111 protein-coding genes and 1 pseudogene (1 of these 112 running past the window's edge) are annotated in these 115,343 nt (G+C 39.1%); 54 read left to right on the plus strand and 58 right to left on the minus strand.

Annotated features, from left to right (window positions below):
• Positions 1 to 152: 152 nt before the first annotated feature.
• From alr to ppsA, 14 genes are all read right to left on the minus strand, one after another.
• Positions 153 to 1,217: an alanine racemase gene (gene alr, locus FB6_RS13595; RefSeq protein ID WP_174560496.1), complete on the minus strand. Its 1,065-nt coding sequence runs from the start codon at positions 1,215 to 1,217 to the stop codon at positions 153 to 155.
• A gap of 329 nt (positions 1,218 to 1,546) precedes the next feature.
• The gene (gene dnaB / locus FB6_RS13600) at positions 1,547 to 2,995 is read right to left on the minus strand and encodes a replicative DNA helicase (protein WP_174560497.1); all 1,449 of its coding nucleotides are present in this window, start codon (positions 2,993 to 2,995) and stop codon (positions 1,547 to 1,549) included.
• Positions 2,996 to 3,181: 186 nt separating this feature from the next.
• Complete coding sequence (gene rplI, locus FB6_RS13605; protein WP_086200293.1) at positions 3,182 to 3,628, minus strand: 50S ribosomal protein L9; 447 nt, start codon at positions 3,626 to 3,628, stop codon at positions 3,182 to 3,184.
• 9 nt (positions 3,629 to 3,637) lie between these two features.
• Complete coding sequence (gene rpsR / locus FB6_RS13610) at positions 3,638 to 3,865, minus strand: 30S ribosomal protein S18 (RefSeq protein WP_004719336.1); 228 nt, start codon at positions 3,863 to 3,865, stop codon at positions 3,638 to 3,640.
• Between the two features lie 11 nt (positions 3,866 to 3,876).
• Positions 3,877 to 4,263: a 30S ribosomal protein S6 gene (gene rpsF, locus FB6_RS13615; protein ID WP_086197267.1), complete on the minus strand. Its 387-nt coding sequence runs from the start codon at positions 4,261 to 4,263 to the stop codon at positions 3,877 to 3,879.
• A gap of 141 nt (positions 4,264 to 4,404) precedes the next feature.
• Complete coding sequence (locus tag FB6_RS13620) at positions 4,405 to 5,157, minus strand: DUF3142 domain-containing protein (RefSeq protein WP_174560750.1); 753 nt, start codon at positions 5,155 to 5,157, stop codon at positions 4,405 to 4,407.
• A gap of 57 nt (positions 5,158 to 5,214) precedes the next feature.
• The gene (locus FB6_RS13625; RefSeq protein ID WP_174560498.1) at positions 5,215 to 7,329 is read right to left on the minus strand and encodes a hypothetical protein; all 2,115 of its coding nucleotides are present in this window, start codon (positions 7,327 to 7,329) and stop codon (positions 5,215 to 5,217) included.
• A gap of 111 nt (positions 7,330 to 7,440) precedes the next feature.
• Complete coding sequence (gene cyoE / locus FB6_RS13630) at positions 7,441 to 8,319, minus strand: heme o synthase (protein ID WP_174560499.1); 879 nt, start codon at positions 8,317 to 8,319, stop codon at positions 7,441 to 7,443.
• A 10-nt stretch (positions 8,320 to 8,329) separates the two neighbouring features.
• Complete coding sequence (locus FB6_RS13635) at positions 8,330 to 8,656, minus strand: cytochrome o ubiquinol oxidase subunit IV (RefSeq protein ID WP_174560500.1); 327 nt, start codon at positions 8,654 to 8,656, stop codon at positions 8,330 to 8,332.
• Entirely contained in the window at positions 8,656 to 9,276 is a 621-nt protein-coding gene (cyoC, locus tag FB6_RS13640; RefSeq protein ID WP_174560501.1) for a cytochrome o ubiquinol oxidase subunit III, read from the minus strand. The genes FB6_RS13635 and cyoC overlap by 1 nt, the downstream gene beginning before the upstream one ends.
• 4 nt (positions 9,277 to 9,280) lie before the next feature.
• Positions 9,281 to 11,269 (minus strand): cytochrome o ubiquinol oxidase subunit I, encoded by a 1,989-nt coding sequence (gene cyoB / locus FB6_RS13645; protein ID WP_174560502.1) that lies wholly within the window; start codon positions 11,267 to 11,269, stop codon positions 9,281 to 9,283.
• A gap of 3 nt (positions 11,270 to 11,272) precedes the next feature.
• Positions 11,273 to 12,343: a ubiquinol oxidase subunit II gene (cyoA, locus tag FB6_RS13650; RefSeq protein WP_174560503.1), complete on the minus strand. Its 1,071-nt coding sequence runs from the start codon at positions 12,341 to 12,343 to the stop codon at positions 11,273 to 11,275.
• 316 nt (positions 12,344 to 12,659) lie between these two features.
• Complete coding sequence (locus FB6_RS13655; protein ID WP_174560504.1) at positions 12,660 to 13,430, minus strand: RDD family protein; 771 nt, start codon at positions 13,428 to 13,430, stop codon at positions 12,660 to 12,662.
• 103 nt (positions 13,431 to 13,533) lie between these two features.
• Entirely contained in the window at positions 13,534 to 15,912 is a 2,379-nt protein-coding gene (gene ppsA, locus FB6_RS13660) for a phosphoenolpyruvate synthase (protein WP_174560505.1), read from the minus strand.
• A 153-nt stretch (positions 15,913 to 16,065) separates the two neighbouring features.
• Between ppsA and ppsR the strand changes: the two genes are divergently transcribed.
• Positions 16,066 to 16,902 carry a posphoenolpyruvate synthetase regulatory kinase/phosphorylase PpsR gene (ppsR, locus tag FB6_RS13665; RefSeq protein ID WP_174560506.1) on the plus strand — a complete coding sequence of 279 codons (837 nt, stop codon included), beginning with the start codon at positions 16,066 to 16,068 and terminating at the stop codon, positions 16,900 to 16,902.
• Between the two features lie 69 nt (positions 16,903 to 16,971).
• Entirely contained in the window at positions 16,972 to 17,742 is a 771-nt protein-coding gene (locus tag FB6_RS13670) for a hypothetical protein (RefSeq protein WP_174560507.1), read from the plus strand.
• A 218-nt stretch (positions 17,743 to 17,960) separates the two neighbouring features.
• Here FB6_RS13670 and FB6_RS13675 read toward each other — a convergent pair whose 3' ends face one another.
• The 8 genes from FB6_RS13675 to FB6_RS13710 form a co-directional block, all read right to left on the minus strand.
• Complete coding sequence (locus FB6_RS13675; RefSeq protein ID WP_174560508.1) at positions 17,961 to 18,098, minus strand: hypothetical protein; 138 nt, start codon at positions 18,096 to 18,098, stop codon at positions 17,961 to 17,963.
• A 22-nt stretch (positions 18,099 to 18,120) separates the two neighbouring features.
• Entirely contained in the window at positions 18,121 to 18,675 is a 555-nt protein-coding gene (locus FB6_RS13680; protein WP_174560509.1) for a flavoprotein, read from the minus strand.
• Positions 18,676 to 18,693: 18 nt separating this feature from the next.
• On the minus strand, positions 18,694 to 19,623 hold the full coding sequence (locus tag FB6_RS13685; protein ID WP_174560510.1) for a ferritin-like domain-containing protein: 930 nt from the start codon (positions 19,621 to 19,623) through the stop codon (positions 18,694 to 18,696).
• A 254-nt stretch (positions 19,624 to 19,877) separates the two neighbouring features.
• Positions 19,878 to 20,354, minus strand: coding sequence for an inner membrane protein YiaA (yiaA, locus tag FB6_RS13690; RefSeq protein ID WP_174560511.1), 477 nt, complete (start codon positions 20,352 to 20,354; stop codon positions 19,878 to 19,880).
• 181 nt (positions 20,355 to 20,535) lie between these two features.
• Entirely contained in the window at positions 20,536 to 21,537 is a 1,002-nt protein-coding gene (locus FB6_RS13695) for an LLM class flavin-dependent oxidoreductase (RefSeq protein WP_174560512.1), read from the minus strand.
• A gap of 150 nt (positions 21,538 to 21,687) precedes the next feature.
• Positions 21,688 to 22,200 carry a hypothetical protein gene (locus FB6_RS13700; RefSeq protein ID WP_174560513.1) on the minus strand — a complete coding sequence of 171 codons (513 nt, stop codon included), beginning with the start codon at positions 22,198 to 22,200 and terminating at the stop codon, positions 21,688 to 21,690.
• A 459-nt stretch (positions 22,201 to 22,659) separates the two neighbouring features.
• Complete coding sequence (locus tag FB6_RS13705) at positions 22,660 to 23,097, minus strand: hypothetical protein (RefSeq protein ID WP_174560514.1); 438 nt, start codon at positions 23,095 to 23,097, stop codon at positions 22,660 to 22,662.
• Between the two features lie 196 nt (positions 23,098 to 23,293).
• Positions 23,294 to 23,725 carry a hypothetical protein gene (locus tag FB6_RS13710; RefSeq protein WP_174560515.1) on the minus strand — a complete coding sequence of 144 codons (432 nt, stop codon included), beginning with the start codon at positions 23,723 to 23,725 and terminating at the stop codon, positions 23,294 to 23,296.
• 367 nt (positions 23,726 to 24,092) lie between these two features.
• Here FB6_RS13710 and prfA point away from each other — a divergent pair, with 367 nt between their 5' ends.
• Together prfA and prmC are read left to right on the plus strand one after the other, a co-directional pair.
• Positions 24,093 to 25,181: a peptide chain release factor 1 gene (gene prfA / locus FB6_RS13715; protein WP_174560516.1), complete on the plus strand. Its 1,089-nt coding sequence runs from the start codon at positions 24,093 to 24,095 to the stop codon at positions 25,179 to 25,181.
• Positions 25,181 to 25,999, plus strand: a complete 819-nt coding sequence (gene prmC / locus FB6_RS13720) for a peptide chain release factor N(5)-glutamine methyltransferase (RefSeq protein WP_174560517.1) — start codon at positions 25,181 to 25,183, stop codon at positions 25,997 to 25,999. Before prfA ends, prmC begins: the two co-directional genes overlap by 1 nt.
• Before the next feature lie 32 nt (positions 26,000 to 26,031).
• Here prmC and FB6_RS13725 read toward each other — a convergent pair whose 3' ends face one another.
• From FB6_RS13725 to FB6_RS13740, 4 genes are all read right to left on the minus strand, one after another.
• Positions 26,032 to 26,862: an ABC transporter permease gene (locus FB6_RS13725; RefSeq protein WP_174560518.1), complete on the minus strand. Its 831-nt coding sequence runs from the start codon at positions 26,860 to 26,862 to the stop codon at positions 26,032 to 26,034.
• A gap of 2 nt (positions 26,863 to 26,864) precedes the next feature.
• Positions 26,865 to 27,833: an aliphatic sulfonate ABC transporter substrate-binding protein gene (locus tag FB6_RS13730; protein WP_174560519.1), complete on the minus strand. Its 969-nt coding sequence runs from the start codon at positions 27,831 to 27,833 to the stop codon at positions 26,865 to 26,867.
• Positions 27,834 to 28,411: 578 nt separating this feature from the next.
• Complete coding sequence (locus FB6_RS13735) at positions 28,412 to 28,765, minus strand: hypothetical protein (protein WP_174560520.1); 354 nt, start codon at positions 28,763 to 28,765, stop codon at positions 28,412 to 28,414.
• A gap of 182 nt (positions 28,766 to 28,947) precedes the next feature.
• Positions 28,948 to 29,988, minus strand: a complete 1,041-nt coding sequence (locus FB6_RS13740) for an AraC family transcriptional regulator (protein ID WP_174560521.1) — start codon at positions 29,986 to 29,988, stop codon at positions 28,948 to 28,950.
• 156 nt (positions 29,989 to 30,144) lie between these two features.
• Between FB6_RS13740 and FB6_RS13745 the strand changes: the two genes are divergently transcribed.
• The 10 genes and pseudogenes from FB6_RS13745 to FB6_RS13790 all read left to right on the plus strand — a co-directional run bounded on the left by FB6_RS13745 (position 30,145) and on the right by FB6_RS13790 (position 39,417).
• Positions 30,145 to 30,915 (plus strand): 3-hydroxyacyl-CoA dehydrogenase, encoded by a 771-nt coding sequence (locus FB6_RS13745; RefSeq protein WP_174560522.1) that lies wholly within the window; start codon positions 30,145 to 30,147, stop codon positions 30,913 to 30,915.
• Between the two features lie 526 nt (positions 30,916 to 31,441).
• Complete coding sequence (locus tag FB6_RS13750; RefSeq protein WP_174560523.1) at positions 31,442 to 32,578, plus strand: acyl-CoA dehydrogenase family protein; 1,137 nt, start codon at positions 31,442 to 31,444, stop codon at positions 32,576 to 32,578.
• Positions 32,579 to 32,799: 221 nt separating this feature from the next.
• A complete protein-coding gene (locus tag FB6_RS13755; protein ID WP_174560524.1) occupies positions 32,800 to 34,446 on the plus strand; it encodes an AMP-binding protein in 1,647 nt (548 codons plus the stop codon).
• A 157-nt stretch (positions 34,447 to 34,603) separates the two neighbouring features.
• On the plus strand, positions 34,604 to 34,777 hold the full coding sequence (locus tag FB6_RS13760; RefSeq protein WP_174560525.1) for a hypothetical protein: 174 nt from the start codon (positions 34,604 to 34,606) through the stop codon (positions 34,775 to 34,777).
• A 9-nt stretch (positions 34,778 to 34,786) separates the two neighbouring features.
• Positions 34,787 to 35,008, plus strand: a pseudogene (locus FB6_RS16740) (DUF4236 domain-containing protein); the annotation flags it as partial.
• A 292-nt stretch (positions 35,009 to 35,300) separates the two neighbouring features.
• Positions 35,301 to 36,056: a HesA/MoeB/ThiF family protein gene (locus tag FB6_RS13770; RefSeq protein ID WP_438819975.1), complete on the plus strand. Its 756-nt coding sequence runs from the start codon at positions 35,301 to 35,303 to the stop codon at positions 36,054 to 36,056.
• A gap of 58 nt (positions 36,057 to 36,114) precedes the next feature.
• Positions 36,115 to 37,413 carry an ABC1 kinase family protein gene (locus tag FB6_RS13775; protein WP_174560528.1) on the plus strand — a complete coding sequence of 433 codons (1,299 nt, stop codon included), beginning with the start codon at positions 36,115 to 36,117 and terminating at the stop codon, positions 37,411 to 37,413.
• Positions 37,414 to 37,535: 122 nt separating this feature from the next.
• Positions 37,536 to 37,916, plus strand: a complete 381-nt coding sequence (folB, locus tag FB6_RS13780; protein ID WP_092818280.1) for a dihydroneopterin aldolase — start codon at positions 37,536 to 37,538, stop codon at positions 37,914 to 37,916.
• A complete protein-coding gene (locus FB6_RS13785) occupies positions 37,873 to 38,310 on the plus strand; it encodes a 2-amino-4-hydroxy-6-hydroxymethyldihydropteridine diphosphokinase (protein WP_174560529.1) in 438 nt (145 codons plus the stop codon). The genes folB and FB6_RS13785 overlap by 44 nt, the downstream gene beginning before the upstream one ends.
• Before the next feature lie 345 nt (positions 38,311 to 38,655).
• On the plus strand, positions 38,656 to 39,417 hold the full coding sequence (locus tag FB6_RS13790) for a class I SAM-dependent methyltransferase (protein ID WP_174560530.1): 762 nt from the start codon (positions 38,656 to 38,658) through the stop codon (positions 39,415 to 39,417).
• Between the two features lie 556 nt (positions 39,418 to 39,973).
• Here FB6_RS13790 and FB6_RS13795 read toward each other — a convergent pair.
• Both FB6_RS13795 and FB6_RS13800 read right to left on the minus strand, forming a co-directional pair.
• Complete coding sequence (locus tag FB6_RS13795) at positions 39,974 to 41,311, minus strand: PQQ-dependent sugar dehydrogenase (RefSeq protein WP_174560531.1); 1,338 nt, start codon at positions 41,309 to 41,311, stop codon at positions 39,974 to 39,976.
• 489 nt (positions 41,312 to 41,800) lie between these two features.
• A complete protein-coding gene (locus FB6_RS13800) occupies positions 41,801 to 42,127 on the minus strand; it encodes a pyrimidine/purine nucleoside phosphorylase (protein ID WP_174560532.1) in 327 nt (108 codons plus the stop codon).
• An 869-nt stretch (positions 42,128 to 42,996) separates the two neighbouring features.
• On the opposite strand from FB6_RS13800, the gene FB6_RS13805 reads away from it, so the two are divergent.
• Positions 42,997 to 43,572 carry a DedA family protein gene (locus tag FB6_RS13805; RefSeq protein ID WP_254592250.1) on the plus strand — a complete coding sequence of 192 codons (576 nt, stop codon included), beginning with the start codon at positions 42,997 to 42,999 and terminating at the stop codon, positions 43,570 to 43,572.
• A 94-nt stretch (positions 43,573 to 43,666) separates the two neighbouring features.
• On the opposite strand, the gene coq7 is transcribed toward FB6_RS13805, so the two are convergent.
• Complete coding sequence (gene coq7, locus FB6_RS13810) at positions 43,667 to 44,302, minus strand: 2-polyprenyl-3-methyl-6-methoxy-1,4-benzoquinone monooxygenase (protein ID WP_174560534.1); 636 nt, start codon at positions 44,300 to 44,302, stop codon at positions 43,667 to 43,669.
• Positions 44,303 to 44,306: 4 nt separating this feature from the next.
• Positions 44,307 to 45,629: an MFS transporter gene (locus FB6_RS13815; RefSeq protein ID WP_174560535.1), complete on the minus strand. Its 1,323-nt coding sequence runs from the start codon at positions 45,627 to 45,629 to the stop codon at positions 44,307 to 44,309.
• A gap of 178 nt (positions 45,630 to 45,807) precedes the next feature.
• Here FB6_RS13815 and FB6_RS13820 point away from each other — a divergent pair, with 178 nt between their 5' ends.
• The 3 genes from FB6_RS13820 (at position 45,808) to FB6_RS13830 (ending at position 53,521) form a co-directional block, all read left to right on the plus strand.
• A complete protein-coding gene (locus FB6_RS13820; RefSeq protein WP_174560536.1) occupies positions 45,808 to 48,537 on the plus strand; it encodes an autotransporter assembly complex protein TamA in 2,730 nt (909 codons plus the stop codon).
• A 22-nt stretch (positions 48,538 to 48,559) separates the two neighbouring features.
• Positions 48,560 to 53,074, plus strand: coding sequence for a translocation/assembly module TamB domain-containing protein (locus tag FB6_RS13825; protein WP_174560537.1), 4,515 nt, complete (start codon positions 48,560 to 48,562; stop codon positions 53,072 to 53,074).
• A gap of 246 nt (positions 53,075 to 53,320) precedes the next feature.
• Complete coding sequence (locus tag FB6_RS13830) at positions 53,321 to 53,521, plus strand: hypothetical protein (protein WP_174560538.1); 201 nt, start codon at positions 53,321 to 53,323, stop codon at positions 53,519 to 53,521.
• 68 nt (positions 53,522 to 53,589) lie between these two features.
• On the opposite strand, the gene FB6_RS13835 is transcribed toward FB6_RS13830, so the two are convergent.
• A complete protein-coding gene (locus FB6_RS13835; RefSeq protein WP_174560539.1) occupies positions 53,590 to 53,799 on the minus strand; it encodes a cold-shock protein in 210 nt (69 codons plus the stop codon).
• A gap of 663 nt (positions 53,800 to 54,462) precedes the next feature.
• On the opposite strand from FB6_RS13835, the gene FB6_RS13840 reads away from it, so the two are divergent.
• The 6 genes from FB6_RS13840 to FB6_RS13865 all read left to right on the plus strand — a co-directional run bounded on the left by FB6_RS13840 (position 54,463) and on the right by FB6_RS13865 (position 59,607).
• A complete protein-coding gene (locus tag FB6_RS13840) occupies positions 54,463 to 54,822 on the plus strand; it encodes a hypothetical protein (RefSeq protein ID WP_174560540.1) in 360 nt (119 codons plus the stop codon).
• Positions 54,823 to 54,965: 143 nt separating this feature from the next.
• Positions 54,966 to 55,238, plus strand: coding sequence for a hypothetical protein (locus FB6_RS13845; RefSeq protein ID WP_174560541.1), 273 nt, complete (start codon positions 54,966 to 54,968; stop codon positions 55,236 to 55,238).
• A 295-nt stretch (positions 55,239 to 55,533) separates the two neighbouring features.
• Positions 55,534 to 58,173, plus strand: a complete 2,640-nt coding sequence (locus FB6_RS13850; RefSeq protein ID WP_174560542.1) for a bifunctional aconitate hydratase 2/2-methylisocitrate dehydratase — start codon at positions 55,534 to 55,536, stop codon at positions 58,171 to 58,173.
• Between the two features lie 65 nt (positions 58,174 to 58,238).
• Positions 58,239 to 58,964, plus strand: a complete 726-nt coding sequence (locus FB6_RS13855; RefSeq protein ID WP_174560543.1) for a hypothetical protein — start codon at positions 58,239 to 58,241, stop codon at positions 58,962 to 58,964.
• The gene (locus tag FB6_RS13860; RefSeq protein ID WP_174560544.1) at positions 58,964 to 59,299 is read left to right on the plus strand and encodes a hypothetical protein; all 336 of its coding nucleotides are present in this window, start codon (positions 58,964 to 58,966) and stop codon (positions 59,297 to 59,299) included. The genes FB6_RS13855 and FB6_RS13860 overlap by 1 nt, the downstream gene beginning before the upstream one ends.
• An 89-nt stretch (positions 59,300 to 59,388) precedes the next feature.
• The gene (locus tag FB6_RS13865; protein WP_174560545.1) at positions 59,389 to 59,607 is read left to right on the plus strand and encodes a hypothetical protein; all 219 of its coding nucleotides are present in this window, start codon (positions 59,389 to 59,391) and stop codon (positions 59,605 to 59,607) included.
• 171 nt (positions 59,608 to 59,778) lie between these two features.
• On the opposite strand, the gene FB6_RS13870 is transcribed toward FB6_RS13865, so the two are convergent.
• Complete coding sequence (locus FB6_RS13870; protein WP_174560546.1) at positions 59,779 to 60,264, minus strand: Lrp/AsnC family transcriptional regulator; 486 nt, start codon at positions 60,262 to 60,264, stop codon at positions 59,779 to 59,781.
• A 288-nt stretch (positions 60,265 to 60,552) separates the two neighbouring features.
• Positions 60,553 to 61,410 (minus strand): alpha/beta hydrolase family protein, encoded by an 858-nt coding sequence (locus FB6_RS13875; protein WP_174560547.1) that lies wholly within the window; start codon positions 61,408 to 61,410, stop codon positions 60,553 to 60,555.
• 114 nt (positions 61,411 to 61,524) lie between these two features.
• Between FB6_RS13875 and FB6_RS13880 the strand changes: the two genes are divergently transcribed.
• Complete coding sequence (locus tag FB6_RS13880) at positions 61,525 to 61,995, plus strand: hypothetical protein (RefSeq protein WP_174560548.1); 471 nt, start codon at positions 61,525 to 61,527, stop codon at positions 61,993 to 61,995.
• A 79-nt stretch (positions 61,996 to 62,074) separates the two neighbouring features.
• Here FB6_RS13880 and FB6_RS13885 read toward each other — a convergent pair whose 3' ends face one another.
• Together FB6_RS13885 and brnQ are read right to left on the minus strand one after the other, a co-directional pair.
• A complete protein-coding gene (locus FB6_RS13885) occupies positions 62,075 to 62,317 on the minus strand; it encodes a hypothetical protein (RefSeq protein WP_174560549.1) in 243 nt (80 codons plus the stop codon).
• A gap of 484 nt (positions 62,318 to 62,801) precedes the next feature.
• Complete coding sequence (gene brnQ / locus FB6_RS13890) at positions 62,802 to 64,094, minus strand: branched-chain amino acid transport system II carrier protein (protein WP_174560550.1); 1,293 nt, start codon at positions 64,092 to 64,094, stop codon at positions 62,802 to 62,804.
• 359 nt (positions 64,095 to 64,453) lie between these two features.
• Between brnQ and map the strand changes: the two genes are divergently transcribed.
• Positions 64,454 to 65,248, plus strand: a complete 795-nt coding sequence (map, locus tag FB6_RS13895; protein ID WP_174560551.1) for a type I methionyl aminopeptidase — start codon at positions 64,454 to 64,456, stop codon at positions 65,246 to 65,248.
• Positions 65,249 to 65,658: 410 nt separating this feature from the next.
• Here map and FB6_RS13900 read toward each other — a convergent pair whose 3' ends face one another.
• The 4 genes from FB6_RS13900 to FB6_RS13915 form a co-directional block, all read right to left on the minus strand.
• Entirely contained in the window at positions 65,659 to 66,558 is a 900-nt protein-coding gene (locus FB6_RS13900; protein WP_174560552.1) for a LysR family transcriptional regulator, read from the minus strand.
• 96 nt (positions 66,559 to 66,654) lie between these two features.
• Positions 66,655 to 67,359, minus strand: a complete 705-nt coding sequence (locus FB6_RS13905; RefSeq protein ID WP_174560553.1) for an SIR2 family NAD-dependent protein deacylase — start codon at positions 67,357 to 67,359, stop codon at positions 66,655 to 66,657.
• A 26-nt stretch (positions 67,360 to 67,385) separates the two neighbouring features.
• Positions 67,386 to 68,306, minus strand: a complete 921-nt coding sequence (locus FB6_RS13910; protein WP_174560554.1) for an alpha/beta fold hydrolase — start codon at positions 68,304 to 68,306, stop codon at positions 67,386 to 67,388.
• A gap of 43 nt (positions 68,307 to 68,349) precedes the next feature.
• Positions 68,350 to 68,892 carry a PadR family transcriptional regulator gene (locus FB6_RS13915; protein ID WP_174560555.1) on the minus strand — a complete coding sequence of 181 codons (543 nt, stop codon included), beginning with the start codon at positions 68,890 to 68,892 and terminating at the stop codon, positions 68,350 to 68,352.
• Between the two features lie 134 nt (positions 68,893 to 69,026).
• Between FB6_RS13915 and FB6_RS13920 the strand changes: the two genes are divergently transcribed.
• The 4 genes from FB6_RS13920 (at position 69,027) to FB6_RS13935 (ending at position 73,292) form a co-directional block, all read left to right on the plus strand.
• Positions 69,027 to 71,051, plus strand: coding sequence for an FAD-dependent oxidoreductase (locus FB6_RS13920; protein WP_174560556.1), 2,025 nt, complete (start codon positions 69,027 to 69,029; stop codon positions 71,049 to 71,051).
• Positions 71,052 to 71,171: 120 nt separating this feature from the next.
• On the plus strand, positions 71,172 to 71,582 hold the full coding sequence (locus tag FB6_RS13925; RefSeq protein ID WP_174560557.1) for a nuclear transport factor 2 family protein: 411 nt from the start codon (positions 71,172 to 71,174) through the stop codon (positions 71,580 to 71,582).
• Between the two features lie 88 nt (positions 71,583 to 71,670).
• Positions 71,671 to 72,762: a YheT family hydrolase gene (locus tag FB6_RS13930; RefSeq protein ID WP_174560558.1), complete on the plus strand. Its 1,092-nt coding sequence runs from the start codon at positions 71,671 to 71,673 to the stop codon at positions 72,760 to 72,762.
• Positions 72,763 to 73,061: 299 nt separating this feature from the next.
• Entirely contained in the window at positions 73,062 to 73,292 is a 231-nt protein-coding gene (locus FB6_RS13935) for a hypothetical protein (RefSeq protein ID WP_438819974.1), read from the plus strand.
• Positions 73,293 to 74,065: 773 nt separating this feature from the next.
• Here the strand turns inward: FB6_RS13935 and FB6_RS13940 are convergent.
• Complete coding sequence (locus FB6_RS13940; protein WP_174560559.1) at positions 74,066 to 74,353, minus strand: hypothetical protein; 288 nt, start codon at positions 74,351 to 74,353, stop codon at positions 74,066 to 74,068.
• Positions 74,354 to 75,237: 884 nt separating this feature from the next.
• Here FB6_RS13940 and FB6_RS13945 point away from each other — a divergent pair.
• From FB6_RS13945 to FB6_RS13965, 5 genes are all read left to right on the plus strand, one after another.
• Positions 75,238 to 76,644: an iron-containing redox enzyme family protein gene (locus tag FB6_RS13945; RefSeq protein ID WP_174560560.1), complete on the plus strand. Its 1,407-nt coding sequence runs from the start codon at positions 75,238 to 75,240 to the stop codon at positions 76,642 to 76,644.
• A 712-nt stretch (positions 76,645 to 77,356) separates the two neighbouring features.
• The gene (locus FB6_RS13950; RefSeq protein ID WP_174560561.1) at positions 77,357 to 77,497 is read left to right on the plus strand and encodes a hypothetical protein; all 141 of its coding nucleotides are present in this window, start codon (positions 77,357 to 77,359) and stop codon (positions 77,495 to 77,497) included.
• A gap of 72 nt (positions 77,498 to 77,569) precedes the next feature.
• A complete protein-coding gene (locus FB6_RS13955; protein ID WP_174560562.1) occupies positions 77,570 to 77,791 on the plus strand; it encodes a hypothetical protein in 222 nt (73 codons plus the stop codon).
• Between the two features lie 14 nt (positions 77,792 to 77,805).
• Complete coding sequence (locus tag FB6_RS13960; protein ID WP_174560563.1) at positions 77,806 to 78,015, plus strand: hypothetical protein; 210 nt, start codon at positions 77,806 to 77,808, stop codon at positions 78,013 to 78,015.
• A 237-nt stretch (positions 78,016 to 78,252) separates the two neighbouring features.
• A complete protein-coding gene (locus tag FB6_RS13965) occupies positions 78,253 to 78,510 on the plus strand; it encodes a hypothetical protein (RefSeq protein ID WP_174560564.1) in 258 nt (85 codons plus the stop codon).
• Positions 78,511 to 78,625: 115 nt separating this feature from the next.
• Here the strand turns inward: FB6_RS13965 and FB6_RS13970 are convergent, their stop codons facing one another.
• The 5 genes from FB6_RS13970 to FB6_RS13990 form a co-directional block, all read right to left on the minus strand.
• Entirely contained in the window at positions 78,626 to 78,859 is a 234-nt protein-coding gene (locus FB6_RS13970) for a DUF2171 domain-containing protein (RefSeq protein ID WP_174560565.1), read from the minus strand.
• 368 nt (positions 78,860 to 79,227) lie between these two features.
• On the minus strand, positions 79,228 to 79,860 hold the full coding sequence (locus tag FB6_RS13975; RefSeq protein ID WP_174560566.1) for an SOS response-associated peptidase: 633 nt from the start codon (positions 79,858 to 79,860) through the stop codon (positions 79,228 to 79,230).
• Between the two features lie 195 nt (positions 79,861 to 80,055).
• A complete protein-coding gene (locus tag FB6_RS13980) occupies positions 80,056 to 80,295 on the minus strand; it encodes a hypothetical protein (RefSeq protein ID WP_174560567.1) in 240 nt (79 codons plus the stop codon).
• A gap of 248 nt (positions 80,296 to 80,543) precedes the next feature.
• The gene (locus tag FB6_RS13985) at positions 80,544 to 80,714 is read right to left on the minus strand and encodes a hypothetical protein (RefSeq protein ID WP_174560568.1); all 171 of its coding nucleotides are present in this window, start codon (positions 80,712 to 80,714) and stop codon (positions 80,544 to 80,546) included.
• A gap of 921 nt (positions 80,715 to 81,635) precedes the next feature.
• Positions 81,636 to 82,079, minus strand: coding sequence for an META domain-containing protein (locus tag FB6_RS13990; protein ID WP_174560569.1), 444 nt, complete (start codon positions 82,077 to 82,079; stop codon positions 81,636 to 81,638).
• 406 nt (positions 82,080 to 82,485) lie between these two features.
• Here FB6_RS13990 and FB6_RS13995 point away from each other — a divergent pair, with 406 nt between their 5' ends.
• Together FB6_RS13995 and FB6_RS14000 are read left to right on the plus strand one after the other, a co-directional pair.
• Entirely contained in the window at positions 82,486 to 83,628 is a 1,143-nt protein-coding gene (locus tag FB6_RS13995; RefSeq protein ID WP_254592251.1) for a GGDEF domain-containing protein, read from the plus strand.
• 827 nt (positions 83,629 to 84,455) lie between these two features.
• Positions 84,456 to 85,613, plus strand: a complete 1,158-nt coding sequence (locus FB6_RS14000) for an MFS transporter (RefSeq protein ID WP_174560570.1) — start codon at positions 84,456 to 84,458, stop codon at positions 85,611 to 85,613.
• Between the two features lie 34 nt (positions 85,614 to 85,647).
• Here the strand turns inward: FB6_RS14000 and FB6_RS14005 are convergent, their stop codons facing one another.
• Positions 85,648 to 87,138: an amidase gene (locus tag FB6_RS14005; RefSeq protein ID WP_174560571.1), complete on the minus strand. Its 1,491-nt coding sequence runs from the start codon at positions 87,136 to 87,138 to the stop codon at positions 85,648 to 85,650.
• A 54-nt stretch (positions 87,139 to 87,192) separates the two neighbouring features.
• A complete protein-coding gene (locus tag FB6_RS14010) occupies positions 87,193 to 88,623 on the minus strand; it encodes a GGDEF domain-containing protein (protein WP_174560753.1) in 1,431 nt (476 codons plus the stop codon).
• Between the two features lie 294 nt (positions 88,624 to 88,917).
• Here FB6_RS14010 and FB6_RS14015 point away from each other — a divergent pair, with 294 nt between their 5' ends.
• Positions 88,918 to 89,397 (plus strand): hypothetical protein, encoded by a 480-nt coding sequence (locus tag FB6_RS14015; protein ID WP_174560572.1) that lies wholly within the window; start codon positions 88,918 to 88,920, stop codon positions 89,395 to 89,397.
• A gap of 60 nt (positions 89,398 to 89,457) precedes the next feature.
• On the opposite strand, the gene accC is transcribed toward FB6_RS14015, so the two are convergent.
• The 4 genes from accC to FB6_RS14035 all read right to left on the minus strand — a co-directional run bounded on the left by accC (position 89,458) and on the right by FB6_RS14035 (position 93,291).
• Positions 89,458 to 90,822 (minus strand): acetyl-CoA carboxylase biotin carboxylase subunit, encoded by a 1,365-nt coding sequence (gene accC, locus FB6_RS14020; protein WP_174560573.1) that lies wholly within the window; start codon positions 90,820 to 90,822, stop codon positions 89,458 to 89,460.
• Positions 90,823 to 90,839: 17 nt separating this feature from the next.
• Positions 90,840 to 91,256 (minus strand): acetyl-CoA carboxylase biotin carboxyl carrier protein, encoded by a 417-nt coding sequence (gene accB / locus FB6_RS14025; protein ID WP_174560574.1) that lies wholly within the window; start codon positions 91,254 to 91,256, stop codon positions 90,840 to 90,842.
• A 16-nt stretch (positions 91,257 to 91,272) separates the two neighbouring features.
• Positions 91,273 to 91,728: a type II 3-dehydroquinate dehydratase gene (aroQ, locus tag FB6_RS14030; protein ID WP_174560575.1), complete on the minus strand. Its 456-nt coding sequence runs from the start codon at positions 91,726 to 91,728 to the stop codon at positions 91,273 to 91,275.
• Positions 91,729 to 91,974: 246 nt separating this feature from the next.
• Positions 91,975 to 93,291 (minus strand): Y-family DNA polymerase, encoded by a 1,317-nt coding sequence (locus FB6_RS14035; protein WP_174560576.1) that lies wholly within the window; start codon positions 93,289 to 93,291, stop codon positions 91,975 to 91,977.
• Between the two features lie 314 nt (positions 93,292 to 93,605).
• Here FB6_RS14035 and FB6_RS14040 point away from each other — a divergent pair, with 314 nt between their 5' ends.
• Positions 93,606 to 93,746 carry a hypothetical protein gene (locus tag FB6_RS14040; protein ID WP_174560577.1) on the plus strand — a complete coding sequence of 47 codons (141 nt, stop codon included), beginning with the start codon at positions 93,606 to 93,608 and terminating at the stop codon, positions 93,744 to 93,746.
• 116 nt (positions 93,747 to 93,862) lie between these two features.
• Here the strand turns inward: FB6_RS14040 and FB6_RS14045 are convergent, their stop codons facing one another.
• On the minus strand, positions 93,863 to 94,486 hold the full coding sequence (locus tag FB6_RS14045; protein WP_174560578.1) for a LexA family protein: 624 nt from the start codon (positions 94,484 to 94,486) through the stop codon (positions 93,863 to 93,865).
• Between the two features lie 124 nt (positions 94,487 to 94,610).
• Here FB6_RS14045 and FB6_RS14050 point away from each other — a divergent pair, with 124 nt between their 5' ends.
• The 7 genes from FB6_RS14050 to FB6_RS14080 all read left to right on the plus strand — a co-directional run bounded on the left by FB6_RS14050 (position 94,611) and on the right by FB6_RS14080 (position 99,278).
• Positions 94,611 to 94,973: an immunity protein Imm33 domain-containing protein gene (locus FB6_RS14050; protein ID WP_174560579.1), complete on the plus strand. Its 363-nt coding sequence runs from the start codon at positions 94,611 to 94,613 to the stop codon at positions 94,971 to 94,973.
• Positions 94,974 to 95,130: 157 nt separating this feature from the next.
• Positions 95,131 to 95,388, plus strand: a complete 258-nt coding sequence (locus FB6_RS14055; RefSeq protein ID WP_174560580.1) for a hypothetical protein — start codon at positions 95,131 to 95,133, stop codon at positions 95,386 to 95,388.
• A gap of 4 nt (positions 95,389 to 95,392) precedes the next feature.
• Positions 95,393 to 96,142 carry a zeta toxin gene (locus FB6_RS14060; protein ID WP_174560581.1) on the plus strand — a complete coding sequence of 250 codons (750 nt, stop codon included), beginning with the start codon at positions 95,393 to 95,395 and terminating at the stop codon, positions 96,140 to 96,142.
• Between the two features lie 346 nt (positions 96,143 to 96,488).
• On the plus strand, positions 96,489 to 96,905 hold the full coding sequence (locus tag FB6_RS14065; protein WP_174560582.1) for a YeeE/YedE family protein: 417 nt from the start codon (positions 96,489 to 96,491) through the stop codon (positions 96,903 to 96,905).
• Position 96,906: 1 nt separating this feature from the next.
• Positions 96,907 to 97,329 (plus strand): DUF6691 family protein, encoded by a 423-nt coding sequence (locus tag FB6_RS14070; protein ID WP_174560583.1) that lies wholly within the window; start codon positions 96,907 to 96,909, stop codon positions 97,327 to 97,329.
• Complete coding sequence (locus FB6_RS14075; protein ID WP_174560754.1) at positions 97,329 to 98,198, plus strand: MBL fold metallo-hydrolase; 870 nt, start codon at positions 97,329 to 97,331, stop codon at positions 98,196 to 98,198. Before FB6_RS14070 ends, FB6_RS14075 begins: the two co-directional genes overlap by 1 nt.
• A 315-nt stretch (positions 98,199 to 98,513) precedes the next feature.
• A complete protein-coding gene (locus FB6_RS14080) occupies positions 98,514 to 99,278 on the plus strand; it encodes an alpha/beta fold hydrolase (RefSeq protein WP_174560584.1) in 765 nt (254 codons plus the stop codon).
• A 53-nt stretch (positions 99,279 to 99,331) separates the two neighbouring features.
• Here the strand turns inward: FB6_RS14080 and FB6_RS14085 are convergent, their stop codons facing one another.
• The 6 genes from FB6_RS14085 to tssH are packed head-to-tail and all read right to left on the minus strand — an operon-like array spanning position 99,332 to position 106,953.
• The gene (locus FB6_RS14085; RefSeq protein WP_174560585.1) at positions 99,332 to 100,285 is read right to left on the minus strand and encodes a M15 family metallopeptidase; all 954 of its coding nucleotides are present in this window, start codon (positions 100,283 to 100,285) and stop codon (positions 99,332 to 99,334) included.
• Positions 100,282 to 100,914, minus strand: a complete 633-nt coding sequence (locus FB6_RS14090; RefSeq protein WP_174560586.1) for a hypothetical protein — start codon at positions 100,912 to 100,914, stop codon at positions 100,282 to 100,284. The genes FB6_RS14085 and FB6_RS14090 overlap by 4 nt, the downstream gene beginning before the upstream one ends.
• Before the next feature lie 13 nt (positions 100,915 to 100,927).
• Positions 100,928 to 101,734 carry a type IVB secretion system protein IcmH/DotU gene (icmH, locus tag FB6_RS14095; RefSeq protein ID WP_174560587.1) on the minus strand — a complete coding sequence of 269 codons (807 nt, stop codon included), beginning with the start codon at positions 101,732 to 101,734 and terminating at the stop codon, positions 100,928 to 100,930.
• A gap of 11 nt (positions 101,735 to 101,745) precedes the next feature.
• The gene (gene tssK / locus FB6_RS14100; protein WP_174560588.1) at positions 101,746 to 103,110 is read right to left on the minus strand and encodes a type VI secretion system baseplate subunit TssK; all 1,365 of its coding nucleotides are present in this window, start codon (positions 103,108 to 103,110) and stop codon (positions 101,746 to 101,748) included.
• A gap of 5 nt (positions 103,111 to 103,115) precedes the next feature.
• Entirely contained in the window at positions 103,116 to 104,243 is a 1,128-nt protein-coding gene (gene tssA / locus FB6_RS14105; protein WP_174560589.1) for a type VI secretion system protein TssA, read from the minus strand.
• Between the two features lie 34 nt (positions 104,244 to 104,277).
• Positions 104,278 to 106,953, minus strand: coding sequence for a type VI secretion system ATPase TssH (gene tssH / locus FB6_RS14110; RefSeq protein ID WP_174560590.1), 2,676 nt, complete (start codon positions 106,951 to 106,953; stop codon positions 104,278 to 104,280).
• A 384-nt stretch (positions 106,954 to 107,337) separates the two neighbouring features.
• Here tssH and FB6_RS14115 point away from each other — a divergent pair, with 384 nt between their 5' ends.
• The 8 genes from FB6_RS14115 to FB6_RS14150 all read left to right on the plus strand — a co-directional run.
• On the plus strand, positions 107,338 to 108,048 hold the full coding sequence (locus FB6_RS14115; RefSeq protein ID WP_174560591.1) for a hypothetical protein: 711 nt from the start codon (positions 107,338 to 107,340) through the stop codon (positions 108,046 to 108,048).
• A gap of 22 nt (positions 108,049 to 108,070) precedes the next feature.
• Positions 108,071 to 108,574 carry a type VI secretion system contractile sheath small subunit gene (gene tssB, locus FB6_RS14120; protein WP_174560592.1) on the plus strand — a complete coding sequence of 168 codons (504 nt, stop codon included), beginning with the start codon at positions 108,071 to 108,073 and terminating at the stop codon, positions 108,572 to 108,574.
• Entirely contained in the window at positions 108,567 to 110,048 is a 1,482-nt protein-coding gene (gene tssC / locus FB6_RS14125; protein WP_174560593.1) for a type VI secretion system contractile sheath large subunit, read from the plus strand. Before tssB ends, tssC begins: the two co-directional genes overlap by 8 nt.
• A gap of 52 nt (positions 110,049 to 110,100) precedes the next feature.
• Positions 110,101 to 110,604: an Hcp family type VI secretion system effector gene (locus FB6_RS14130; protein WP_174560594.1), complete on the plus strand. Its 504-nt coding sequence runs from the start codon at positions 110,101 to 110,103 to the stop codon at positions 110,602 to 110,604.
• Positions 110,605 to 110,683: 79 nt separating this feature from the next.
• Positions 110,684 to 111,160, plus strand: coding sequence for a type VI secretion system baseplate subunit TssE (gene tssE / locus FB6_RS14135; protein WP_174560595.1), 477 nt, complete (start codon positions 110,684 to 110,686; stop codon positions 111,158 to 111,160).
• An 11-nt stretch (positions 111,161 to 111,171) separates the two neighbouring features.
• The gene (gene tssF, locus FB6_RS14140; RefSeq protein WP_174560596.1) at positions 111,172 to 112,977 is read left to right on the plus strand and encodes a type VI secretion system baseplate subunit TssF; all 1,806 of its coding nucleotides are present in this window, start codon (positions 111,172 to 111,174) and stop codon (positions 112,975 to 112,977) included.
• Positions 112,941 to 113,936 (plus strand): type VI secretion system baseplate subunit TssG, encoded by a 996-nt coding sequence (gene tssG / locus FB6_RS14145; protein WP_174560597.1) that lies wholly within the window; start codon positions 112,941 to 112,943, stop codon positions 113,934 to 113,936. The genes tssF and tssG overlap by 37 nt, the downstream gene beginning before the upstream one ends.
• On the plus strand, positions 113,933 to 115,343 hold the 5' portion of the coding sequence (locus FB6_RS14150; protein ID WP_174560598.1) for a hypothetical protein. The gene runs 29 nt beyond the window's last position; only the first 1,411 of its 1,440 coding nucleotides appear in the window; the start codon lies at positions 113,933 to 113,935; the stop codon falls past the right edge of the window. The genes tssG and FB6_RS14150 overlap by 4 nt, the downstream gene beginning before the upstream one ends.

Raw genomic sequence — 115,343 nt, forward strand, 5'->3', positions numbered from 1 at the left:
TCTTCTAGAGTGAGATGAGTATAGTTCATGATGCAACTTTGACTTTGGTCGGTCGGAAGCAAAATGCTAGCTCATCTTGCTTCCTTCCAATAATTTAATCTCTGTTGCACTTCATTTGAGAATCTAATGTTTTAAATACTAGCTTTTAAATTTTATTTTCGGATTGGGCGAGCGCTGAGGCGGCATAACAGTTCATAACCAATGGTACCATTGGCTTCTGCAACATCATCAACCAAGCGGTTTTTACCCCAGAGTTCAACTTCAGTGCCAATAGGTGCATCTATACCGGTAACATCAATGGCAATCATGTCCATAGCAACACGACCAATTACACGGGTCTCTTGACCATTGATTGCGACATAGTTTTGTTTTGGAAATGCGCGCGGATAACCATCACCATAACCAATTGAAACTATGGCTAAATCCATTTCTTTATCAGCTGTGAAGGTTGAACCATAACCGACATGTTCGCCAGCTTGAATATGGTTCAATGCAATAATTTCAGCCGTAAACGTCATAACCGGTTTGAGATCGAGATCATGAGCCGAGCGATCTGCAAATGGTGATGCTCCATACAGCATGATGCCTGGACGAACAAAATCAAAATTCAGTTCCGGCCATTTATAAATTGCCGCTGAATTACAGCAAGAACCCATAATTGGTGCACAAGCTTCTTTAACTTGCAGGAATTGTGACTTTTGCTGTTCATTCAATGGATGGTCGGCATCGGCATTGGCAAAATGCATGGCAAGTACGCAGGTAAAACCTTCCGCTTTGAGTGAGTTAATCACATCTATAATTTCGGGTACTTTAAAACCTAAACGGTTCATACCACTATTAAGTTTAACCCAAACTTTCAGATTTTTGCCAATATAAGCTTGTTTGTGTGCACGTAACCAGTCTAATTGTTGTTGGTGGTGTACGATGCATTCAATATTATTTTCTATGACAACCTGCATTTCATCTTCAGAGAAAATACCTTCGATGAGCGTGATCGGTTGTTGATAGCCCAGTTCGCGAATTTCTAAAGCTTCTTCAAGGCAGGCGACACCAAAGGCATCTGTTCCACTTAAGGCTGCTAAACAGTCTTTGACTCCATGTCCATAAGCATTGGCTTTAACCATACTGACAATTTGGGCAGTTGGTGCAAGTTGTTTGACACGGTTTAAATTATATTGCAGAGCTTCTCTGTCAATATAAACTGTTGCTTGGCGCACCCTGATTACTCCTTGGGAATACAATGAAACATAACAGTGATTTATAAAATAAAATCACTTATAAGCTATGTATGAATAAGATAGATATGCTTGTGATTTCACTCGTGTGAGCGTAAATAACTGAAGCGGAAGCGGGTTAATATTGTAGACCTATGGCTGAAAATAAACACTAAGTTAAACTGGATTTTTCTATAAATCTTAAACAGAAAAATTTATGCATTATTCAATAACGATGAATTAAAACCATGAAATGAAATAATAAGTTTTAATAGGTTTGACCAATACTAAAAACACATAAAAAAACGAGGTTATATACCTCGTTTTAGCCCTTATTCTTCATCATCAAACTGAGCATAGAACTCAGGTGAAAGATTACTAAAGCGGGTATATTGACCTTCAAAAGCTAAACGGACGGTACCAATAGGGCCGTTACGCTGCTTACCAATAATAATTTCAGCGGTGCCTGCTTCTTTGGATTCCTTGTTATACACTTCATCACGGTAAATAAACATGATCAAGTCGGCATCCTGCTCGATCGCACCCGATTCACGTAAGTCTGACATCACAGGACGTTTATTCGGACGGTTTTCCAGAGAACGGTTAAGCTGAGACAAGGCAATTACAGGACACTGCATTTCTTTGGCAAGTGCTTTTAAGCTTCGGGAAATTTCTGAAATCTCGCCTACACGGTTATCGCCCATACCCGGAACTTTCATTAGCTGCAAATAATCGACCATGATACAGCCAATTTTGCCACCATGTTGTTTGGCGATGCGACGAGCACGAGCACGTAATTCAGTCGGTGGAAGGGCTGATGAATCATCAATATACAGATGTTTTTCTTGTAATTGCAAAATGGTACCCGTGACTTTGGACCATTCATCACCATCGAGTTTACCGGCACGTAAATGCCCTTGATGCACTTTACCGTAAGCGGAAATCAGACGCATGGCGATGGAATCTGCGGGCATCTCCATAGAGAAGACTAGGGCAGGTAAGTCGCAGTTGAATAAAACACTTTCCACCAGATTCATGGCAAAAGTGGTCTTACCCATAGATGGACGTGCGGCCACAATAATCAAGTCACCCGCTTGCATGCCCGAAGTTTTATTATCTAGTTCCAAAAACCCGGATGTTAAACCGGTAATATTGCCTTCCATTTGCGAAAGTTCATTTAACTTATCAAATACATCGGCAACAACGGTATTGATCGGTTTTGGGCCTTGCGCTTTAGCATTGTTATTATGTTGTTCCGCAATCGAAAAGATATTGGTTTCGGCAAGATCTAAGATTTCACCCACAGTACGGCCCTTGGTATCATAGGCATTTTGCAGAATTTCAGTACTGACTTTAATCATGCTACGTAAAGTTGAAAATTCTTTGATTTTATTGGCATAGGTTTCCAGGTTATAGAAACTGGAAGGGGAATCTGCCATCAGCTGCATCAAATATTCTTCACCGCCAATCGCATCCAAAAGATTCTGTTTGATCAGCCAGTCATTCACCAAAACTGCATCATAAGGTGAATTTTCTTGAGATAATTTTTCTATGGCACGGAAAATATATTTATGACGGGTGGCATAAAAGTCATTTTCACTCAGCACGTCACCGACTTGTTCAAAAGATTCGGCAACAGTCATTAATGCAGCGAGCACGGCTTGTTCAATCGCCAGATTATGTGGTGGCGTACGAAATTCTTTTAATTGTTGCGTCGAGTCGGTTGACTTTGCATCTTTATTAAAAGTATTTGTATTCGCTGTGGCAGTTGCCTGTGACATATGGAACCTTAATTTTAATTCAATAAAATAGCCGTCTGTGCTTGACTGACTTTTACGAGAAATTGTGTAAGAGGATAACCTAAATCAAGCCTGGAGAGGGAAGAAACGTGATAAAAAAAGACGAATTTTAAAAATTTAGAGATAAAAAAAGAGCATGCCAAAGCATGCTCTTTTTCTTGCAAGAAATTACTCAGATACGATAGTAACGAGAACTTCAGCAACAACATCATGATGCAATTGGATTGCGATGTTGAATTCACCAGTGTTACGAAGCGCACCATTTGGTAAACGAACTTCTGCACGGTCTACAGTAAGACCAGCATTAGTTAAAGCGTCAGCGATGTCACGAGTACCGATAGAACCGAATAGTTTACCTTCGTCACCAGCTTTAGCAGTGATTACGATGTTTACTTCGTTCAATTGGTCAGCACGTGCTTGAGCAGCAGCTAAAACGTCAGCTTCAGCTTTCTCAAGTTCAGCACGACGAGCTTCAAAAGCAGCAGTGTTAGCTTCAGTCGCTGCAACTGCTTTACCTTGAGGGATAAGGAAGTTACGGCCGTAACCAGCTTTAACTGATACTTTATCGCCTAATTTACCAAGGTTTTTAATGCGTTGTAATAAGATAATATCCACAGCTCAACCTCACTTATGATTGTCAGTGTAAGGGATCAACGCTAAGTAGCGAGCTTGTTTGATAGCAAGCGCCAATTGACGTTGGTAACGAGCTTTAGTACCTGTAATACGGCTAGGAACAATTTTGCCGTTTTCAGTGATATACTGTTTCAAAGTATCGATATCTTTGTAGTCGATGTACGTAACGTTCTCAGCTGTAAAGCGGCAGAACTTGCGACGACGGTAAAAACGTGCCATTGATGTTCTCCTTATGCTTCAGCAGAGTCTTGAGCTTGTTGTGCTTCTTCACGTTGAGCTTTACGCGCACGTTTTTCTTCAGCACTCTTAGCAAGTAAAGACTCTTCAGTGATTGCGTGTTCACGACGAATAATAACATTACGAAGGATTGCGTCGTTATAACGGAACAATTCTTCTAATTCATTAAGCGTAGCTTGACCACATTCAACGTTCATTAAGATGTAGTGAGCTTTGTGAATTTTGTTAATTGGGTAAGCCAATTGACGACGGCCCCAATCTTCTAAACGGTGAATTTGACCTTCAGCTTCTTTGATGTGAGTTAGGTAACGTTCTACCATACCCACAACTTGATCGCTTTGGTCTGGATGTACCAAAAGTACGATTTCGTAGTGACGCATTGTCAGCTCCTTACGGTTTATACAGCCTCTAAGTAAATACCTAGGGGCAAGGAGTCACAACCAAAGTTGTGTCGCAATAATTGCGAAGCGTGAATTTTAGAGCGTTTGAGTTTGAAATACAAGGTATTCCATTAAAAAGCCTTAATTATTTTGTGGAATAGTCTCGGGTTTTGAACGCAATAGAAATACCACATAACCTTTAAAATTAGGGTCTTGAGCTAAATATTTGGGTGCTTGCCATTGACCATGTTGTACTAAGCCAATTTTATAGGGCAATTGCAGTTGAGCGACTTTGGCTAAATAGGCTGAATAATTGGTAATCGTCGTGCTGCCACGGTAGGTTTGAATGGCAATTTCATCTATATTCTGTCGTAGCAAAGTTAATGTGTTTGGATTTTTAATATTCGTCCAGTCCATAAGGCCGGTAATACTCAAGCGATATTCTTGCGGCAGTTGCCGTCTTATATTTTGCAGAAAAACTGCATATTGCTGCAAATTTTGAGTTTTTGCATCAAAGTCAATTTGTAAGCCCTGAATTTGATTACTAGCGTTTTTCCATTGCTGTAAACGCTGTATCACCATTTCAACATTCGCCTCAGACCAGTTTAAATGATGGCTGCGAATCACCAGCCAAATTTTCTGCTGAGGTTTTTGCAGAATACCAATGCCTTGTGGGATAAAAACAGGAGTACGCTTAGTTCGATCCCAATTCATTTCACCTTGTAAAATGTAGAGCTCTTTCGCGTGGTGTAAATAAGCTGCGCTGGAAATATTGCCCCAAATCCAAAAACTGGAATATTGCTGTGCATTGACACGTTGAGCCGTTTGGCTTTGAGGCTGAGCGATATCTTCTGATTGAGCAGGTGAGCATGCTGCACACAAAGCGATGTTGATAAAGACCAGAATGGAAAATAGTCTTGAGTACTTAATGATCTGCAAGCTCACAATGCATTACCAATAATATTTCAAAGATTTTGTCCATGAGGTATCTGGATAATCTCGCTTAATTTGATCGAACCATTGCTTTCTGACAGACTTTGCAACATCTTGGTCTTGGCAATCATTCGTGCCATTTGGGGAATAACACATAATGGAACGATACAGCGCATAAGCTTTTAATTCGGCAGCTGTACTGGTTTTGACAATATCTTTATAGACTTGACCGCGCGCAAAGACAGCGCCTTGGAAGCTGCTATGTTCTTTTTCGTTATAGGTTGAATTATTGACACTATAACCTTGCTCAGAACGGATATATTCACCTAAGCATAGTCGTAGATTGACATCTTTGGGTGATTTTTCTAGTTTTTGAGTTAAGGTGTATAAATCAGGACATTGCAAAGTATTGCTGATCTTATTGCCTTTCCAAACAAAATTACCGAGTGGCGGCTGATTTTTATAATGTTCAAAACTTTCGGTGTTATAAACATATTGCGCGGCATTTTTCGGTAATTGTCGATAGGCTTGATTAAATAAACTGTAGTTTTGATGAATCAAGGATTTTTGCAGCACAGTATAGAGCGCTAAATTTTTTTGATCTGTCTGTGCGGTTTGATCTTGAAGGATGTGCATCAAACTACGTTCATTTGCTGCGTTTTCTATAAAGCTTTTTTGCAATGTAGCTTGTTTGATTTTGGCTTGTGCACCTGCAAAAAGAGCAGGGTTATTTTGCTTGGCATAATATGAATAAAGCATAAGCTCTGCTAAACCACGTTGTTCTGCAGTTTTACTTGTCGTCAGTAAGTTCTCCCAATATTGCTGTGTGGCTGGTGTTTGTCCGCTGCTTTCTAAAATTCGACCTTTTAACCATACTTGACTTAATTGAAGATAATTTGTCAGGTTGGTGGGAGTATTTTGCGGCAAATATTTTAATGCTTCTTGCGCTTTGTTTTGCACATAGAATAAATGATTGGCCTGTAAAAACTGAAACAGTTCAGGTGAATTTTTGAAGTAATTTTTCTGTGCGTTTAGATCTGCCCAAGAAATCACAATGTCATCATCAGATTGTTTTTTTCGCATGTGCATGAGGTCATAAACACTGAGAAAAAAAGGATCTTTAAGATTTTTGGGATTAAAACGCTTGCTTTGAAATACCTGGCGATCTATTTCGTAAACCAAATTTGGCAGTTCTAAGTTATACACGCTGGATTTTGGGTTGTTGATCTGCCAAACATATTCGTTGATCAATAAATCATGTTTACCGCTCAACCAAAAACCACGGCGTAAATAGCCACGCGCACTCGCGGCGTATTGTCCATTTGGATAAAGCTTAAAATACTGAGTAATCTGATTAAAAAACTTGGTGAGCAGAGTCTGATTTAGTTTGTCATGATTTAGGTCACCATATTCACCCACGCCACTTTGATAAGCTTCATTAAGTGAACTGCGAATCAGCATATATTGTGATGTTTCTTTTATCCAAGCCGAATCCACTTGTGTAAGTACGGTGTAAATCTTAGTTGCTGTGGAAAAGTTAGTGTTATAGAAAGAAATAGTCGCATTTAAATAAGATGCGTATTGACGGGCGCTTGCTGACCAATTTGGATTGACTTGTATTAGGGCAAGTTTATCTGAACATGCATCAATTTTTTGCCGTGCTTTGATCAGCGTATCTTTTTCACTGCTTGAAAGTTTATGGTCAGTTTTAACTTGCTGAATAAAGGCCTGAGCACCATTTTTTAAACTACTACAATGTTCGGCATAAGTTAAATCGGGAGTAGGTAGCTGTGTACGCGCATTGGCTAATTTATTGCTGCTATGACTGACAATATTGGACACTTCAAATGGGACTTTACTGTAGTTGGTTTTCCAAAGTGTAGCTTTTTCTTCTTCAATATTGATTTTTGCTAAACCTAAATCACTGAGCAAAAGTAGCATGTTGGTTTGATTGTCATTTGCCGGATTAAGCGCAGGTAAATTATCACAGGCAGTATATTGATTACCCGCAACTTCTGTTGAAGGTTCGCAGTATTGATCGACACCGGCATGCGCTTGCAGGTGATAAAAAATGCTGAAAGGAATACAAACGGTAAATAGAGCAGAGCGAAGAAATTGTTGTTGATAAGACATAATGCACGAAAAATTATTATTGTGGGTGCAATGGTAGCAAGTTCAAAAGTATGAAAAAAGCGGTAGTGTTATAAAAAGGAGATAAAAAAGATAGAGAGAACTCTATCTTTTTTAAAACAGCGGTAAATGTGGAGCAGGTGAGACGTAGCTAAAACTGAAACTAAAACTTAATGCCGTAATTAAAATCACGGAATACAAGAAATAGCGTTTCGCCCAGACCTGATCATTTTCAGCTTTGAAGCCAATAAGTGACAAATACACCCAGTATGCACATAAGGCATTAAAGGTGATCAAGAAGAACATATTGGTATAGCCAAAACAATACAAACCATTTAACACCGCAGCAAACAGCAAGACATAAATCAGGCTTTCAACTTTCGTGCGGAAAATTGAACGTGCTACAGGCAAAATTGGAATGCCGGCATTTTTATAGTCGTCAAAGCGGTAAACCGCAATTCCCCATGAGTGTGGCATTTGCCAAAGTGCATAAGCTAAAAAAATCAGCAAAGCAGCAACATCAAACTCATTTGAAACAGCAGTGTAGCCAATCACGGGAGGGCTCGCGCCAGAAATACTACCAATCACGGTTTGGTGAATGGACGTACGCTTGCTCCACAGACTATAGAAAATTACATAAACCACAAAACCCAGTACAGCAAAGCCAAAAGCATAGGCATTAACAAAGAACCACAGCAGGCCGAAACCTATAATTCCCAATACCGCTGAAAACAGCAGTGCAACAGAAGGACTGATGGTTTTTTTGACCAATGCACGATTCATCGTCCGTTCCATCTTTTGATCGATGTCTTGATCAATGACGTTATTGACGACGCAGCCAGAAGCCACAACCAATGTTGTACCAAGCAGGGTGATGAAAAGGAGAAGGAAATCTACAGACCCCTGAGCGGCTAAGAAGAAGCCGCCCAGAGTGGTAACGAAGTTACCAAAGAGAATTCCTGGTTTTGTCAGGAATAAATACTTTTTCAGCATGACGACCAGTTTAGATCATCATGTTGTAGTGAAGGTAGTTCATGATCCATACAGAACCAACTAATAGAATAGCAATGGTTAATACTGTATAGATAAATGCAATCACGTTCCAGCGTTGCTCTGAAGAAGAGTTCATGTGCAAGAAATACATTAACTGCACAAGAATCTGAGCAACTGCAGTAATCGCAATTACAGTAATCAAAATGCCGCGGCCAAAACCACCAGCCATCACCATTCCAAAAGGAATGATGGTGAGGATGATAGATAGGATGAAACCAACGGTATATTGTTTGAAGTTACCGTGTGCTGCACCAGCAGAGTTATGATCATGACTCATTAGAGAACTCCCATCAAATAAACTACGCTGAATACACAGATCCAAACGATGTCAAGGAAGTGCCAGAACAAGCTTAGGCAAGCAAGACGACGTGTATTTGGTAGAGTCAAACCATTTTTCTTGATTTGAATCATTAACACGATCATCCAGACCAAACCTGAAGTTACGTGAATACCGTGTGTACCTACCAACGTAAAGAACGAAGATAGGAAAGCACTTGTACTTGGACCATAACCTTCATGAACTAAATGATTGAATTCATAAAGTTCCATGCCGATGAAGCTGGCACCAAATAACCAAGTCACAATAAGCCACATAATTACTTTAGCAGCGTCTTTTTTGTATGCAGCAAGAACGGCAAAACCAAAAGTTACAGAAGAGATCAAGAGAGCAAAAGTTTCAGTTAAAACGAAACCTAAAGACTCACCAAAAAGCTCTTTTGCACTTGGAGTACCGACAGGAACATGACTGCTTAATACAGCGAACGCGATGAAGAGTGTACCGAATAAAATCAAGTCACTCATCAAGTAAGTCCAGAAACCAAAGACAGTGATGTCAGTATCATCGTGATGATGATGTTCGTCATGTCCGTGGTTGTCGTGATGAAGTACTTCAGCCATGGTCTTAGTCCTTCTTCAAGTGTTTTTCAAGTTGAGCATAGCGTTCAGCTTCAATGCGTTCAACTTCAGCAGCAGGTACATAGTAATCCACTTTCTTAGTGAAAGAAGAAGCAATGAAGCTGATGATTGCAGCAATGAAGGTTACAGCTACTAGCCACCAAATGTGCCAGATTAATGCAAAGCCCATTACAGTAATGAACATCGCAATAATGAAACCAGCCGCACGGTTGGTTGGCATATGAATATCTTCATATTGAGTTGGTTTAGCGTATGCTATGCCGTTTTCTTTATCAGTCCAGAAAGTATCAATACCATTGATCTTTGGAAGATAAGCAAAGTTATAGAATGGAGCAGGAGATGAAGTTGACCATTCAAGTACACGACCATCCCAAGCATCGCCTGTAATGTCCATGTTGTCTTTGCGTTGTAAGAAACCAACAACGATTTGCATAATGAAACATGCAATACCAAGTGCAACAAGAACTGCACCAAACATCGCGATGTTTACATATGGATCCCAATCCGGGTTGTCAAATGTATTCAAACGACGAGTCATACCCATGAAACCAAGGATATAAAGTGGCATGAACGCAAAATAGAAACCGAAGAACCAGAACCAGAATGCAGCTTTACCCCAAGCTTCATTTAGTTTCCAGCCAAACATTTTTGGCCAGTAGAAAATGATACCCGCGAACATTGCGAATACAACACCACCAATAATTACGTTATGGAAGTGAGCGATCAGGAATAAAGAGTTGTGTACCAAGAAGTCCGCTGGTGGAACTGCCATCAATACACCTGTTAAACCACCGATACCGAAAGTCACAAGGAAGCCAAGTGTCCAAAGCATAGGGGTAGTAAAGGTAATGCGACCCTTGTACATGGTGAATAACCAAGAGAAGATTTTCACACCAGTAGGGATGGCAATAATCATGGTCATGATACCGAAGAACGCGTTAACGTTGGCACCTGCACCCATGGTAAAGAAGTGGTGAACCCATACAACGAATGACAATACTGTGATTGCTACAGTTGCATACACCATTGATTTGTAACCGAACAACGCTTTGCGAGAGAAAGTCGCAACAACTTCTGAGTAAATACCAAAAGCAGGTAATACCAAGATGTAAACTTCTGGGTGACCCCAAGTCCAAATCAAGTTTACATACAACATTGGGCTACCACCCAAGTCATTTGTAAAGAAGTGGAAACCGAAGTAACGGTCAAGTGACAACATTGCAATAGTTGCAGTCAACACTGGGAACGCTGCGATAATCAATACGGCTGTACATAAAGCTGTCCAGGTAAAGATTGGCATATCCATAAGTGTCATGCCAGGTGCACGCATTTTAATGATGGTAACAAAGAAGTTCACACCAGTTAAAAGTGTACCCAGACCTGAAATTTGCAGTGCCCAAATGTAGTAATCCACACCTACACCAGGAGAATATTCGATACCAGAAAGAGGTGGATAAGCCATCCAACCTGTTGCAGCGAATTCACCAATTGCAAGTGAAGCCATCATCAAACCAGCAGCACCGGCGAATAACCAGAAGCTCAATGAGTTTAATAATGGGAATGCAACGTCGCGTGCACCGATTTGAAGCGGTACAGAGATGTTCATTAAACCAACAACAAGACCCATTGCCACGAAGAAGATCATGATTACGCCATGCGCAGTAAAGATCTGATCGTAATGTTCTGGATGTAAATAGCCTTCACCACCACCTTTTGCAAGGAACTGCTGAAGACGCATCATGATTGCATCGGCAAAGCCACGCACTAGCATGACAATGGATACAAAGATGTACATGATACCAATTTTTTTATGGTCTACAGATGTGAACCATTCGTTCCACAAGTAGCTCCATTTTTTAAAGTAGGTGATACCTGCAACAACTGCAATACCGCCTAGGACCATCATTGCAACTGTTACCAGCACGATTGGATCGTGTGGAATTGCATCAGGACCTAACTTACCTAATAAGCTCATGTCTTATTCCCCTACAGAAGCAGTCGCATGATCAGCACCTGCATGAGCTTCAGAAGCAGCAGCTTCATGACCAGCAGTCGCTGAATGATCAGCACCGTGGTAATTACTCATGTATTTGTTGATCACAGATTCGAACAATTTAGGCTCTACTGAAGAATAATAAGTCACTGGGTGTGGCTTAGTTGGGTAAGGCTTCATTGCTTCAGCAGCAGCCTTCTCTTCAGGAGTTTGGGCATTCACAACCATTGCTTCGATTTGGTGCTTAGAACGGTTACCGTCACGTAAGGTTGCAAATTCAGCTTGGTCTAAAACAGTTTTTTGAACTGCTTCAGGATTTACTGAAGTACCGTTACCTGCTTTAACTGCAGCGACCCATTGCGCGAACTGAGCGTCAGTCACAGAGTGAGCACGGAAACGCATTTGCGAGAAGCCATAACCTGAATAGTTAGAAGAGAAACCGCGGTAGCCTTCAGCTGGGCTGGTTTCATTTGCCAAGAAGTTCAGGTGAGTCTGCATCCCTGCCATAGCATAAATCTGACCAGACAATGCAGGAATAAAGAACGAGTTCATTGTGAAGTTAGAAGTTAAACGAAGGCTAACCGGAGTTTTTTCTGGGAAGCGAATTTCGTTAACAGTTGCAATGTTTTGTTCTGGGTAGATGAAGATCCATTTGAATTGTTCAGCAATAACCTGAACAGTTAATGGTGCTTTATCTGACTCAAGCGGACGGTATGGGTCATACTTGTGGGAACCCCACCAAGTTAACCAAGCTAAAATACCAATAATAATGACAGGAATACCCCATACTACAATTTCAATTGCAGTTGAGTGTGCCCATGTAGGTTTATAGTCTGCATCTTTATTCGACGCGCGATATTTCCAACCAAACCACAATGCCATAACTGCTGATGGAATAACCACCAAAAGCATTAAGTAAATCGCAGTCATCATCAGGCTACTTTGACCTTCAGCAACTGGACCTTTTGAGTTTAGAAGTACCATATCACCACCGCACCCAGTCAAGAGTGCAGCCATCGCAGATAAAGACAATACAGCTAAAATTGTTTGTCTCATTTTACAACCTCGGTGAAGAGTCCCATTCCCTAATTTAATATGGGATAGCGATTAAAGTGTCGCATGATTGAGAATGTTTATTTACACTTAGAAATTCTAAGCATACTAAAGCCTTCTCAATCATGAGACACCGCTACGTTGTAGGGCATTATGCCTTATATCGACAAACTAAGCTATATGTAAAATGGCTTTAAATACCTGTTATAAAAACTGATTTTTTTACTCGGAATTAATCTTTTAATATAATAATTTTAGTTTAATATCAATATTCTGGGGAAAAACAGGGATGTAAAAATATCCCTGTTGAATTGTGTGATTATTGTTTGATCACTTTGGTTTTTGCCAATTGATCGTGTAAAGTTTGACGCTTTTTACCAAATGCAAAGACATGATCAATGATGGTGATGAAAGGCATGAACAACATATTCAGGATAATAAAAATAAAACTGCGTAGTGTAAATGCGCGCATCAGGCTGACTTTTTCACCGGTATTGATATCGACAATTTTGATTTTGGTGAGTTTTTTGCCAATGCTTTGACCTGATTTTGCCAGCAAAAAGGCCTGTATACCCAGCATGATAATGATGTAGACAAACATTGCCTGCCATGCCTCTACTGGAATGAGACTAAACAATTGCTGTTGTAATTGCATGGCTTGAGTTGAGCTGTCAGCAGACTGCATTTTTTGTTGAATCTCGGATAACTGGTTCACTTGTTCGGGTTTTAAAAAGAACGAAGGAATCGCAGCCGCAGGTAGCCAAAGCAATAAATCAATAATTTTGGCCAATACTCGTGTACTAATGGAAGCGAGTTCATTATTTTGAACTGATTTTCTTTCCACCTGAATTTTACTGATGCCTGAATTCTGCGCAGGAGCTTGGTGAGTGAAAGTAGGCGGAGCTGTATAACCTGCAGGTTCATATACAAGTTTACCTTGGGTTAATTCACCTAAAGCCTTCCATTCAGTCATACCTTGGTGCCAAGCCAAGTCTGTAAGCAAAACTTGCTGGCTAGCGAGCATTTGATTCAGTTGCTCTATGGTGTATGGACCAGCTTGTTGATTATTACGAGCCAAGTAAATTTGCATAAATATTAAATCTCAAAAACGTGAATTGGGTTTGTATAGCAAACCTTTAAATTATAGATGAAAAAAAAAGACCCACATGTGGGTCTTTTTTTAACATAGTTTATTAAGCTTGTTGAGCTTTTTCTTCAGCAAGGAAGAACCAGGTGTCTAAAACTGAGTCTGGATTTAATGATACAGATTCAATACCTTGTTCCATTAGCCATTTAGCAAGGTCTGGGTGATCAGAAGGGCCTTGACCACAAATACCTACGTATTTACCTGCTTTACGACAAGCATGGATGGCCATAGAAAGCAATGCTTTAACTGCTGGATCACGTTCGTCAAACAGGTGAGAAACAATGCCTGAGTCACGGTCAAGACCAAGTGTTAACTGAGTCAAGTCATTAGAACCGATAGAGAAACCATCGAAGTGTTCAAGGAACTGTTCAGCTAACAATGCGTTAGTTGGAAGTTCACACATCATGATCACTTTAAGACCATTTTCACCACGTTTAAGACCGTTAAGTGCTAACAGTTCAATAACACGTTTCGCTTCAGCAACTGTACGTACAAAAGGAATCATGATTTGAATGTTGGTTAAACCCATTTCGTCACGTGCTTTTTTCAACGCGCGGCATTCAAGTTCGAAACAGTCACGGAAGTTATCAGAAACATAACGGCTTGCACCACGGAAGCCCAACATTGGGTTTTCTTCTTCCGGTTCGTATAACTTACCACCGATCAAGTTTGCATATTCATTTGACTTGAAGTCAGACATACGAACAATTACTGGTTTGTCAGCAAAAGCAGCAGCAAGAGTAGAGATACCTTCAACCAATTTTTCTACATAGAATTCGATTGGAGAAGAGTAACCTGCAGTACGAGCCATTACAGCTGCACGAGTTTCGCGTGGCAGGCTGTCAATGTTTAACAATGCTTTAGGATGTACACCAATCATACGGTTGATGATGAATTCTAAACGAGCAAGACCTACACCTTCGTTCGGGATTTGCGCAAAGTCAAATGCACGGTCAGGGTTACCGACGTTCATCATGATCTTGAACGGAAGTTTAGGCATAGATTCAATAGAGTTACGTTGAATTTCGAAATCTAAAGAGCCTTCATAAATAAAGCCAGTATCACCTTCAGCACAAGAAACAGTCACTTCTTGACCATCAGTCAATACTTCAGTTGCATTACCACAACCTACAATTGCTGGAACACCAAGCTCACGAGCAATGATTGCAGCGTGACAAGTACGACCACCACGGTTAGTAACAATGGCAGCAGCACGTTTCATGACTGGTTCCCAATCCGGGTCAGTCATGTCTGATACAAGTACGTCACCGTCTTGTACTTTGTCCATTTCTTTGATAGAGGTTACGATGCGAACGCGGCCAGAACCGATACGTTGACCGATTGAGCGACCTTCACAAAGAACAGTACCTTTTTGTTTTAACAGGTAACGCTCCATAGTGCCGACATTTTCACGGCTTTTCACAGTTTCAGGACGTGCCTGAACGATATAGATTTGACCGTCATCACCATCTTTGGCCCATTCAATATCCATAGGCGCTTGATAATGTTCTTCAATAATCAAGGCTTGTTTAGCCAACTCTTGAAGTTCATGGTCATTCAGAGCGAATTGTTGACGATCAGCTTTTTCTACATCTACGACAACAACCGATTTACCTGCAGCGCCTTCTTCACCATAAACCATTTTTTGATGTTTAGAGCCTAAGTTGCGGCGAAGGATAGAGTGTTTACCGTTTTTAAGCAGCGGTTTGGAAATATAGAATTCGTCAGGGTTTACTGCACCTTGAACGACCATTTCACCCAAGCCGTAAGAAGCGGTGATAAATACTGCGTCACGGAAACCAGATTCTGTATCAAGTGTGAACATTACACCCGCAGCGCCAGTTTCAGAGCGAACCATGCGTTGTACACCTGCAGAAAGAGCAACAACGTCATGTGCGAAGTTTTGGTGTACACGGTAAGAAATAGCGCGGTCGTTATAAAGTGAAGCAAACACTTCTTTGATCGCGATTAAAACGTTATCAATACCGCGAATGTTCAAGAAAGTTTCTTGTTGGCCGGCGAAAGATGCATCCGGTAAGTCTTCTGCTGTCGCAGATGAACGAACGGCAACCGCGATATCAGGGTTGCCGTTAGAAAGTTCTGCAAAAGCGTCACGAACTTCTTTTTCGAGTTCAGGCGTAAGTGGAGCATCTACAATCCATTGACGGATTTTAGCGCCAGTTTCAGCTAGAGCGATAACGTCATCAACGTTAAGCGCTGCAAGCTCTGCGTTAATTTTAGCGTTCAGGCCACTTTTCTCGAGGAATTCACGATAAGCAGCAGCTGTAGTAGCAAAACCACCAGGTACAGAAACACCAGCATTTGATAAATGGCTGATCATTTCGCCCAAAGATGAGTTTTTACCACCCACGAGTTCTACGTCGTGTTTCCCTAATTTTTCTAGACCAATTACGCGCGCTTCCAAAGTTGTTACTCCACTTTTGCAGTATTAATCACTATCTTGGCATGAAATTATAACAAATCGCTGAGCTTTTTGATTTACTCGGCGACAGTCATGTAAGATCGGTTTACTATAAAGATTATATAGCACTTAGACAAATATTTGAGGAGAATTTTAATGTCAGAAGGTAAACAGATAAAGCGCAGTGTTTTTTTTATATCCGATGGTACTGCAATTACTGCTGAAACCCTTGGCCATTCACTGTTGGCACAGTTTCCTCATGTAGATTTTGACATTCATATTATTCCTTATATTAGCTCTGAAGAGGCCGCAATGAATGTGGTCGCTGAAATCAACCAGCGCGCTGATCTGGATGGGCAACAGCCATTGGTGTTTGATACCCTTGTAGATCCCTATGTACGGGACATTATCAACACTGCGAATGCTGTAAATCTTGATGTTTTTGAGGGGCTTATTGGTAAACTTTCTGAGGTTTTGGGGACGGCTCCTACAACTTTAGTCGGACAAACCCATGCAGTCACTGATTCTGAGTCTTATAAAGCGCGTATTGATGCGGTTCATTTTGCCTTGGATAATGATGATGGCGCGCGTACCCGTCACTATGACAAAGCAGATTTGATCCTGATTGGTGTATCACGCTCCGGTAAAACACCGACTTCAATTTACTTGTCATTACAGTTTGGTATTCGCGTTGCGAACTATCCTTTGACTGAAGAAGATCTGGATGACAACCGTTTGCCATCGGTTTTAAAAGAACATAAACATAAGCTGTTTGGCTTGATGATTGATGCCGAGCGCCTTGTGGCGATCCGCACAGAACGTAAGGCTAACAGTCGTTATGCAAGTTTCAGTCAATGTCAGATGGAACTGCGCGCGGTAGAGGGTATTTATATTTCTGAAGGGATTAAATATCTGAATGTTTCTGAAATGTCGATTGAGGAAATTTCAACCCGTATTTTACAGATGACGGGGCTTAAACGTCGCATTGGTTAAATTTAAAAGTAGAGTTAAATCAAGGTTTAACTCTACTTATTAATAATCGAAAATAACAAGTGTCATAATATGAATAAAATATTAAAACTCAATCAGCAGATTTTGTGTTTAGCTATTTTGGCTTTGCTAACTAGTCATGTTTTTGCTGAATCTTTGGTTCAATTTGAAAGTAATCTGATCAATCAATATGATAAAGTCAGTTTAACCGACAGTTATGAAAGTGAAGGTATTAACCAAGAAGTTAGTTTAAAAATATCTAATTTTATTCAAAGTCATCCACAAAGTTTTGCCTATAATTTTAAAAAATTAGTCAGTAAAAGCATGGTTTCGATCCGCTATAGCCCTGATCAAAAGCTTAAATTTTATACGTTTGATATTTCTGCTGGCGGTACTATGCGGGAATTTGAGTCCTATGTGCAGTTTAAATATAAGGGCAACGTCATTACACAGGCACTAGCCGACAGTGGATTTATCAAATCGATTCAGCAAACCGAGCTGAATAAAGTGCCCACGTATTTTATTTCCCGGACGTATATTGGCAGTAGTTGTGTAGGTGCATATGATATTCAAGCCGCACAAATTCAAAATGCCAAATATAAAGCGGTAAAGGTGTTTAAGACCAAAACCAAAGCACTGGATCATATTGATGTCAGTTATGACTGTCATTATTATCCAAAAAATATTCAACCTTATAATATGAACCGTCACTATATTCGTGTTTCCAAAAATCTTGGAAATATCGATATTTTAGTCATTAAACCATCAGGTGAATTAACTCCAAATTATTTGCGCTATCAAAAAACCAAAAGCAATTATCAATATATGGGTACGGTAAAATAAGGCCTAAAAAAAGAGGCATTACTGTCTCATAGCATAGTCTTGTAAAGTTTCGTTAATGAAATAGCTTTGTTATGTTTTGATTCTTTGCCTATTCGAAGATTTTAAATCATCACATTGAGTTGGAAGCATTTACTGCCCCAGTTTTTCAAGAAAATCAAATGACATTTGTGTAGGCGATCTCTTACTTTTGAGAGGCCAAAAGTAAGCAAAAGCCTTTGTTATCCATACACAACGTCCTGAGCCAGTTTTAAGCACTGCTTTAAAATGCAGTGCAAGGATGGATAACGTGTGGCATCCTTGCCACACTGCGTGTATCCAAAGTTTGCTTGAATTAAACTCTGGAACAGGAATGGCATTACAGCCTCTTTTTTGAAGACATTAATAAGTGGTAATAACCACATCTACAATATGTTCAACACCTTCCATGCTTTGCACTGCATTTTCAGTGATTTTGACTATAGGCCAGGTAATCAGTTTGCAATTGGCACGTTGTAATGCAGCGTAATAACTATCAGATTTATAAAAAACCTTATTTTCAGTTGCTGAATTCGGCATGAGCTGACGCTTTAACCAGGTATCTTGAACTTGCGACTCCAGATAACGAATGGCCAATAAAGATTTCACCCTGTTGTTAAACAAACGGCGATTTTTCACGATTAAAGGATGTGAAAGCAGTTTATGTATGCCTTTTTCAGTTTGTGGCAATATAAAAAGCGGTGTCATTTGAAAGACTTTGACAAATTGGGCTTTAGTGCAGATCTGCTCCAAATGCATTACAGTCATTTGATTGCCACCAACTACAGCCACATTTAAATCTGTAAAATCATAATTTTTAATATCTTCTGATGCGATAATTTTTCCTTGGAATTTTTGGAAAAAATCAGGCGAATTTTGAAAGAAACCATCCAATGGATTCTTTTTCTTGTTAACCATTTGCATATCCTTGTTTTTTTACTTTGTTGCAGTTGGTTCTGCAGTTAACTGGTATATCCAAGATGGAACTTTTGGTAAAGATTTTTCTGGAATCTGGTCAGTCATCGCCACCATGGCATCTACAGGAATATGGAACCATTTTTGCTTGCGATCAATCACTTTATAGGCATGAAACTGGATAATCTGAAACCAGGGATTACGACGGCCAGCGACTGTTCTGCCACCAATTTTGGAAAATTTATTCATTGCTGAATAGAGTTTTTCTTCAGCCAGTCCAAGTTTAATGACGTTGTCACGCATTTTATTGATCAACGGCAAATAGGCTAGAATTCCCAAAATCATGCGCGGATCAAGCGCTCTTGCTGCCATTTGGGAAAGTTGAATGAAGGTTTTATTGTAGCCTTGCGCTTCCATGACACTAAAACCGACGCCCAGATGTCGGGCTTCATCACCATTAATCAATTTAAAAGCCTGATGACAGACCGGATCATCGACGCTATCGAGTAAAAAGGTGCATAAGGCACCATCCAGCGCAACTTCTAGCATGGGAATGACCGCACCCAAAATATAGAAGGGCATATCATCGGCATAGGTATCTAGCCATTTAATAATCAGCCGCAGATTTTTATTGGGCTTGGGAATGTCGCCTTCTAACATGCCCCAACGTTTCATCAGTGCCATTTCCGCATTGGCATGTCGCTGTTCTTCAGCATGAAAAATGGCATACATTTCACTTAAAGTCGGGTTTGGTGCTTTTTTTGACATCGCAGCAAATGCACGCGCGCCAATATGTTCAATCCACATTAAGTCGGCCATAAAGTCTTTCAGTTTTGGCCATTGCTCGGACGTGATTAGCTCTTTTCCTGGTGCATTCCAGTCAATATCAGATAAAGTCCATTGGGTATTTTTGACTTTATCCAGCATTTTTTCTAGGTCAATTGAAGCCATGACTACACCTGTAGCAGCATTGTTTTCATACCAGTGTAGGAGAAATCATACGGATGTAATGTGCGGAACTGCTTAAACTGATATGACTGATTTTGCCAATGCTTTAGTCTACTGATTTATAGAGATAATTTATTTAACTATTTGATATTAAAAAATAAAGACTTATCATTAGAGGACAAGTCTTATCTTTAAAAGCAGGCTGGTGTTAGACAATGCTGAAATGGAAGAGTGAGCTCAATAGGCTAGAAGTGGATTTAATTCTGTTCATCATCCTGTTCAAAATTTTTAAAGTCCGCATTTAAAAAATGAGGCATGCCGGATGATGGCGTATGCACTCTCAGATAGTCTAAATCGCGGATATTTTTCTGCACGGCCACAGCACCAAATAAACTCAGTAAAAAAGCCATGATATAAAAACCTTTTTCACTTAAATCCAGTGATGCATTCCATAAACCCAGTGCAAGTAATGTAATGCAGATGACAATCGAGGCCCAGCACAGTCCAAAATAAATCGCAGTGACATGCATGCCTTCGAGTTTATCGCGGACAATTTTTTGCAAAGAAACGGCAGCAAATAGCCCATATAAAATCAGGATCAGATAATAACCCTTTTCATTCAGCAGCATGTCGGCATTCCATAAGCCAATCAGATAGGCGGCTATGCCAGTGATGAGGGCAATCCAACTGGCTGCAATAAATGCAGAGGTCGGTTTATTGATATATTGATTCATTCTTTTATTCCATTTTAATAGTCGTATATTTTTTATACAGATATTATGCCGAAGCCTGAAGATTTAGCAATTGTTGTGCTTATATATTGAATAAAATTGATGTTTTAATGATTGGTGTTTTTCCATCTGCGCATAAAAAAATAGCACCGAAAACGGTGCTATAGTGCGTATTGGTACAGACTTAAGAATTTTTGATCTGCATTAATAATTCAAAGTTTTCAAGTCGTTTGTCTGTGTCGTAAATATCACAGGTAAAAATAAACTCATCGACATTATATTTTTCTAATAGCCTTTCCAAACCGGCTTTGACGGTCTCTGGCGAACCTATTTGTGCCAGGGCATAGAAATTGTCGACCGACATTTTTTCTGCAGGTGACCAAAGTCCTTCCATGCTGGCAACTGGCGCTTTCAGTTTTAAGCTTTGTCCACGCATCAAGCCAAGCACCCGCTGATAGGCACTGGTCGCCAGATATTGTGCTTCTTCATCGCTTTGTGCCACCACCGTCGGAACACCCATGGAAACATAAGGTCGATCCAAATATTCAGATGGTTCAAAGTTTTCTCTATACAGTTTGATCGCTTGATCCAGCATACGTGGCGCAAAATGTGAAGCGAATGAATAGGGAAGGCCTAGTTTTGCAGCCAGCTGTGCACTAAACAGGCTGGAACCCAATAACCAGACTGGAACATGGGTGTTTTGTCCAGGAGTCGCGACAATCCGTTGATGAGGAACAGGGGCTTTGAAATATTGCAGGATTTCCAGCACATCTTGCGGGAATTGGTCTTCGGTTTCCTTGCGGCCACGGCGTAAGGCACGCATGGTGACCTGATCAGTGCCGGGTGCCCGGCCAAGTCCCAGTTCAACACGATTCGGATAAAGCGTAGCTAAAGTGCCAAATTGTTCTGCCACCACTAAAGGCGCGTGATTAGGTAGCATAATGCCGCCTGAACCGACTTTTAAGCTGTGCGTATTGGCTAAAATATATCCCAATAACACCGCTGTTGCAGAACTGGCAATACCATCCATATTGTGATGTTCGGCCAGCCACAGTCGGCGATACCCTAATTGTTCCGCTTTTTGGGCCAGTGCCAATGCATGATGCAGTGAAAATTCTATGCTTTTATCATCACGGACCGGCGCAAGTTCGAGAATGGAAAATTGAGTGTCTTTTAAAGAACGCATTTGTTTTCTCTAAGATGAAAGGCTAGAGAAAGCATACGTTGCTTGCTTGAATTTGTATATCGTTTTTTTTCGATATATTAAAAGTGAGAGTATGATTTAGGTCATGGACATATAAAAAAGCACCCGAAGGTGCTTTTAAGTGTTCTTAAATTAACGGCGTTTGTACCAGCCTAAATGGCGTCCATTGTCATGGCGGTCGTTGTAGCGGTAACTATTGTTACGACGGTCATAGCGATCATGATAGCGACGCTCATCATGATCATATCGTTCATCATAACGATCGTCGTAACGGCGGTCTTCACTGACTTTTTTACCTAGTACAGCACCACCGGCTGAACCTAAGCCTGCGCCAATATAACCACCGTTCGTGCCACCCATATTTTTACCGACGGTATAGCCACCAGCACCACCTAAGGCACCACCGATCACAGCACCAGTACGGTCACGGCGATTAGAGGCAACACCTGCACCTGCACCACCACCGATTGCAGAGCCAATCATGGCGCCTGTCGTACCACCCATTTGTTTACCCACGGCAGCACCGACCACGCCACCCAAGGCAGAAGTTAAGGCTGTATTTGTTGTATTACCTGCATTGGCTGTCGTCATGGTTAAAGCAGACGATGCCACGACAGCAGCAAGAAGGATTGAATTGAATTTCATGGCAAACTCCTTTTGGAAGCTTTTGTTATTTCTTGAGCTAAATGTAATAAAAAATGTGGAAAGCAAAATGGATGAGTTGTTCATGATTTGTATTTTTATCCGGTATTTTCTTCATAATTTATTCATAAATGACACTATTCCATCATTATGGACTGAAAAGTGCTATCAGCATGATTTGGCACACAGGGTGTTGCGCTGTGGTTGTAGGCAAGTGATGTATTCAATTGACAAACATGAAGCTGACTTTAATGCCCTATAAGAGGGGGTTATTCTCTCAAAGATAATTCATGCGGGTTGATGTAAATATAAAGTGCTTGATGGGAATCACAGCATTGAAAATGGACTAAATCAAGAATGAACTTATCACTTTTATATTCGGAAGATGCTGTGCTTTTTAATCGAAGATGATCTAATAACGTAAAAAAAGCACCCGAAGGTGCTTTAAAAAGGAAACTAGAATTAACGACGATTATAACGTTTGTGGTTATAGCTATTATAACGACGGTCATAACGATCATCATAGCGGCGGTCTTCACTGACTTTTTTACCCAGAACCGAACCACCTGCAGCACCTAAAGCAGAACCGATATAACCACCGGTTGAACCGCCCATGCTTTTACCTACAGTATAACCACCGACACCACCTAAACCACCACCAATGGCTGCGCCAGTACGGTCACGTTTATTGGCTGAAACAGCAGCACCACCTGCACCACCGATCGCTGAACCAATCATGGCACCGGTATTGCCACCCATCTGTTTACCTACTGCAGTCCCCACAACGCTACCCAGAGCGGAGGTTAATGCAACGTTGGTGCTGTTACCCGCATATGTGGTGGTTGCTGTGACTGCTGAAGTTGCAACTACTGCGGCAAATAAAATTGAATTAAATTTCATGGCAAACTCCATTTGGAAGATTTCGTTATGTCTTGAGTCTAAGATAGTCCAAAGCTGGACAATGAAGATGGATGGCGTGTTAAGAGTTTGTGTTTTTTTCTGCCAAATTTATCCATAATTAACAAGTAATAAGCCTGCTAGATATAAAAAAAGCACCCGAAGGTGCTTTTTTCTGATCCTGTCTGCAGGTCATTGATTAACGATGGCTGCGACGGTATTTTTTAGAGTGTTTTTTGTAAGAACGTTGGTCGGCATGACGGTCTTGTGATACTTTTTTTCCTAGAACCGAACCACCCGCAGCACCTAAAGCAGAACCGACGTAACCACCTGTAGTTCCGCCCATGCTTTTACCTACAGTATAACCACCAACACCACCTAGACCACCGCCAATGGCAGCTGCTGTACGGTCACGTTTGTTAGTTGAAACAGCAGCACCACCCGCACCACCAACTGCAGAACCAATCATCGCACCTGTGTTACCGCCCATTTTTTTACCAATCGCAGTACCTGCAACGCTACCTAATGCAGAAGTTGCGGCGATACGAGTTGAGTTGTCTGCATGAGCAGAAACAGTAAATACAGATGTAGCTGCGAATGCTGCGCTTAATAATAATGCATTCAGTTTCATAGTTAACTCCATGTTCAAAAAGTGAACGTTATAAGCAAGTTATTTCGATGCGGCAAATGTAACAAGAATTTTTTCCAACAATGTGGAGATGAACAAGGAGAGTTGTGGTGTTTAGTGTCTGCTTTGTAAAGTTATATTAATAATGTGTAGAAACACGCTCTAGATTAAACATTCAGGTCTTAAATGTGAATGAATCTGGCAGTGATTTAGATCACATTTTCTAAACCTTCCTTTTTATAAGCGGTTTTGTCTCCACAATATCTATGTCATTTAAGCCTTAGAATCGTTACACTAGGCACAATTTTTTTAAGCTGATCTATGTCATCCAAGGCATGGTGATGGCCTTTATCTTGAGATATTTTGCAAAATGAAAGAATCGTTACGTTTACGATTAGATCAACTTTCTGACCGTCACGAAGAATTAAACGCATTACTTGCCGATGTTGAAGTGATTTCAGATAACAAACGCTTCCGTCAATTGTCACGTGAACATAGTGACCTCTCCGAAATTACCGAAGTCTGGACTAAATTCCGTCAAGCCGAAGAAGATATAGAAACGGCTGAAGCCATGTTGAGCGATCCTGATTTTAAGGAAATGGCGGTTGAGGAAATTAAAGAAAATAAAGCGCTGCTGGAACAACTCGAAGCAGACCTCAATATCCTGATGATTCCAAAAGACCCAAATGATGCCAATTCGGCCTATCTGGAAATTCGTGCCGGAACAGGTGGTGATGAAGCGGCAATCTTCTCGGGTGATTTGTTCCGCATGTATAGCAAATATGCCGAATCACAGGGCTGGCGCCTTGAAATCCTGTCTGAAAATGAAGGCGAGCATGGTGGCTATAAAGAAGTCATCTGCCTGATTAATGGTGAAGGGGTTTACGGTCGCCTGAAGTTTGAAAGTGGCGCGCACCGTGTGCAACGTGTTCCTGCGACTGAATCACAAGGTCGCGTGCATACCTCTGCCTGTACAGTGGCGATTCTTCCTGAAGTGGATGTGGATACTTCAGTAGACATTAACCCGGCAGATTTACGGATTGATACTTACCGTGCTTCGGGTGCGGGTGGTCAGCACATTAACAAAACCGATTCCGCAGTGCGTATTACCCACATTCCAACCGGTACCGTGGTGGAGTGTCAGGATGAACGTTCACAGCATAAAAACAAAGCCAAAGCCATGGCTTTACTGGTTTCACGTCTGGAAAATGCCAAACGTGCCGCAGCAGATGCAGCGACTTCGGAAATGCGCCGTGACCTGGTCGGTTCAGGTGACCGTTCCGAACGTATCCGTACTTATAACTATCCGCAAGGCCGCATGACTGATCACCGTATTAACTTGACCTTATATAAGTTAGATGCGGTGATGGAAGGTGATTTAACCGAATTGCTCGACAGTTTACACCGTGAATATCAGGCAGATCAGTTGGCCCTTCTTGCACAGCAGAATGGTGGCTAATGAATATTGCACAGGCCTTGGCCTTACGCGGTGAAGCAGAGAGTTATGAACGCCAGGAAAATGCCTGGTTACTGGAGCATATCACCAAAATTGATGCTTTTGATTTGCCAATGAAAAAAGCGCTGGAATTAACAGCAGAGCAAGAGCAGGCATATCGGAGTGGGCTGGCACGTATTGCAGCGGGTGAACCTTTGGCCTATGTCACAGGTTCACAGCCATTCTGGACTTTAGATCTGAAAGTGACGCAAGACACCTTGGTGCCACGCCCGGATACAGAGGTTTTGGTTGAAACTGTTTTACGTTTAGACTTGCCTGAAGATGCCCGTGTTGTCGATTTAGGTACTGGAACGGGGGCGATTGCTTTGTCTCTGGCCAGTGAACGCCCAGATTGGTCAGTGACTGCTAGTGATATTTATGAACCGACTTTAGACGTTGCAGCGTTTAATGCGAAAAAGCATGATCTTGAGCATGTGCAATTTGTATTAGGTTCATGGTTTAAACCATTTGGTCGTGCTTTTTTTGATGTGATCGTATCGAATCCGCCCTATATTGATGCTGATGATGTTCACATGCAAGATCTTGCAACTGAACCAGAACGGGCTTTGGTTGCAGACAATCATGGGCTTGCCGACCTTGAGCAAATTATCCAGCAGGCTAAAAAGCATTTAACTGTCAATGGCTGGGTGGTGCTGGAACATGGCTATGATCAGGCTGAAGCCGTGCGACATATTTTTATCCAGGCCGGATATAAAGAAGTAAGAACGGTAAAAGATTATGGTGGTAATGACCGTGTAACTTTGGGGCAGTGGCCGCATTAATCGATTCAATAAAATAAAGCGCATGATGCGCTTTATTTTTTCACTACATCACGCCAGCGTAACAGCCAGTTTTCAACAATTTTCATTAAGCTATCGCTAATTTTGCCTAAAATAGCCAATAAAATAATCGCAATAATGACGATATCTGGTCGCGAAGTTTCGCGGCCATCACTGAGTAGATAACCAATCCCTTGGGTGGCCGCAATCAGTTCAGCTGCAATCATAAACATCCAGGACAAGCTCAGGCTGTTGCGTAAACCGGTTAAAATGCCAGGTGAAGCTGCAGGAAGTACAATGTCCTTGATCTGCTGAAAATATTTCAAGCGGTAGACTTGAGCGACTTCAATCAGTTTACGATCTACGCCCTGAATGGCGGAAACTGTGTTGGTATAGGTGGGGAAAAATGCCCCGATCGCAATCAGGGTAATTTTCGATGCCTCATCAATACCTAACCATAAAAGCAAGAGCGGAATCCAGGCCAGACTAGGAATAGATTTTATCGCTGAAAACGAAGGTTCTAAAAATTCTTCAGCATGTCTGTTTAAGCCCACCAAGATAGCAAAAACCAGAGCAAGGCCGCTACCGATCAAAAAACCTAAAAATACCCGCCAGGTACTGGTCCAGATATGCAGCCATAAATCACCTTCAGATAATTCGACTAGAGACTGCCATAAGCTGCTGGGTGCGGGAAGTAAGTAGGGTTCAATCCAGCCATTTCTCACTACGATTTCACACAAAACCAGTGCTAAAACCGGAATGAGCAGTCCCTTAAGCTTGCTTATTAATCTAAGCAAGTGAGGTGGTGGAGCACTGTCAACGTCAGGTTTAATCTGTGCCGGCTTGGTGGTTACAGTCGAACTCATTATTACTTCACAACCTTTTGTGCATATTTAGCATCAAAGAGTTGATCAATAACTTGATTAACGTTTGTTCCTGGGCGAACCAAATTTTCCTCAGTCAAAATTGTTCCCGATTTTTTCAAGGCATTAATATGCTTTGCAGTTGGGGTATTTTGTTCAAAATTGGTTCGGCTCAGTTGAAGCTTGGCGACAGCAATAGGGAGCTTGGATTCTCGCGCCAGCAATTCTGCCAGCTTATCCGGATTGGCTTTGGCCCATTTACGTGCCTGTTCATAGGCTTTGATGACTGCTTCAATGGCTTCAGGACTTTGATTCGCGAATTGCTCTTTTGTGCTCAATACACTGTAACTATTGAAACCGACATTTCTATAGAGCAGTTTGGCGCCAGATTGTACTTGTGCCGAAGCCATCAGCGGATCCAGACCGGCCCAAGCATCAACTTGTCCACGTTCAAGTGCCGTTTTACCATCCGGATGTTGCAGGTGTACCAGTTGCACATCCTTTTTATTCAAGCCCGCAGTTTCCAATGCCTGTAATGTGAAAAGAAAAGGGTCGGTCCCTTTGGTGGCTGCAATTTTTTTCCCTTTTAAATCTTTTATGCTTTTAATCGGAGAGTTTTTGGCAACCACTAAAGCGGTCCATTCGGGCTGGCTTTGGATATACACAGTTTTAATCGGGCTACCATTGGCACGGCTAAGTGCAGCAGCCAGACCTGCAGTAGAAGAAAAATCGACACTACCACTATTTAAATATTCAAGTGAACGGTTACTACCTTGGCTAAAGACCCATTTAATTTCAGTTTTAGGCAAGGCTTTTTCTAAAAGTTTTTGTTCCTTCACCACTAAACTGGTAGGTGAATAGTAAGCATAATCCAGTTTAAGGGTGTCGGGGATCGCTGCGAAACTGGACTGAATTCCCAAACCGAGAGTAAGTGCGGTAAATAATATTTTGCTTTTAACGCTGAAAGTGTGCATATAAACCCCATAAAATTGTAAAACTTGATATGAGTGGAATACTGCCAGTGATTAAGAGGGAAAGAAAAAACAGGAATTTTTATAAAATTATCTTAATATTGTATATATTGAATTTTTAAATTTTAAGTATTTGAATTTTATTGTATTATTTTTTATTTTCTTGATTTTTCTGCTTTATATCAAAAAAATACATGGGCATAAATAAAATTAAAATAGCATTTGTTTCAATAGGTAGAAGTGCAGTGAAATTTCATTGTAATGACATTGTATGTATTTTAATTTAAGATTTAATTTGAGGGTATCCGTTTTTAGAACGGCATTTGAAATGCTGGCGTTTAGTAATTGCTGAAAATTATGCTTAAGACAGTATGACGAAAACATTTTTTTAAATGAGGATCGTCGTCCACAAAGTTTGATTAATTTGATTAGTCTGATTCAGAGAATTCCTGCGTTACAGTTATAAATGAGCAATTGATGCAGGCTTGCTGGTCAATACACCGTTTTTATATCTAGGAATCGAGTAAATAAGTAAAAAAAAGCGACTCAATGGAGTCGCTTTTTTTTACTTATTTTAAGATTTATACCGGAAAATCTTGTAAACAGTCCGATATTTCCAATTGAGTCAGTACATTTGTTTCAAGGGCTAAGCCTAGCGCCACAATTTTTGCGGTATCTGTAAGATAGGAATCATCTTTTAAAGCAACGCCGCTTTGCAAAGCTTGAATACTTTCAGCACTGATATCTAATGCTTGAGCTGATTCAATGGCATCCGCACGATTAAAAAAGCTGATTACTGCTTGTTGAAGTACTGAATCAGGCGTATTTAAAATACCTTGATTCAACAGTTCATCGAATTGAGCAGGGTGAGTGTTGAGAGAATGAGTAAAATTTTGCACTAAATTTTGCTCTAGTACATCAATCATCTTAAGCATGTCAGAACCTTTAATCTAAGGTGATTACACGGGGAGGAGTACAGGAAATAAGCATAAAAGTATGCTTTTAAATTGAGTGAAAAGTAACCTAATTTGGAACATTATGCAAACTTCTTTCGATGAATAGCAGAGCCAATTTTTAAGTGAATGAAAATTCAAAAGAAATATTCAAGACTCGCTGGTCACTTATGCGAGGATGCTTCATCTTCATTATTTTGGCGGTAAGCCCCTGGACTGACTCCGGTCCATTTTTTGAAAGCGCGGTGAAAAGCGCTCGGATCTTGAAAGCTTAATTCATCACTAATCTGTTGCAGGCTTTTATCTGTTTTAGTCAGAAATTCGATGGCGGTATCACGCCGAATATCATTTTTAAGTTGCTGATAACTAACCCCTTCACTTTTTAATCGCCTTTGCATGGTGGCATCAGACATATTTAAACGCTGGGCAATTTCATTCAATTCTAGCCATTGGGCAGGTGGAACATTCATTAAATATTTGCGTATTTGTGAGCTAATGGCGTGTGGATTTTTAAAACGCACCAGTAAGTTTTGCGGTGTCTGTTTAATAAACTGATGCCATGACTGTTTGTCCCGTTTGATCTGAATATTTAAATAGTTGGCATCGAACTGAATATAGTTTTCATTGCTATTGTATTGAATATTTTCACAAAATCGGACTTTATAGTCTTGGTCATCTAGTGGCGCATCACATTTCAGTTGAATCTGATTGAGTAAAACTCTTTGTCCGCTGAGCCAGCACATCAAAGCATGAATTAGCATTAAATAAGTGGCATAGCTGAACATTCTTTTGGTTTGTTTTTGTTCATAAATCACAATGTAGGCATAGTTTTCCTGTACAAATAATTGACTGATAAAATCATCTAGCAGCAGATTTAAAAACTGCAAAATTTGCTGCAGGGCTTTTTCCAGCGTTTCGGCATGCATGACTGATCTGGATAACAGTTTAAAACTGCCACGCCGCATAGGATGGCTGTCCATACCAAAAAATTCGTCATTCATGACATCAGCCAGCTCAGTCCAAAGCTGGGCATATTGCGAAACAGATACGCGGGCCTTACTGGAGTTCAGCAGCTCAACAGGAATACCGGATTTGAGCAGGATGTTTTGAGTGTTCAAACCCTGATGTTGGGCGGATAAAAGTGCTTCATGAACCAGACTGATTGAGATCGTACCTTTACTGTAATTTAAGTCTTGTTCATTCATGTACAGATATCCGTATTCCGTATTTTTTCTTCCATAACCTGGATTGTCCAAATCCATCATAGAGGATGCAATATTTGGAAATTGTACTCTAGCTGAACTGCATTTACTCTGCATCTTAAGTCGAGTGTTTATTCAAATAATTAACAGGAATAGAAGATGAAAATTCAAGGAAAAGTATTTGTCGTGACAGGCGGTGCATCTGGTTTGGGTGCAGCCACAGCCACTTATCTGGTGGGTCAAGGTGCTCAGGTGATTATGGTGGATATGAATCAGGAGCTTGGTCAGGAAATGCAGCAGCGTTTAGGTGCGCATTCAGTCTTTGTAAAACTGGATGTTACCGACGAGCATGCAGTCCAAGTGTTCTTTGAAAATATTGAACAGCAATATGGTCAGTTGAATGGTCTGGTGAACTGTGCCGGTATTGCACCTTCAGCCAAAGTGCTGGGTCGTGATGGCATTCATGACTTGGGCATGTTCCAAAAAGTATTGAATATTAATGTCAGCGGTACATTTAACATGATTCGCTTTGCGGCAAGTTTGATGGCGAAATATCAATTGCAGGCAGGTGAAGAAGAACGTGGTGTCATCGTCAATACCGCTTCAGTGGCTGCATTTGAAGGACAGCTCGGTCAAGCTGCTTATGCCGCTTCTAAAGGTGCGGTAGTTGCCATGACTTTACCTTTGGCACGTGAGCTGGCACGTGAAGCGATTCGTGTGATGACTATTGCTCCAGGGATTATGGAAACGCCGATGCTGAAAGCCATGCCGCAAAATGTGCAGGATGCTTTGGGGCAGATGGTGCCGTTTCCATCGCGTTTGGCCAAGCCGGAAGAGTTTGCGCATTTGGTCGGTCATATTTTTGAAAATACTTATTTGAATGGTGAAGTGATTCGTTTGGATGGCGCGATTCGTATGCAGCCTAAGTAAGTTGGATTTCTCTAAAAAATAGAATCCCATACAGCAGCAAATTGCTGGTCGAGTTGAAATGACTTTGCGTAAGCATTCATTTTCTTTTGAAGGATCAAAAGAAACAAAAATCCCTTGCGCAACTGAAGATACATCCTTGTATCTCAGTTGCGCAGGCGACATCCATGTCGCCATAAATCATTTTTAATTACTAAATGTTGTTCTTGAAGCCAAAATTAAAAATAGATTTGAGCAAGTATTGGAGTCATGAGTGTGGCATGGATGCCACACGTTTCCCATCCCTTGCGCTGCATTTTAAAGCAGTGCTTAAAACTGGCTCAGGATGTCGTGTATGGGAAACAAAAGGTTTTTGTCTACTTTTGACCTTTCAAAAGTAGAAATATTGCCTACGCAAAGGCAAAAAAACTGAATTAATCAAATGAGGCAGTGCTGATTTTTAAAAATCTAATATTGAATATTTTTTGATTTATACAAGTTATCTAATATTCAAAGCAAAATTTATAAATTGAAAGAAAAAGGACATTCAATGATTTTAAATGACGAACAAAAGATGGTTCAGGACATGTTGCGGGATTATTCGCAAAACAGGTTAAAACCTACTGCCGCAGAACGTGATAAAACTGCTCAATTTCCTGCACAAGAACTGAAAGAACTCGGTGAGTTGGGCGCTTTAGGCATGACTGTGTCTGAACAATGGGGCGGTGCGGGCCTGGACTATATTTCACTTGTAGTTGCCTTGGAGGAAATTGCTGCAGGTGATGGCGCAATTTCGACCATCGTCAGCGTACAAAATTCGCTTCCTTGTGGCATTACCCAGCGTTACGGTACAGAAGCACAGAAACAGAAATATCTTACTAAACTTGCGACAGGTGAATGGCTTGGATGCTTTTGTTTAACTGAACCGCAGGCCGGGTCAGATGCCGGTTCACTGGAATGCAAGGCAGAGCGTGATGGAGATGAATGGGTGCTGAATGGCACCAAACAGTTCATTACCACCGGTAAGCATGCACAAGTGGCCATTGTCTTTGCTGTGACAGACAAAGCCGCAGGGAAAAAAGGTATTTCCTGTTTCCTGGTGCCTACAGATACTGAAGGTTATATTATTTCGCGTCTGGAAGAGAAGATGGGACAACATTGCTCAGATACGGCAACCATCATTTTTGAAAATTGTCGAATTCCTGCCGAAAATTTATTGGGTAAAGAAGGTGAAGGTTACAAGATTGCCTTATCTAATCTAGAGTCAGGTCGAATTGGGATTGCAGCACAATCGGTCGGGATGGCGCGTGCTGCACTGGATGCTGCTGTGGAATATGCCAATGAGCGTAAAGCTTTTGGGGTAGAGATTGTTCAGCATCAGGCAGTTGCATTCCGTCTGGCTGATATGGCCACACAAATTGAAGCTGCACGACAACTGATTTTCCATGCCGCAAGCTTAAAAGATGCAGGCTTACCATGTTTGAAAGAGGCCTCTATGGCCAAGCTGTTTGCATCCACCATGGCGGAACGCGTCTGTTCTGATGCCATTCAAATGCACGGTGGCTATGGCTATGTTTCCGATTTCCCGGTAGAGCGTATTTACCGTGATGTACGGGTCAGTCAAATCTACGAAGGGGCCTCGGATATCCAGCGTCTGGTCATTGCACGTGAGGTTACTAAAAGCTAAAACGGCTAATTTTTAGACTTTAGTCGGTGTTCAAATCCTGCACATTTTCTGATGGATAAGGAAATTGCAGGAGGTCAGAAATCATGTTTATCTAAGTAAATAGTGAAGTAAAAAATTTAAAAATGCTGAATCAATTTTGCATTTTTAGAGTCAGAACAATAAGCAAAATGGATCAGCAAAGCAGGAGCTTTGTTTAAAATAACGGATGAGAGGTTGTCGCCATGAAGACATTACAACAAGCATATCAAGAGTTTAATTTTGATGATTTTCTTGCACAGCAACTGGTAGGTACAGCAGAGTCTGTCAATGCCTATGTTGAATGCTGCGAGCGTTATCTCGGTTTAAATAAAACAGCCTTAATCTGGGAAGGTAAAAATGGTGAATCTTCCGAATGGACATTTGAACAGCTGGCAGAAGCCTCAGGAAAATTGGCAAATTATTTTAGCTCAATTGGCTTAAAAGCAGGTGATTGCATTGCCGGATTATTGCCACGCACCCCTGAATTGCTCATTACGATTTTAGCCAGCTGGCGGATGGGCGCAATTTATCAGCCTTTATTTACCGCATTTGAATCTAAAGCGATTGAACACCGGATCAATACTGCCAAAACCCAACTGATAGTCACCAATGAAGAGCAACGTCCAAAACTCAACAGTCTGGCTGTACCACATATTTTAACGGTGCATCAAGCAAATAGCCTAAGTCATGCAGATGCAGATTTTTGGACCGAACTCCACAAGCAATCTGCAACTTTTGTACCGGTCATGCAAACATTTGAAGATGATTTCCTGATGATGTTTACCTCAGGAACCACAGGTTTGGCAAAATCAGTTCCGGTGCCTTTAAAGGCGGTGTTGGCATTTAAGGGTTATATGACCTATGCCGTGGATTTGCGTGAGGAGGACTCTTTCTGGAATCTGGCCGATCCGGGTTGGGCTTATGGTTTGTACTACGGTATTACCGGACCTTTAAGTCTGGGGCATAGCATTATTATGGATGAACGTGCATTTAGTGTAGATAATGCCGTACAGATCATCAAAAAATATAAAGTCAGTAATTTAACCGGTTCACCCACTGCTTTTCGGATGTTCTTTGGATTCAAGGAAAAATTTGATCCATCGATTAAAGAGCATTTACGTGCCGTCAGTAGTGCAGGCGAGCCATTAACCCCGGAAGTGATTCACTGGTTTAATCATGACCTGAATGTGAATATTTATGATCAATATGGACAGACTGAACTGGGGATGGTGATTGCCAATCATCATGCTCTGGAACATGAAAAGAAAGTCGGTTCCGCAGGTTTTGCCAACCCGGGTCATCGTTTTGCGGTATTGAATCAAAACAATGAAGAAGTGGAAAGAGGCGGAATCGGCACCCTGGCCATCGATTTTTCTCAGTCGCCTTTAACCTGGTTTAAAGGTTATGGCGGCAATAACCGTAAATCATTCGTTGGGCATTATTATTTAACCGGTGATACGGTTAAATTAAATGAAATGGGCGGGGTGGATTTTATTGGTCGTGCTGATGATGTCATTACAACGTCAGGCTATCGTGTGGGGCCTTTCGATGTGGAAAGCACTTTACTGGAATGTGCAGAGGTTTTGGAATCCGCAGTCATTGGCAAGCCAGACCCGGAACGTACCGAGGTGGTGAAAGCTTTTGTGGTGCTTAAACCGAAATTTTCTGCTTCGGATGAGTTAAGCCACAAACTTCAGGAATATGTGCGCTCACGTTTGTCTAAACATGCTTATCCTAAAGAAATAGAATTTGTGGAAGGCTTACCTAAAACCTCAAGCGGTAAAATTCAACGCAATTTACTCAAGCAACAGGAAGTTGCCAAAATGCAGGGAATCCAAAAAGTCAGTTAAACCCTTTTTAGTTTTTTAAAGTTTCATGCTCTTGCACCCGAAAGGGTGCTTTTTTTTACTTGAATTATTTACAGCACTGCTTGAAATAATATAAAAGTAATGGAGAGATGAATTTTATTTTTAAAATTAGTATGTTAATTATTTTAGGGGATGAAAAATGAATAAAATATTGTATTTAAGTCTTTTAGCTTTATGTATCAGTACATCTGTAGAAGCAGGAAAAGGACGTCAACCTTGTTCAGGTAAAAAAGGTGGTATTAGTCACTGTCAGGGTACAAAATTTATTTGTCATGATGGATCAATGAGTGGTTCTAAGAAAACTTGTAGATAAGAGTATTTTATGGGATTCAATTTTCGTAAGAGTTTTAAAATTGCTCCGGGTGTTCGTTTAAATGTAGGAAAGAAAGGGATAAGTAGTGTTTCTGTAGGTGGAAAAGGTGCACGAGTAAGTGTGGGAAAGAAAGGCACAAGAACTACAGTTGGTATACCGGGTACAGGACTTTCTTATAGTTCTCATCAACCATTTAAAAGCAATAAGCAGCAAAAACCAAGAGAACAGCCTCCCACATTATTTAATAGTGATATGCCACCTCCATTAAGCAGCAAATACCAGGAGGGTGATCGTGAGGTTTCAATTTTACTTGGATTAGGAATCTTTTTTCTTCCTTATATATTTTCTTGGTTTACCTTGAGACAAGGACATACAACACTCTCTAGAGTTTTAAGCTTTGGATGGATGATTTTACTTATTTTAATGATGAAGTAATGAAGTCTTCTACACTATAATCTTTCCTGTTTTATGGCTTATTTCAAGTTTCGATAGGATAGATAAACACGTGACCAACCCACTCGACATGGACCTAGAGTTAAGCGATGAAGAAATGCATCTTTACAGCCGGCAAATTCTGCTGGATGGCTGGGACATTGAAGCCCAGGAAAAACTGAAACTTGCCAATGTCCTGATTGTCGGTTGTGGTGGAATTGGTTGTACCACAGCGGAACTGCTAGCGCGTGCAGGTGTGGGGCAAATTACTTTAATCGATGCCGATACGATTGAGATGAGTAATCTGCAACGGCAAATAGCCTATGTAGAAGAAAATATTGGTTTCTATAAAGCTGAAATACTGGCCAAGCGATTACAGCAGATCAATCCGCATATCCGTGTTGAATCTCAAACAGTAAAACTGGATGAGAGCAATGCAGAAGCATTAATTTCAGCTCAAGATCTAGTTTTAGATGGCTGTGATAATTTCACCACACGTTACCTCGTCAACCAAACCTGCAAGCAATTCAATGTACCTTTAATCAGTGCTTCAGCCATTGGTTTTCAGGGACAACTGTTTATGGTGGAAGGCGAGTCTGCCTGTTATGAATGTCTATTTCCCAAAGAACAGCATGCCAATGAAAACCTGCGCTGTGCAGATTCAGGCGTATTGGCCACTACACCGAATGTCATGGCCAGCTTGCAAGCCCATCATGCTTTACTGTATTTGGGACTGGGCAAAACACCACTGAAACAAAAACTGATGCTTTGGGATGGTCTAAGCATGAAACAACGTCTACTTGCTTTCGAAAAAGATACAGATTGTCCAATCTGTCAGGCAAGATAGACCTGCAAGCCCATATTTTTTTGCTACACTCGCTATAATTTAATTCTAAGCTGACATTATGAAAAACAATATCTGGTTAGATGGCCTGCGTTCAGTTGCCCGTGTTGGGGAAACGGCTGTAATTGCAGCAAAAGCCGGCTTTAAATATGCCACAGAAAAACCAAGTAACGCCAAGTTGATGCGTGAAACTTTTGAATCCTTAGGTTCAACTTATATCAAGCTCGGACAGTTTATTGCCAGCACACCGTCATTATTCCCACGTGAATATGTGGAAGAATTTCAGGGCTGTTTGGATCAAACTCCATCTTTGCCTTTTAGTTATGTACAAGGCGTATTGGCCTCTGAGTTTGCAGGCAGAAATCTGGATGAAATCTTTGCTTCCATTGATGAAAAGCCTTTAGCCTCGGCCTCTATTGCACAGGTTCATGCAGCCAAACTGGTGAGCGGTGAAGATGTGGTGATTAAAGTGCAAAAACCGGGTGTAGAAACTATTTTGTACACCGACCTGAATGTCTTGCACTGGGCCACCAAGGTTTTGGAAAAAGCCGTACCGAAAGTGAAATTTGCTTCATTGGCCGATATTGTCGAGGAAATTAAAACTCGTATGGTGCGCGAAGTCGATTTTATTGAAGAGGCGCACAACCTGGATGATTTTGTCAATTATCTGAATGTGACGCAAAACTCGAGAGCCACAGCACCAAAAGTTTATCATCAATATTCAACCCGCCGTGTACTGACCATGCAGCGCTTATATGGCGTGCCATTGACCGATTTTGATGTGGTAAAAAATGTAGCTAAAGACCCATCTCAGGTGCTCATTACCGCCATGAATACCTGGTTTGGTAGCTTGATGATGTGTAACAGTTTCCATGCCGATTTACACGCCGGAAACCTGATGTTGCTTGAAGATGGTCGTGTTGGTTTTATTGATTTTGGTATCGTCGGTCAGTTGAAGCCTGAAGTATGGACAGCCTGTATTGCCTTTATGGATGCGCTGCAAAAAACCGATTACACCTTGATGGCTGAAAACATGCTGAAAATGGGCATGACGGACAAGAAAATTGATACTCAAGTTTTGGCGGCTGACTTGGAACGTCTGTTCAGTGGGGTACTTTTGGCCGATCCTCAAGAGTTGCTCACTTCCAATCCGGCAGATTTAAACGACATCATGATGGATATGGTGGGAGTAGGAGAGCGTCATGGTATTCGCTTCCCGCGTGACTTTGCCTTGCTGTTTAAGCAAATGCTGTATTTCGATCGCTTTATGCGCATCCTCGCGCCATATACCGATATTTATGCAGACCAAAGACTGCAAATGGTGCAAACTCTTGATCCAAATGTGTTGTTAAAAAACTAAGTTATTAGTTTGAAAATCCCTCTAAATCCCTCTTTATAAAAGAGGGACTTTTCCTTTTTAAAGGATGAGAAACATTGTTTCGCAAGAAGGGATTAAAAAATCAAAGTCAGTTAGGTGGGGATATGGACGCAATTATCATTGAAGGTTTAAAGGTCGAAACAGTGGTGGGATGTTTCAATTGGGAACGTCAAATCATGCAACCTTTAATGCTGGATATGACCATCCAGACCAGTCTGGAACAGGCTTCCAATTCGGATAAACTGGAACATACCCTGAATTATGCTGAAATTTGCGAGATTTCTGCCAAAGTCATTCAGGATGCCAAGCCAGAATTGATTGAACATGCAGCAAAACTTGTGCTAAATGCGCTTTTTACTACCTTTCCTGCAGTAGAATCGATTATGATTACTATCCGTAAGCCTGCCATTATCGCGCAAGCAAATTCTGTAGGAATTCGTCTTGAACGCCACCGAAACGATATTCGCCTTAGCTCTGGCGAGTAATTGTCATCCCCAACAGCATTTTCAAACTGCAATGAAACAAATCTCTGGTTTGGGAGAGGTTCAATTTTCTCAAATTTATGTGATTCCGTGTCGTGATGCTGTGGGGGCGGATTATTGGAATGCTGCGTGTTTGTTAAAAGCAGCGATGTCGGTTGAGGATATCATTACCTTACTAAAGAAAATGGAAGCTGATTCTGGTCGGGTGCGTCCTTCACATCAAATTTCCTTGGATGTGGATTTAATTGCATGGGGACAGGATTTACAGCACATGCAGTTTAATCCTAAAAAGTTGCCATTGGCTTTAGATGTTAAAATACCGATGCTGGATATTTGGCAAAGCACTGATTTTCAGCACGAAAAGCATCAGTTCCCAGTCGTGAATTGGAACGACTAAATTCAACCAAAATACCATTTTTAACTTTGTTAAATAGCCTAAGCAGTTTAATTTAAAACTGTTAATTTTATCTGTTTTTAAATAATAAAATTTTCATGCTAGGTAAGTCTTTTTTAAGTTTGTATGATTCAATTATTTAAAATTTGGTTGAATATTGAGCGTTAAACGTGAAAATCATTTTAAAATCCTAATCAGGCAAGATTAGAATCTATAATCATATTTAAATAAATGATTTTAAATGAATAATAAAAGAATTTCGTATAACGTGTATTATGTTAATTGTAGGAAAACTAAGAAATACATTGTAATTTTTAGGAACTCTAGAATTAAAAAACGGATGAAAACATGAAAGATCTAGACTTCAAAGATTATTTTTCTCAAAGTGCAGAAGGCTATGCCATCTATCGTCCTTCTTATCTTATAGATTTAGTGAATAAACTAGCTGATCTATGTCCATCACAAAACCTTGCTCTTGATTGTGGTTGCGGTACCGGACAACTTTCGGTGTTATTAGCTGAAAGATTTAAAGAAGTGGTAGCAACGGATGCTAGTGCTGCTCAAATATTAAAGGCCCAAAAACAGGAACGAGTTATTTATCGTACTGCTTTAGCAGAGGATAGCGGTTTATCTGATGAATCGGTTGATCTAATTACTGTTGCACAAGCAGTACACTGGTTAAATTTGGATATGTTTTACCAAGAAGTAGAGCGTATTGCTAAACCAAATGCAATTCTAGCTTTAATTACTTATGGCGTTTTACATGTTGAAGGCTCTGTTGATCCATTAATCCAAGAATTCTATTACGATACGATTGGTGATTATTGGCCTGCAGAAAGAAAACATGTTGAAGATGGGTATAGCAGTTTACCTTTTCCATTCCCAGAGGTAATAGTTCCTACTATCAATATGCATGCTTTTTGGAATCTAGATGAATTAATGGGTTATTTAAATACATGGTCAGCGGTCAAAGAGTTTGAAAAAGTACATCACTTTAATCCCGTTAATCAGTTTAGAACAAAATTATTGAGTGAATGGGGAGATCCTAATTTAAAGAAAAATATTACTTGGCCTTTATCTATTCGAGCTGGAAAAATAAAAGCTCGCTAAAAATTGTATGAATAGCCACTTTAAGTTAGATAAAGTTAGAAAATCCTACCCATTTAACATAATGGTCGTTATACGAAATGTATTATTAAAAATTTTTTTTTCATATATTTAATTTTTTGACCGACCTAAAGAGCATAAAAAAGCCGACTTTGAAATGAGTCGGCTTTTTTATGAGCCGTTTTGATAGTTTTTGTCAATAAATTTGTGTATTTTTTTAACCAATTTGATACTTTTTCTCATATTATTAATTCATCCATTGCTCAAACTATCCCCAATTTCTGCGGATAAAAAGGGGACAGTTTTTAGCCGAATTTGTACGCATATGCTCACATCAATTCAGGCCCTTTGCGGCTATCCAATCTTACTGAAATTTCCTATGATGCCCTCATAAAGGAACAGGAAGTTCCGAAACATAAAACAATAATAAAACGTTTATGCACCAGGAACGTGAAGCAAGACAGGAGTCATGCTTAACACACCCATACGAAAAAAGCCCGGCAGGAAGCCGGGCTTTTTTTTATGTGCTGCTTGCAACTTCGATACGACTTGAGTTTGTTTACTGGACTGTGTCTGTCGTATTAGCTACTGGGGTTATGCGCCAAATTATATTGCCAACATCATCAGTGACCAGAATTCCCCCTGAATGATCCACCGCCACACCCACAGGCCGGCCAAAAGCTTCACCTTTATCACTTAAAAAACCGGTCAAGACATCTTGAGGTTGACCTGAAGGTTGGCCATTTTTAAACGGGACAAAAATGACTTTATAGCCGCTATGAGGTCGACGATTCCATGAACCATGCTGACCAATCAGTGCACCATTACGATACTGTGGCATTAACTGGGCCGTATAAAATGCCAAACCTAATGAGGCTGTATGGCTTCCCAGTGCATAATCCGGCTTAATCGCACGTGCGACCCAATCAGGTCGTTGTGGTTTGACCCGTACATCAACATGCTGGCCATAATAACTATAGGGCCAGCCATAAAAAGCGCCGTCCTTGACCGAGGTCAGGTAATCCGGAACCAGATCATTGCCAAGTTCATCGCGCTCATTCACTACCGTCCATAACATGCCACTCTGAGGCTGCCAGTCCATTCCATTGGGATTGCGTAAGCCAGTTGCAAAAGGACGTGCTTTGTTGGTTGCGAGATCAAATTCCATAATCAGTGCACGACCTGTTTCTTGGTCAAAGCCATTTTCAGCCACATTACTGTTTGAACCGACTGTGATATAGAGTTTGTTACCAGAAGGGTTGGCAATCACGTTTTTGGTCCAGTGATGGTTTAACGGACCTCCTGGTAAATCCAAGAGTTTAGTTCCGCTGGCTGTGATTTGAGTACTACCTGGCGTATAAGGGAAACGCATTAAAGCATCCGTATTTGCCACATACAGCATATTGCCAATCAGCGCCATGCCAAAAGGAGAATTGAGATTTTTTAGAAATACGGTTTTCTGATCCGCGATGCCATCGCCATTACGATCACGCAGCAAGCTAATCTGGTTGGCGCTCGGATGCGATGAACCTGCACGGTTCATCACCAGTTTCATGATTTTACCTCTAATGCCTTTGCTGTCATCTGGCTTAGGTGGCGCATCGGTTTCAGCCACCAGTACATCACCATTGGGCAAGACAAATAGCCAACGCGGATGTTTAAGGCCTTTGGCAAATGCCTGAACTTTTAAACCGCTTGCAGGTGTGGGCATCTCGCCTTCAGGCCAGCCTATGGCCGGAGCGATATTAACCGTAGGAAACAAACTTGATTTAGGTTCAGGTAGACGCGGTTGGGAGCCATAGCCATCTGCAATAGGGGAATGGGATGATTGTGCACAGCCACTGAAGATCCAGAACATTGTCGAGCCAGCAATGGACAGTAAAAATCGATTAGACATTTTTTACCTCCAGCTATTTTTTCCACAGATGTATTTACTGTTACCGATTCAGTGGTGAGTTACTTTAGTCTTTTAGTAAAAAATAATAACCGGAAAATAGGTGAAAGCTGTATGGCCATATATTTTGATAACATCAAAATGAAACAATCGGATGATAAGTTTATAAGTCATAACAAGTTGAGTGAAGTCTACTCTGTGTGAATAGAAAAATCGTTATAAAGCATAGCTCAATTTTATTTGAGTTAGTCTTTGAATAATCGTTTTTATTAAATGATGCTGATGTAATTTTTTGCCAATAAATTGGTTAAAAAATAACCAAATTGGGTGTTTTTTTAATATTTATGCCACTTTCAGGCCAAAAATTATCCCCATTTCCTGTGGATAAAACCGGGATAATTTTTACTCAAACATATAATGCTGTGAAAAACTTCAAGAATTATTCAAAGTTGCTATTTTTGATTAAGATTTGAACATGTACTTTGGGAAAATTTAACGATCTTCCATGTGACAAACATAATCAAGAACTTCATCTGCCATAATCTGAAATTGTGTATTTTTAGGTACGTAGAATGATTCACCCGCATAATAATATTGGCTTTCAGTGTTACTGCCGACTTGAACCAGACATTTCCCATTAATGATCTCAATACGTTCAGCGACATGGGTTTCAAAGATTAATGGTTTCTCAGTAGGAAGAATAACGCCTAATGTTTTTTGAGTGCCATCTTTCAATTCAATGACATGACTGACAGAGCAGCCGTCAAAATGTATATTGGATTTTTTGATGACCGATACAAAATCGAACTGGGTAGACATATTATATCTCCTTAAATTATTGTTATTTTGAAATATTTAATAATTATTTATATTTATAAAATACGAATACATTTTTATTTTTTGTTTATCGTATGAACTAGATTTTAAAAAAAATAGTGTTTAAATCTGTGCTACAAAAGCCACGAGGTGGCGATTTATTTTTGGACAATTATTGTACGTTTTATCGTACAAGAATTTCGATAAGAAAATTTGTTCACAGCATTGGTCCATGTAAGTAAAATTTAGCACTTCACAGTTCTGAGGCATAGCACAATTCATATCGTGAGTTTCGCAGCATAAGGCAGTGCAAGAGCATCAACCGATTGATGATTAAATAATGCTCTTCAGCAAGTTTGTGAAGACGCTATTTTAATGTAAAAAGTACTCTATATTGATCATTCAATTACGGCAAAATGCATTTCCATATCTGTTGCAGTTTTATTAATTTTTTATAGTTTTGTACGAAAATGCTTACAATAAAATAGGAAATTAACAGTATAAATATGGCCAAATATTTGTAATTATTCACTAAATAAATTCCATACTTGATTGATGGAAATTGCATAATAATTATAAAAATATAACTGCTAACTTATTGCATTTCGTATTAAGTTTCGTGAGTTATGAATAGAACACATCTATTTTAAGCCTTATAGTTTTGGGAGAGACTATAAGGCTTTTTATTTTTCTCATCTATCAAATGTTTGTCTTTTTATTCTTAAACATGTTTTGTAGGTACTGTAAATTAGCACCAAAGATTTCTTTCATTTAGATATATAAATACGTCAAAAAGCAACCAGATCTGTCTTGGATATTACAAGCTGCGTAGAGAAAATATCAGGCATTATCATGCCACATATAGAAACATGATGAACTGGACTGATTTGATTCAACATTATGGCTATTTTGCTATTTTGATCGGTGCTTTATTTGAAGGTGAAACTGTGCTGATGTTAGGAGCATACGCCGTACATCAGCATATTCTGCATTTCTGGATATTGGTGCTGGTAGCAATGGCGGGCGGTTTTATAGGAGATCAATTCTATTACCAGATGGGTAGGCATTTTGGTTCTGAATTTATTGAAAAAAGACCAAAACTGGCACAAAAGTTTAAACAAGCCAGTCAGTTTATTGAAGACTATCCTATCCTGACTATTTTACTGATGCGGTTTGCTTGGGGGCTACGGACAATTTTACCCATTTCGATTGGAATTAAGGCTTATCCTGTACTGAAATATATGCTGGTGAATATTTTGGCCTGTTTTATCTGGGCTTCTGTCATTGTGAGTGTAGGTTTGCAAGTCAGTCACTGGTTACATATATTCTGGTATAAAAACTTACCCTATCATCATGATTTTTATATTGCCGCTAGTGTTATTGCCTGTATTTTGACAGTGCGGATCGTATACAGTATTTGCGTTTATTACCATCAGAGAAATAAATAACCTGAGTGAGGTTAAATTTATAATTCTAGATACTAAAAATAAAGCATTAAAAAAGCCTGCTTTTAAAGCAGGCTTTTATCAATCAAAATATAACTTAAATATAATAGCTGGTTTTGGTCATCAGCTTTGAGATGGCGGTCATGGTGATACGCACCGGTGCGGGTAAATCTACACCTCCTGCGTTGAGAGCGGTATCACGATGATGTAATTCATCTTCATTCATTTGCACCAGAATTTTGCGTGAACGTTCATCTTGTTCAGGCAGTTGGCTGATGTGATGCTGTAAATGCAAACTGACTTGACGTTCAGTTTCAGCTACAAAACCGAGGCTGTATTTATCTCCGGCAATGCCTGCAATGGCACCCATGCCAAAAGACAGGCCGTACCAGACCGGATTTAGCAAGCTAGTATGGCTATCCAGCTCTTTTAAGCGGTCTTCACACCAGGCCAGATGGTCTTGTTCTTCAATGGCAGCCTGTTCCATTTCACGGCGCACATTGGGAAGTTTTGCAGTCAATGCCTGACCATGATAAAGCGCTTGCGCACACACTTCACCACTATGATTGACCCGCATTAAACCTGCGACATGACGTGCTTCACTGACCCCTAATTTGGTTTCAACATTATTGCTTGGATTTTCACGGTGTGCAGAGGTGGTGCCCGGAACAAGACTGCGTAGTGCTTGGTCAAAGGAATGAATAAGTTTGTCGATACCCGTATATTGACGCATAAAATTAATCCTCTAAAGCTTCTTGTTGCTGTTCAGCCAGCATTGGCTTGAGTTTAAACAAGAGCCATGTAGTGAAAATGGCACTTAGAATAGCGGTAATACTAAAAAGTATTTTAATATCAATCTTGAATATACTTAAGATGATAATGGAAAATATTGCAGAGGATACCATGAATACTGCATTTAAAATGTTGTTTGCAGCGACGACACGAGCACGATGTGAGCGAGGAGAAAAAGCCTGCATCATGGCATATAAAGGGACAATATAAAAACCGCCACTGATGCCCAGCAGGGTCACGGCAAGCATGACATGATAATAACTCCAGCCTTGGGTAAAGACATCTTTTAACCCCAGCATTTCACCGCTACGTTCAGGCACATAAGCTAAACTGGCGGCCAGATAAAATGCAAAAACGCTCAATCCAATCGCGCCAATCGGAACCATTTTCAGGTTGACTTCCGTACCGCCAATTCTGCGGCATAATAATGAACCGACGCCAATGCCGACCGAGAAAAAGGTCAACAGCAAACTGACCACGTTTTCAGACGCATGCAGGTTTTGCTGGGTCAGTTGGGGAATCTGGGTCAGATAGGTTGCGCCATAAAACCAGTACCAGGAGTTGCCCAATAAAACTAAAAACACAATGGGCAGGCTTTTGGCATATTTTAAAGTTTGAAAGCTGGTTCTGAAAAAGTTCCAGTCAATTTGCACATCAGGTGAAGTCACTTTTTGTTTTAATACAAAGCGGCTGGAAAAATAGCCCAGCAAGGCAATGGTCACCACAGTCAGACTGATCCAAAACAGATTGCCATCGGATGCGGAAATGACCGCTCCACCTAAAATCATGCCCACCAAAATAGCAATTGAAGTGCCGGACTGGAACAATGCATTTCCGGACATCAATTCATCAGGCTTTAAAATTTCAGGCAAAATCGCATATTTAATCGGACCAAAGAAGGTTGAATGCACACCCATTAAAAACAAAGCCAACAGTAACAGCCACAAATGACCCAGCAAGAAGCCAGCCGAACCAATCAGCATAATCACAATTTCAAGAATTTTAATGCCGCGTACAAGTTGTGAGCGTTCATACTTGTCTGCAATCTGTCCGGCTGTCGCAGAGAAAATGAAATAGGGTAAAATAAACAGCAAGGCTGCAAGATTGTTCAGTGTGCTGACGCTGGCGCTTTGTTGATTGATCCAACCATAGGTAATGACCAATAACAATGCCTGTTTATAGACATTGTCATTCAAAGCTCCAAAAAATTGAGTGACAAACATCGGCAAAAACCGACGTGTGCCTAAGAGATGTTCATTTTTTTCCATGGTTTCTGGACTTCATTTAAGTTTTATTAAGAAATGTCAGCATTTGGTAAAACACTACAAAAATCATGTATGATGTTTTCAACCTATACTTTAGTGAAAATTCCAATAGATTTGAGTTTGTTAGCAAGCTTTCATTGGGCATTTCCATTACAAATATTATATGAGTTTAGAGTTTTTTATGCTTTCAAAACTGAATTTTAAAAAGTCGACTCTTACTTTAAGTGTCAATTCTATCTTACAGTGGAATGATGAGCATAAACGATTCGGTTTAACTCTCTTTTTCATGTTACTGGCGCAGCAAAGTTTTGCACAAGTTGCACAAACAGATACCATGGTCACTCAAACAGAATTTCAACAACAACTCAAGAGTGAAGCTGTTAAGCAGGGTATGGGCAGTACTGATGAATTAGAAAAAATTGACAATTCTCAGGAAAAAAAAGCTGAACCTGATAGTTTGCAAATGTTGCAGCAGCAAGAGCAGGCAACACAAGCAATTGAAGAATTTAAACCCATCGAATTTGAAGATCTGGAAGAACTGCCTGTTGCTCCGGTTAGCCCAGATTTGGCCAATGAAATTTTTCGTGTAGCAGAAGAAGCCAAACATGAAGCACAGCAATATCGGGCTGGGCAAGTCAATGAACCCGTCGTTACTGATGCTACCCAGCAAGAGCTGGTTGAAATTAATCATGCACCGGTCAATGTAGATCAGTTGATGTCTAGTATTCAGGCGGATAGCCAGATTGTGGTTGAAGCGAATGAATCAGGTAAAACATTAACAGAAGTAGCACCTTCAGACGAAATAGAAGAACCAAATTTCTTTAAACGCTGGCTTTATAAAATACGTCCACCACGTCAGTTCAATACCGCTAAAGTACCTCGTATCAGTGCAGATGTGATTATCGCGTCTACAGAAAATAGCAGTGATGTTTCGTCTAAGGCATATGCCAAAGCATTGGAAAACCTTGAAGATAATATTAAAGGCAAACTTTCCAGTTTTACTCAGGAATCATTTAGTGATTTTCCATCAGCATTGCCTCAACTGCGGACCCTGTCCAATCAGGCTGCGCAGGCAGTGGGTTTTTATAATGCTGAATTTAAATTTGAAAAAGTCAGTGACAATCGTGTTCGGGTAAAAGTCACTCCGAATACGCCAGTGCAAATTAAAGAACAGAATGTTGAGTTTAGTGGTGCAGGCCAAGATCAGGCGCAGTTTCAGGTAATTCGAGTCTTACCGGATCAGGATGTTGGCGATATTTTCAATCATGGTCTATATGAGCAGACCAAAACCCGTATAAATGATGCTGCATCGAATAACGGTTTCTTTGATAGTTACTGGCGTTTACATGATGTCAAAGTCGCTCAGCCGCAAAATACTGTAGACGTTAATTTACGCTTTGAAACCGGCGAACGTTATAAATTGGGTCCGGTTGAGTTTCGTATGAGCGATCCATCGAAACCTTTTCCAATAGATATGGATGTTTTACAAAGCATGGTGTCTTGGAAAGATGGAGCGGATTATGCTTTCTGGCGTGTCAATGGTCTTGCCAATAACCTAACCAACTCGCGTTATTTTAATTACACGCTGGTAGATGCAATCAAACCAGATCCAGTTGAAAAACCACTTGAGCTTCCTCCAGATATTCAGGCTTTGGTCGATCAGCAAAAAATTTCGGAAAGTGATGCTTCAGTTCAGGAAAAAAAGAAAGTCGTTTCTTCGAAAGAAGTGACTCAGTCTGTGATTGACGAAAATCAATTCGCCGGTAAAGGTGAAGGAAGTGAAGGTGATGAACAGCTCCGTCAAATGCGTGTAGCACAGGAAAGCAAAGAGACGGAAGAAGATCGCTTAAAAGCGCAGGCACGTGAAGAAAAGAAAGTTCCGGTCATTGTGACTTTAAATGCTGACCGTTTGAATAGTGCAGAGCTGGGTGTCGGTTATGGAACAGATACGGGTACACGTTTACGTGGTCAGTATCGCCGTGCCATTGTCAATCGCCGTGGACACTCATTTGATGCCAACGTGGAATTATCTCAAATTCGTCAGTCTATTGATGGTCATTATAATATCCCGTATCACCATCCGATTAATGACTACATCAGTATAGTTGGTGGTTATGAACGTGAAGAACGAGATGATGTGGCTCAAGGTAATAGCCTGATGATTGAATCAGCTGTCGCAGGCGCAGACCGAGTGATTAAAAGACCTCGTGGCAGCTGGCAACATACCTTTGGTGTGCGTTACCGTCTGGATCAGATTTCCCAGAATGGGGTAATTGATGCCAATGAAATTCCAGATGCATTTATTGCCAATTCGGATGATCAGCAGCAATCCTTATTGTTTGGTTATGAAGCATCATTGACCACCAGTGACAAACGTGTCAATCCGAGTAAAGGATTTAAGCAAACCTATAAGGCGGAAATTGGCAGTGAAAGTTTATTGTCAGATGCCAATATGGCCATTTTAAATGCAGGATGGCGTTTTATTTATTCATTGGGTGAAAACGATAATCATCAATTTGTAGGGCGTGGGGATTTAGGTTATATCTTGACTGAAGATTTTGCCAAAGTTCCATATAACTTGCGTTATTTCACTGGTGGTGATCAAACTGTTCGCGGTTTTGACTATAAGAGTTTATCACCTGAAGAAAATGGATTTAAAATTGGTGGTCAGGCGCTGGCTGTTGGGTCTTTGGAATATAACTATCAGTTTAAAGAAGGTTGGCGTGCAGCTGTTTTTAGTGACGTTGGCAATGCTTACGATAAAGATTTCAATACACCGACTCAATACAGTGTAGGCTTGGGGCTGCGCTGGGCATCACCGATTGGTCCTATTCGTGTAGATGTGGCTTCAGGTATTTCTGATGATAACCATCCAATACGTATCCATTTCTTTATTGGTTCACAATTATAAATCTTAGTTTTTAGAGAGTATTATGGCTGAAGTAGAACAGCAACCTGAAACAGAAACACCGCGTCCGAAAAAGCGTCGGATTTTGAGGAGTGTGCTTTTTACACTGCTGATTGTGTTTGTGTTGCTAATCGCTTCTTTCACAGTCATGTTCACTACCGATAAAGGCAGTAAATTCTTGCTGGATCGGGTATTGGAACGTCAGCAAATTATTCATTATGAATATGAAGGCGGTAATCTATTACACGGTATTATTTTAAAAAATATTCTGGTTACCTTAAAACCGGTCGATGTGAAAATTGACCGTGCCGATGTCACTTTGGGCTGGCGGGCAATCTTAAAAAAAGAAATTCACCTGAACCGTGCCGATGTTCGTAATCTGCAAATTATCACCAAAAATCCGCCTAGTGATGAACCGTTTAAATTTAATACTATCCGTTTACCTTTTGTTTTACGTCTAGACAGTGCAGATGTTGATCATATGTTGATCAAGACTTCATCTGCCAGTGTCAAGTTTAAAGATATTCATTTAAATAATTCTCTGTGGTCGGGCACTGAATTGAAATTTGAAGATTCCCGTATGGATATGGGCTATCTTTCCGTCAAAAATGCTACAGGCAACATGAACTTTGAGGGTAAATATCCTTTAAATGCTGTGGGTGACCTAAATATTCCATCTTTAAACAAGAGCTTGAATATTCATGATATCAAGGTGGTTGCAGGTGGTTCTTTAGATACCATTCAGGCTGGAGTTGCGACCAATACCCCTGATTTACTTACCGGATGGGTGGTCGTACATCCGGTTCGTAAACATGTTCCCATGAACGGTGAATTACAGTTCAAGAAATATCATTGGCCCTTACTCACTGAACAAAAACTGTTTACTAAAGATGGTGTGGCAAAATTTAATGGTGATATCCAGCGTTTAAATATTGATGTCGCGACTGACTTAAGCGGTAAAAATATTCCGCAAGGCCAATATAACGGGACCATGCATACCGATTTAGTGCATCAGTTGGATATCACCAATTTAAATGGACAGCTGATGAACGGGGCTGCCAATGTGGCAGGCGTGGTCAGCTGGAAAGACCATGTCACTTGGGATATGACAGGCCGTCTGGATAAAATTAATCCCAAAGATAAACTGATCCCACAAGTGGTAAAAGATTTTCTGCCACCAAGTCTGGATGCCAAAATTGCCTCTAAAGGTCGTCTGGAAAAAGGCATGCATTTTACTGCATTGGTGGATTTTGACCGTTATGAAACCTGGAATCTGAAATTCGATCAGGCCGAACAAAAAGGCAAAAAGCCAAACCCGATGTTACTGAATGTGGCCTGGCAGAATATTGACCGCGCCGTGCCTTATATTGGCTGGTTAAGCAGCAAATCCGGCGATGTTAAACTCGCACTGGTCGAAGGCAAGCAAGATATTCATGTTGCGACAGCAGTTTCCAAGCATGATAAAGGTATGTTGCCGGAAGGTATGTATACTGCACAGCTGAATCTGAAAAACAATAATTTGAATATCCCGAGCTTTGGTTATGTTGCGGGTAAAGGCAGTTTAAGCGGAAGCGCCAAAATTGAATTGCCATCTGAAAAACGTCAATTGAAATGGAATGCCATTTTGAATGCCAAAGATTTCAATCCGCAAACGGTGGTTGAAGCCGCTCCGGTCAATTTGCTGAATGGTCAGGTTAAGGCCAATGGTTTTGCCAAGCCGAATCAGCAGATTATTCATTTAGATGGGATTAACTTAACCGGTCGTCTGGCACAGCAAAAAAATAATGAAACCGTGCGTTTGACCGGGCGTAGCACCGCAGCGATCCTATTCCATGACCAGAAGGCTGGTGGTGGCTTTAAGAGTTTTGCTGTGAATTATGATGGTGCTCTGAATGCAAGCAATATTCAGGCAAGTAAAGGGTTGCTCAAATTTAAGGTTTCAGGTACGCCTGAGCTGATTAAAATTGCCGAATTACAACATGCAGGTGTTGCAGGAAAAATCTTTGCCAGTGGTTTGGTACATCTGAAAAATGGTATTGGCTGGAATATCAATGCGTCCTTGGTTCGATTTAAGCCGCATTATTTTGTATCCAATGTAAGTGGTGAATTATCCGGAAATGTAAAAACTGAAGGGATTTGGTCAGATACTTTAAAACGGATTAATATCCAGAAGTTGAATCTGGCGGGTATCATCAATAATAAACCTGTACGTGGAACAGGAAATCTGGCTTTGGTGATTGATTCAAATCAAAAAGGCTTCTTGCCTAAGCAGTTTGAAGCCAATAATTTGTATTTGTCCTATGCCAAAAACCAGATTCAAGCGACAGGCAATGCGCAAAACTTGCGATTAAAAATTAATGCACCAGCCTTGTATGAAATTTATGGCGGACTGCGTGGCCGAGCCTATGGTTATTTAAATGTGCAATCACAACCACGTTTGCAAGCCACTGCAAATTTGGCAGTAGATGATTTTGGTTTTAATCAGTTATTCAGTGTGAAAAAACTGCGGGTACAAGGTGAATTACCTACGTCAGAACTGACGCCAACGCTAATGACTGCGACAATGGACAGTTTACGTAGTGGTTCACGTGAAATTCAGCATGGTGAAATCACACTGGCGGGAACACGTAAAGCGCATATCCTGAAACTTCAGGCACAAAACAAACTGTCTAAATTCTATGTGCAATTGGCCGGTGGTTTTAATGCACAGAATGATTGGTTAGGACAAATCCAAAAAGGTGATTTTGATTCCTTGCGTGCACGTTTAGTGCAACGCCAAAATGCCTCTGTGATTTACAATACGGCCAAATCTGAATTGTTTGTCGGAGCGCATTGTTGGTCGAGTCAGCAAAGCCAGCTGTGCTTTGATCAGCCTATTCGAGTGAGTAAAACCAAAGGCAATGTGTCCTTTGTCACGCAAAACGTCGATTTAAATGACTTTGCTGCATTTATGCCAGAGGGCTTGGCCATTACCGGTAAAGTCAATGGTTATGCCAAGGCAGCATGGGTACAAGGTGGGAAACCAAAAATTGATGCACGACTGGTAACACGAAATGGGGTGATTGGACTTGCAGCCGAAGACCCGCAAGATATTGGCTCAACATTGAAATACAATGAAATTGCAGTGGTCGCGAAAAGCATAGCGGCAGGTTTGCAAGTGCGTCTGGATGTGAAAACCCCTGAAATTGGTACTGGTTATGCTAATGTCATTATTGATCCTTATAAAGACAATAAGCCGATGCGCGGTGAAGTTGCCTTTGATCAGGTGCAACTGAAAGTATTTAAGCCATTTATTCAAGATATTCGATCTCTAGCAGGAACCTTGTCCTTTGCCGGGAAAATTTCCGGGACCTTAACCCAGCCGCTATTTAATGGTGAAATGCGTTTGAAAGATGGTGCGATCAGCATGATTTCCTTGCCGGTCAATTTAACCAATATTCAGGTATATTCATCCATTCGCCAAGACCAGGCCAGCATTAATGGGGCATTTAATAGCGGTCAGGGTGCAGGTGCCTTAACCGGTAATATTGACTGGAAAAACGATCCGCGTGTTCAATTGCATTTAAAAGGCGAAAACTTGCTGATCCGTCAGGCCCCCCTTATTACTGCGGTCGTAACTCCTGACCTGACACTGGATCTACTGCCATTTCAAAAAAAATTGACCTTAAATGGAAAGGTTGAAGTGCCGCGTGCTTTAATTTCAATGCCTGAAGCATCTGCACCGGTGGTTAATGTCTCTTCAGATGTACGCATTGTGCATGAAGGACAAGATCAGCTTGCTATATTACGTGCAGCTCGACCTTGGGATATTCGTGCCGATGTGATGGTGAATTTAGGCAATCAGGTGATTTTCCAAGGGTTCGATAGCCGTATTCCATTGATTGGACGCTTATATTTATCACAGCGTGGCCTAGAAACAGCGATGCGTGCTAATGGTGCCATTGGTGTGAGCCAACGTGTGAAAATTGAAGCTTATGGACAAAGTCTTGATCTGAATCGTGCTATCGCACGTTTTAATGGACCTTTATATAATCCGACTTTGGATATAGATGCCAATAAGAGCGTGCAAGGCAGTTTGGTTGGGGTGCGGGTAACGGGTACTGCAACAAGTCCGAATATTCAGGTTTATAATGATGCAGGCTTGTCCGAACAGGAGGCGCTGAATGCCATCATTACCGGTCGTATTAATGAAGGAACCAGTGGTATTAGTCAGGAAGCGGGCTTTAAGTCTGATGTGAACAATACTATTGCGGCTGCTGGAATTAGTATGGGCTTAGGTGGTACACGTGCCTTAACCAACCAGATTGGCCGTACTTTTGGTTTAAGCGGTTTAGCTTTGGATGCGCAGGGTACCGGTGATGATACTCAGGTCAGTGTAACTGGTTATATTACTCCAGACCTGTTCATTCGCTATGGCGTAGGTGTGTTTACCCCAGTCAATAAGTTAACTTTGCGTTATCAAATGAACAAACGCTTGTATTTAGAGGCAAGTCAGTCTTTAGAACGTGCAATCGACTTGTTCTATAACTGGCGCTTCTAAAAGCTTAAGCATAGATATTTGCAAGGCATTGTTTTATTTCAATCTATAACATAGGTCTACATTGTTTGTTTAGCAGTGTAGGCCATGTATATAGTTGAGTCATTTAGATCTTAATGACATATCTTTCTTTATCATCAGCCCATATCTCTAACGATGAGTTACAGAACTCAGAATGGTTTACTATTGAATAATGCTATCGAATGTTTGAGCATGATATTTTATTGCTGAAACCAGTGATGGATCGCCATGATAGATGAAGAAAAGCCTTTAGATTTTGACGATGATGTTGAACCTCAAGATTTCGAAGATGAAGAATTTATTGACGATAAAAAAGAAGATGAAATGTACAACACCATTACGAAAGATGGCTCAAGTGTTGACCCTGCAGATGATGCAACCCGTCATGTTCGACCAGAAGATGGCGCACCTATAGAAGTTGAAGAGTAAAAAAAAAAGCGAGAGTTGAACTCTCGCTTTTTTCATTATTCTTAATGGTTTAAGAATAATTTTTTAAATTATAGCGCTACGATGTTTACAGCATTTGGGCCTTTTTGACCTTGAGCAATGCTGAATTCAACTTGTTGGCCTTCAGTTAAAGTTTTGAAGCCAGAACCAGTGATTTCGCTGAAATGAGCGAAAACGTCAGGACCATTTTCTTGTTGAATAAAACCGAAACCTTTAGTTTCGTTGAACCATTTAACAGTACCTTTTACAGTATTAGACATAATACAATCCTTAAAAATATGTTTAGCTTATTTAAAAGCCAGTTGATTTAACTTGAAAAGAAGAATGGAACTTTAAATCTGAAAAACGAAGGATTATGACTAAAACTGCGAAATATAAAAAGATTTACCAGAACACAACTATTTTTCTAGTTGGGTTTAAGGATACAGCGATGTGGGACGTTATGCAACTGAATATATTTGAGTGACTAATTTTTAATTATTTTTCAAGTAATTGATTTTAAATAATAAAAGTTAATGATGTTGCAATCTGGTATTTAAAATAGGCGGCTTGAAATTAATGTATTGAATATAAACGTTTTTTAAATCAGCACGATTTAAAAATTTTGTTCAGGATTTGTGATCTTGGCTTTAGAGCTTTAAATTTTATTTTTAAGGATTAAGTTAATTGTGTATTTATAAATTGAGTCCAGTATTTTATTTTGAATAGGCATCTCAGAAATCAAAAAAAGAAGATAAATTTTACTTTGCGAACTATAAGCTGTCTTTCTATTGTCTTATCAAAGGATATCAATATTGGCGAGTTTGGATCTGTATTTTGCTACTTTTACTGCAAATTGGCCTAATTTAAGCTGAGCACAGGATGTTGTTGTTTCGTATTTTTATGAACTTTGATTATGATAGGCAGGGAACAGGAGAATATTGATGAAAAAATTATTTGCTTTGACGGTATTGATCGGGTTGGTGGGCTGTGCTGAAAAAAAACCATTAACGCCTGAAGAGCAGTGGAAAGGTTATTGTACGAGTGTTGGTAATGCGGCAAATACCATTGTGTATGATCGTCAAAATACCATTGAAAAATCAGCTGCTATTGAACATGCCAACAAAATTGAAGATGAAATTACCAAAACATTTATCTTGGATATTATTGAACAGGTTTATGCAGTTCCTTTGGCTGAAATCAATAAAGATCCTGAAGCTATGCGTAGCCAATTCAAGCAAAAATTTACTGACAAATGTCTTGCGACACCGCATGACAAAATGCCGAATTACAAGCCGTTCTAAGGAACGGTTTTTTTATACTTAAATTTCAAAAATAGCCTAAGCATAATTTAATAAATTGTGACATTTACTTAATCAAAAATATAGAAAAGCTTATCTTGTTATTGAATAATGAAATTAAGAATTATAACGATTGGAGTAGGAATATGGATGTGATTGGCTACTTGCATCATGAAGATTTGCTCTTGGAAGATGAGCACGGTGTTGCGATTATTGGTGGTGCAAACTATGTATTGAGTGTGGGTGACAAAGTTTTTCTGCGCAGAAAATTAGAAGGCAATCATTACCCACGCTATCAGGTCGACATTTCATTTGCCAGTAATCAATATCAAGGCTTATTTGAAGATGAATGTGCGCTCAAATTTACCGGAAATCGTGCCGAATTGGCTGAATATTTAACCGCAACGACTGTACACTAAGGTTGAATATTTTTATAGAAAGAAAAAAGGCAACATAGGGTTGTCTTTTTTATGTTTAATGTTCCATTAAAAGTAACTTTTGCATCATCAAAAAGCTTTAAAAGTGAAGGATTTGCTTATTGTGTAATCGATATGGGCATCATTTAGCTACAAAATAATGGGCATCACAAAGAAACACTGTACTTGCATTAACTTTTAACTGGAATTTTAGTAAAATTTAGCAGTCCATATTATTTGCGAAGCTTTGAATGAGCTGGAATTCGTAAATAATTTTTTAAAAAAGAGGAATAACACCGTGCTAGAAGCTTACCGCCAACACGTTGCAGAACGTGCCGCACTCGGAGTCCCACCGAAGCCACTTGACGATGCTCAAACAGCTGACTTGGTTGAGCTATTAAAAAATCCCCCAGCTGGAGAAGAAGCATTTTTAGTTGATTTGCTTGAAAACCGCGTTCCAGCAGGTGTTGACCAAGCTGCATACGTTAAAGCTGCTTTCTTAGCTGCTGTGGCAAAAGGTGAAGCAACTTCTCCACTAGTTTCTAAAGAACGTGCGGTTTACTTACTAGGTACTATGCTTGGTGGTTATAACGTTGCGCCTTTAGTTGCTTTACTTGACGATGCTGCTCTAGCTGAATTAGCTGCTGAAGCACTTAAGAAAACACTTCTTGTATTTGATGCGTTCCATGACGTTGCTGATAAAGCAAAAGCGGGTAATGCAAATGCACAAGCAGTTCTTCAATCTTGGGCTGATGCTGAATGGTTCACTAGCCGTAAAGATGTTCCAGAAGAAATCAAATTAACAGTATTCAAAGTTACTGGTGAAACGAATACTGATGACTTGTCTCCAGCTCAAGACGCTTGGAGCCGTCCAGACATCCCATTACACGCAAATGCGATGTTGAAAAACGTACGTGACGGTATCAACCCGGAAGTTCCTGGTGAAGTGGGTCCGTTAAACCAAATCAAAGACTTAATCGCGAAAGGCAACCAGGTTGCTTACGTGGGTGACGTTGTTGGTACGGGTTCTTCTCGTAAATCTGCAACTAACTCTGTACTTTGGTTCTTTGGTGACGAAATCGCTCACATCCCGAACAAAAAAGACGGTGGTTACTGCTTAGGTTCTAAAATCGCTCCGATTTTCTTCAACACTATGGAAGATGCTGGTGCATTACCAGTTGAAATCGATGTTCAAAACATGAACATGGGTGATGAAGTTACTCTTAAAATCGATCACGCTGCTGCTAAAGTAACTGCGTTCAAAGCTGGCGAACAAATCGCTGAAGCTGAACTTAAAACTCCAGTTCTTCTTGACGAAGTTCGTGCAGGCGGCCGTATTAACCTGATCGTTGGTCGTGGTTTGACTGCTAAAGCGCGTGAAGCTTTAGGTCTTGCACCATCTACTTTGTTCCGTACTCCAGTACAACCAGAAAACTCTGGCAAAGGCTTCACCCAAGCTCAAAAAATGGTAGGTCGCGCTTGTGGTCTTCCTGAAGGTCAAGGTGTTCGTCCAGGTACTTACTGCGAACCTAAGATGACGACTGTTGGTTCTCAAGATACAACTGGTCCGATGACTCGTGACGAATTGAAAGACTTGGCTTGCCTAGGTTTCTCTGCTGACCTAGTTATGCAATCTTTCTGTCACACAGCTGCATATCCAAAACCAGTTGACGTTCAAATGCAACACACGCTTCCTGATTTCATCATGAACCGTGGTGGTGTATCTTTACGCCCAGGTGACGGTATTATTCACTCTTGGTTAAACCGTATGCTTCTTCCAGATACCGTAGGTACTGGTGGTGACTCACATACTCGTTTCCCAATTGGTATTTCATTCCCAGCGGGTTCTGGTCTTGTAGCGTTCGCTGCAGCGACTGGTGTTATGCCATTAGACATGCCTGAATCTGTTCTTGTGAAATTCAAAGGTAAAATGCAGCCTGGTATCACTCTACGTGACCTTGTACATGCGATTCCTTACCGTGCTATCCAAGAAGGCGATCTTACTGTTGAGAAAAAAGGTAAGAAAAACATCTTCTCTGGTCGTATCTTAGAAATCGACTTAACAGAGATGGAAACTGAACTTACAGTTGAACAAGCATTCGAACTTTCTGATGCTTCTGCTGAACGTTCTGCTGCTGGTTGTTCGATCACTCTTTCTGAAGGGAAAGTTGCTGAATACTTACAATCTAACATCACTATGTTGAAGTGGATGATTTCTCAAGGTTATGGCGATGCGCGTACTATGGCTCGTCGTGTTGAGAACATGGAAAAATGGTTGGCTAACCCATCACTTCTTAAAGCTGATGCAGACGCTGAATACACTAAAGTGTATGAAATTGACCTTGCTGACATTAAAGAACCTGTTCTTTGCTGCCCGAATGACCCAGATGACGCTAAATTGCTTTCTGACGTTCAAGGCGTGAAAATTGACGAAGTATTCGTTGGTTCTTGTATGACTAACATCGGTCACTTCCGTGCTGCTGGTAAATTACTTGATAAAGTACCTGGTGGTTCATTGTCTACTCGTTTATGGTTGGCTCCACCAACTCGTATGGACGAGCACCAATTGATGGAAGAAGGTTTCTATAACATTTATGGTAAAGCTGGCGCTCGTACTGAAATGCCAGGTTGTTCATTATGTATGGGTAACCAAGCACGTGTAGCTCCGAACACGACTTGTGTATCTACATCTACTCGTAACTTCCCGAACCGTTTAGGTCAAGGCGCTAACGTTTACTTAGCTTCTGCTGAGCTTGCATCTGTTGCTGCTGTACTTGGTAAATTACCAACTCCAGAAGAATATCAACAATATGCAGCTCAAATTGACAGCATGTCTGCTGACATCTATCAATACTTGAACTTCGACAAGATGGGCGAGTATACTGATGCTGCTAAAGACATTGATACCAAGAAAATTGCTGCTGCTCAATTAAGCTAATTTATTGAAAAATAAATTAAATTGAGTTAAAAATAAGGACTGATTAATCAGTCCTTATTTTTTATATGAATATCAATAATGAACTAAAATCTATCTATGAAGCAGTTTGGGATAACTTATTAAAAGATTTGTATGCTTTTGAGGATGCGAATGAATATACAGCACCATTATTATTAAAATTTCCAGATGACTACTTTAAATCTGAAAACAAAAGAATCATGTTTTTTGGGCAAGAGACTAGAGGGTGGCAAAATAAGATTGATAATGAATTACCATCAATTGAAAAAATCATGAATGTATATCAACGATATTTCATTGAGAACAACATGAAATATCGTGATCAGAAAACTAAGAAAATGATCTCTCGTAGCTCATTTCGTTCTGGAATTGTTAATTTAAGAGGAGGTTTAAAAAAGAGAAATCTATCTATAGATTTAATATGGAATAATATTAATAAAATTGGTCGTCATGGTGAAAAGGTTGGTGTTAATTCTAGAGTTAGAGAAATTGAATTTGAAAAATTTAATGTAATTCCTCAGGAAATCGAGTTACTTAAACCTAATTTTTTGATTTTTTTCACAGGTCCTTACAGAGATAAAGAAATTTTAAATAAGTTTCCAAACCTTACAATTGAAAAACATCTAAAATTTAGCTCTAAAGAATTAGTCTTGGTTAAGAATGCTGAAGGTGAAATTGTTGGTTTGAGAACTTATCATCCAAATTATTTAAAAGGTTTTTACTCGATGCTTGAGCCGCATTGTTTAGACATCATTACTGAAGTTTTAAAATAATGAAAATAGGTATCTTCTGGTATTACCAAAATCAAATCATCGGCATAGCCCATGACTTTAATCTTTCAGATCAAGATTCACTTGGTCTGATTGATAGTCCTTATACACATGTTGAATATTGGGAAACTCTAAGAGATGTCATTCCTGAGCTTAGAAATATCGAATATGAGGAAATTACACGTGGGCGCGTAATTTATAATGCAAAAACAAGTAAATCCTATGCTTATATAGATGCCAAACTTTTAAAAACTAATATAGCTAAAAAAGTTTCTGATTTTTTTGAGTTGAATTTTGAGTGTGTTATCTGGAAAAAAGATCCGCATTATAAGACTTAGAATCAATTGGGTTTTTAAAAGTTAAATAATCTTTACAGCGCATTAGATAAATCGTTTAATCTTCACCAAGTATGTTGGTTTAAAAGATAATGGCAAAACAATCCCGCTTCCTCTGTATAGGTGGTTTCCTCAATGGAACCCAAGTTAAAGACCAAGGCGAAAGCTTTGTCTGTGTCGAAAACGACAAGCAAGTGACTTACTTTAAGAAAGAAATCTTTCATCAAGACGCTTGGGATCATGACTACTATGTTTGTGAAACCACTAGTGATAAAGAAGCGAAAAATTGGGTCTATGACATCGAAAATTAATTTTGTTGTTTCTAATTTTGTTTATTAATTTCTTAAATTTTAGACATTAAAAAGCCCCATGGTTAGGGGCTAGTCGTATAACTCACGTTATACTCATATAAGGCTCATCTCATACTGCCCGTATTAAAACATAAATACGTTGGGTTGTGTAGATAAGTTGAATCCGCCAGATTATTCAATCATCATTAAATCTGCATTATTTGCCAGCTTTAATGGCCGTAAAGCAAAAATAGAACGGGTATGGCGCACACCTTTCATCTTGTATAAATTTTTCCGCAAGAAACGTTCATAATGTTCGGAATTTTTGACAGCAACTTTGACCAGATAATCATAGTCACCCGTCACCAGATGCGCTTCCACCACTTCGGGCATGTTTGCCAAGGCATCACTGAATTGTTCTAAAATTTCATCATCATGCCGTTCTAAAGTAATTTCAATAAAAAACAGCTCGTTAATACCAATCGCTTTAGGGTTAATGTTGGCGGTATAACCTTCAATAATTTTTAAATTTTCCAGTCGTTTTAAACGTGTCCAGCAGGGAGAGGAGGATAAACCGACTTTATCGGCCAGTTGGGTCACGGTAAGTCGACCATCTTGCCTAAGCTCAGATAAAATCCGGCGGTCTATTTTATCCAGGCTATAATTATTTTCGTTCATACGACTAACTGCAAAAGAATATTCTGAATTGAATCTATTTATAGCATTATTCTTCTGTTTATAGGCTGAAATGCTAAAAATACAGCAAATTCATGGGCGTGTTTGTCGCTAAAATAAGCTTAAGGCAAGTTAAAGTGCTCATGGGTCTGAGACTTTAATCAGCAGCTTCTGCATGCGAGGGTAACATGTGGAAGCTGCTGGCTACGTCATCTTTACATACAAAAAGCCGTTTAACGTGATGAGACATTCAACGACCAAAGCTTAAAATTTTAAAAATCATTTAGCTAATTAAACAGCCAATTGTTGTGCCATCACCGGCCACAAGTTTTGATGTGATTTCTTAAACATCAGCATATGACCAATGGCTTTATGGTTGTAGATTTTAGGTTTTAACTCGATCATTGCGGTCTGTGCTTTGGGATATAAGCGAAGTAAGTCTTTCACATTGGCTTCGGTGGCAATTTCATCATCTGAAGACCATAGCACCGTAATCGGGCAGTCAATTTCAGTGTGATAATCTTCAAATATGGTTTTGCCAATCGCGTTGATGACATAACCCGGTTTACTGCAAAATTGCGCCCATTGTTTAGCCACATCTTTAGGCAGGTTTTCACCCATACCAATAGCTTGAGTTGGGCCATAGCCTTTGGTGATACGGGCTAAGGGGAAAATGACATTAAACATCACTGGGGCAAGCAGTTTGGTTTTGCCTTTTAAACCTTTCACATGACCTGTAGAACCTGAAATGGCGACCACTTTGGCTACTTTTTCATGGTTGGGCACAATTCCCAACAGCTGACCGCCGGCACTATGACCCAGCAAAATCACTTGTTCTGCCTGAGTTTTGCACAATAATGTATCAATGGCTGCCGGTATATCCAGCTGCCCCCAATCTGCAATACTGGCCTTAGATTTGCTGATGGGACCATGTAAAGAACGACCAATGCCGCGAAAATCGAAACTTAAAACATCATAGCCTTGTGTGCTCAGCCATTCAGCGAAAGCCTGATAAAAATTTTGCGTGATGCCAGTTGCAGGACAAATTAGAATAGGCAAGTGCTTTGTGGGTGTGCTGGCTGCATAAAAGCGGCCGCTGAGTGAGTATCCATCTTTACAGCTGATTTCTAGGGTTTCAAAAGTGCTCATCTTGAGTCTATATGCAGTTTGAATGAAGACTACTGTAGCTAAGTTCCAAAAAGAAACTTGTATAATTAATGACTTTAAAGTCAAAATAGCGTTCTAAAAATAAGGAAATAAAGAATGGAAGCTGAAAGTTTAACCCAGTCTGTGGCTTGGGCTGTGGTGTTTAGTGGGATTTTTCTTTGGGTGGGGATGCTGACAGGTGTCTGGAAGTACTATCAAATCCGGCAATCAGCGCAGGCACGCGCGCATTATTATGTCGATATTGCGCATAGGAGCAGTTTGCTCTATGCACCTGCCAGCTTGATTATTGCAGTATTGGCCTATTTTTCAGTCTGGAGTGAGGGACTTAACTTCATTTTTGTGTTGATTAACCTGTTTTTTTTCAGTTTTTCAATTTTGAGCTATGTGCTCCATGGCTGGCTAAAAGATACCACTAATCAGTTTAAGCAACCTCATCAAATGGGGCGTTGGCATTTGCCAAAATGGATGCTGAGTAGTGCCATGATTCTGTTGGTGATCGGGGAGTTGGGTGCTACCGCAGGACTATTGCTTGGTACGATGATCGGCTTGGGGAAGGTTTTAATTTGATGGTTTGTGGTTTGATATAAGTATCTGATTATTAATTATTGTTATTCTTTTTTTAAGATGGGTGATACTCACCCATCTTTTATTCTGTAGAAGTATTCTGCTTCTGTTGACGATACTTTTGATCGACCACAGTCCAGATATAAAAAGCCACCGAAACAATAAAAGCATACATAAAGAATTCAGGTTTTAAGTTGCCTTGAATTAATCCATGAATAATCAATGTCACAAGCAGAGCAACTGTGGTACTCAAATAAGTGACCATATTTTTATTTGCTTTTAGAGCGTTAATGAAGATTTCTTTATTGAAATGTAGTGATAACATCTCCACCCCTCCTGTCATTTTTTGACCTAAACCTAATTGTTTTAGTCAGATTAGTTTCTATTGTTTTACTTTGAATTTAATGTCATTTCAATAGCCAATGTCATTATTTTGTCATAAAACGATGTTAGACATAAGTTGATATGCTTGTTTTATTAAAAATATAAATACCAGATATTTCTTTTGAGTATGAAGTGATACTCATCATTCATTCTAGCAAGCTAAAAAAATGTCAAGAAATTCAACAGTAGTCGATAGAAAATAAGCAATATTGATGCCAGCGTTTAAGCGAAGAATGCACGCTAGGCAGGAAAGGAAGAATGAGAGGAATGACAATTGATTTTATTAAATATTATATTGTTACGAAGTATGTCTAAAAGTTGAGAATGTAAACAATAAAACCAGTTTGGGTAAAACATGACGTTTTATTGATCACGCTTAAAATCAGGTTTGGGTAAAACTCGATTTTAATGACATCAACTTGCAGTTACTTTTTAACTTTGTCGATCACAGCGGCAATGATAAGAACAATCACTGATGGAATAAGCCAAGCAAGATTTTGTTCGTTAAGCGGTAAGTTTTGCAGGAAAGCAGGTAGTTGTTCTGAGAAACCAGCAACTTTCAAACCATCTAAAATACCAAACACCAAGGCAATAGCAGTTACAGGTGCAATGACGCGTGAAGGCTGATTAAAGAATTTGCCACAGAAACTTAAGAGAATCACTGCAATTGCAGGCGGATAGATCGCGCTAAGTACAGGAACCGAAACTGCAATCAGTTTGGTTAAGCCTAAGTTGGAAATCAGCAATGAGAAACCAACCAGAATCAACACAAAGACTTTGTAAGGGATTTTAGTCAATTCAGAGAAGTATTCTGCACATGCGCAAGTCAGGCCAATCGCGGTGACCATACAGGCAATAAAGATCATGGCTGAAAGGAAGTAAGCGCCCATGTCACCAAATGCGTGCTGTACGTAGGCATGCAGGATCACTGCACCATTGGCTGCATTTGGAGCAATGTCATGACTGCCCATACCGAGTTTAAACAGACTGATGTAGACCAGTGTTAAGCCAATACCTGAAATGATGCTGGCAATCACGGCGTATTTGGTCACCAGTTTCTTTTCTGTGACGCCACGCGAATGAATCGCTCTCACAATCACAATACCGAACACCAATGCACCTAAAGTATCCATGGTTAAGTAACCATTGACGATACCTTCAGAGACCGGACTGCTGACATAATTGTCAATTGCAGGCGGTACTACACCAACAGGTAGCATGAATGCGGAAATGCCTAAAATTACCAAGCCTAAAATTTTTAAAGGCGATAGGAAGTAGCCTACAGTGTCTAGAATCTTGTTTGGATATAAAGAAACTAAAGTCACTAAAGCAAAATAGATAATGCTGTAAATCATCAGGCTATTTGCAGAAGTGCCAAAATAGGACGAGAAGCCAATTTCATAGGAAACGGTTGCTGTACGCGGTGTAGCAAATAATGGGCCTACAGCCAAGTAACACACGACAGTCAGCAAAATACTGGCTGCTTTGCCAAGTGGTGAACTTAGGACTTGAATAGAACCTTCTACACGTGACAGCGCAACAATGGTGATAACAGGCAAGCCTACTGCGGTGATTAAGAAACCGAATGCAGCCAGCCATACATGTTCACCGGCTTGTTGGGCCACAATTGGTGGAAAGATAATATTGCCCGCACCAATAAAAAGTGCAAAGGTCATAAAACCTAAAGCAACAATATCTCTTGTACGGAGATTTGTCATAGATAGATGGGGAGATGAATCGAAAAAAGCAATTTTAGAGGATATGAAAGATTTTTTGTAATTTATTTTATGAAGGTTATGAATTTTAGTGATATAAAAATGAACGCCATGCTGAATAGAAAAAATCAGGTTGAATTATATTGTTGATAATTCAATTAAAAATAAGATAATGTGAAAATATCATTTTTTATTAATTGCTTAGCATATAAAAAAGTTTTTTGTAATGACGATTCAAATGTCTGTAAATCAACCGCTCAGCTTACTAAAAATAGATGAAAGTCTTGGGTTTAAGTGCGGTGAATCAGCAAAAATGTAGTAAAAGGTCTATAATCATAGACCTTATTCACGAGGATGATGCAATGAAAGCTTCCACTATTACCATTAAAACTGAGCAAGATTTAGAAAAACTCCGTATTTCCGGGCGTTTGGCTGCTCAGGTTTTGGAAATGATAGGGAAGTATGTCAAGCCGGGTGTAAGCACTGAATATTTAGATGACATTTGTAATGATTTTATCGTCAATACGCTGAAAGTGATTCCTGCCAACGTGGGCTATTACGGTTATACCAAAACCACCTGTATTTCACCGAATGAAGTCGTTTGTCATGGTATTCCATCTCCTAACACGATTTTGCAAGATGGCGACATTATCAATATTGACGTGGCCATCATTAAAGATGGTTATTTCGGTGACACAAGCCGCATGTATTATGTGGGTACGGTGAAACCTGAAGCGAAAAAATTGGTTGAAACGACTTATGAAGCCATGGTTGCAGGTATACATGCCGTGAAACCGGGTGCAACCTTGGGCGATGTCGGTTTCGCCATTCAGTCGGTTGCATATCGTGAGGGTTATAGCATTGTGCGTGAATATTGCGGTCACGGCATTGGTAAGGTTTATCATGAACAGCCGAATGTGTTGCATTACGGTCAACCTGGTCAAGGCCTTAAGCTGAAAAAAGGTATGGTCTTTACCATTGAGCCAATGGTGAATGCTGGAAAACCACGTGTTAAAGAACTTAAAGATGGCTGGACTGTAGTCACAGCAGACCGTTCCTTGACTGCACAGTGGGAACATATGGTGGCTGTAACTGATACCGGTTTTGAGCTCTTATCTCCTTGGCCAGAAGGTACAGGTTCATATCCTGAAATTTAAGTAATAAGAGTTAAATGAAATAGATCGTTTTATACTTTAGTAGAAAATGACCTATTTTAACTTTTGATAAAGTTTTAAAAACGATTACTGAAATATTTAACACTATGTTTTTTTTGAAAAAAATATTTTTGTATTTTTCTTGTAATATGTTTTAACTATTAGATTTAGCTGTATTTTTTTTGTACTATAAAAATATAGATTCTCGCTGTAGTTTCTTATTCTAGTTTATAAGCTTATCCATCTCGGATAAGCTTTTTTTTTGCTAAATTTTAGTATTACTCAAGTGAATTTTATATTTTAGTGATGTGGTCGACATTATTTAATGATCATGCTCAGATATAGCAACGACATCTTATCGAATTATGCATATAGAGTAACTACCTCATTTTTGCTCCAGATTGAATGGCTGATTAATGCTTGCTGAGGTGTTCCACTAAATAATCAATAAAGACGCGGACAGCAGGTAATAAGCCACGGCGTGAGGGATAAACTGCATGGAAGATACCATGTGGTGCTTTCCAGTTAGGGAGCACCCGAACCAGTTCGCCACTTTCAATATAGTCTTGAACGATCGTATCAGGTAACAACACGATGCCACAATTTTGTCGTGCTAGTTGTGCCAGCATCATGAGGTCAGAACCCATCACGATAGGATTGACTTTGATCTTTTTCTGCTGATTTTTGTCATCATGTACAATAATGTGTTGGTCTAAATGTTCATCTGCCATACTCAAAATTTGATGGTAGCTTAAATCTTCCGGCTGTTTTAAATCGCCAAATTCATTCAGATAAGCTTGGCTGGCAAATAAGTGTTGTTCAATTTTTTCAAACTGGCGTAAAACCAGACTTGGGTCATCATCCAAATTGGAGCGAACCCGTAAAGCCACATCGATACCTTCATTGACAATGTCTACACGGCGATTACTGACGATGAGTTGAACTTTGATTTCAGGGTAAGTTTTCAAAAATTTTGGCAAGATTTTGGCAATTTCATTTTGTGCAATTGACACAGGTAGACTGACCTTGATTACACCGCGCGGTTGAATACTGAGATGATCGACCAGATCATGGGCAGCTTGCGCTGCATTCATTATGACTTGGGCATGACGATAAATATTCATTCCAATATCGGTCACCGCAAAATGGCGGGAACTGCGCTGAATGAGACGTACTCCTAAATGTTCTTCCAGATTGTAAACGCGACGACTGAGTTTTGATTTTGGAATATCGGTTGCGCGTTCTGCTGCACTAAATCCACCGTGTTCGACCACCAATGCAAAGCAATAAAAATCATCAAGATCAGACAGCATTTAAAAATTCCATTTATGCAACAATAGGCTGATTAAAAGTTTATTGTTGCATCATGTCAATGCCTGCTTTGTAGTTTTGCTATTGAACAGAAGGGTTTATGGTTTTTGTAGCAAATTTTCTTTGAGATGCTGCATGCCTTGAGTAGCAGTCATAACAATTTTCTGGAATTGTGGGGGCAGGCGCTGTTGATCAGCTTTAGGGTCAATATAGTAAGCGCTACAATTCGCTGAAATTTCATGAATTAAACCTGCCACGGGATAAACCTGTAAACTGGTCCCAATCACAATAAAAATATTTGCATTCTGTACGCAGTCTTGTGCATCGGCATAGGCAGGCACGGCCTCGCCAAACCAGACCACATGTGGACGTAGCGGATAGCCATCCTTGCAGAAGTGTTTGTTCAGGTCTAGCTCGGCGTCTTCGACCGGATAGAATTCAGTGCTGTATTGACAGTTTGGGCCAGAGGTTTTAGCCAGGCGAATATTGCCATGTAGATGAATGACTTTGCTACTTCCAGCACGTTCATGCAGATCATCAATGTTTTGGGTAATGACGTGTACATCAAAAATATCTTCAAGTTCGGCAATAAGCTGATGTGCTGCATTGGGCTTGGCTGCCAGAATATTTTTACGCCGTTCGTTATAGAAACGTTGCACCAGTTCTGGATCACGTTTCCAGGCTTCAGGTGTTGCAACGTCTTCAATTCGATACTGTTCCCATAAGCCATCACTGTCCCGAAATGTGTTGATGCCGCTTTCGGCACTCATACCTGCACCCGAAAAGACCACTAGTTTTTTCATCTCGGCTCCTGATTTCATTCGGCTGTTTAAGGTTTATGGGTCGCATTGGATTTCAGGAATGCACTAATTTCTCGTGCAAACTTTAGGGGTTCAGTAAGCAAAGGAGTATGCCCAGATTTTTCAAAGATAATCTGCTTGGAGTTTTGCACGCTACTGGCAATCAGTTTTTGCCCGGCTGCAGGATAGAGCCTGGACTCCTGACCTATGAAAAAGGTACTGGGACAGGCAAGCCGTGCAACGGATTCACGATAATCTTCATTATGATACAGGTAGTTATTGACATACCAGGCCAGATAATCCAGCCGTTGAATCGGCAAAATCATGGATTGCAAGCGGGGTTGCTTTAAAGCCATTTTAAACAGCAAGGGGGCAACTTTATTGCTGGCTTGTAGTTGAATGAATTCCAGCCAGAGTTCTAAAAGTTGCTGTCGATTCGCTGACTCCAGATCCAGCAAACTTTGTGCCTGAGACTGAGATGCAAGCAGTTGAGAAATCTCGGCCAATAGTTGTTTAAACTGGGGCTGCTGCTGGCTAAACAGCCCATATTGCCAAGTGTCATCGACTGTAATTTTCGGTGTCTGATCGATATGCAGATAGTGGGTCAACTTTTGCTGTAAATGACCATATTGCATGCCATGCATGGCTGTAGTTGCGCCCATAGAATAGGCAATCACGGAAAACTGATTAAGTTGTAGCTGGGCAATCAGGCTTTCAATATCGCGCCAGTGACTCGAAATAGCATCTAGCTCCGGAATGGCACATGCTTGTGAACCGCCAAAACCACGCCAGTCGGGAATAATAAATTGATGATTTTTACTATGCTGATATAAGAACGGTAGCCATTGCCAGCTTTGCATGCCCAAACCGGAAAGCACCAATACAGGTTTGCCTTGTCCAAACTGGCGAACAAACAGCTGTTCACGATCTGGCATCTGGTAATGGGGCATGGCAACTTCCTTATATGACAATTTTCTTTAGATGATTATATGACTATCTTTCATCAAACGCTTTTAATTGAGGAATCACTGTTTCCAGCCAATGAATCCAGCCCAATTCCAAATCAATGCCAAGCTGTAGAATCATTTTATGAATAAACTGGGTACGATCCTGATCATGCTCATGGGCAAAGTCTTTTGCAAAAATCGTTTGGTAAATTTTCAGATTTTCTTTGTGTAAAACCAGATGCCGTTCCAGTTCCGGCAATACGGTATTGCCACCGAGCTGTGCTTCTACCCGTAAACGTACCATTAATTCTTCACGCAGTTGCGCTGGTGGACTTTGCTTGACCATCCAGTCTGCCAGTTCGGCACGACCCAATGCTTCGACCTGATAGGTTTTTTTACGGGTATTGGCATGGTCTTCTTCTAGTGTGGAAATCCAGCCCTTGGTCTGCATGGCGCTTAATTCACGATAAATCTGTTGATGGGTGGCATTCCAGAAGAAGCCCATAGAGCGGTCAAACCGACGTGCTAACTCAATACCAGTACTGGGTTTTTCAATTAAGCTGGTGAGTAAAACATGGGCTAAAGACATAATCGGCCAAGTATTAAAATTTAAAATATATTATGCAACATGTTGCATAAAAAACAAAACTGGATTATAAATTTATGCAACAAGTTGCACTAATCAAAAAACAGCCAGCTATTTCAGCACGCCAAGGAGACGACATGTCGAATTATTCGCACTTATTAGCACCACTTGATTTGGGTTTTACTACACTGAAAAACCGGGTCTTGATGGGGTCTATGCACGTGGGCCTAGAAGAAGCACCGCGTGGTTACGAACGTATGGCGGCATTTTATGCGGAACGTGCTCAAGGTGGTGTAGGGCTAATTGTCACTGGCGGGATTGCCCCAAATGATGCAGGTTTAACCTTTGCAGGTGGTGCGAAACTGGACAGCGAAGAAGAAGCTGAAAAACATAAAGTGATTACTCAGGCTGTACATGCCGCGGGTGGTAAAATTGCCATGCAGATTTTGCATACTGGCCGTTATTCCTATCAGGCCGATCTGGTGGCGCCGTCTGCCATTCAGGCTCCGATTAACCCGACCAAACCACATGCCTTGACCACTGCTGAAGTGGAACAAACCATTACCGACTTCGCGCATTGTGCAAAAATGGCCCAATACGCAGGTTATGACGGCGTTGAAATCATGGGTTCTGAAGGTTATCTGATTAATGAGTTTATTGCGGCTCGAACCAATCATCGTGAAGATGAATGGGGTGGCAGTTATGAAAACCGTATCCGTTTCCCGATTGAAATCGTGAAGCGTACCCGTGCCGAAGTGGGTGAAAACTTTATCATTATTTACCGATTATCGATGCTGGATCTGGTCGATGGCGGTTCAAGCTTTGAAGAAGTGGTGCAACTGGCCAAAGAAATTGAAAAAGCGGGTGCCACTATTATCAATACCGGGATTGGCTGGCATGAAGCGCGTATTCCAACTATTGCCACCAAAGTGCCACGTGCGGCATTTACCTGGGTCACTGAAAAACTCAAAGGTCTGGTGAATGTTCCGTTAATTACTTCAAACCGTATCAATACCCCGGAAATGGCAGAACATGTGCTGGCTTCAGGCCATGCCGACATGATTTCGATGGCGCGTCCAATGCTGGCTGATGCTTTCTTTGTACAAAAAGCAGAACAGGGCCGTAGTGATGAAATCAATACCTGTATTGGTTGTAATCAAGCCTGTCTGGATCATATTTTCTCGATGAAAATTGCTTCATGTCTGGTCAATCCACGTGCGTGCTATGAAACCGAGCTGATCTTTAAAGAATCTGCAGTATCTAAAAATATCGCGGTCATTGGTGCCGGCCCGGCCGGTTTAAGTTTTGCGACTTACGCGGCTGATCGTGGGCATAAAGTCACGCTTTATGAAGCATCCAATCAGATTGGTGGGCAGTTCAATATTGCCAAAACCATTCCGGGTAAAGAAGAGTTTTATGAAACCCTGCGTTATTTCAAACGTAAAATTGAGTTGCAGCCGAACATCAAATTGGTCTTGAACCATAAGGCCAGCTATGAAGATTTAAGCCATTCAAATTTTGACGAGATTGTTGTAGCTACTGGTGTTACGCCACGTCAGTTAGAGATAGAAGGCATGGATCATCCTAAAGTACTGAGCTATCTGGAAGTGTTGAAAGACCGTAAGTCAGTCGGTCAACGTGTCGCGATTATTGGTGCAGGTGGGATCGGCTTTGATACGGCTGAATATTTAAGCCATGAAGGTGAGAGTGGCAGCCTGAATCCGGAAAAATTCTATAATGAATGGGGCATTGATACTAGCTATGAAAATGTCGGTGGTTTAAAAGCAGCTGAAGTCGAGCAGTCTAATCGTGAAATCTATTTACTGCAGCGAAAGGCCAGTTCAGTGGGTGCAGGTTTGGGTAAAACCACGGGTTGGATTCACCGCACTGGACTGAAACACCGTGCAGTTAAAATGGTTGCCGGTGCAAGCTATGAGAAGATTGATGATCAAGGCTTGCATATTGTGGTCAATGGTCAGCCCACCGTTTTAGAGGTAGATAATGTGGTGATCTGTGCGGGTCAGGAACCGTTTACCGCGATGTTTGATCAGTTGAAAGCCGATGGTAAAAACGTGCATTTGATTGGGGGTGCCAAGGAAGCCGGTGAGCTGGATGCGAAGCGTGCCATTCGTCAGGGTGCCGATTTGGCAGCGGTGATTTAAAGGCATTAAGTCCTCTCCCTTTGGGAGAGGATTTAGGTGAGGGCTTAAATGGGTTTAGAGTAACAAGAAAATAACGCTCTATCCTTGAAGTGAAATAATAAAATCATAAGGAAACAAAAAATGGCTTTAACAACAACTCAACAGGCTGTGCAGCGTTGGCATGAAATGTTGCAAACACGTGATATGTCTATTCTGAATGAGCTACTGGCAGAGGATGTGGTATTTCGTTCACCAGTAGCCTATAACCCTTATCCGGGTAAGCAGGTGGTCTTTTTTATTTTGAGCAATGTGATTCAGATCTTCGAAAATTTTACCTATCACCGTGAATTCTATACGGAAGATGGACAGAATGTGGTGCTGGAGTTCTCTGCGAATGTTGGTGAGAAAAAACTTAAAGGCATTGATATGATCAAGTTTAATGAGCAAGGTCAAATCATTGATTTTGAAGTGATGTTGCGTCCGAAAAGTGGTCTGGAAGCGCTTGCAGCACAGATGGGGCAACGTATGGCAGCATTTATGCCAAAAGCATAAAACTGGCGTATAGTGAAATTATGGACAATGGATAAAAGGATATTTACTGAATATTTGATGAGGTATTGCTTTTTGAGGTCAGATAAATATGAAATTGGTGGTCAGTAAAATCAGTCAATTGGCGAAAAAAATTGTGGATCAACTTACAGGTGCGGCATTACCAACCCTGTATTTCAATCCGCAAGGTGAGGCACGACAGATGCTAGATGTTTTGCCACAGCTAAAACAGAAATATCGTCCGACACCATGGTTATCCAACACACATGTTCATCTGTTGTATTTTGATATCATCAAAAAGAAAACTATTCAACTTCAGTATGATGCCATTGAACAGTTAGAGATGGCAGATGGAGGAATTACCGGGATTGCCTGGTATGGACTTCATCTTCCGGCAGATATCCCGACCATCGTGGTCATGCATACGCTGACGGGTACGCCGGAAAGTATGGCTGAATTGGTGCGTGACCTGCATCAACATACAGGATGGCGGGTTGCATTATGTCTACGCCGTGGTCATGCCAATTTACCGCTGCCGGTGCCAAAGATTTCTATCTTTGGTTTTACTGATGATTTACGAGAACAGATCAAATACATTGAAGGCAAATTCCCGGATTCAACTTTATATGCTGTAGGTTCATCTGCCGGTACCGGACTACTGGTACGCTATTTAGGCGAAGAAGGAGAACAGAGTCCGTTCAAGGCAGCTTTCGCGCTTTGTCCTGGCTATGACACAGAGCATGGCTTTAAAAACGTACATCCTTTTTATAGCAAGGTCATGACGCAAAAGCTCTTCAAATCTTTTATTTATCCTTACAACTCGATTTGGCAACAGACAGCTTCTTTATCCCAAGTGCTAGCGACCAAGAGTTTACTTGAATTTCAGCATCAATATTTTGAACTTGCCGGTTATAGTAGCTTTGAAGCCTACAATCAGGCCACCAATCCCATTTATGTATTTGAAAATATTAAAATTCCATTGATGATTTTAAATGCAGAAGATGATCCGGTCTGTCATATCCGAAACTTTGAACCTTATAAAGATGTGGTTCAGAAAATGCCGAATATTATGGTAGTGACCACTAAGAAAGGCAGTCACTGTGGATTTTACGAAGGCTTAAAGCAGACTCAGTCCTGGTCAGCACGTTTGATTGCGGATTATTTGAAAGTCCATCACATTTAATATTCAGTCATTTCAATTTTTTACTTTTGCACCCTAAGCTTGAAATATTTAGATGCAATTATCATTGGTATAGTTGATATGTTATGATGCTTTAAATCAGAATTTCTGTTATAATTGCACTACAATATAAAACTTATACATGAAAATTGTGTTGTTTTGAAATGGACTGAGAAGTCTCAGACTATCGATGTAATCTAAAAGAGTAATCTTGACTGAAATCTAAAAGAGCAATCTTCAGTTAAGTTGTAGTTTAAAAATGCCAATAGCTGGCATTTGTATGTATTAAAAAATTGGTGTAAATGTTGAATAAGATTGAAAATTTAGTTGCAAAATCTGTAAATGGTCGTGAAATTGTGGTATCGCTGGTTCCGTTAAAAAAAATGCAAAATACCCGTCATGGGTTTGAATGGGTTGAAGTAGGCAAGAAAGTCTTACTGCAATCTGGTGTTGAAATTGATCTGAATCTTGATGGCCGCAGCTTCTATACTGATGTACATGAAATGTTCCGCTTCACTGCTCGTGTGAATTAAATATAGATTGATACTTAAGGAAAAAACCGTCTATCAGGCGGTTTTTTTATGGCCAAAAATGCGAGACAGAAAATGTCAAAGAGGGCCCATATGGGCTGAACATCAGAAAGCAGGCACTTGAGGATTAAGCCAAGAAAATATGATTGTCTAGATATGCTTTATACATCACATTATTTAGCAAGAGAAACAAAGATTCTAGCCTATATCCTTATTGTAAACTTGTAATAAAAACATAATAAGTATCTGAATTTGTTTTACTTTTATATGAAATCAAAAAAGACAGATATTTTGCGCTGATTTACTGCAATTGTGATGATGAAAAATGTAGATTTTAAAATGTGATTTTTATATTTAATGTATTTTTTGATACATTTTTGTCAGTTTTTGTTATTGGCTGACAAAAATTATCAGTATATAAAGAGTATTCCACTTAAGGAAGAGAGAGTGGGTTATGAAAACTATAGAACTATTTGTAACTTCATCATTTGCTCTTATGCTCATGTTTGTTATCTATGCGTTTGGTCAAATGTTTAACTAAGCAAACATATATAAAAAAGCACCCTAGGGTGCTTTTTTATGAATCAACTTCATGAAGAGTCGTACAAGACTGCTCAATTTTGTCTTATGCATCTTTTACTGCATGTTTAGCATGTTCCGATTTTAATTGGGACTCTGCTTTATTGATCAGACTCACGATTTAAATTGCAGTTTTGATTTTTTAAAATTGGATGAATTATTCAACTCACTCCTCATTTTTTCAATCAATCAGGTAATTACTGCTGCTGATTATTTTGGTCATTTTGATTTTGTCGAAAATCTTGTTGCTGACCAGTCTGTTGGCGTTGATTTTCATTCTGCTGTTGCTGTCTTTGGTTTGGGTTTTGCTGCTGCTGTTGACCTTGATTTGGATTTTGATGTTGCTGCTGTCCTTGATTAGGACTCTGTTGTTGCTGTTGCCCTTGATTAGGATTCTGCTGTTGCTGTTGCCCTTGGTTAGGATTCTGAGGTTGCTGTTGCATTTGATTTGTGTTTTGATCTTGTGGGTTATTTGGATTACTCATTACGACACCTCTTAATAATATATTTGTCATAAAATCTGTATAACCAGATATAATTATTATTAGCATGAATATTTTATTTAAAAATAAAATGGATGTTACATGATGTTTAGAATGTAATTGAGAGTGTTTGTTATAAAATTAGTGCAATGAAATATATCAATAATTATAGTTAATTTGATTTACAAATTTTATTTTATATATGAAATTAAAACCATCTGTTTTAATTGTATTATCTAAATTTTTACATATTTTATGAAAAAGCTAACTCAATTTTTTCTTTCCTTTAAATAAATATCTATAACTGTATACCTTATTTTTAAACAAGATAGCATAAAAAATAGCTACTTTTTTGTGGATTTTCTGATCTTTCATATTTGATTAAGCCTATATTTCTTGCGTAGATTTATAAATTTTATAACATTGAAATTATTTGTTATTTTATTTAAAATAGTTGTATTTTTTATAAAAAACATATTGCGATATTATAAGATTTATTTCCTTCACCATTAGAGCATAACATGCTAAACCTCTATTTAGGATTTCACTTAAAATGGAGTTAAAGAGAATTGATGCGATAAATAGGCTGCTGAAAAATCTAGATAAAATAAATTTTAAATTTTTCTATTAATTTATAATGTACACTAGCCATATTTTTCATTTTATTGTAATTACTTATTTGAATTTTAAAAAAATAAAGTTAATGATAAAAATGCCTAAAAGTGGTCTGAGCATTATTTTATGAAATTACTTTTTAACCCTTTGATATTTATATTTTGATTATTTTTTGCTCAACACAAAGTAAACGAATGATAACAATTATAGGGTTTGATCCATCCAGAATTTTGAACTAAGGTCATAATCTTATTACCGCTTGGAGAATAAAAATGCCAGTAGCAGTAAAAAAACATTCCTTAGAATTACTTGATAAAAATCAGCAAAGTTATTGTGATTTAGTCTCTTTTTTTCAGAACCCTGATATTTCTATTCATGTGAAAGAAAAGAAAGCATCCAGCTTCTTAAGACACGAAATCCAAATAATGAATTCTGACACGGTGGAATTTCCTTCCAATATTACAAAAATACAGGATTGGATTAAAAATAATAATAAAATGCAATGTCTTGAATATCAGTCTTATCTGGAAAGACGAAAAAATGGAGCAGGGCGAGAATATTTTAAAAATATTGGTCAAGCCTTTGAGTTTTTAGTGAAAGTTGCACCCGTTAAAAAGGCCGATGGTTCCTGGTTATATAGCATGGTGCATTATTGGAATGATCCTGTTTTCAGGGATTTAATCCAAATCTATGTTGAAGAACTGGGACTAGGCATAGCCAAAGCGAACCATGTGTGTGTATTTGATGATTTAATTCTAGATTTGGGCCTGGAACATTTCGTCCTGGATTTGGAAGATGAATATTATCATCAGCCGGCAATTCAACTGGCTCTGGCTTATGCACCGCCTGAATTTATTCCAGAAATTATTGGATTTAATCTGGCCTATGAGCAACTTCCTTTACATTTGCTAATCACAAATTATGAGTTAAATGAATTAGGGATTGATTCACATTATTTCAATCTCCATATCACCATCGACAATATGGATAATGGTCATTCACATCTTTCTGTCAAAGCCTTTGAAAAAATATACAGTAAATTCAGGGATAAAAATTCTTTTATTGATAAGATTAAAATCGGCTTTGCTTTAAACGATAAAGGATTATCTTCCAGACAGATTTTAAAAAATCTGAATCTTGATGCTTTGGTGCTGAAAATTTTGAAACGTAAAGCAATCCTGGGCAATCTTATACACAGTCATAAATGTATACTTAATGATAAAGCTGTTAATGAGTGGCTTTCTACCCCTGAGTCTGTAGAGGAGTTTGTCGAGATATTAATAGATAAAAAATGGATTAACTTGAATCAAGATCCAGAGCAAAGCCGTTTTTGGAAGTTGATTAGTCATGCAGAAGGAAAAATGTATGGTGTGTTTAATTCGACCGAGAAGCAGATAATCTATGACTGGATTGCTGGAGATTTGATTCAACGTGCAGGTTTTAAGCGGCAAAAAATTGCTTTAGTAAATAAAAATCACCAAGATTTCGCGTTTAGTTTTTTATTGAATGAAGAGCTTGAACAGATACAGCACCAGATTGCTGAAACTGGAAATCTGGCGCTCAAGATGAATAAACTCTTGCCTTATCTGGCACCGCATAGTCACCATAGCGAAACTGGACTGTGGTGTACCCAACGTTTTGTTGATTTTCTTTTTCCATTTCTTAGTGATAAAAAGTGATTAGTTGATATGCTTTTTTTACTGTCAGATCTAAATAGGTTATAGGTTAATTGTTGTCTACATTTCAGTTTAATAAGTATTTTTTACAAAAAAAAGCCCCGCTTGAAGTTGGGGTTTTTTAATTTAGATTTAAATACTTAACGGGAAATTCGGCTAGGCTTCTTATGATTGGTACGCAATTTATGAATTAATTTAGTGCGGTATATACTGGATAAATGGTAGTGCTGTATTCAGGGTAACATTTTATAGCTAAATTTTTGATTTCAGATCAGGAATGAAGATGTCGATTTGATTTAAATTTTGTTACACAGTATTTTTTCTTATTTCTCTTTACTTCGAATCTTATAAAATTTTGTTATTTATAAATAAGCTATTAAATATACGGGATATATTTTTTGTAGTAAATATGCTGTTAATTATTTTAATATTTTTGAACTGGGTTTTATTTTATTTTTTAAAAGATGGTTAAATTATTAATCTATCCATTTGTTTTATGGACTTTTTTATATAAATAAATTGTATTGTATTTTTTAATTTTTTAGATAATTTTCTGTTTAATAATCATATTTATTTTTGAGTTTATTTGTATTGTATTATTATATTTTGATACATCATTATCGTTTTTATTTAGTTAACTTGGGTATATGCTGATATTGTGATTAATAATTAGGCCGGTAAATTTTATTAAATAATGGTAATAAGGAATAGTGTTATGTCTAAATCAAAATCACAGAACCAAACTGATATGAATCAACGCAATCAACCGATTAAGCAGCCACATCATTTACCCCAACAAGACCATAAGCATAATCAGCAAAAAGACACTGAAAAGCAGTCACAAAGTGATAAATAGAATGGCTTCCTGGTTCAGGTAAATGGATGTTTAAAGGGGTAAAGCCCCTTTAAATAGTAGAAGGAGTTAGGGATGAATATTAAACCGGTAAAAGCGCATAAAATGAATGAGGATTTTGATACTTCACCAACAGTCATCTATACCGGTGAGTATGATGATGAGCATAATTTGGTGAATGTCTATGACTCATCTCAAGAGCAGTTAACCAAAATCATGGGTACCAATCAATGGATTTTAAATTCGACAGGTGAAATTTATTTTATAGAAGAGGATGTTCCTTATTTCGCAAATTAACAAGGTCATACGAGATGAATACAGTAACGACTTTTCCACAGAAATTGGTCACATTTTACAAGTTAGATAGTCCGGATATTCAGCGTGGTATTTGGGCTAATTATGATAAAAATGGACAATTTATTAATCTAACTAATTATTACGGTAAAAAACTGGATTTGATTGGACCAGATCGAGTGCGTATAGATGGAGAAGTATGGGTCAGTAAAGAGAATTTTAAGTAAGTGATATGCGTGATTTACTCTGCTTTATTATATTGATTTATAGGTATAGATATCAATTCGTGCTGAATAAACCAGATTTAAAACCAGATATTTGAAAATTTCCAGTATTTTTAATAAAAATAAATATTGAATTTAAAAAATAATTTTTTAGTTTGCATAAGCTATAAAATATCACTTTAAGTTAACAGTTGTGTTATATATTGATCATTCTTATGAAAGCTACTATGGCAAGTAAAAATGATTTCAAAACAATTAAGAATACTGAGTACCGTTCTAGCCATTATGGGTCTTTGTTTATTTTTTATTTTTCAATATTTTTTACAGCCTACAGTTCTAGGCGGCTTTAATGAAGGCACTGAACAGTACAATGGTTATCGTTATGCACAAGATAATCAGCTCAAATCAGAAGAGCAGTGTGATGATGAAAAAGATGATCCAGAGATGCATGTTAATCAGGAATTCCTAGAGGGATGTAAGCGCTATTTTCATCAATAGTGATTCATCGCGGAGAATATGCAAAAGTCATCATCAAATTCAACTGAATAAGCATCAAAATAAAAACCCTTTCAAATTAAAGAAAGGGTTTAGCTTTTGAATGGAGTTGTTTTGCTCAGGCAGCAACCCAATGACTTTTAACTTCTTCAGAGTCTACATTGAGCATAACTTGATTGTCTTTGATCTCACTTACCCATGAAAGTGGGATAAGGTGATGACTACCTTCTTCGTTTCTTGTCAGCTTAATTTGATCTGTTCCTTGAAGATGATCCACAGTTCCTACCTTGGTACCACATGTTGCAATTACATCGGCATGCTTGGTAATGTCATTTACATTGAAAGTCGCCATTTCATACCTCTCCTATACTATATAGCGGTAATCTTGCACACTCTAATTTACGGCATTCTTAAGGCTTTATCTCTATATATATGCAAAAGGGAACAAAACTTTAATTAAGTTTACTTTATGACCTGATTATAAAAAATAAATGATTTTAAATGCATGATTAATTGAAAAAATTAATATTTTAATAATATCTGCAACTTTTTGTTATTTTATGCATTTGTGACATATAAAATTAATTTTGAAGTTAAAATATTTATATTAAGTTTAATTATTGCTAATAAAAAAATTCATGCTGCGAATGATGAATATGTATATATGACGATAGAAAATTCAATATGGGACTAAAAATACCTTAATACAGTAACGACGAATTACAGATGTTTTTCTGTTAAATTCTTTTGTGGTGTTGCGATATATTCATCTTTCATTTCAAAGAAGAACTGAGGGGCTTGTTCATTTTTACAACTAAGCCATTCTCTTCGATAATCATCTGGAATTACGATCACGGAACGCTTTTCACCATTAGGTGAGTGAAACTGCCTCATAAAAGGGTGCTGATCAGCATTGATGGTGAGCAAGCTCATTGAACGCACAGCCTTATTATCGATAACTGCATTTTCATAAATTGCTGCGAGGGTAAATGGCAATCCATCTTTGCGAAATATGGCAAACCAATGCGGTTTACCTTCTATATATTTGGGTTCAAAGATGGTTTCCACAGGAACAAGGGCAAATTGGTTTTTATGCCATGCATGCCGGAAACTGGGTTTTTCGGCAACAGTTTCTGTTCTGGCGTTATAGGTATGACGACCATATTTGAGTTCTTTGGCCCAAAATGGAATCAGTCCAAATTTTGCCAGATCCCATTCAGGTTGATCAGCACCATGCATTAAGATAGGTGCATCATATAAGGGGAAAGTATGCTCAGGATATGCAAATGGTGGTTCGCAAAGCCCAAGCAGAAAGGCACGATTTGATTTGATTGTTTCAAATATTGCACACATGAGTGATCTCAATATTTTTTATTTAAAATTATTAAATCAAAAATAATCAATTTAGGTTATACATATTACAAATATTGAACTGTTTATACTAAAACTATATACCTATTTTTTTTATATTTATATGTTTCCTTTAAATGATAAAAAATAAATAAGTTAAGTTTATACGAGTTTATAATCATCATATTTATACTGAGTTTAATCATATTTATATAAATCGATGATTGCATCAATAAAAAAATCATGGTCACTTCTAATCAAAAATACTTCAGCTTCACGCAAGGTAATAAAAATTTTGGCCATCGCTTTATCGGGTGTCCAAAACCATTGACTGGACAATACCAAATGGAGTTCTGAGATCTGCCAGGCATGAGCATCGTCAAACTGATCACGATAGGCAAGAAAATTTTCATGCTTTTTTATGCAATAGAGTGCCATCAGTTGTTTAACCCATTCAGGGGTAAACTATGATTGTAGAAGAGATGTTTCTCTTTATGGTTTTAAAAATTGTGAAAGGAAAATCATGCCTATAAAATTGTAATTTAAAATCATATTTTTACAGGGAAAAATCTATTTAGTATCCCGATAAACGGTAAAAATATTACATGATCCAGATAATTCATAAAGCCCTGATTAAGGGCTTTATGCAAGTAAAAGAACAACTAAATAAAAACTAAAAAAGTGACTTAATGGGAAGCTCTTTTTTTCTTACCTCCACCATCTTGCTTGTTGACCGTAGAACAGGCAATCCGTTCCGCATCTTCTTCAGGGATACCACGTTCTTTTTCACTTTCCTCGATATGTTTGGCCTGACGTTTCTGTTTATCTGTATAAGATGATTTATCACCTCTGGGCATAATCTGATCCTTCTTTAGATTTACAGTTTATTTATTGGAATAAAAATCAAACGCATTTTGGATAAGCATATGTCCATATTTAGTGAAGGAAGTTTTATATCGTGTTTTACAGTAATGATTGAATCTTAAACATGCAGTTCTTATAGACCTAACCATCAGAGAAATAGGAATCTGTCATAAAAAGCTACGTGTTACTCGGATTAGATGAATTGTGATACTGGGTTCAAGTGCCTTTCAAAAATGCAATAGTGATACTCACTAGCAAGATAAAACTACATCTTCAAGCTCGATGGATAAAGATAAATAAGCCTATGAATGAATTAGGTGTTTTTAGTGATGCTTATAATTAAAACCATGAATTGATATTGTTTTACTTTTGACATATTCCGCTAATGTAAATGTAACTAAATTTATAGACAATATCTGAACACAGACGGGCTGTAATGAACGGGTCTGTAACACATGAAGATATCTGTATTGACCTACCTTTACGGGTAGGTTTTTTTTATCTTTATATTTGAAAAATATAGTATTTGTACCCATATTATTATGTAGAAATACTTTTTCTAAACCATATGGGCGAGGTAAAAGACATGTTTAATTCTCTGCGTAAATTATTCTGCATTCATGTTTATGAATATAACTGGGATCAGAAGCAGGGCTATATTCATGAATGCCGTAAATGTGGGAAAAATGATTAATTCATCATTTTGATTTGATGGTTATGATTTCAATGCAGTCTAAAAATAGTCACAACTTGTGCAATTTTTTAACTTATATGAAAGTAGATGAGCAGAAATAATAACAACTAGAAAATATATACATGCAATGTAAATCAGGTTTCACCATATCAGTTCTGTAATAATTATGCAGATTAGAGTGGATTAGCTATATGTCTCTTACAATTTAATAGTGATACTTCTACTTCACATGTTTAAACCTTAGAACAACCTGATTATGATTATCAATTAGCTTTAACTCCGAATCTGTCGCTTCGAAATTAACAACTTGATTTAATAAGGTTTGTGTAAATTTGTAGGGTAAGTCAGTGCCATTGAGGCAAGTTTGTTCTGTTGAAGCTAAATTGGAGAATTTTATTTGTGTTCCTTTGATGGCGTAGCCTCCTATAATTTGATTACAACCATCATAACCATTGAGATAATTATTATTAAATATAAGTGTTGGGACAATAGGTTGTGTAGGTGTAGCTTTATAATTAATTAGGTTGATATCTGTTAGAAGCCAAGTTTTATTTTGCAATTGCATAAAATTTTTGTCAGTTGTAGGCGGCATAATTGATGAAATACATCCTGCTAACAGGCAAAAGCCAGATATTGAAGTTACTACAATAAATTGTCTAAACATTTATATTCTCCAATTTATTTCTATAAAGAATGTGCGATAACTAATTAGTAATATTTTATAAATTTTTTTATCAATCATTTTTTTATTAACTAATCCTCTACAGGAGTAGCCTGAAAAACAAACAGGAGTAGGCTTGTATAGCTAAGGTCTAAAAAGGAGTAAGCATGTTCTAAAAAATTCAATCAGTCTTATAGTCTACTTTCTAGTACAATTTTTTCCGCATTTATTGTTAAGCCCTGCTGCAGCAACATGATCTATAAGGATATTAGGGGGGGAACATTGTGCTGTGGCTAAATTTGTGGATCTTTTAAGTAAATAGAGGAACTTTAATATATTGAAATTTCTTGTTTTTAGACTTAAAAAAGAATTAATATTAACCAATATTTTTCTTTAATTTATTACTTTCGTGAATCTACCAGCTCACCAATATTTTTTACTGGTTGTTCCTAGCTGCCTAATTTTGATTGGCAGTGTGTTTATTGCTGGGCATTTTCTCTTTAAAGCACCGCGTTTTTTATTATGGATGGGGATTGCCTACATTCTTCCTTCAATTGCATTAGGTATTCAAAGCCTGATGACAAATCAACAATTAACAATGACCGCACCTTGGGTTGGTACCCTTTATTTGACTGGTGCATGGGCAACTGCGCATGGTATTGCTTTAAAAGCCAAGTCGTCTTCTAATTTAAAAATATCATTGCTTCTTATTCTGGTTGGTGTGTTTACACTTGGGTATTTTGCATATGTAGATGAAAATCTGTGGCTGCGCATATTAACAATTAATATCATCACTATTCTTCTGCAAGTGATGATCATCCCGAGTGTTTACGCTTTTTTCAAGCGGTCAAATATTCTCAATAAAATGTTGTGTATCAGTTACTTTGTTGTGGTTTTTTATTCAGTCACACGTTTTCTTATCACACTATTTTATTTAAAAAATGTCGAAAGTATTTCAATATCATCATCGAATTGGTGGCTGATGATTCTGGCATTGAATATTTTACTTTGTATTTGGTGTGCCATTCTTATTGTTGCAACAACAATAAAGGAGCTTTTTACCACATTAAATAATGATAGATATAAAGATGTATTAACTGGACTCTATAACCGAAGAGGTTTTTTAGAGAAAGTGAATGCGCTGGCTTTAGATGAAAATATTGAAAAATTTTATTTAATCATGTGTGATATTGATTATTTTAAGAAAATAAATGATACGTGGGGGCATATTGTTGGAGATGAAATTTTAAAAGCTATAGCAGATGTATTAAAAGAAAGCTTAAGACCTCATGATATTCTTGCACGTTTTGGTGGAGAGGAATTTATCATCTTATTAAGCTGTCCAAATGATTATGTTGCAATGAATTTGGCAGATAGAATCAGAAATAACATTCAGAATAAAAAATATACGAAATACGACATTACAGTGACAGCGAGTTTTGGATTAGCCGAAGTATTTCGTGAAGTTGATTTTATGGAAACCTTACAGCTGGCAGACCAACGTCTTTATTCTGCTAAAAATAATGGGCGAAATAGGGTGTGTTATAGATAGCTCATGACGCTGATTTTGTATAGAAAAATTAATTTTCCTTCCTTCCATTCTTTTCATGGCTTATTTGAGCATGAATTTTTTGTATAAATATTTAAGCGTCCTTATGTGATGGAATAGATATTTTAAATTTAATCATAATATACACTTTGGTTTAATAGTGTGACATATTTGTCATTATTTTCTTGTAATGACTATTATGCAGTCATATAATTAACGTTATAAAGTTACTTTTGAGATTTTTAAAATGAACACGATTTTATGGGATGGGGAGAATGTCTTTCCTGAAAAAATTGAATTATTTAAGAAATTCTTAAAAAAGTACTTAAGGTCTGTGAATAACACAGCGCTTCTGAGTGACAACCCTTTTCATTACGATTCATCCGCTGATAAATTTTTGAATTCTGAGATTCAAGAATATTACTTTTTATGGTCTATTGCGTAATCTGATATTTAAATATTATTTAATTTAAACCGCCTTATTAGGCGGTTTTTTATTACTTTAACCTAGAAAGATTCATGTAGGATCATGAGAAAAATTTGTTGCTCATTGTTTGTAAAAGCGAGCATCCATTCAACTTGAACGGTTACTCGTTTCGGGATGTCGAAATTTAAAAGCACATATGTAATATCTACACATCGTCTGCGGGATGTTTTTTTATTTTCTAGAAGTGTTGATGTTAAAATTAAGACGTTAATTAAGAAGTCTACAAGTTGAGGAGAATATTTTTAAAATTTGTAGACTGTTGAAATGCAAATAAAGACAATCCCAAGTAAGCATATGCAATTATGAATAGTAAGTTATTGAAAATTCAAGGTTATGTAAATTGATGCAGGCTCTCCCAATCCAACATAGACTCGGTGGTTTTTACTTTTTCTACTATTCCATTGTTGGAACCTTTATGCCTTTCTGGAATTTGTATCTTGAAGATCAAGGTTTTAATTACCAGCAAATCGGACTTTTATCGTCAATTGCCATTGTGACCCGTTTTTTTGCGCCGTTTATTTGGGGATGGATTGCTGATAAGTCCGGCAAGCGCATGTTATTGGTCCGAATAGCAACGTGGATGGAAGCCTGCATCTGGTTCATGATTTTCCTGGTGCCAAATACTTTTCAAGCCGTTGCTTTGCTTATGTTGATTTTTAGCTTCTTTCAGAATGCAATTTTGGCGCAGTTTGAAGGAGTGACTTTATTTTGGTTAGGGGAAAAACGGACTCAACTCTATGGCAAAGTTAGAAAATGGGGTTCGATTGGGTTTATTGCTGGTGTTTTTGGCATTGGTGCACTACTCGAAATTATCCCGATCTCCATGTTACCCATCATGTTGTTATGTATTGCCTGTTTAGCTTTCCTTTGGGCATTTACTATTCAAGAGCCGCATGCTGCACCACGCTCACAAGAAAAATTGGAACCACTTTTACCCATATTAAAACGCCCTGTAGTAGCTGCATTTTTTGCGATTGAGTTTTTTCTCTTATTTGCCCATGCACCATTTTATAGTTTTTATAGTAATTATTTACATCAAGCCGGTTTTAGCACCACTGAAATTGGTGTGTTGTGGTCAGTTGGTGTAGTGGCGGAAATTATCATGTTTGCTTACGCAACATTTTTTTTCTCTCGTTTTTCATGGCGTCATTTAGTCAGCTTTTGTCTGCTTTTAACTAGCGCAAGATGGATTATAGTTGGATTATTCCCCAACTCATTCATCGTACAATTTTTAGCACAAACGATTCATGCTTTCAGTTTTGGCTTATTTCATATGATTGCAATGCGGATTATCTTTCAAAACTTTTCAATAGGTCAGCAGGGGCGTGGTCAAGCCATGTATAGCACTATGTGGGGCTTAGGTGTGGCATTGGGAAGTATTTTGGCAGGACGTTATTGGCAGATGCTCTCTGGAGAAATGATTTTTGTCATTGCTGGACTTTCAACACTTATAGGCTTGTTGTTTGTTCGATGGTTACCGAAATACATCCAACAAGCCTAAAATTGATTTGTACCCTGTCGTTTAAAGCATCTTTTTAAAGTTGAATTTGGCTGTATCGCTTAAACCAGGGCTGTGCCTGCTCAAGTTGATTGGCTAGTTGCAGTAATACATCTTCACGGGCAAAAGGTGCAATAAATTGTGATCCTAATGGTAAATTTTCTTGATTCCAGTAAAGCGGCACAGACATCGCAGGAAGACCGGTAATGTTGGCTAGCTGGGTAAAGGGTACCCACTTGAGGTTTTCTTTGACGATTTGATCGACCAGCTTACTTTGCGCCAGCAAATGGGCCTTGCCCAATTTTAACAGGCCTTTCAAAATTGGTTTTTGCCAAGCTGGTGTTTTAATCTCGTTATTTTTAGGCGCGACCGAAGCAGTTGCAGGGGTTAAATACAGATCATAACGATCAAAAAAATGATTCATCTGCCGCACATAACCACCCCAGTTATTTAGATTATGAATATATTCAATAGCAGTGGTCTTGCCACCAAATGCAGCCAATGCCAATGAATCCAGTTCAAAATCATCATGTTGAGTTGGATATTGTAGTCTCATTTGTTCCAGCATATAAGAAAACTGGCTAAACCAGGTGGTAATAAAATCTTTGGCAAGGGACATGCCATCAATAGGCGGCTCATCTTCAACCACCGTGTGTCCTAATGACTCTAGCAGTTTTGCTGTATGTTGAACGGCAGCAATGGCATCTTTTGAAACATGGGTGCCAATGGGAGAACGGGTACTAAAGGCAATTTTCAACTTTTTAACTGGTTGTTGCAGGATGTCGAGATAAGAGCTGTGCGGATGCTCAATTTTAAATAATGAACTATGTTCTGCGCCGTGTGTGGCATCCAGCATTGCAGCGCTGTCACGTACAGTTTTGCTCAGAATATGTTGAATCGCGGCACCATGCATAGCTTCGCTCATTTGCGGACCCCATGGCGTACGTCCACGACTCGGTTTTAATCCAAATAGGCCACAATACGATGCCGGAATACGGATAGAACCACCACCATCGCCAGCGCCAGCAATGGGAACAATACCGGCAGCGACCGCAGAAGCAGAACCACCCGAGGAGCCACCACTATTGTGATTCAAATTCCAGGGGTTATGACAGGTTCCCCAAGCTTCTGGTTCAGTAATTCCCTTAATACCAAATTCAGGTGTATTGGTACGTCCAAAGGTAATAATGCCTGATTTTTCCCAACGATTTACAATTTCAGCATTCTGTTCTGCAATATAGTGAATGCGTTTTAAACCTTTACAGCCATATGAGGTGGGATAACCTGCATATTCCTGAAATAGGTCTTTAACTAAGAAAGGTACGCCAGCAAAAGGGCCGTTTAACTGCTGTTGAGTACGCTGATAGGCGTAATCATGCATAGGAATAATAATGGCATTTAATTTAGGATTAGTATCGCTGGCACGTTGCAGAGCGGCATTTAGTACGTCTGTAGATGAAACTTGCTTATTTGCAATCAGTTGGGCCAATCCTAGCCCGTCATATTCTAAATATTCAGCAATATTCATTATTATCCTGATTTTATTGTGATTTAGATTTTAAATGTTTTAAGTGATTTTATATCAAGAAGCAATACTGATTCGATTTCGTCCTAAAGTTTTTGATTGGTAGAGCGCCTGATCAGCCTGATTAATCATGTTTTGCAAACTGACTTCAGTGGGTAAGGAATGGTGGGTGATCCCGATACTGGTGGTAATAAATAATAATTCGTCCTGATTTAGTCGCATGGGTGTTAATTCTGCCTTAAGCCGGATTCTTTCGGCAATCGCATGGCTTTCTTGTAATGTAGTATTCATGATTAAAATAAGAAATTCTTCACCACCTACACGTGCAAAAAGTTCATTGGTGCGAATATTGTCCTGCACAAATTGAGAAAAATGTTGTAGTAATAAATCACCGACATGATGGCCATATTGATCATTCATTTTTTTAAAATGATCCAAATCAAACATAATTAATGATATGGAATTATTTTTTTGATCAAGTAGATATTTTTCACCTTGTTCAAAAAAATGTCGTCGGTTTAAAGTATTGGTTAAACTGTCATAATTGGCTAAACGTAAAACTTTTTTATACAGTTCACGGCGGTTACTGGTAATAATGCACAGAATCAACGGTGCAAAACCCAGCATACATAAACCAATACGAACTGAAATGGTTGTTGTTAGATATGCGTTGGATGAATCTAATAAATAAAAATCAGTGAGACTATGATAGGTAACCAAACAGACTATGCTATTAATAATGGCAACAGTAAAAATAGGATAACTCAAGGCTGCCCAAATTAAAGCTGCAAGAGGGTAAAGTAATGCTCCCGGGCCAACGAAAACATGGGTAAAACTTACTGAAATTAAAATGGCAAGCAAGGGCAAAAACTTAGTGTAATCAAGTTTTCGCAGACTTATCTGTTTAAAATTTTTACGGACTTCCTCGATTGTTGTGGGAAGAAATAAAATAAGGGGTAAAATGGTAATGCAATTGACAATTTCTCCAGCCCACCACATGCCAAAATCAATGCCTAATCGCTGGGTGGACATGAATGTATTAGGCATATAAGGGATGGTAGAAACAGCGAACAATGCACTTGCCAGACATCCGCCTAATGCGCAAATCGTAAATAAATATAGGAAGGTAAAACCTTGGTTGTAGTTTCGGTAATTTAATTTCCAATAACGTATAAAAAACAGCGAAACGATGACATTAATCAGATTTGAGAGCGTAAGGATGAATGTTAGCTGAAAATGATTGCCTGTGACTAAGTCTGCCAGCATATAACCAGTAAATGCACCCAGCCATCCACCAGATACTTTTAAATGGTTATAACGTAAAAAAAGACCGAGCAAAACGGCATTGGCCGGCCATAAATAAGCTAAATAAGTCACTGGGCGGGTTAAAATTCCGCATAAACAACAAATAAAAATGATGCTAGCAGTAATGAAAAAGGCATGCAATTGCTGCTGTGCAGAGATTGATCTGGATGACGTCAGTAGAATTTGCAAAGCTGTTTCCTTGTCGCTCTAAAATTAGCCCAAGTTTTAAGTTGTTTTTATACTTAAAAAAAGAAACATTTTAAGTGAAAATTAAAAATGCAACGTTATTTAGAGGTATAGTATGCAGCTTATTGTTTAGGCAAGTTTATAATAAAAGATTTTATTTTTTTCAAGGTTACACATCGGTAATTTTGGAAATTAGCATGAAATTATATTGTTGTAATATGGTGATAAATACTGGTTTTTCATAAAAATATGTTAAGTTATCCCTATGAATTTTTAGCATTGAATTTATGTATGAAAAGAACATATTTTACAATTTTACTTATATTGTGCTCATCTGTTGCAATGGCAAATGACAATAAAGCAGTTGTTGCAACTGAAGATACGGATCAAGCAGAAAATTCGAATCCTATTCGCGTTGTTACTCGACCTGAAATTGTGGGTCTGTGGGGTATGCAGATTGCGAATAATAAAAAATGTATTGAATATTATAATTTTAAAAGTAATAACAATGTCATCATTAAAAGCGGGGATGAGTGGTCATCTGGAATTTATGATTTCCAGCCAGCTCAAGAAGAGCGTTCTTTATTATCTGCTCTGGTTTTACAGGTTAAATATGACAATAATGAAAAAGATTGTTCAGGTTTGCAAGAAGATCAGACTGGGGAAATTTCTCAATACTTCGTACGATGGAAAAATGCATCGACGATTAATTTTTGCAGTAATGAAAAAGCTGAACAATGCTTTGCAACCTTGTACCGCGTATTGCCCTAATTGATTTTACCAATAAAAAAACCGCTCATCAAGAGCGGTTTTTTTATTTAAAGACCGTGTTTAAGAAGCTTCTTTATGGCCTTCAACTTTTTTCAATAAATGTTTTTCAAGATAATGGATATCCATTGCTTGCTCGCAGAAGTTTTTATCTTCCAGAATCAAATCTTTATGCAAAGGAATATTGGTTTTAATTCCAGTCAGAATCATTTCTTCTAAGGCTTGTTTCATACGTGCAATAGCAGTATGACGATCTTTACCATGAGCAATCAGTTTTGCAATCATTGAGTCATAGTAAGGCGGAATGCTGTATCCTTGATAAATATGCGAATCCAAACGGATACCTGCACCACCTGGAGCATAATAATGTTCAATTTTGCCCGGAGATGGAAGGAATGTGGTTGGATCTTCTGCATTGATACGACATTCCATGGCATGGCCATGACATTCGATATCCTGTTGTTCCAGATTTAACCCCAGACCAGCGGCAATACGAAGTTGTTGTTCAATGATATCCACGCCAGTTACCATTTCAGTAACAGGGTGTTCAACCTGAACACGGGTATTCATTTCAATGAAGAAGAATTCACCATCTTCAAACAGGAACTCGAAAGTACCGGCACCACGGTATTGCATGAGTTTACATGCATTGACACATGCTTCTAGAATATCAGCACGTGCCTGTTCAGGTAAACCTGGTGCAGGTGCTTCTTCCAGTACTTTTTGATGGCGACGCTGTAATGAGCAGTCACGATCATAAAGATGAATCGCATGACCATTACCATCAGCCAAAACCTGGACTTCGACGTGACGTGGTTTTTGCAGGAAGCGTTCCATATAAACCGTGTCATCACCAAACCACATTTCGGCATCACGTTGCGCTGCCTGAACCGATTCGAGCAGGGTATCGACACGTTCAACAATACGCATACCACGACCACCACCACCAGAAGCAGCTTTAACAATCAGCGGGAAGCCAATTTCTTTGGCTTCTGCAAGAGCATTGTGAATAGTCACTGCATGGTCGCAGCCCGGTACGGTTGGTACGCCGGCTTTTTTCATGGCAATAATGGCAGAAACCTTGTTCCCCATTAAGCGAATATGTTCTGGACGTGGCCCAATAAAGATAAAGCCAGAATTTTCAACAATTTCTGCAAACTCGGCATTTTCCGACAAGAAGCCATAACCTGGATGGATGGCATCTGCACCGGTAATTTCAGCAGCAGTAATAATTGCCGGAATGTTTAAATAGCTTTCGCTACTTGCACCCGGACCGATACATACAGCTTCATCACAGAAGCGTAAATGCATCAGATCTTTATCGGCATCGGAATAAATACCTACGGTTTTAATTCCTAAAGTTCTGCAAGCTCGGGTGATGCGTAAAGCAATTTCACCCCGGTTTGCAATTAAAACTTTTTGCAACATTGTGAATCCCCGTGGTCTTAAGCGCGATAGCGGAACAATGGTTGACCGAATTGGATAACATCGCCATTTTTCACCAGAATTTCTTCAATCACACCGCTTTGAGTCGCTTCAATCGGGTTCATGATTTTCATGGCTTCAATAATACCGAGTGTTTCGCCCGCAGAAACGGTCTGACCCACTTTAACGAATGGTGCTTCACCCGGGTTTGGTGCTGCGTAGAACACACCAACCATAGGAGATGTTTCAACTGCGCCGCGCGGTGTTTTTGCAACAGGGGCTGCAGCGGCAGCTACAGGCATCGCAGGAACAGCTGCTGCTACCACAGGATTACGACGGGTTAAGGCGATGGATTGATCACCTTCTTTAACTTCGATCGCTTGTAAGTCAGATTCAATCATCAGGTCGATGAGTTTCTTGATTTTACGGATATCCATGAGACAGTATTCCTAATTATGATTGCGTAGAAGGTTGAATTTTTTCGATAGCGTATTCGAGTGCAGTTGCATAACCTTTTGCACCTAAACCACAAATAACGCCAACGGCTTTGTCAGATAAATACGAATGATGTCGGAATGCTTCACGTGCGTGGACATTCGACAAATGAACTTCAATAAAGGGGATAGCAACACCAAGAAGCGCATCACGGACTGCAACAGACGTATGTGTCAACGCGGCAGGATTGATAATGATGAATTGAACGCCTTCTTGTTGTGCCTGATGAATTCGGTCAACAATTGCACCTTCCCAGTTGCTTTGGAAAGCGTCTAAAGAGATTGCTGCATTTTGAGCTTGGGTGATGAGCTTTTGATTGATGTTTTCCAGTGTAAGGTGTCCATAAACTTCAGGTTCACGTTTACCCAGTAAATTTAAATTCGGTCCATGAATAACCAAAATGGTTGAGCTCATTCAGTTTGCTCCAATTATAAATTTGCAAATTCACCTTGCAAGATGTCAGCAAAGTTTGCGTATTATGGCATATATTTCCACATTCTTATTGTAAATTGTTTGAATTGATGCGGAAGCTACGTGTCAAAACTGACCTATATAATGGGAACTTTGCAAGGAATTGGCAATGTTAAAAAATGACATTTTTTGTGATTTTTTATAATTGTTACTATTTTCTACATTGTAAACTGAATTGACCAAAACAGTTCACTTATTTTGTGTAATTGCCATTGCTGGATCATTAATGGTTAGAAGCTCTTGCCAGCAAGTAGTATAGCGTGGCGAACGATATTGTTGCTTCATCTGCCATGCAGAACTACGAGAATGATAGCCTATCTGAATGCAATCCTGACCATAGCGTTGTTTCATCTTTAACAGGGCTTGCATTAAGTTATCACGTTGTTGAATTCGTTCCAATGGTTGCCATAAGTCATGCATATAATGTTGCTTGGAACATAAGGCACTCAACATGATTTCTACCTTAATGTATTTTTTATTTTCTTTAAATAAAACATCTATTTGCTTTAATGCTGCATGATTTAAAGTCAATAAGTCATCACTTGCATATTCCAGACCCAATGCATAAGAAATGCTTTTTTTATAGGGTGGATTGGGTATTTTTTCATAGAGTGATACATGTACGCAGGCACAGAGTTGTTGCTGTTTAATTAAGCGCTGATAAGCTTGGTTGACATGAAAAATGACGGCTTGTTTTATCACGTTTTTTTCAGTCAGTGCGGCAGCAAAACTGCGTGATGAAAGAATCCTTTTTGAGGGTGTTTGCGGATCATCCAGTGCAATGCAGGATTGACCTTTTAGTTCACGAATGGTGCGTGCAAGCATGACTGAAAATTGCTTGCCAAGATGATGTTCATTGGCAAAAGTTAAGTCATAGGCATTATAAATTTCATAGTCTTGAAGCTGTTTGCTGATTTTACGACCAATGCCCCAGATTTCTGCAACCGGTGTTTCTTGCAGTAAGCTTTCATAACTGCATAAGTCTACATGGGGTAAATAGCAGACCGAGTCAAAACCAGTTCTTTTTTTTGCAAAATAATTGGCCAGTTTGGCCTGAGTTTTTGTGGTACCCACGCCAATACAGCAAGGCAAGCCAATCCATTGCTCCATAATTTTGATTAAATGGCGACAATATTGCTCTAGATCAAAATGTTCTGCATAGCTTCCCAGTTGAATAAAGCATTCGTCAATGGAATAGGGTTCCAAATCATCCGGATGGAAATGCTGTTCTAAAATGGTAAAAAAGCGCCGTGACATATCGCCATACAAAGCGTAATTACTGGAAAATACTTTGACACCCGCTTTTAAGGCAGTCTGTTCAATTTCATACCATGGAACGGCCATACCAATATTCAAGGCTTTGGCCTCATTGCTGCGGGAAACCACACAACCGTCGTTATTGGACAAAACCACGACCGGTTGTCCATTCAGCTTCGGATTAAAGGCACGCTCACAGCTGACATAGCAGTTATTAATATCAATTAAGGCAAACAGTTGTTGGGGCATTTTATTCTTGAATTTGTAACATTTTCAAGATAAGAATAATCCAGTGTCTGAAAAATTTCAATTTGAAAAAAGTGCAACAATCAAGCTGCTATGCGCTAAAGCGCTATAAAATCGTGTAAGCATCCGTGTCATTCGCGTTAATACCGTAAAGCGCAAAGTTGTTGATGTACTAAAAATCAGTAAATTAATATTTTGAAAATTACAATGAATTAAGTCGATACAGTTTGCAGGTTGGTAAAATGGAAATATCGGCTAGATTAATAAGAGTCGTCATCAGTACGACATATCCCCAAGTTGAAAGGATGGATCTGTAAATGGCTAATCAACAACAATCGAATCAGCAAAGCGAAAATCAAAAGCATCAACAGCAGCAACAACAGCAAGACAATCAACGTCAGCAAAACCAAGGCGGTCAACGCCAACAGCAGCAAAAAAATCCTCAACAGCAAAAATAATCCTCAGCAAGACTAAGGATTTATCATAAAGCCTCAAGTTTACTTGGGGCTTTTATCGTTGTATTTAAAAGTAGAAATGGTGAGCTGCTGCAGTTGTGTATTAATCAATAAATTTATTAGCGTAATTTTTTTAAAATACAGGTCACTACACCCCAAATAATCAGTTGTTCTTCACTGCGCAAATAAATGTCGGGATACTCTGGATTTTCTGCCTTTAACCAGATTTTCGGTTCAGAGCTATGTTGCTGTTTCTCTTTCATAAAGCGTTTTACAGTAAATTCATTATTAATGAGAGCCAAGACGATATCGCCATGTTCTGCCTTGAGGCTTCGGTCAATTAAAATCTGGTCATCAATATCGATACCGGCATTTTTCATCGACAGCGAGTTGACACGTAATACAAAGGTACTGGACGGATTGTGGATGAGATATTTATTTAAGTCGATAAAGTCTTCTGTGTAATCCTGTGCTGGAGAGGGAAAGCCTGCCGCAACCGATTCCAGGGGATAGGGAATATCGAGTTGGGTTTGAATCTGGATTGGATGTAATTCAACGTCTACACGGCGATCATCTTCAGGTCGAGGTTTCAGCCAGGCTTTAAGTTCCAAAACTTTAGATTCGGGCACCCGCATTACTACGGTTTTTTCTTGATATTGGGTTTTTCGTCCTGCATTTTTACGTTTACCGCCGTGACCATGTCCAGTGTTGTCTGGATTTAGCGATCGATCTTGAGGGTTCATGGAAGTCTCTTGAATTTGTAACTTTTTCAAGGTTAACAAAAAACACTGAAAATAAAAAGTTTAGCTATCCTAAATCTTCTACGTTAAAATACCGATATTCGGTTTTATATGCCAGAGAAATGCAATGCCTAAACATACCCAGCAACTGTCGCCACTTGAAGAGCTGATTGCAGAACAGAAGTTATTGTGTGAAGAGTTTGAGTCTGCCTATATTCAGGTCAGTGGTGATGATGTCGTTGCTGTTGCGGTACAAACTTTAAATAAAGAACCGATTGTCGGGATTCGCAAGAAACCTGAAACTGAAGAAAATGTAGCCTGGTTTATCTACGGCGGAGAACTGGAAGCGGGTGAAGATTTTTTTCAGACCATGACTGTTCGGGAGTTACAGGATATTTTGCCTGAGGTACTGCCATATTTGGCCTTGGCAGAAGGCTTCCGCTTTATGATTGATCGTGATGATTATGAAGATGTCTGGAAAGAAGACTAATTATGCTGCAAGCCACTGTATATAAGGGTGGCTTGATTCATGCCAATGCTAAATTGTACTGCTAAAGAGTTACATTTCTATGTTGGTGTATTTATAGACAATTATTTGCACTATGTTAATATAAGAAATATACACCTTGTATAACGGGAGTTGTTGTATGACAGCTTATACCATCATGAAAGCAGGCAAATATGAGGATGATATGATTCCTAAACTTGCCATCCATGCATTCCGTCATGCCTTTAACAAAGCATGTGCGCTCACAACGGTCGTTTATACAAAAGAACAGCAACTGGTGCAACGTGAAGTCAATGGACAAGAGACCGTCATTCAGGACTTATCACATGCTTATGTTAGCGTGGATCATCTTCCTAAAGTTTTAAAACGTAAAAGAACACAAGAGGCTGCTGTATAACTGAATGCCTCAACCAAGAATAAGGATGTTTGCCGGTCCAAATGGATCTGGAAAAAGTACGGTTAAAGAATATCTATTGCCCCATTATATTGGGGCTTATTTAAATGCTGATGACTTGGAACAGCATTTGAATGCTGGTCATCAACTCGACTTAAGCACTTATCATTCCGCCTTAAAAGCACAAGAGCTGCTTGATTTTCTTAAACAGAAAAAACGTCCGCAAGCCAAACAATTGGTTCCTTTACTGCAACGTGAACCGGTGCTGCTTGATCACTGGACGATTCAGTTTGATGCGACCGAAATCGATTCTTATCTATGCGCACGGATTATAGACTATATTCGTTTCGAGTTTTTGCGTTTAAAGATCAGTTTTACCTTTGAAACGGTAATGTCGCATATTTCCAAAGTGGAATTCTTGCAAAACGCAAAACGGCAAGGGTTTAAAACTTATCTGTATTATGTTTCTACGGTTGATCCGGTGATTAATATTGCTCGTGTCAAATATCGGGTGAGTGTAGGCGGACATGCTGTTCCGGAACAGAAGATTATTGAACGTTATTACCGTAGTATCGATTTACTTATGCAGGCGGTCGATGCCAGTGATCGAAGCTATTTGTTTGATAACTCGTCCAATGGTGAAAAAGCTGCATTTATTGCCGAAATTGAATCTGGGGAAAAACTCAAAATGAATCCTGACGTTCAACAGCTACCCTGGTGGTTTGCGGAAAAAGTGCTGAAAGAGTTTATCGACTAATAAGAACTATATCCTGATCATATATTTGAGTATTCATCCATATTACTCCAACATCTTACTTTAGAAATTGTGAGCTTTGATTGAGCTAAATAAGCACTCAATAGAATAACCGTACGATAGTTTTAGCTACGTATAAAGTAATTTACATTTAAAAAAAGATAGAATAAACAATAAATTAATCATGATTTACACCATACTTAATATTACTTTAGCTATGTACGGAGTATAGTTATTTATATGGTAAGGCTTACTTTGAGCAAAGAAAGATATCTCTCCATTGAGTTCGCATAATTAATTATTTTATTATATAATATATAAAAGTATATTGTTTTTGGAGCATTCCCTCATGCATGCTTTCTTGCTCGCATTTTTAGGTGGAATTTTACTCGGACTATCTGTGGTTGGATACTTGTATGTGAATGGCCGTATTGCTGGCGTGAGTGGGTTAATTGCACAAGTATTAAATCCTCAAACCATATTTAAAACGCCGGCATTCTGGTTTTTATTGGGTCTGTTTGTGGTGCCATTTTTTTATAACATGCTGCAAGCACCACCTATTGTATTAAATGCCAGCCCATTGATGCTGATTATTGCAGGATTATTGGTTGGTTTTGGTACCCGAATGGGAGCTGGATGTACCAGTGGACATGGCATTTGTGGAATAAGTCGATTATCTAAACGTTCAATGGTTGCGACAATTATGTTTATGTTTACCGGCTTTGTGACGGTTTATATCATTCGCCATATCACAGGAGCGTTCTAACATGAAAAATCTATGGGCTTTTTTCTTTGGTGGATTGTTTGCAATCGGTTTAATGCTATCCGGCATGTCTAATCCTAAAAAGGTATTGGATTTTCTTGATTTATTTGGTCAGTGGGATCCGAGTCTTGCTTTTGTCATGCTAGGGGCGATCGCCGTGGCATTTATTCCGTTTCAAAAAGCAATGCATCAACAAGCACCTAAAACAGTGTATGGAGATAGCATTGATTTACCTAAAAACAATAAGCTAGATTTGAATTTGCTGATGGGAAGTCTGATTTTTGGAATTGGTTGGGGAATTGCAGGAATTTGTCCGGCACCTAGTTTGACTTTAATTGGTTTGGGATATTATCAGGGGCTTTATTTTGTTGTTGCGATGCTGATAGGTATGTTTATTCAGCGTCAATTAATGGGACGATATTCATGATGCAATCACCACACGTTCAGCATTTTTTTGACCAGCAAAGCAATACTTTTAGTTATGTGGTGAGCGATCCAGTCAGCGGTTGCTGTGCAATTATTGATAGCGTGCTGGATTATGATGCGCCGTCAGCGACAACCCAAACGACACAAGCCGATTTCATCATTGATTATATTCATCAAAATAGCCTAAGCGTAGCATGGATTTTGGAAACCCATGTCCATGCAGACCATCTAACTTCATCGCAATACTTAAAAGCACAGTTAGGTGGTCAGATTGCAATGAGCAAGAAGATTAGCATTGTGCAAGAAACTTTTAGCGCTATTTATAACTTGGACATTAAGCACTTTAATTCCAGTCAAAGCTTTGATTACCTGTTTGAAGATGGAGAACCCTTTAAAATAGGTGAGTTGGCAGCTTATAGCATACCCACACCGGGGCATACGCCAGCTTGTCTAAGCTATGTGATTGGGGATGCAGTATTTGTAGGCGATACCTTGTTTATGCCGGATTATGGGACAGCACGCTGTGACTTTCCCAAGGGCAGTGCTGCAACCTTGTTTGATTCAGTGCAAAAGCTGTATCAATTAGATGAAAGTATCCGGGTTTTCCTTTGTCATGATTATTTGCCAGCAGGGCGGCAGCAGTTTCAATGTGAAAGCACTATCCATGCGCAGAAAAAACACAATATTCATTTGAATGAGCAGACCTGCAAAACTGAATTTGTCGTAATGCGAAACCGCCGTGATGCGACATTATCCATGCCGAAGCTGATTTTACCTGCCATCCAGATCAATATGGATGGGGGACAGTTTCCTAAACCAGAAGCCAATGGCATTAGCTATTTAAAATTGCCATTAAATTATTTTAAGTAGATAAAGAGGAGGAAAAGAGCAGTTTTAAATCAAACAATTAGCCTAAACGTTAAACAAAGCACAGTTCATTATGATTAATTTATTGCTAAGCCTATATTTTATAAAAATGATTTGAATGTTCTATAAATAATTCTACAACCAGTTTCTGCCTGTGCATATTTTTTAATAAACGAGATATTTACCTTGTAGAAACCTTTTTTCTAACACCATAAAATAGCCTAAGCAGAAATACAATTTTAAAAAAAATGGCAATTGATTAAATCCCTCATTTAATCAAAAATAAATCCATCTAAAAATAAGGTCATACAACTATCCATGATTTTAAATCACCAAATTCATCTCAATGAAGCTGCTACAAACAAAACTCCTTTGGTATTTATTCATGGGCTGTTCGGCAGTTTAAGTAATTTGGGCATGTTGGCACGCGCATTTTATGAATCACATTCCGTGATTCAAATTGATGTGCGAAATCATGGACATTCAGCGCATTCTACAGAAATGAATTATGCGGTGATGGCACAGGATATTTTAGACACATTAGATGCACTGAATATTCAACAGTTTTCTGTCATCGGTCATTCCATGGGAGGAAAGATTGCCATGCAATTGGCCAATAGAGCAGGTGAGCGATTACAACAGCTTGTAATTTTGGACATGGCACCATTTGCCTATCAAGAAAGTCATCACGATCAGATTTTCAAAGCTTTATTTGCGGTACAAAATGCACATATTGAAACTCGACAACAAGCCATGCAAATTATGCGTGAATATTTAGCTGAAGAAATGGTGATTCAGTTTTTAATGAAATCTTTTAATCAGGGACAATGGCTGTTTAATGTCGATGCGTTATTTAACCATTACTCAGATATTCTAACTTGGGATGCGATCCAGCCTTGGCAAAAACCAGCATTGTTTATTCGTGGAGGCCAATCGGCCTATATCAGTAAAGAGCAACATTTTACCGCGATCGAGCAGCAATTTCCGCATGCTCAAATTCGGGTGATTGAACAGGCAGGACATTGGCTGCATGCAGAAAGAACCCAGCAAGTGCTGGATGAAATAAAACTCTATTTAAAATAATTTGTAGTGTGAATAGTCGCTCAATTCAAAAATGAGCGACTATAGTTGCATCATTAATTCAGATGATTCGCCAATAACTGGCCTTCAGAGGTTAATTGCTCAGCCATTTCAGCAGTTTTTCGTAGTCCTGGCAGCCGATACTCGGTATGCCCATAATCCTGAATGGATTTCCAGCGTCCACCCCACGTCAGGCCTACAGATTCAGCCACTTCACCATAAAGCTGGTAGCCTTGCATGGCCCAAGGATCACGCTCAGAAATCACCACTTTGCCATTGCGTTTAAAGGCGACATCGGCAGCTAAACCAAATTGATGGTAACTCTGGAAACCTTTGGCGCGGGTAACATGCTGATTCGTTGCCAAGGAATTCTGACGCTCTGGACTACGGTAACCTTCTAATAAAACCATTTCATAACCATAGCGTTGTTGCATGATTTTGAATACCATCAATAAACGCTGTTTATAACGTGGATTTATTTTATTCCATTTACGATCTGCCGATACTAGATCCCCATGTGAATGAGATATAGCTAAATCTTCTGTATTTGAATTAAATGTTTCAGCCTGAATAGCGGATTGAGCTGACTCAATATTGGTTGCAGCAATAATGGCTTCTTCAATTAATGATTCTTCGACTTCTTCTGGAGGAGACAGTATTTGTCCATCTAGTAAGGCATAAATTTGAGGATCGACTTCTCTTAAATAATCCGCTTCAATTTTGCTGGGGCTAATCGGGCGGGTAAAAGCGAACAGCAAAATACTGCTAAATAGAAAAAAGCCAGCAATCAGAATCCACCACTGTTGCAAATGCCAATGCGACTGGATTTGTTCAGGAGCAGCAGCCGTATTAAGCTGCTGTGCAAATTGTCTGACGGACTTGAGTTGCTTCTGACTATGCGGAATAAGCACTAAAAAAAAATTGTGTACTTTAAGGCGTAACTCATAAGAAAAGAGTACCGCTAGACCACAAGCGAATAAGATAAAACACAGAAAAATTGCAACAATCATGGTGTCACGGTGGAGTCTTTTTGGATCACGGGTGTTCTGGTCACTGCAGTGTGGACGGAAGCTTGAGGTGTTTCATTCACTTCAAGTTCTTTTACGGAAACAGGACTTTTTTCTGTTATTGAATTTTTTGCTTCAGCCTGCTTATTTGTTAATGAAGACTTTTGTACGGATGTTGACGTGACTGTTGTTTTGGCTTGAGTTAAAGATGAATGCGGCTGAGGCTGAACAAGATGCTTACTAGAATTTTGCTTTCTTGTATCCGGTTTGGCTTGAGCCGGATGAACAAAAGCCTTACTTAAGTCACTCTCTGTTGGTTGAGGGAATTCAATAGCATGTTCATCTTCATGTATAGGCTTACTGATCTGAGAATCAGGCTGTAGAGATGGGGAGGCTATCTTTCTTGAAACTGGCTGCGTATTTGCTGAGATATCTTGTTCAGATACAGATATATTAAACAATGCCGGGCGATTTTCCAGTTCCTGTTTTAAATTATGGATATAGCTATAGCTCACTATAGCGCTACAGATCACCCCTATACAAAAGCCTAACATTCCATACCCAACGGCTGGATAATAATTCTTTTTTGTCGCTTGCAAGATTCTAAAAGACGTCTGTTTCTGGTGTGCCATTTTTAATTTTTCTTTAGGGTAAATGGATCGTGATATAGGCCTGCTCAGCAGGTGAATTAATAATGTTTTGATATTCTGCCAAAGACTTATTATTTTGATTTAAAAGCATAAAGTTTAAAGTGATGAAAACGAATAAAGCAAAAATCCCCAAAAAGATCAAAATTCCCCAGAACGGTAATTCACGATGAAGCAGATGTTTAATTTGATCGGGCAAAGCGGAAAATGGTGAAAAAGCTGTTTTTTTGCCTTTTAGGAAATCAATTTCATCACCCACACGTGCAACCAGATGATTTAAATTTTGCATGGATTCAATACGGAATTTCCCATGAAAGCCCAGTAACATGCAGTAATGAAACACTTCCAGAGCTGCTAATCGCTCTTTGCCATGACTACGCAAGGACTCTAAAATTTCAAAAAAACGATAGCCTGCAAGTTGGGAACCAAAAAGGCTGAGCTGTAATGGACTAATCATCCAGTTATTCTGTAAATCAAAGAATTTGGCATCTTGTTGGGTGACAATCGTTTCATCCAGTAATGCACAATAGGCATATTTTGCATCATGAATATCATCGGCGGAAAATTGCAGTTTTCGCGCCTGATTTTCAAAACGATTGAGCAGAGCTAAAATTTTGTCACGAAATTCTTCTACATTAGCTGGGATATACTGATTCTTTAAGAGAAATACAATATAAAAACCATCATGTAATAGATCGACCAGATTGGTTGCATGAGTGATTTTTGCTTGAGTAGTCGATGGGTTTAAACCCATACCAATTTGTCCATCATCAAAAAGTGAAGGCGCATTATTATTTATATTCATTTCAAGCTTCCTTAACTATTCATGACTGCAATGAGTTCAACCGAAATGTCCTGAAAACCGGCAGGAATATAAATACAGAGGGATTCTGCATCTAGCATGCGCTGATAGAGTTCATTATTCGGTTCAATTTCAAAATAACTGACGCCAGAACGTACTGGAATGGCAGTCGGAACTTGCATTAAGTGATGCAGCGGAATCACCGGCAAGGCGGCAACCACGCGTTGTTCAACATCCACAGTATTACCGACTTTAAAACGAAGCGGGACCAACTGAACCAGTTCATGGGTTTGCATCACGCCACTGGAAACTGCAATATACAGCCGTGTATCTCGCGTGATTTTGTCGGACTCCAGACTACCCAGCCAATAAGATGGGCGAATTTCTTTTAAGGCAATACTGATATAACGGTTTGAAATAATGGTATCGAGTAAATCACGTAAAATAATATCTAATTGTGAAAAGCTTTCTTGTAAATGATGATGCTGATATTGCGGTAATTGATCCACTTCATAGGCTGTGGAGAAAGTCAGCAGTGATCCGGTTAAACGCAGTAATTCAAAAAACAGTCGTTCCGGATGGATATGCGGATATTGCAATAGATGATTCAGGCTTGCATGAGCGGTATTCAAGGCATTGACCAACCAGAAAGACACAATATCGCCTGAACGGAACTCAATCAGTTTTTGCTCATTTTCACGGTTATTACTTTGAATGGTTTTGATTTTCGCTTTAACGACATTCAAGGTGCGCTTTAAATTTGAAATAAGCGTTTCAGAAGATTCAATATGCAAGATCGGAGGGATGAACTTGCTGTCCAATTCAAAATTTCCCGAACTTTGACGTTTAATTTTGGCAATTGCCAAATATAAGAAACCGTCTAACTCATGGTTCGGCTGCACACTGGAATCAAATAATTTAAGTTCTGCACGGCGTCTTAATAGAGTTATATCCGCTGCTGTAGCATCGGTAAACAGGTCATGCGTTTCGCTCAGATGTGAGTGATAACGACTCGGTTGGGAATTTTCTTCAAAAGATACATTGCGTTTATTGGGTTGAATGACTGGTAATGCCAAATATACGGTGATTTCTCCACGTAAATTTAAATCATCCAGTTGAATGGGCTCTGGTAATAAGTCTCGGGCAGGGGCTTGATAAATATCGCCATCTTGCCAGATCATGTCTATCTTTTCTAAAGCCAGCACATGGGTATTGAGTTGTACTTCATCAAACTGAATCGATTGAACACCATAAGCAAAAGGAATCGTGGAGCGGATGGTGTGATTCAAGCGCTGTTCATGATAGGCATCTTGTAATTGAAAATGTTGTGGACGTAAAAATAAGCCTTCGCCCCAAAGAATTTTTTCTGCTTTAAACATTGAATTTACCAGTCGTTATTTGTGTCATGAGTATTTTTTTGAACACCGAGAAGTTCATGTACGGTTTCTAGTGGATTTTCATTTTTGATCACTTGAGTGAGCCATTCATGTAGAGGCAACTGACTCCACTTGATGGTTTTTTGCAGCATATAACTGACCGGACTATGTGGCTCATTGGCCTGAAAATAATGGGCAATCTCTTGCAGCACGTGTATGGCCTGTTCACGATTGGCCAGATGATTTTGAGCCTGAACTTGAAAGGTCAGTGAAGGTCTCATTATTGATGTCGATATGCAGTCAGTTGCTGACTGAACATTTTCAGAAGGGTGAGTTGTTTCCGCAACTGGATTTTCTTGATTACTAATAATTGTTCCGGAACTAAAGGCATCAGTTTTATAGATTTTTTTCAGACTGTTGTGTATAGATTCTAGCTGTGAATCAATCGCAGCAAAACTCGGTGCATCTAGCCCCAACAAACTATCCAAAACCGCTTTTAAAATCTGCCATTGCTTCAAAATATCTAAAAATGCCTGATAATTTTGATATTGCAAAGATTGGGACGTCTGGCAAAGAGCTTGCTCAAACTGTTCTAAAGATGAACCTGACTGTACATTCGCATGCTCCTCAACCTGCTTCAGACGTAAATTTTGTTGATGCAATAAAACGTCGTAATCCATTAAAGAATAAAAAGGCGACACATTCATAACCGGAATATTTTTAATCAGCATGGGTAGCTGGTTAATTAGGCCTTGTAACAAACCTAGACGTTGATCCAAATCATTATCTTCAATGACGGGATGCAATAACATCCAGAAATCGCTTAAGCTACGCTGCGTTAATTCCAAAGCTTGGGCTATACCTTTAAAACCATACAGATGAGACCAGGCTTCCATCAACCAGCTATAGAGCCGAATGTCTTTGGTTTTTTCAGTCAGCAATTCAGTCGATTTGGCGCTTACAAAGGCCCAATCCGCTTGCTTAGGCTCCGCAACCCAATCTCCCTGATCCAATAGTGGATCATCTTGAGTTTTTGCCTTTTTAATGGCATGAAATTCATTTGAAAATGAACAATTTACGCCGCAAGGGGTATCAGCGGAAATCGCTTTTAATAATGTTTCGAGTTCTACACTCATGTTTTGCCTTTTAGTCTTTTCAGTCTTTTTTAAATTACGCTGCAGTCACTTTGCTTTTTTTATTACTGCGTTTTTTTAAGGGTTTAGCAACAGGGTCAAGCCGATAAATGATTTCATCATCCTGAACATCGATAAATATTTGTTTAGGCAAATTTTGTTCCGCCAAGCAGACCAATATCTGCGTAGCAAGAGCAGGTAATACGGATGAATTGAGAATATGATCGACATTGCGCGCACCGCTATCCACTTCAGTACAACGGCTGAGCAGTAATTCAGTCAGCTCTTCACTATAAGTCACTTGAGTGGTGTATTGCTGTTCTAAACGGGCAGTAATTTTCCCCAGTTTATGTTTAATGATGCGCAGCAGTAATTCATCATGTAAAGGAAAGTAGGGTACAACACGCATACGGCCTAAAAATGCCGGTTTAAACTGTTTATATAAACTCGGTTTTAATTGTTCTGTTAATGCTTCGGCTGTTGGCCATTGCTCAAACGGCAAGTTTAAGCAAGCTTGCATAATGGTACTTGATCCGGCATTGGAGGTTAATAGAATCGTGGTATTTTTAAAATCAATTAAACGACCTTCACCATCTTCAAGCATGCCTTTATCGAAAACCTGGTAAAACAATTCCTGAACATCAGGATGCGCTTTTTCAATTTCATCCAGTAGCACCACGCTATAAGGATTACGGCGTACGGCTTCCGTTAACACACCACCTTGACCATATCCGACATAACCAGGAGGAGCACCTTTAAGCGAGGAAACCGTATGGGCTTCTTGGTATTCAGACATATTGATGGTAATCAGGTGCGATTCACCACCATATAATTCATGGGCGAGTGCTAAAGCGGTTTCAGTTTTACCGACACCACTTGGACCCACCAGTAAAAATACCCCTTGTGGTTTATTGGGATCTTCAAGTTTTGCTTTAGCGGTTTTAATGCCTTGAACCAGTTGTTGCAAAGCATAGTCTTGTCCCATCACCCGTTCTGAAAGTTTATCTTCTAAAGTTAAAATCTGTTTAATTTCATCATGAACCATATTGCCCACAGGAATACCCGTCCAATCAGAAATAATTTCCTGAATGATGTGTGCATTGACGCGTTCAAAAACCAAAGGGTTTTGACCTTGAATATCGGCCAATTGTTGACGAAGATTAAAAATACTTTGTCGCTTATTAGAATGTCCGGAAGATAAATCAGTCTGTTCAATGGATTGAATCTGTTGCACTAGTTCCAGTTCGGATTTCCATTGCCGTTCAGTCACTGCAATTTCAAGCTCCAGGAATTCAATTTTCTGATCTAATGCGTCTAAACGCGCATGATGAATAGGACGTGTTTGATGTTCGGTAGCTAAAATGTCACGTTCAAGATGTAAATTATGACGTTGCGCTTTGAGCTGATCTAACTGGACCGGTTGTGCCTTTTGGGTCAGTGCCACACGTGCGGCAGCCGTATCCAATACGCTAATGGCTTTGTCTGGCAGTTGGCGTCCACTAATATAGCGATGGGAAGAGTGAACCGCTGCAACAATCGCTTCATCATCAATTTGCAACTGAAAATGCTCGCTCATGACTGGAATCATGGCACGCAGCATTTCAATCGCTGCAGTTTCAGTCGGCTCTTCAACTTTCACCACCTGAAAGCGACGGCTTAGTGCGGCATCTTTTTCAAAATATTGTTTATATTCAGCCCAGGTAGTTGCGGCAATGGTCCTTAATTCACCACGAGCTAAAGCCGGTTTAAGCAAATTGGCTGCATCATTCTGACCAGCTTGACCACCTGCACCAATTAAGCTATGTGCTTCATCAATAAATAAAATAATAGGATGGACGGAACTTTGAACTTCCTGAATCACCTGTTTTAGGCGATTTTCAAATTCGCCTTTTACACTGGCACCTGCTTGCAATAGGCCCATATCCAGTACATGTAAATGCACATTTTTTAAAGCATCCGGCACCTGATGATGGGCAATTTTAAGTGCCAAGCCCTCAACTACGGCGGTTTTCCCAACGCCAGGTTCACCAGTTAAAATAGGATTGTTCTGACGACGGCGCATTAAAATATCCAGCATCAAGCGAATTTCGAATTCACGACCAATGACCGGGTCAATTGCACCTTGTTTGGCCTTTTCCGTTAGATTAATCGTGTATTGATCTAAGGCCGGCGTTTTTAACATGGGTTCGGATTTTTTTGCAGTTGATTCAACTTGAGAAGAGGTATTCTGTTCAGATTCTTGCTCAATACTTTTGACACATAGCGCTATGAACTTGTGTTTCATCGTATCAATTGGAAACAATTCAAATAGACTTGAAGCTCGGATTGCAACCTGATACAGATCATTTGCAGTCAGTAATGCAATCAATAAGTGCCCGCTACGAATAAGTGGTTTTTGCTCTGCCGAAGCCAATAACCAGGCTTGCTCAAATAAGCGGACGATGGAATTTGAAAAAATAGGGGTTCTGGCATTACCTTTAGGTAACTGCGAAATACTATGTTTTAAATCTTCAATTAAACCTTCAGCTGAAATTTTGTAAGTATCAAATAACAGCTGTAAATCATTTTTCTCATGATTGTGTAGAATCTCTAAAAAAAAATGTTCAATTTCTATTTCATAGTTTTGTTGATTGATACAGGCATTGACTGATTTTTCGAGCGCGAGGCGGGCACATGAAGATAATTTTGTAATTAAAATTTTTAAATTATTCATTTTTAATTCAACTTTCTAAAACGACAATCAGTTTTTATTTTATTACAATACTAAATTGTCTTAATTTTATGTTTATTTAATTTTTATTTAAAAACAATGCTTTATATCTATTTGTGTAAAAGCAATTGGCACATTCTACACATTTATTTCAAAGAATTAAAAAAAATATCCAGATTCTTTAATCTTTTTACATAAAAAAACAATTAAAACTGGCAAACATGCCGTTTTCTAAAAATTTACTGTTGACTTTAAGTGATCACTTTTTGTTAAATCTGCGCATTGATGAAAAGTCAAAAATAATGAATAAAAAATGGGAAAGTCAGTAAGGCTGATTTAGCCCTGATAAATAATTAAATTTAAACTTAAAAAAATTAGAGGCATATTTTGAATAAAACTAGAATTTTTTGGGCCTTAACCCTGGTATTTTCAGTCAGCACATTCACTTTTGCTCGTGAACAGCCCATTGAACTGAAAAAAGGATGTATTAAAGATCATCCTATCGTTGCAGGTGAAACTGACCCGGATTTATTAAATATTTATAGCCAAATCTGTGATAAGAAAAACAAGAAAAATATTGTTCTTCAACATGAATTATCCATTCAGGCAGCACAAAAATTTCAGGCTATGGGGAAGAATTTAAAAGCTTTACAACTGGTAGATCAGTTGCGCGAACAGAATGTACAGCATAGTGAATTGACTGATGTGGCTTTTCTTGCAGGAATAGCGATTGCAGAGAATTCTTTACAACATATGCGTAGCCAGGAAATGCGCTACCTTAAAGCAGATAGTACTTATCCTGCAGCCAAACAGTTGTCCGATCATATTCAGCATGCATTACCCGAACCGGATACTTCTGATGCGAAAGCCATTACGACATCTTCTATAAAACAAAAAAAGTCTTTAAAAATTAATGCCAATAACCGTAATTCTGATCGTCATTCAGCGTCTAAAGAATCTCAACTGAGTCGCTCAAAAACGATCAGCACACCCAACAAATCGGTAAAAAAGACCCCAATCAACACCATAGCAGCAACCAAACCACAAAATGGCAATCCTACAGTTTCAGGTTCGAGTCCATTTGCTTCATTTAAATAAAAACTAAAACAGGACCATATTCATGGCTAAACGTGAAAGTGTGCAAAAAAAACTCCAGCGCATCCGTCCACCACGCGTGCAACTGACCTACGATGTAGAAGTAGGTGATGCTAAAGAAGTAAAAGAATTGCCTTTTGTGATTGGGGTATTAGGTGATTTTTCCGCAGCATCTGAACTAGAAAAAACTAAATTAAAAGATAAAAAGTTTATCAATGTCGATTTGGATAATATTGATGAAGTGATGCAATCCCTTGCACCGCGTGCAACTTTTCAAGTTGAAAATACTTTAACTGAAGAGGGCGGGGCTATGTCGGTTGATTTAACTTTTAATTCAATGGCAGATTTCCGTCCGGAAAAAGTTGTGCAACAGGTTGAACCTTTACATCAATTGGTGCAAGCGCGTGAACGTTTAACTGATTTACGTAATAAAATTTCGAACAATGAAAGACTTGAAGATTTACTGGATCAAGTTTTACAAAATACCGATCAAGTCCGTAAATTAAGTCTGGAGGCAGATCATGAATAATCTACATGCTGCTACCGCGTCCAATATTGATGTCGAAGAATTTACCTTACTGGATTCGATTGTTGAGCAAAGCCGGATTGCACGAAATCATGAAGAACATGACCGTGCGAAAAGTCTGATTGGTGAATTGGCCAAAGCCGTCATGGCGGGAACGATTACTGTTTCAGAAAATATGACCCTGTCAATTGATAAGCGTATTGCAGAAATTGATGCTTTGATTTCCAATCAGTTAAGCAAAATTCTGCATAATGAGCAATTTCAAAAAATTGAATCGACATGGCGTGGTTTATATTATTTCTGTCAGGAAACCCCATCGCATTCTTTAATCAAAATCCGGATGTTAAATACCACCAAAAAAGAACTGCTTAAAGATTTTCAGGGTGCGACAGATTTCGATCAAAGCACGCTGTTTAAAAAAATCTATGAAGAAGAATATGGCTCATTTGGTGGTGCGCCATATGCAACTTTAGTTGGTGATTTTGAGTTTGATCGTACACCATCAGACATGTATTTGTTGGAACAAATTTCTCATGTTGCTGCGGCTGCGCATGCACCATTTATTTCTGCAGCAAGTTCCACGATGTTGGGACTAGAATCATTTACTGACATTGATCGCCCACGTGATGTTTCTAAAATTTTTGAAACAGCTGAATATATTCAATGGCGTTCTTTCCGTGAAAGTGATGATGCCCGCTATGTCGCATTGACCCTACCAAGAGTATTAGGCCGTTTGCCTTATCATCCTAAAGACGGGACCGCAACGGAAGGATTCAACTTCGTTGAAGAAGTATCTGGTCAAAACCATGATGAATATTTATGGATGAATGCTGCTTATGCCTTTGCTACACGCTTAACCAATGCGTTTGATCTGCATGGATGGTGTGCCGCGATTCGTGGCGTTGAAGGAGGCGGCCTGGTTGAAGGCTTACCTGTACATACCTTCAAAACTTATGATGGTGAAGTAGCATTTAAATGTCCAACCGAGATCGCCATTACCGATCGGCGTGAAAAAGAACTCAGTGACCTCGGTTTTATTCCACTCGTGCACTGTAAAAATACGGATTATGCGGCTTTCTTTGGCGCACAATCGACTCAAAAGCCAAAAAAATATGACAGTGATAGCGCCAATGCCAATTCGGCTTTATCCAGTCAGATTCAATATATTATGGCTGTTTCCCGAATCGCCCATTATTTAAAAGCCATGATGCGTGACAAAGTGGGGAGCTTCGCGTCTGCTGGGAATGTTGAAGCATTTTTGAATGAATGGTTATCACAATATGTATTGTTAGATGATGGAGCATCACAAGAAGCAAAAGCACAATATCCGCTTCGTGAAGCTTCAGTAAAAGTTGTAGAGAACCCGGCTCAACCTGGGCACTACAAGTCGGTGGTCTTTTTAAGACCTCATTTTCAGTTGGATGAGTTGTCAGTGTCTTTGCGACTTGTTACTGAGTTACCTCAGTCCTCTAATTAACCAGAGTGCAATTTTATAATAATTTAAAAATAAAACAGGAAAATATAAAAAAATGAAAGATATATACGTTCAATTTCGTGGAAAGTATAAAGTTGACGGCGAATCTCGTGACTCTGAACACAAGGATTGGCTAGAAGTAAATTCTTGGGCGCATAATATCCGTCAACCTAAATCGGCAACTTCTTCTAGCGTTGGTGGTCACACCGCTGAACGTGTTGAGCATGCCGATATGCTTTTTGTTAAAGATTTGGATGCTACCAGTCCAAAACTTTGGGAAGCTTGTTCAGCTGGTTATACCTTTGATGAAGTGCAAATTGATTTTTACCGTGCCAATGGTGATAAACGGATCAAATATCTTCAAATCAAGCTGAAACATGTACTGGTATCCAGTGTTACACCAAACGTTAACGAAGAGGGTGTTCCAACGGAATCATTTGGTTTGAAATATGCCGCAGTTGAATGGACCTATAACCAGCAGGATATTAACGGTACACAAAAAGGGGCCGTTACTAAGAAATGGTCACTTTCAAATAATACAGCATCTTATGCTGCATAACTGAGTGACAAAAATAGTGGCTAACCTGTGTTAGCCGCTATTTCCTGCTGGATTATTAGATAAATAAAACAAGAAAAACATGAATTTAGATCACTTATATCCTTACGGTTTCAGAAGCACTTTATTTGACCGTTTATTCCCCGGATCCGAACAGAATGATCGGGGCATATCGCTGCAACAATTACGGGAATCTGTTGCTACGGATCTAGAGGATTTGCTGAATAGCCGAATGGCCAAATTGGAGGATTGTATTGATGATTTTCCTATGGCAAAGCAGTCTATTTTGCAATTTGGAATTATTGATTTTGTGGGTTTATCGACTGCCAATCCCAAAGATCGGGATCAAATTTGCCAATCGATTGAACGCTCCATTACTGCCCATGAACCCAGATTGAAACAGATTAAAGTAGAAATGTTACTCGATGGCCAGAATATGGGGGCCTTATGTTTAAGTATTCAGGCTTATTTAAATATTTATCCCTTATTTGAACCGGTCATTTTTGATGCGTTATTAAAACCCACCACACAACAATATGTGATTTCTGCACGGTCTTAAGCGAGTTTTCTGTGATTGAAGAACTGTTACCTTATTATGAAAAGCAATTACAAGAATTTGGGCAACAATCGCGTGAATTCGCACAAAAATATCCCAAAATTGCCCAACGATTATCACTCAATCAAGAGCAAATTGATGATCCGCATATTGAGCGATTAATTCAAGCTTTTTCACTGGTTGCAGCACGAGTCGATAAAAAGCTGGCCGATAGCTATAACCAGTTTACGCATGCCTTATTTGAAGTGATGTTTCCGCAATATCTGAAACCTTTCCCGGCCTGTTCGGTGGTTAGTTTTGAAGAAATTAGCCGACTGAAACAGCTCACAGAAGCACATGAAATTGCAACGGCGACCAAGCTAAAGTCTCGAAGTTACAAAGGAGTGCAATGTGAATTTGCCACCACACGCCCGGTAAGGTTACTGCCTATTGCATTAAATAATTTAAAGTTTCAGACCAATCCCAGTGTACATGTGCATTTAAAACAAAATGCGACATTAAGCTTGGGTTTTCAGATTTTTAATCACAGCCATAATATTCTTGCAAATGAAAAGCTTCCACTGTATCTGGATGCAATTTCGAATTTTCCATTACAGGTTTTAGATCATGTTTTTCATCAGGATACGAAATTTTCATTAAAAGCAGGCAATTTTTTGATGGACATTGATAACCCTTTTGCGGTGATGGGGTTTAATGAAACAGAAAGTGTATTGCCTATAGATCAGCATACTCATCATGCTTATCGCTTGTTAATGGAATATTTTTGTTTTCCCGAAAAGTTTAATTTCCTGAATTTGAATTTAAGTTTTTTAAAGTATTTAAACTCTGAACAATCAGCGTTTGAAGTTCTGATTCATTTTAAATTAAATCTGAATGACCAGACCTGTATCCAGAATTATACGGAACTTAATATCGCGAACTTTAAATTATTTTCAGTTCCAGTCGTGAACTTGTTTCATAAACAGGCAGAACCGCAGAAAATTAATCATAAACAATTAAAATATCCACTCATTACCGATGCCCACCATCCTGAATTTTATCAAGTGTATTCGATCCTTGAGATGAAGATGATTCGGGAAAAAAGTAATCAAGACCAGGTTACTGTTCCTATTTTGCCATTTTTTGGCATGAGCCATTATCATCACGATAATCAGCAATTTTTTTATAGTGTCAATCCAACGCAATTACAAAATCAATCCGTTGAAATAGATTATTCCATCATTTCGAAACATTTATTTCCTCAGAGTAGCAAGTCTGATTTTATCAGTACGCAGTTATTGTGCTGCAATCGTGATTTACCTCATGAAGCTTTAAGTCAAGCCAATCATGTATTGAACTTGAATAATAGTCTGGTACGGAGTGCGCTTATTTTAAAACGACCAAGCAAATCCTATTATTTTGAGCAAAATAAAAAAGAACAGTGGCGGATTATTTCTCATCTTTCTTTAAATACCTTGTCTTTGATGAAGGGGGATGCGGTCAGCCATATCAAAGAATTATTGGAACTGTATAACTTATCAAAATTAAAAGAAAATCATCTGATTATTCATTCAATTAAAAATATTTCTTTTTCACTGAGCCAAAAGTTGGTGCAGGCGCGACCTTTTCCTTTGTTTGTTCGTGGCGTTAAAGTTCAGGTAGATATTGATAGTCAGGTTTTTAGAGGACATAGCCTTTATATTTTTACTCAGCTTTTAAGTCATATTTTGAATTTAAAAGTTCAGATGAATAGTTATGTAGATGTCATCGTCTGTGATTCAAATAGCCAACAGGAGTTATACCAATGCGTGCAGAACGTTGGTGGCAAAAAGCTTCTGTAATTGAAGACCTGATTACAGCACCTACAGGCTATGAGTTTATTCAGGCAACCCGACTACTTAGACACATGCCGAATGGGTCTCAAACACGATATTGGGCGAATGATTTTAAATTTTATAGTTCATTAAATCTCCAATTTCCTGTTGCTGAAATTGAAGCATTAACACTGGAAAAAGAACATATCCAGCTCACCAATCTGATGGTTGGCTTAACCGGTTTGCAAGGTGCTTTACCCTATACGTATACGCATAAAATTAAACAGAGTGGCCGCTATCAAAAGCTAGAAACTATTCACTTTTTGGGTCTATTCAATCATAAATTGACCGCTCAATATGTCGATGCAAGTTTGGCCTATGATTTACCGATTCGTTATGAAATTGAACAAAAAAATGATTATTTGGATATTCTGCATGCTTTAACTGGTTATGTCAGCACGCAGCAGGCTCAGTCTGATTTAGATGATTATTTCGCAGAATTTTCAGGTTTTATGCAGGGGCAAAACAATACGGCTTATGCCTTAAGTACCATGTTGAAGTGTATTTTTAAACAACATTTTGAAATTGAAGAATTTATTGAAGAAAAATTTAAACTGGAACATGAACAGAAAACTGCTTTAGGTGGTTTAAATGCAAATTTATTGGGCGTTAACACTTTTTGTGGGGAAACTATTCGACAAATTGATGGAAAAATAGAAATAAAAATCGGTCCATTATCCAGAACAGATTATCTCAACTTTATGCCAAAGCAACAGTTGAGCGAAAAACTCAAAAAAATTCTATCTACCTGGTGTAGTCCAAATTTGATGGTAGATTTACGCTTAATTTTAAAAAAAGAAGACATACAGCCTCTTTGTTTAGATGCCAAAACTAAAATGGGCTTGGCACAGGGTGCTTTTTTAATGTCAAAACACGCTGGGCAGCATTCAGAAACGTGTTATGCATTAAGGGGAGATATTCAATGATGAAATTCCTTTTCGGAACCTTTAGCAGTCTTTTTCTGCTGGTGAGTATTGCAGTAATTTATTATTGGCGTGACATCCAATTTAATCCGTCAGCCATGGATTTATGGTTGTATTTTATTATTATTCCAGTAGTTTTATCTTTAATTTTACTGGCTCCCTATTTTATTTATCTTGCATATCATGCGTATCAAAAACGTAAAGCACAGCAGCAAAAGAGTCAATCAGATCAACACAAGTCTGAAGATGATTCATCTGAAACTCAGCTGAATACGGAAGATATGCAATGGCTTCATCTGAATATCTTCTCATCCTTTACATTCCATGCATGGGGTGAAAATGAGACCATTATTGATGAGCTAAAGAAATTCAGAAGTCCGGAACTGGATCATCGGTTGACCAATGGTTATGGCTTACCGGTTTTATCTTACAGAATATCGGCATTGGACGAGATGCTACTACAACAGCAAGATGAGCCTGAAATCGAGGAAAAACAGGAACGCTTGCAACGTATCAATGCTCTAATTGAATATCAATTAGAGCAACATACTGAAATATTAGTAGAAGTGGCGGAACATTTAAAACGCTCCGCATTTTTTTATGATCATGAACTGGCTTACCAGTATCGTCTGCATCCCGCTTGGATGGATTTAAGAGAACAAGCCGGTGAGGAAGAAGAACAGTATGATCAGGTCGAACAAGTCCCACGTCTCAATCGACTAAATATTCATATTTTATTCGCTGATAATTTAATTCATGTCTGGAATGAATCTGCTAGCAATGCAATACTGCTGAATTTCGCAGAATCTTTGGGCATTGTGTCACAGCAAGTGCATATCGAGCATCATTTTCTTAGTCAGGAAAGGGGGTATCAAGACTGGCTGAATTTACTCCAGCACATATCAACCCAATCTCAAGAAATCTCTCTGATTTTGAATATCAATTCAGAAATTGATCAGGAATTTCTGGATGAAAAAATATGGCTCTCTGAGCAGTATCTCGCTGCAGAATTTTCCTCCAGCTGGTGTATCGCTGCACAACCTGTACAGATTAACGCTATACAACCACAGAAAATCCTGAACATTGCACGAAATGTGGTTGATTTATCAATGTGCTTAACGCAGGTGATTCCTGATCATGCACAACTCGTTCAGCAAGAACAGCCCTTTGTGTTGATCCTCGATGATGCCTTGGATATTCAAGTCATTAAGAAAAATAATCAGCTATTTGCCCCAACTTTCATTGAAACGCATCATTTTTTATTTACTCAACAATGCATGGGGCATACCCAGCAACTTGCCAAAATTTTTGGTTTTATGTTGGGCATGCATTTGCCTGAGGAGCTGACTGCAATGATATATAGTAACGCTCAAGCTTCAACCCATGCTTTTTTTCAAGTGGCTGATGAAG

Origin of the sequence: Acinetobacter bouvetii, assembly GCF_902753875.1 — a bacterium.
In the GTDB taxonomy this organism is placed as follows: Bacteria; Pseudomonadota; Gammaproteobacteria; order Pseudomonadales; family Moraxellaceae; genus Acinetobacter; species Acinetobacter bouvetii_A.

Excerpts from the sequence above, each read along its gene's own strand:
- dnaB (WP_174560497.1), bottom strand. The coding sequence starts at position 2,995 with ATGTCACAGGCAACTGCCACAGCGAATACAAATACTTTTAATAAAGAT.
- rpsR (WP_004719336.1), bottom strand. The coding sequence starts at position 3,865 with ATGGCACGTTTTTACCGTCGTCGCAAGTTCTGCCGCTTTACAGCTGAG.
- rpsF (WP_086197267.1), bottom strand. The coding sequence starts at position 4,263 with ATGCGTCACTACGAAATCGTACTTTTGGTACATCCAGACCAAAGCGAT.
- FB6_RS13625 (WP_174560498.1), bottom strand. The coding sequence starts at position 7,329 with ATGTCTTATCAACAACAATTTCTTCGCTCTGCTCTATTTACCGTTTGT.
- cyoE (WP_174560499.1), bottom strand. The coding sequence starts at position 8,319 with ATGCTGAAAAAGTATTTATTCCTGACAAAACCAGGAATTCTCTTTGGT.
- FB6_RS13635 (WP_174560500.1), bottom strand. The coding sequence starts at position 8,656 with ATGAGTCATGATCATAACTCTGCTGGTGCAGCACACGGTAACTTCAAA.
- cyoC (WP_174560501.1), bottom strand. The coding sequence starts at position 9,276 with ATGGCTGAAGTACTTCATCACGACAACCACGGACATGACGAACATCAT.
- cyoB (WP_174560502.1), bottom strand. The coding sequence starts at position 11,269 with ATGAGCTTATTAGGTAAGTTAGGTCCTGATGCAATTCCACACGATCCA.
- cyoA (WP_174560503.1), bottom strand. The coding sequence starts at position 12,343 with ATGAGACAAACAATTTTAGCTGTATTGTCTTTATCTGCGATGGCTGCA.
- FB6_RS13655 (WP_174560504.1), bottom strand. The coding sequence starts at position 13,430 with ATGCAAATTTACTTGGCTCGTAATAATCAACAAGCTGGTCCATACACC.
- ppsR (WP_174560506.1), top strand. The coding sequence starts at position 16,066 with ATGTCAGAAGGTAAACAGATAAAGCGCAGTGTTTTTTTTATATCCGAT.
- FB6_RS13670 (WP_174560507.1), top strand. The coding sequence starts at position 16,972 with ATGAATAAAATATTAAAACTCAATCAGCAGATTTTGTGTTTAGCTATT.
- FB6_RS13675 (WP_174560508.1), bottom strand. The coding sequence starts at position 18,098 with ATGCCATTCCTGTTCCAGAGTTTAATTCAAGCAAACTTTGGATACACG.
- FB6_RS13680 (WP_174560509.1), bottom strand. The coding sequence starts at position 18,675 with ATGGTTAACAAGAAAAAGAATCCATTGGATGGTTTCTTTCAAAATTCG.
- FB6_RS13685 (WP_174560510.1), bottom strand. The coding sequence starts at position 19,623 with ATGGCTTCAATTGACCTAGAAAAAATGCTGGATAAAGTCAAAAATACC.
- yiaA (WP_174560511.1), bottom strand. The coding sequence starts at position 20,354 with ATGAATCAATATATCAATAAACCGACCTCTGCATTTATTGCAGCCAGT.
- FB6_RS13695 (WP_174560512.1), bottom strand. The coding sequence starts at position 21,537 with ATGCGTTCTTTAAAAGACACTCAATTTTCCATTCTCGAACTTGCGCCG.
- FB6_RS13700 (WP_174560513.1), bottom strand. The coding sequence starts at position 22,200 with ATGAAATTCAATTCAATCCTTCTTGCTGCTGTCGTGGCATCGTCTGCT.
- FB6_RS13705 (WP_174560514.1), bottom strand. The coding sequence starts at position 23,097 with ATGAAATTTAATTCAATTTTATTTGCCGCAGTAGTTGCAACTTCAGCA.
- FB6_RS13710 (WP_174560515.1), bottom strand. The coding sequence starts at position 23,725 with ATGAAACTGAATGCATTATTATTAAGCGCAGCATTCGCAGCTACATCT.
- prfA (WP_174560516.1), top strand. The coding sequence starts at position 24,093 with ATGAAAGAATCGTTACGTTTACGATTAGATCAACTTTCTGACCGTCAC.
- prmC (WP_174560517.1), top strand. The coding sequence starts at position 25,181 with ATGAATATTGCACAGGCCTTGGCCTTACGCGGTGAAGCAGAGAGTTAT.
- FB6_RS13725 (WP_174560518.1), bottom strand. The coding sequence starts at position 26,862 with ATGAGTTCGACTGTAACCACCAAGCCGGCACAGATTAAACCTGACGTT.
- FB6_RS13730 (WP_174560519.1), bottom strand. The coding sequence starts at position 27,833 with ATGCACACTTTCAGCGTTAAAAGCAAAATATTATTTACCGCACTTACT.
- FB6_RS13735 (WP_174560520.1), bottom strand. The coding sequence starts at position 28,765 with ATGCTTAAGATGATTGATGTACTAGAGCAAAATTTAGTGCAAAATTTT.
- FB6_RS13740 (WP_174560521.1), bottom strand. The coding sequence starts at position 29,988 with ATGAATGAACAAGACTTAAATTACAGTAAAGGTACGATCTCAATCAGT.
- FB6_RS13745 (WP_174560522.1), top strand. The coding sequence starts at position 30,145 with ATGAAAATTCAAGGAAAAGTATTTGTCGTGACAGGCGGTGCATCTGGT.
- FB6_RS13750 (WP_174560523.1), top strand. The coding sequence starts at position 31,442 with ATGATTTTAAATGACGAACAAAAGATGGTTCAGGACATGTTGCGGGAT.
- FB6_RS13755 (WP_174560524.1), top strand. The coding sequence starts at position 32,800 with ATGAAGACATTACAACAAGCATATCAAGAGTTTAATTTTGATGATTTT.
- FB6_RS13760 (WP_174560525.1), top strand. The coding sequence starts at position 34,604 with ATGAATAAAATATTGTATTTAAGTCTTTTAGCTTTATGTATCAGTACA.
- FB6_RS13770 (WP_438819975.1), top strand. The coding sequence starts at position 35,301 with ATGGACCTAGAGTTAAGCGATGAAGAAATGCATCTTTACAGCCGGCAA.
- FB6_RS13775 (WP_174560528.1), top strand. The coding sequence starts at position 36,115 with ATGAAAAACAATATCTGGTTAGATGGCCTGCGTTCAGTTGCCCGTGTT.
- folB (WP_092818280.1), top strand. The coding sequence starts at position 37,536 with ATGGACGCAATTATCATTGAAGGTTTAAAGGTCGAAACAGTGGTGGGA.
- FB6_RS13790 (WP_174560530.1), top strand. The coding sequence starts at position 38,656 with ATGAAAGATCTAGACTTCAAAGATTATTTTTCTCAAAGTGCAGAAGGC.
- FB6_RS13795 (WP_174560531.1), bottom strand. The coding sequence starts at position 41,311 with ATGTCTAATCGATTTTTACTGTCCATTGCTGGCTCGACAATGTTCTGG.
- FB6_RS13800 (WP_174560532.1), bottom strand. The coding sequence starts at position 42,127 with ATGTCTACCCAGTTCGATTTTGTATCGGTCATCAAAAAATCCAATATA.
- FB6_RS13805 (WP_254592250.1), top strand. The coding sequence starts at position 42,997 with ATGAACTGGACTGATTTGATTCAACATTATGGCTATTTTGCTATTTTG.
- coq7 (WP_174560534.1), bottom strand. The coding sequence starts at position 44,302 with ATGCGTCAATATACGGGTATCGACAAACTTATTCATTCCTTTGACCAA.
- FB6_RS13815 (WP_174560535.1), bottom strand. The coding sequence starts at position 45,629 with ATGGAAAAAAATGAACATCTCTTAGGCACACGTCGGTTTTTGCCGATG.
- FB6_RS13820 (WP_174560536.1), top strand. The coding sequence starts at position 45,808 with ATGCTTTCAAAACTGAATTTTAAAAAGTCGACTCTTACTTTAAGTGTC.
- FB6_RS13825 (WP_174560537.1), top strand. The coding sequence starts at position 48,560 with ATGGCTGAAGTAGAACAGCAACCTGAAACAGAAACACCGCGTCCGAAA.
- FB6_RS13830 (WP_174560538.1), top strand. The coding sequence starts at position 53,321 with ATGATAGATGAAGAAAAGCCTTTAGATTTTGACGATGATGTTGAACCT.
- FB6_RS13835 (WP_174560539.1), bottom strand. The coding sequence starts at position 53,799 with ATGTCTAATACTGTAAAAGGTACTGTTAAATGGTTCAACGAAACTAAA.
- FB6_RS13840 (WP_174560540.1), top strand. The coding sequence starts at position 54,463 with ATGAAAAAATTATTTGCTTTGACGGTATTGATCGGGTTGGTGGGCTGT.
- FB6_RS13845 (WP_174560541.1), top strand. The coding sequence starts at position 54,966 with ATGGATGTGATTGGCTACTTGCATCATGAAGATTTGCTCTTGGAAGAT.
- FB6_RS13855 (WP_174560543.1), top strand. The coding sequence starts at position 58,239 with ATGAATATCAATAATGAACTAAAATCTATCTATGAAGCAGTTTGGGAT.
- FB6_RS13860 (WP_174560544.1), top strand. The coding sequence starts at position 58,964 with ATGAAAATAGGTATCTTCTGGTATTACCAAAATCAAATCATCGGCATA.
- FB6_RS13865 (WP_174560545.1), top strand. The coding sequence starts at position 59,389 with ATGGCAAAACAATCCCGCTTCCTCTGTATAGGTGGTTTCCTCAATGGA.
- FB6_RS13870 (WP_174560546.1), bottom strand. The coding sequence starts at position 60,264 with ATGAACGAAAATAATTATAGCCTGGATAAAATAGACCGCCGGATTTTA.
- FB6_RS13875 (WP_174560547.1), bottom strand. The coding sequence starts at position 61,410 with ATGAGCACTTTTGAAACCCTAGAAATCAGCTGTAAAGATGGATACTCA.
- FB6_RS13880 (WP_174560548.1), top strand. The coding sequence starts at position 61,525 with ATGGAAGCTGAAAGTTTAACCCAGTCTGTGGCTTGGGCTGTGGTGTTT.
- FB6_RS13885 (WP_174560549.1), bottom strand. The coding sequence starts at position 62,317 with ATGTTATCACTACATTTCAATAAAGAAATCTTCATTAACGCTCTAAAA.
- brnQ (WP_174560550.1), bottom strand. The coding sequence starts at position 64,094 with ATGACAAATCTCCGTACAAGAGATATTGTTGCTTTAGGTTTTATGACC.
- map (WP_174560551.1), top strand. The coding sequence starts at position 64,454 with ATGAAAGCTTCCACTATTACCATTAAAACTGAGCAAGATTTAGAAAAA.
- FB6_RS13900 (WP_174560552.1), bottom strand. The coding sequence starts at position 66,558 with ATGCTGTCTGATCTTGATGATTTTTATTGCTTTGCATTGGTGGTCGAA.
- FB6_RS13905 (WP_174560553.1), bottom strand. The coding sequence starts at position 67,359 with ATGAAAAAACTAGTGGTCTTTTCGGGTGCAGGTATGAGTGCCGAAAGC.
- FB6_RS13910 (WP_174560554.1), bottom strand. The coding sequence starts at position 68,306 with ATGCCCCATTACCAGATGCCAGATCGTGAACAGCTGTTTGTTCGCCAG.
- FB6_RS13915 (WP_174560555.1), bottom strand. The coding sequence starts at position 68,892 with ATGTCTTTAGCCCATGTTTTACTCACCAGCTTAATTGAAAAACCCAGT.
- FB6_RS13920 (WP_174560556.1), top strand. The coding sequence starts at position 69,027 with ATGTCGAATTATTCGCACTTATTAGCACCACTTGATTTGGGTTTTACT.
- FB6_RS13925 (WP_174560557.1), top strand. The coding sequence starts at position 71,172 with ATGGCTTTAACAACAACTCAACAGGCTGTGCAGCGTTGGCATGAAATG.
- FB6_RS13930 (WP_174560558.1), top strand. The coding sequence starts at position 71,671 with ATGAAATTGGTGGTCAGTAAAATCAGTCAATTGGCGAAAAAAATTGTG.
- FB6_RS13935 (WP_438819974.1), top strand. The coding sequence starts at position 73,062 with ATGTTGAATAAGATTGAAAATTTAGTTGCAAAATCTGTAAATGGTCGT.
- FB6_RS13940 (WP_174560559.1), bottom strand. The coding sequence starts at position 74,353 with ATGAGTAATCCAAATAACCCACAAGATCAAAACACAAATCAAATGCAA.
- FB6_RS13945 (WP_174560560.1), top strand. The coding sequence starts at position 75,238 with ATGCCAGTAGCAGTAAAAAAACATTCCTTAGAATTACTTGATAAAAAT.
- FB6_RS13950 (WP_174560561.1), top strand. The coding sequence starts at position 77,357 with ATGTCTAAATCAAAATCACAGAACCAAACTGATATGAATCAACGCAAT.
- FB6_RS13955 (WP_174560562.1), top strand. The coding sequence starts at position 77,570 with ATGAATATTAAACCGGTAAAAGCGCATAAAATGAATGAGGATTTTGAT.
- FB6_RS13960 (WP_174560563.1), top strand. The coding sequence starts at position 77,806 with ATGAATACAGTAACGACTTTTCCACAGAAATTGGTCACATTTTACAAG.
- FB6_RS13965 (WP_174560564.1), top strand. The coding sequence starts at position 78,253 with ATGATTTCAAAACAATTAAGAATACTGAGTACCGTTCTAGCCATTATG.
- FB6_RS13970 (WP_174560565.1), bottom strand. The coding sequence starts at position 78,859 with ATGGCGACTTTCAATGTAAATGACATTACCAAGCATGCCGATGTAATT.
- FB6_RS13975 (WP_174560566.1), bottom strand. The coding sequence starts at position 79,860 with ATGTGTGCAATATTTGAAACAATCAAATCAAATCGTGCCTTTCTGCTT.
- FB6_RS13980 (WP_174560567.1), bottom strand. The coding sequence starts at position 80,295 with ATGGCACTCTATTGCATAAAAAAGCATGAAAATTTTCTTGCCTATCGT.
- FB6_RS13985 (WP_174560568.1), bottom strand. The coding sequence starts at position 80,714 with ATGCCCAGAGGTGATAAATCATCTTATACAGATAAACAGAAACGTCAG.
- FB6_RS13990 (WP_174560569.1), bottom strand. The coding sequence starts at position 82,079 with ATGTTTAGACAATTTATTGTAGTAACTTCAATATCTGGCTTTTGCCTG.
- FB6_RS14000 (WP_174560570.1), top strand. The coding sequence starts at position 84,456 with ATGCAGGCTCTCCCAATCCAACATAGACTCGGTGGTTTTTACTTTTTC.
- FB6_RS14005 (WP_174560571.1), bottom strand. The coding sequence starts at position 87,138 with ATGAATATTGCTGAATATTTAGAATATGACGGGCTAGGATTGGCCCAA.
- FB6_RS14015 (WP_174560572.1), top strand. The coding sequence starts at position 88,918 with ATGAAAAGAACATATTTTACAATTTTACTTATATTGTGCTCATCTGTT.
- accC (WP_174560573.1), bottom strand. The coding sequence starts at position 90,822 with ATGTTGCAAAAAGTTTTAATTGCAAACCGGGGTGAAATTGCTTTACGC.
- accB (WP_174560574.1), bottom strand. The coding sequence starts at position 91,256 with ATGGATATCCGTAAAATCAAGAAACTCATCGACCTGATGATTGAATCT.
- aroQ (WP_174560575.1), bottom strand. The coding sequence starts at position 91,728 with ATGAGCTCAACCATTTTGGTTATTCATGGACCGAATTTAAATTTACTG.
- FB6_RS14035 (WP_174560576.1), bottom strand. The coding sequence starts at position 93,291 with ATGCCCCAACAACTGTTTGCCTTAATTGATATTAATAACTGCTATGTC.
- FB6_RS14040 (WP_174560577.1), top strand. The coding sequence starts at position 93,606 with ATGGCTAATCAACAACAATCGAATCAGCAAAGCGAAAATCAAAAGCAT.
- FB6_RS14045 (WP_174560578.1), bottom strand. The coding sequence starts at position 94,486 with ATGAACCCTCAAGATCGATCGCTAAATCCAGACAACACTGGACATGGT.
- FB6_RS14050 (WP_174560579.1), top strand. The coding sequence starts at position 94,611 with ATGCCTAAACATACCCAGCAACTGTCGCCACTTGAAGAGCTGATTGCA.
- FB6_RS14055 (WP_174560580.1), top strand. The coding sequence starts at position 95,131 with ATGACAGCTTATACCATCATGAAAGCAGGCAAATATGAGGATGATATG.
- FB6_RS14060 (WP_174560581.1), top strand. The coding sequence starts at position 95,393 with ATGCCTCAACCAAGAATAAGGATGTTTGCCGGTCCAAATGGATCTGGA.
- FB6_RS14065 (WP_174560582.1), top strand. The coding sequence starts at position 96,489 with ATGCATGCTTTCTTGCTCGCATTTTTAGGTGGAATTTTACTCGGACTA.
- FB6_RS14070 (WP_174560583.1), top strand. The coding sequence starts at position 96,907 with ATGAAAAATCTATGGGCTTTTTTCTTTGGTGGATTGTTTGCAATCGGT.
- FB6_RS14075 (WP_174560754.1), top strand. The coding sequence starts at position 97,329 with ATGCAATCACCACACGTTCAGCATTTTTTTGACCAGCAAAGCAATACT.
- FB6_RS14080 (WP_174560584.1), top strand. The coding sequence starts at position 98,514 with ATGATTTTAAATCACCAAATTCATCTCAATGAAGCTGCTACAAACAAA.
- FB6_RS14085 (WP_174560585.1), bottom strand. The coding sequence starts at position 100,285 with ATGATTGTTGCAATTTTTCTGTGTTTTATCTTATTCGCTTGTGGTCTA.
- FB6_RS14090 (WP_174560586.1), bottom strand. The coding sequence starts at position 100,914 with ATGGCACACCAGAAACAGACGTCTTTTAGAATCTTGCAAGCGACAAAA.
- icmH (WP_174560587.1), bottom strand. The coding sequence starts at position 101,734 with ATGAATATAAATAATAATGCGCCTTCACTTTTTGATGATGGACAAATT.
- tssK (WP_174560588.1), bottom strand. The coding sequence starts at position 103,110 with ATGTTTAAAGCAGAAAAAATTCTTTGGGGCGAAGGCTTATTTTTACGT.
- tssA (WP_174560589.1), bottom strand. The coding sequence starts at position 104,243 with ATGAGTGTAGAACTCGAAACATTATTAAAAGCGATTTCCGCTGATACC.
- tssH (WP_174560590.1), bottom strand. The coding sequence starts at position 106,953 with ATGAATAATTTAAAAATTTTAATTACAAAATTATCTTCATGTGCCCGC.
- tssB (WP_174560592.1), top strand. The coding sequence starts at position 108,071 with ATGGCTAAACGTGAAAGTGTGCAAAAAAAACTCCAGCGCATCCGTCCA.
- tssC (WP_174560593.1), top strand. The coding sequence starts at position 108,567 with ATGAATAATCTACATGCTGCTACCGCGTCCAATATTGATGTCGAAGAA.
- FB6_RS14130 (WP_174560594.1), top strand. The coding sequence starts at position 110,101 with ATGAAAGATATATACGTTCAATTTCGTGGAAAGTATAAAGTTGACGGC.
- tssE (WP_174560595.1), top strand. The coding sequence starts at position 110,684 with ATGAATTTAGATCACTTATATCCTTACGGTTTCAGAAGCACTTTATTT.
- tssG (WP_174560597.1), top strand. The coding sequence starts at position 112,941 with ATGCGTGCAGAACGTTGGTGGCAAAAAGCTTCTGTAATTGAAGACCTG.